83 protein-coding genes and 1 pseudogene are annotated in these 109,547 nt (G+C 70.5%); 39 read left to right on the top strand and 45 right to left on the bottom strand.

The features are described 5' to 3' along the window. The 3 genes from ACIHIX_RS45020 to ACIHIX_RS45010 form a co-directional block, all read left to right on the top strand. On the top strand, positions 1 to 415 hold a 415-nt coding region (locus tag ACIHIX_RS45020), incomplete at its 5' end, for a LuxR C-terminal-related transcriptional regulator (protein ID WP_399966458.1). A 158-nt stretch (positions 416 to 573) separates the two neighbouring features. Then, complete coding sequence (locus ACIHIX_RS45015; RefSeq protein WP_399966456.1) at positions 574 to 1,632, top strand: alpha/beta fold hydrolase; 1,059 nt, start codon at positions 574 to 576, stop codon at positions 1,630 to 1,632. Positions 1,633 to 1,675: 43 nt separating this feature from the next. Next, a complete protein-coding gene (locus ACIHIX_RS45010) occupies positions 1,676 to 2,434 on the top strand; it encodes a creatininase family protein (protein ID WP_399966454.1) in 759 nt (252 codons plus the stop codon). Between the two features lie 52 nt (positions 2,435 to 2,486). Here the strand turns inward: ACIHIX_RS45010 and msrA are convergent, their stop codons facing one another. After that, the gene (msrA, locus tag ACIHIX_RS45005; protein WP_399966453.1) at positions 2,487 to 3,002 is read right to left on the bottom strand and encodes a peptide-methionine (S)-S-oxide reductase MsrA; all 516 of its coding nucleotides are present in this window, start codon (positions 3,000 to 3,002) and stop codon (positions 2,487 to 2,489) included. A 208-nt stretch (positions 3,003 to 3,210) separates the two neighbouring features. Here msrA and ACIHIX_RS45000 point away from each other — a divergent pair, with 208 nt between their 5' ends. The 3 genes from ACIHIX_RS45000 (at position 3,211) to ACIHIX_RS44990 (ending at position 5,939) form a co-directional block, all read left to right on the top strand. Continuing rightward, positions 3,211 to 4,071, top strand: coding sequence for an alpha/beta fold hydrolase (locus ACIHIX_RS45000; protein WP_399966452.1), 861 nt, complete (start codon positions 3,211 to 3,213; stop codon positions 4,069 to 4,071). Positions 4,072 to 4,165: 94 nt separating this feature from the next. Beyond that, the gene (locus tag ACIHIX_RS44995) at positions 4,166 to 5,044 is read left to right on the top strand and encodes a helix-turn-helix domain-containing protein (protein WP_399966450.1); all 879 of its coding nucleotides are present in this window, start codon (positions 4,166 to 4,168) and stop codon (positions 5,042 to 5,044) included. A gap of 85 nt (positions 5,045 to 5,129) precedes the next feature. Continuing rightward, on the top strand, positions 5,130 to 5,939 hold the full coding sequence (locus ACIHIX_RS44990; RefSeq protein WP_399966449.1) for an alpha/beta fold hydrolase: 810 nt from the start codon (positions 5,130 to 5,132) through the stop codon (positions 5,937 to 5,939). An 86-nt stretch (positions 5,940 to 6,025) separates the two neighbouring features. On the opposite strand, the gene ACIHIX_RS44985 is transcribed toward ACIHIX_RS44990, so the two are convergent. Together ACIHIX_RS44985 and ACIHIX_RS44980 are read right to left on the bottom strand one after the other, a co-directional pair. Next, the gene (locus ACIHIX_RS44985) at positions 6,026 to 6,505 is read right to left on the bottom strand and encodes a hypothetical protein (RefSeq protein WP_399966447.1); all 480 of its coding nucleotides are present in this window, start codon (positions 6,503 to 6,505) and stop codon (positions 6,026 to 6,028) included. A 95-nt stretch (positions 6,506 to 6,600) separates the two neighbouring features. Then, positions 6,601 to 6,975, bottom strand: a complete 375-nt coding sequence (locus tag ACIHIX_RS44980; RefSeq protein WP_399966446.1) for a hypothetical protein — start codon at positions 6,973 to 6,975, stop codon at positions 6,601 to 6,603. Between the two features lie 112 nt (positions 6,976 to 7,087). Between ACIHIX_RS44980 and ACIHIX_RS44975 the strand changes: the two genes are divergently transcribed. Then, the gene (locus tag ACIHIX_RS44975) at positions 7,088 to 7,654 is read left to right on the top strand and encodes a TetR/AcrR family transcriptional regulator (RefSeq protein WP_399966445.1); all 567 of its coding nucleotides are present in this window, start codon (positions 7,088 to 7,090) and stop codon (positions 7,652 to 7,654) included. Here the strand turns inward: ACIHIX_RS44975 and ACIHIX_RS44970 are convergent. From ACIHIX_RS44970 to ACIHIX_RS44960, 3 genes are all read right to left on the bottom strand, one after another. Further along, positions 7,648 to 8,580: a Bax inhibitor-1/YccA family protein gene (locus tag ACIHIX_RS44970; protein ID WP_399966444.1), complete on the bottom strand. Its 933-nt coding sequence runs from the start codon at positions 8,578 to 8,580 to the stop codon at positions 7,648 to 7,650. The two genes, ACIHIX_RS44975 and ACIHIX_RS44970, sit on opposite strands and share 7 nt — an antisense overlap. Before the next feature lie 104 nt (positions 8,581 to 8,684). Next, positions 8,685 to 9,329 carry a peptide deformylase gene (locus tag ACIHIX_RS44965; protein ID WP_399966443.1) on the bottom strand — a complete coding sequence of 215 codons (645 nt, stop codon included), beginning with the start codon at positions 9,327 to 9,329 and terminating at the stop codon, positions 8,685 to 8,687. A gap of 3 nt (positions 9,330 to 9,332) precedes the next feature. After that, entirely contained in the window at positions 9,333 to 10,133 is an 801-nt protein-coding gene (locus ACIHIX_RS44960; protein ID WP_399966442.1) for a GNAT family N-acetyltransferase, read from the bottom strand. Positions 10,134 to 10,533: 400 nt separating this feature from the next. On the opposite strand from ACIHIX_RS44960, the gene ACIHIX_RS44955 reads away from it, so the two are divergent. After that, the gene (locus ACIHIX_RS44955; protein WP_399966465.1) at positions 10,534 to 10,779 is read left to right on the top strand and encodes a ketopantoate reductase family protein; all 246 of its coding nucleotides are present in this window, start codon (positions 10,534 to 10,536) and stop codon (positions 10,777 to 10,779) included. Between the two features lie 212 nt (positions 10,780 to 10,991). Here ACIHIX_RS44955 and ACIHIX_RS44950 read toward each other — a convergent pair whose 3' ends face one another. The 8 genes from ACIHIX_RS44950 to ACIHIX_RS44915 form a co-directional block, all read right to left on the bottom strand. After that, entirely contained in the window at positions 10,992 to 12,395 is a 1,404-nt protein-coding gene (locus tag ACIHIX_RS44950) for an FAD-binding oxidoreductase (RefSeq protein WP_399966441.1), read from the bottom strand. Between the two features lie 143 nt (positions 12,396 to 12,538). Next, positions 12,539 to 13,519: a PAS domain-containing protein gene (locus tag ACIHIX_RS44945; protein WP_399966439.1), complete on the bottom strand. Its 981-nt coding sequence runs from the start codon at positions 13,517 to 13,519 to the stop codon at positions 12,539 to 12,541. 130 nt (positions 13,520 to 13,649) lie between these two features. Then, entirely contained in the window at positions 13,650 to 14,033 is a 384-nt protein-coding gene (locus ACIHIX_RS44940; RefSeq protein WP_399966438.1) for a response regulator, read from the bottom strand. Between the two features lie 347 nt (positions 14,034 to 14,380). Continuing rightward, positions 14,381 to 16,081: an MDR family MFS transporter gene (locus ACIHIX_RS44935; RefSeq protein ID WP_399966437.1), complete on the bottom strand. Its 1,701-nt coding sequence runs from the start codon at positions 16,079 to 16,081 to the stop codon at positions 14,381 to 14,383. A gap of 14 nt (positions 16,082 to 16,095) precedes the next feature. Beyond that, positions 16,096 to 16,551 carry a MarR family winged helix-turn-helix transcriptional regulator gene (locus ACIHIX_RS44930; protein ID WP_399966435.1) on the bottom strand — a complete coding sequence of 152 codons (456 nt, stop codon included), beginning with the start codon at positions 16,549 to 16,551 and terminating at the stop codon, positions 16,096 to 16,098. Between the two features lie 84 nt (positions 16,552 to 16,635). After that, a complete protein-coding gene (gene poxB / locus ACIHIX_RS44925; protein ID WP_399966434.1) occupies positions 16,636 to 18,378 on the bottom strand; it encodes a ubiquinone-dependent pyruvate dehydrogenase in 1,743 nt (580 codons plus the stop codon). Between the two features lie 201 nt (positions 18,379 to 18,579). Then, positions 18,580 to 18,774, bottom strand: a complete 195-nt coding sequence (locus ACIHIX_RS44920; protein ID WP_399966433.1) for a hypothetical protein — start codon at positions 18,772 to 18,774, stop codon at positions 18,580 to 18,582. Positions 18,775 to 18,991: 217 nt separating this feature from the next. After that, positions 18,992 to 20,260 carry a cytochrome P450 gene (locus tag ACIHIX_RS44915; RefSeq protein ID WP_399966431.1) on the bottom strand — a complete coding sequence of 423 codons (1,269 nt, stop codon included), beginning with the start codon at positions 20,258 to 20,260 and terminating at the stop codon, positions 18,992 to 18,994. A 186-nt stretch (positions 20,261 to 20,446) separates the two neighbouring features. Between ACIHIX_RS44915 and ACIHIX_RS44910 the strand changes: the two genes are divergently transcribed. Next, positions 20,447 to 23,233 carry an ATP-binding protein gene (locus ACIHIX_RS44910; protein WP_399966430.1) on the top strand — a complete coding sequence of 929 codons (2,787 nt, stop codon included), beginning with the start codon at positions 20,447 to 20,449 and terminating at the stop codon, positions 23,231 to 23,233. Here the strand turns inward: ACIHIX_RS44910 and ACIHIX_RS44905 are convergent. Beyond that, on the bottom strand, positions 23,225 to 23,992 hold the full coding sequence (locus tag ACIHIX_RS44905) for a TetR/AcrR family transcriptional regulator (protein WP_399966429.1): 768 nt from the start codon (positions 23,990 to 23,992) through the stop codon (positions 23,225 to 23,227). The two genes, ACIHIX_RS44910 and ACIHIX_RS44905, sit on opposite strands and share 9 nt — an antisense overlap. A gap of 110 nt (positions 23,993 to 24,102) precedes the next feature. Between ACIHIX_RS44905 and ACIHIX_RS44900 the strand changes: the two genes are divergently transcribed. The 4 genes from ACIHIX_RS44900 to ACIHIX_RS44885 all read left to right on the top strand — a co-directional run bounded on the left by ACIHIX_RS44900 (position 24,103) and on the right by ACIHIX_RS44885 (position 27,218). Then, positions 24,103 to 25,689: a GMC family oxidoreductase gene (locus ACIHIX_RS44900; protein WP_399966428.1), complete on the top strand. Its 1,587-nt coding sequence runs from the start codon at positions 24,103 to 24,105 to the stop codon at positions 25,687 to 25,689. Between the two features lie 69 nt (positions 25,690 to 25,758). Beyond that, positions 25,759 to 26,238: an acyl-CoA thioesterase gene (locus ACIHIX_RS44895; RefSeq protein WP_399966427.1), complete on the top strand. Its 480-nt coding sequence runs from the start codon at positions 25,759 to 25,761 to the stop codon at positions 26,236 to 26,238. Further along, positions 26,228 to 26,677, top strand: coding sequence for a GAF domain-containing protein (locus ACIHIX_RS44890; protein ID WP_399966426.1), 450 nt, complete (start codon positions 26,228 to 26,230; stop codon positions 26,675 to 26,677). The genes ACIHIX_RS44895 and ACIHIX_RS44890 overlap by 11 nt, the downstream gene beginning before the upstream one ends. Before the next feature lie 67 nt (positions 26,678 to 26,744). Next, positions 26,745 to 27,218, top strand: a complete 474-nt coding sequence (locus ACIHIX_RS44885; protein WP_331729068.1) for a DNA starvation/stationary phase protection protein — start codon at positions 26,745 to 26,747, stop codon at positions 27,216 to 27,218. A gap of 63 nt (positions 27,219 to 27,281) precedes the next feature. Here ACIHIX_RS44885 and ACIHIX_RS44880 read toward each other — a convergent pair whose 3' ends face one another. Next, complete coding sequence (locus ACIHIX_RS44880; RefSeq protein ID WP_399966424.1) at positions 27,282 to 27,821, bottom strand: CGNR zinc finger domain-containing protein; 540 nt, start codon at positions 27,819 to 27,821, stop codon at positions 27,282 to 27,284. A 153-nt stretch (positions 27,822 to 27,974) separates the two neighbouring features. Between ACIHIX_RS44880 and ACIHIX_RS44875 the strand changes: the two genes are divergently transcribed. Further along, positions 27,975 to 28,403 carry a hypothetical protein gene (locus ACIHIX_RS44875; RefSeq protein ID WP_399966423.1) on the top strand — a complete coding sequence of 143 codons (429 nt, stop codon included), beginning with the start codon at positions 27,975 to 27,977 and terminating at the stop codon, positions 28,401 to 28,403. A gap of 112 nt (positions 28,404 to 28,515) precedes the next feature. Here the strand turns inward: ACIHIX_RS44875 and ACIHIX_RS44870 are convergent, their stop codons facing one another. Beyond that, positions 28,516 to 29,271: a dienelactone hydrolase family protein gene (locus ACIHIX_RS44870; protein ID WP_399966422.1), complete on the bottom strand. Its 756-nt coding sequence runs from the start codon at positions 29,269 to 29,271 to the stop codon at positions 28,516 to 28,518. 196 nt (positions 29,272 to 29,467) lie between these two features. Here ACIHIX_RS44870 and ACIHIX_RS44865 point away from each other — a divergent pair, with 196 nt between their 5' ends. Further along, positions 29,468 to 30,790, top strand: a complete 1,323-nt coding sequence (locus ACIHIX_RS44865) for a hypothetical protein (RefSeq protein WP_399966421.1) — start codon at positions 29,468 to 29,470, stop codon at positions 30,788 to 30,790. A 211-nt stretch (positions 30,791 to 31,001) separates the two neighbouring features. On the opposite strand, the gene ACIHIX_RS44860 is transcribed toward ACIHIX_RS44865, so the two are convergent. Genes ACIHIX_RS44860 through ACIHIX_RS44850 form a run of 3 tightly spaced genes read right to left on the bottom strand, consistent with a single transcriptional unit; the run spans position 31,002 to position 50,692 of the window. Continuing rightward, a complete protein-coding gene (locus ACIHIX_RS44860) occupies positions 31,002 to 32,036 on the bottom strand; it encodes an RICIN domain-containing protein (RefSeq protein ID WP_399966419.1) in 1,035 nt (344 codons plus the stop codon). A 57-nt stretch (positions 32,037 to 32,093) separates the two neighbouring features. Beyond that, the gene (locus ACIHIX_RS44855; RefSeq protein ID WP_399966418.1) at positions 32,094 to 34,778 is read right to left on the bottom strand and encodes a right-handed parallel beta-helix repeat-containing protein; all 2,685 of its coding nucleotides are present in this window, start codon (positions 34,776 to 34,778) and stop codon (positions 32,094 to 32,096) included. Then, positions 34,775 to 50,692, bottom strand: a complete 15,918-nt coding sequence (locus ACIHIX_RS44850; protein WP_399966417.1) for a hypothetical protein — start codon at positions 50,690 to 50,692, stop codon at positions 34,775 to 34,777. Before ACIHIX_RS44850 ends, ACIHIX_RS44855 begins: the two co-directional genes overlap by 4 nt. A gap of 144 nt (positions 50,693 to 50,836) precedes the next feature. On the opposite strand from ACIHIX_RS44850, the gene ACIHIX_RS44845 reads away from it, so the two are divergent. Both ACIHIX_RS44845 and ACIHIX_RS44840 read left to right on the top strand, forming a co-directional pair. Then, on the top strand, positions 50,837 to 51,760 hold the full coding sequence (locus ACIHIX_RS44845; RefSeq protein WP_399966416.1) for a hypothetical protein: 924 nt from the start codon (positions 50,837 to 50,839) through the stop codon (positions 51,758 to 51,760). Positions 51,761 to 51,798: 38 nt separating this feature from the next. Continuing rightward, the gene (locus ACIHIX_RS44840) at positions 51,799 to 52,110 is read left to right on the top strand and encodes a hypothetical protein (RefSeq protein WP_399966415.1); all 312 of its coding nucleotides are present in this window, start codon (positions 51,799 to 51,801) and stop codon (positions 52,108 to 52,110) included. A gap of 75 nt (positions 52,111 to 52,185) precedes the next feature. Here the strand turns inward: ACIHIX_RS44840 and ACIHIX_RS44835 are convergent, their stop codons facing one another. Both ACIHIX_RS44835 and ACIHIX_RS44830 read right to left on the bottom strand, forming a co-directional pair. Then, positions 52,186 to 56,787: an FtsK/SpoIIIE domain-containing protein gene (locus ACIHIX_RS44835; protein ID WP_399966413.1), complete on the bottom strand. Its 4,602-nt coding sequence runs from the start codon at positions 56,785 to 56,787 to the stop codon at positions 52,186 to 52,188. After that, positions 56,784 to 58,406 (bottom strand): hypothetical protein, encoded by a 1,623-nt coding sequence (locus tag ACIHIX_RS44830; protein WP_399966411.1) that lies wholly within the window; start codon positions 58,404 to 58,406, stop codon positions 56,784 to 56,786. The genes ACIHIX_RS44835 and ACIHIX_RS44830 overlap by 4 nt, the downstream gene beginning before the upstream one ends. A 306-nt stretch (positions 58,407 to 58,712) precedes the next feature. Here ACIHIX_RS44830 and ACIHIX_RS44825 point away from each other — a divergent pair, with 306 nt between their 5' ends. The 4 genes from ACIHIX_RS44825 (at position 58,713) to ACIHIX_RS44810 (ending at position 63,436) form a co-directional block, all read left to right on the top strand. Then, positions 58,713 to 60,410, top strand: coding sequence for an amidohydrolase (locus ACIHIX_RS44825; RefSeq protein ID WP_399966410.1), 1,698 nt, complete (start codon positions 58,713 to 58,715; stop codon positions 60,408 to 60,410). Between the two features lie 191 nt (positions 60,411 to 60,601). Beyond that, positions 60,602 to 61,069, top strand: a complete 468-nt coding sequence (locus tag ACIHIX_RS44820; protein ID WP_399966408.1) for an SsgA family sporulation/cell division regulator — start codon at positions 60,602 to 60,604, stop codon at positions 61,067 to 61,069. 134 nt (positions 61,070 to 61,203) lie between these two features. Then, positions 61,204 to 62,064 carry a Bax inhibitor-1/YccA family protein gene (locus tag ACIHIX_RS44815; RefSeq protein WP_399966407.1) on the top strand — a complete coding sequence of 287 codons (861 nt, stop codon included), beginning with the start codon at positions 61,204 to 61,206 and terminating at the stop codon, positions 62,062 to 62,064. A 139-nt stretch (positions 62,065 to 62,203) separates the two neighbouring features. After that, on the top strand, positions 62,204 to 63,436 hold the full coding sequence (locus ACIHIX_RS44810) for a cytochrome P450 (protein ID WP_399966406.1): 1,233 nt from the start codon (positions 62,204 to 62,206) through the stop codon (positions 63,434 to 63,436). Here the strand turns inward: ACIHIX_RS44810 and ACIHIX_RS44805 are convergent. The 5 genes from ACIHIX_RS44805 to ACIHIX_RS44785 all read right to left on the bottom strand — a co-directional run bounded on the left by ACIHIX_RS44805 (position 63,421) and on the right by ACIHIX_RS44785 (position 67,589). Beyond that, positions 63,421 to 63,870, bottom strand: coding sequence for a nuclear transport factor 2 family protein (locus tag ACIHIX_RS44805; protein WP_399966405.1), 450 nt, complete (start codon positions 63,868 to 63,870; stop codon positions 63,421 to 63,423). The two genes, ACIHIX_RS44810 and ACIHIX_RS44805, sit on opposite strands and share 16 nt — an antisense overlap. Positions 63,871 to 63,965: 95 nt before the next feature. Further along, positions 63,966 to 64,547, bottom strand: a complete 582-nt coding sequence (locus ACIHIX_RS44800; RefSeq protein WP_399966404.1) for a DUF308 domain-containing protein — start codon at positions 64,545 to 64,547, stop codon at positions 63,966 to 63,968. 45 nt (positions 64,548 to 64,592) lie between these two features. Continuing rightward, positions 64,593 to 66,173 (bottom strand): tannase/feruloyl esterase family alpha/beta hydrolase, encoded by a 1,581-nt coding sequence (locus tag ACIHIX_RS44795; protein ID WP_399966402.1) that lies wholly within the window; start codon positions 66,171 to 66,173, stop codon positions 64,593 to 64,595. An 83-nt stretch (positions 66,174 to 66,256) separates the two neighbouring features. Continuing rightward, entirely contained in the window at positions 66,257 to 66,919 is a 663-nt protein-coding gene (locus ACIHIX_RS44790; protein ID WP_399966401.1) for a cytochrome b/b6 domain-containing protein, read from the bottom strand. Continuing rightward, on the bottom strand, positions 66,873 to 67,589 hold the full coding sequence (locus ACIHIX_RS44785) for a molybdopterin-dependent oxidoreductase (RefSeq protein WP_399966400.1): 717 nt from the start codon (positions 67,587 to 67,589) through the stop codon (positions 66,873 to 66,875). The genes ACIHIX_RS44790 and ACIHIX_RS44785 overlap by 47 nt, the downstream gene beginning before the upstream one ends. 335 nt (positions 67,590 to 67,924) lie before the next feature. Between ACIHIX_RS44785 and abc-f the strand changes: the two genes are divergently transcribed. From abc-f to ACIHIX_RS44770, 3 genes are all read left to right on the top strand, one after another. Then, on the top strand, positions 67,925 to 69,559 hold the full coding sequence (gene abc-f, locus ACIHIX_RS44780) for a ribosomal protection-like ABC-F family protein (RefSeq protein ID WP_399966398.1): 1,635 nt from the start codon (positions 67,925 to 67,927) through the stop codon (positions 69,557 to 69,559). Positions 69,560 to 69,641: 82 nt separating this feature from the next. Continuing rightward, the gene (locus ACIHIX_RS44775; RefSeq protein ID WP_399966397.1) at positions 69,642 to 71,243 is read left to right on the top strand and encodes an ABC-F family ATP-binding cassette domain-containing protein; all 1,602 of its coding nucleotides are present in this window, start codon (positions 69,642 to 69,644) and stop codon (positions 71,241 to 71,243) included. A 42-nt stretch (positions 71,244 to 71,285) separates the two neighbouring features. Further along, positions 71,286 to 71,849 carry a CGNR zinc finger domain-containing protein gene (locus ACIHIX_RS44770; RefSeq protein WP_399966396.1) on the top strand — a complete coding sequence of 188 codons (564 nt, stop codon included), beginning with the start codon at positions 71,286 to 71,288 and terminating at the stop codon, positions 71,847 to 71,849. Positions 71,850 to 71,871: 22 nt separating this feature from the next. Here the strand turns inward: ACIHIX_RS44770 and ACIHIX_RS44765 are convergent, their stop codons facing one another. Both ACIHIX_RS44765 and ACIHIX_RS44760 read right to left on the bottom strand, forming a co-directional pair. Then, on the bottom strand, positions 71,872 to 72,558 hold the full coding sequence (locus ACIHIX_RS44765) for a hemerythrin domain-containing protein (RefSeq protein ID WP_399966395.1): 687 nt from the start codon (positions 72,556 to 72,558) through the stop codon (positions 71,872 to 71,874). Positions 72,559 to 72,807: 249 nt separating this feature from the next. Next, on the bottom strand, positions 72,808 to 73,395 hold the full coding sequence (locus ACIHIX_RS44760) for a hypothetical protein (protein WP_399966463.1): 588 nt from the start codon (positions 73,393 to 73,395) through the stop codon (positions 72,808 to 72,810). 376 nt (positions 73,396 to 73,771) lie between these two features. Between ACIHIX_RS44760 and ACIHIX_RS44755 the strand changes: the two genes are divergently transcribed. Then, on the top strand, positions 73,772 to 75,895 hold the full coding sequence (locus ACIHIX_RS44755; protein ID WP_399966394.1) for a BTAD domain-containing putative transcriptional regulator: 2,124 nt from the start codon (positions 73,772 to 73,774) through the stop codon (positions 75,893 to 75,895). A 30-nt stretch (positions 75,896 to 75,925) separates the two neighbouring features. On the opposite strand, the gene ACIHIX_RS44750 is transcribed toward ACIHIX_RS44755, so the two are convergent. Beyond that, on the bottom strand, positions 75,926 to 76,423 hold the full coding sequence (locus ACIHIX_RS44750) for a sigma-70 family RNA polymerase sigma factor (protein WP_399966393.1): 498 nt from the start codon (positions 76,421 to 76,423) through the stop codon (positions 75,926 to 75,928). Between the two features lie 419 nt (positions 76,424 to 76,842). Here ACIHIX_RS44750 and ACIHIX_RS44745 point away from each other — a divergent pair, with 419 nt between their 5' ends. Together ACIHIX_RS44745 and ACIHIX_RS44740 are read left to right on the top strand one after the other, a co-directional pair. After that, complete coding sequence (locus tag ACIHIX_RS44745) at positions 76,843 to 77,247, top strand: cupin domain-containing protein (protein ID WP_399966462.1); 405 nt, start codon at positions 76,843 to 76,845, stop codon at positions 77,245 to 77,247. Between the two features lie 219 nt (positions 77,248 to 77,466). Beyond that, on the top strand, positions 77,467 to 81,570 hold the full coding sequence (locus ACIHIX_RS44740) for a discoidin domain-containing protein (protein ID WP_399966392.1): 4,104 nt from the start codon (positions 77,467 to 77,469) through the stop codon (positions 81,568 to 81,570). Positions 81,571 to 81,598: 28 nt separating this feature from the next. Here the strand turns inward: ACIHIX_RS44740 and ACIHIX_RS44735 are convergent, their stop codons facing one another. Next, positions 81,599 to 81,997, bottom strand: coding sequence for a 6-pyruvoyl trahydropterin synthase family protein (locus tag ACIHIX_RS44735; protein ID WP_399966391.1), 399 nt, complete (start codon positions 81,995 to 81,997; stop codon positions 81,599 to 81,601). A 131-nt stretch (positions 81,998 to 82,128) separates the two neighbouring features. On the opposite strand from ACIHIX_RS44735, the gene ACIHIX_RS44730 reads away from it, so the two are divergent. The 3 genes and pseudogenes from ACIHIX_RS44730 (at position 82,129) to ACIHIX_RS44720 (ending at position 83,655) form a co-directional block, all read left to right on the top strand. Next, a complete protein-coding gene (locus ACIHIX_RS44730) occupies positions 82,129 to 82,584 on the top strand; it encodes a YbaB/EbfC family nucleoid-associated protein (RefSeq protein WP_399966390.1) in 456 nt (151 codons plus the stop codon). Positions 82,585 to 82,654: 70 nt separating this feature from the next. After that, positions 82,655 to 82,780: pseudogene (locus ACIHIX_RS44725) on the top strand (MBL fold metallo-hydrolase); the annotation flags it as partial. A 299-nt stretch (positions 82,781 to 83,079) separates the two neighbouring features. Further along, entirely contained in the window at positions 83,080 to 83,655 is a 576-nt protein-coding gene (locus ACIHIX_RS44720; protein ID WP_399966389.1) for a hypothetical protein, read from the top strand. A gap of 201 nt (positions 83,656 to 83,856) precedes the next feature. On the opposite strand, the gene ACIHIX_RS44715 is transcribed toward ACIHIX_RS44720, so the two are convergent. The 3 genes from ACIHIX_RS44715 to ACIHIX_RS44705 form a co-directional block, all read right to left on the bottom strand. Continuing rightward, complete coding sequence (locus ACIHIX_RS44715; RefSeq protein WP_399966388.1) at positions 83,857 to 84,453, bottom strand: GPP34 family phosphoprotein; 597 nt, start codon at positions 84,451 to 84,453, stop codon at positions 83,857 to 83,859. After that, positions 84,450 to 85,892 carry a dihydrolipoyl dehydrogenase family protein gene (locus ACIHIX_RS44710; RefSeq protein WP_399966387.1) on the bottom strand — a complete coding sequence of 481 codons (1,443 nt, stop codon included), beginning with the start codon at positions 85,890 to 85,892 and terminating at the stop codon, positions 84,450 to 84,452. The genes ACIHIX_RS44715 and ACIHIX_RS44710 overlap by 4 nt, the downstream gene beginning before the upstream one ends. A gap of 61 nt (positions 85,893 to 85,953) precedes the next feature. Beyond that, positions 85,954 to 86,400: a VOC family protein gene (locus ACIHIX_RS44705; protein WP_399966386.1), complete on the bottom strand. Its 447-nt coding sequence runs from the start codon at positions 86,398 to 86,400 to the stop codon at positions 85,954 to 85,956. Positions 86,401 to 86,618: 218 nt separating this feature from the next. On the opposite strand from ACIHIX_RS44705, the gene ACIHIX_RS44700 reads away from it, so the two are divergent. Beyond that, positions 86,619 to 87,530, top strand: coding sequence for an SGNH/GDSL hydrolase family protein (locus ACIHIX_RS44700; RefSeq protein WP_399966385.1), 912 nt, complete (start codon positions 86,619 to 86,621; stop codon positions 87,528 to 87,530). A gap of 246 nt (positions 87,531 to 87,776) precedes the next feature. On the opposite strand, the gene ACIHIX_RS44695 is transcribed toward ACIHIX_RS44700, so the two are convergent. After that, entirely contained in the window at positions 87,777 to 88,205 is a 429-nt protein-coding gene (locus ACIHIX_RS44695; RefSeq protein WP_331729179.1) for an organic hydroperoxide resistance protein, read from the bottom strand. A gap of 273 nt (positions 88,206 to 88,478) precedes the next feature. Here ACIHIX_RS44695 and ACIHIX_RS44690 point away from each other — a divergent pair, with 273 nt between their 5' ends. Both ACIHIX_RS44690 and ACIHIX_RS44685 read left to right on the top strand, forming a co-directional pair. Next, positions 88,479 to 92,240: a S8 family peptidase gene (locus tag ACIHIX_RS44690; protein ID WP_399966384.1), complete on the top strand. Its 3,762-nt coding sequence runs from the start codon at positions 88,479 to 88,481 to the stop codon at positions 92,238 to 92,240. Positions 92,241 to 92,305: 65 nt separating this feature from the next. Continuing rightward, positions 92,306 to 93,307 carry a helix-turn-helix domain-containing protein gene (locus tag ACIHIX_RS44685; protein ID WP_399966383.1) on the top strand — a complete coding sequence of 334 codons (1,002 nt, stop codon included), beginning with the start codon at positions 92,306 to 92,308 and terminating at the stop codon, positions 93,305 to 93,307. A 508-nt stretch (positions 93,308 to 93,815) separates the two neighbouring features. Here ACIHIX_RS44685 and ACIHIX_RS44680 read toward each other — a convergent pair. The 5 genes from ACIHIX_RS44680 to ACIHIX_RS44660 form a co-directional block, all read right to left on the bottom strand. After that, the gene (locus tag ACIHIX_RS44680) at positions 93,816 to 94,127 is read right to left on the bottom strand and encodes a replication initiation protein, RepL2 (RefSeq protein WP_079307099.1); all 312 of its coding nucleotides are present in this window, start codon (positions 94,125 to 94,127) and stop codon (positions 93,816 to 93,818) included. Then, positions 94,124 to 94,576 (bottom strand): MarR family transcriptional regulator, encoded by a 453-nt coding sequence (locus ACIHIX_RS44675; RefSeq protein ID WP_399966382.1) that lies wholly within the window; start codon positions 94,574 to 94,576, stop codon positions 94,124 to 94,126. Before ACIHIX_RS44675 ends, ACIHIX_RS44680 begins: the two co-directional genes overlap by 4 nt. Before the next feature lie 642 nt (positions 94,577 to 95,218). Beyond that, on the bottom strand, positions 95,219 to 96,358 hold the full coding sequence (locus ACIHIX_RS44670) for a ParB/RepB/Spo0J family partition protein (protein ID WP_399966380.1): 1,140 nt from the start codon (positions 96,356 to 96,358) through the stop codon (positions 95,219 to 95,221). After that, entirely contained in the window at positions 96,355 to 97,626 is a 1,272-nt protein-coding gene (locus tag ACIHIX_RS44665) for a ParA family protein (RefSeq protein WP_399966379.1), read from the bottom strand. Before ACIHIX_RS44665 ends, ACIHIX_RS44670 begins: the two co-directional genes overlap by 4 nt. A 233-nt stretch (positions 97,627 to 97,859) precedes the next feature. Continuing rightward, positions 97,860 to 98,732 (bottom strand): hypothetical protein, encoded by an 873-nt coding sequence (locus ACIHIX_RS44660; protein ID WP_399966378.1) that lies wholly within the window; start codon positions 98,730 to 98,732, stop codon positions 97,860 to 97,862. Between the two features lie 746 nt (positions 98,733 to 99,478). Here ACIHIX_RS44660 and ACIHIX_RS44655 point away from each other — a divergent pair. The 3 genes from ACIHIX_RS44655 to ACIHIX_RS44645 all read left to right on the top strand — a co-directional run bounded on the left by ACIHIX_RS44655 (position 99,479) and on the right by ACIHIX_RS44645 (position 102,808). After that, on the top strand, positions 99,479 to 100,651 hold the full coding sequence (locus ACIHIX_RS44655) for a bifunctional DNA primase/polymerase (RefSeq protein WP_399966460.1): 1,173 nt from the start codon (positions 99,479 to 99,481) through the stop codon (positions 100,649 to 100,651). Next, positions 100,648 to 102,225 carry a phage/plasmid primase, P4 family gene (locus ACIHIX_RS44650; protein WP_399966377.1) on the top strand — a complete coding sequence of 526 codons (1,578 nt, stop codon included), beginning with the start codon at positions 100,648 to 100,650 and terminating at the stop codon, positions 102,223 to 102,225. Before ACIHIX_RS44655 ends, ACIHIX_RS44650 begins: the two co-directional genes overlap by 4 nt. 202 nt (positions 102,226 to 102,427) lie before the next feature. Continuing rightward, the gene (locus ACIHIX_RS44645) at positions 102,428 to 102,808 is read left to right on the top strand and encodes a DUF6009 family protein (RefSeq protein WP_097275318.1); all 381 of its coding nucleotides are present in this window, start codon (positions 102,428 to 102,430) and stop codon (positions 102,806 to 102,808) included. Between the two features lie 179 nt (positions 102,809 to 102,987). Here the strand turns inward: ACIHIX_RS44645 and ACIHIX_RS44640 are convergent, their stop codons facing one another. The 3 genes from ACIHIX_RS44640 to ACIHIX_RS44630 all read right to left on the bottom strand — a co-directional run bounded on the left by ACIHIX_RS44640 (position 102,988) and on the right by ACIHIX_RS44630 (position 105,709). Then, a complete protein-coding gene (locus tag ACIHIX_RS44640; protein WP_399966376.1) occupies positions 102,988 to 103,890 on the bottom strand; it encodes an alpha/beta fold hydrolase in 903 nt (300 codons plus the stop codon). Positions 103,891 to 104,006: 116 nt separating this feature from the next. Beyond that, on the bottom strand, positions 104,007 to 104,972 hold the full coding sequence (locus ACIHIX_RS44635) for an RNA polymerase sigma factor (protein WP_399966375.1): 966 nt from the start codon (positions 104,970 to 104,972) through the stop codon (positions 104,007 to 104,009). 59 nt (positions 104,973 to 105,031) lie between these two features. Further along, positions 105,032 to 105,709, bottom strand: coding sequence for a transglycosylase SLT domain-containing protein (locus ACIHIX_RS44630; protein WP_399966374.1), 678 nt, complete (start codon positions 105,707 to 105,709; stop codon positions 105,032 to 105,034). A 171-nt stretch (positions 105,710 to 105,880) separates the two neighbouring features. On the opposite strand from ACIHIX_RS44630, the gene ACIHIX_RS44625 reads away from it, so the two are divergent. Both ACIHIX_RS44625 and ACIHIX_RS44620 read left to right on the top strand, forming a co-directional pair. After that, positions 105,881 to 106,327, top strand: coding sequence for an acyl-CoA thioesterase (locus ACIHIX_RS44625; protein ID WP_399966373.1), 447 nt, complete (start codon positions 105,881 to 105,883; stop codon positions 106,325 to 106,327). Between the two features lie 162 nt (positions 106,328 to 106,489). Further along, complete coding sequence (locus ACIHIX_RS44620; RefSeq protein WP_399966372.1) at positions 106,490 to 107,497, top strand: M28 family peptidase; 1,008 nt, start codon at positions 106,490 to 106,492, stop codon at positions 107,495 to 107,497. A 17-nt stretch (positions 107,498 to 107,514) separates the two neighbouring features. On the opposite strand, the gene ACIHIX_RS44615 is transcribed toward ACIHIX_RS44620, so the two are convergent. Further along, positions 107,515 to 107,985, bottom strand: a complete 471-nt coding sequence (locus ACIHIX_RS44615) for an SsgA family sporulation/cell division regulator (RefSeq protein ID WP_399966371.1) — start codon at positions 107,983 to 107,985, stop codon at positions 107,515 to 107,517. Positions 107,986 to 108,316: 331 nt separating this feature from the next. Here ACIHIX_RS44615 and ACIHIX_RS44610 point away from each other — a divergent pair, with 331 nt between their 5' ends. Continuing rightward, positions 108,317 to 109,114, top strand: a complete 798-nt coding sequence (locus ACIHIX_RS44610) for an alpha/beta hydrolase (RefSeq protein ID WP_399966370.1) — start codon at positions 108,317 to 108,319, stop codon at positions 109,112 to 109,114. A gap of 21 nt (positions 109,115 to 109,135) precedes the next feature. Here the strand turns inward: ACIHIX_RS44610 and ACIHIX_RS44605 are convergent. Then, positions 109,136 to 109,547 (bottom strand): LuxR C-terminal-related transcriptional regulator (locus ACIHIX_RS44605; RefSeq protein WP_399966369.1); only part of this gene is annotated, 412 nt, incomplete at its 5' end.

Genomic DNA, 109,547 nt, shown 5'->3' with positions numbered 1-109,547 from the left:
CCCCCACGCCCACCACTTCCCCTACGAACTCGCCCGCATCCACCTCGCCCACGGCATCCGCCAACGCCACACCCACGGCCCCAAAACCGCCCGGCCCTATCTGACGCTGGCCGCTGAGGCGTTCGAGCGGCTGGGTGCGAAGACCTGGGGCGAGCGGGCCCGGGCCGAGCTGCGGGTGGCGGGGATGGCCACGCGTGGCCCGTCGGTGCCGTCGGCCGAGCTGACCTGGCAGGAGCGCCGGATCGCCGATCTCGCCGCGAGCGGCCTGACGAACAAGGAGATCGGCGAACGCATGCGTCTGTCGCCGCGGACGGTCAGCTCACACCTGTACCGGGTGTTCCCCAAGCTCGGCATCACCTCCCGGGCCTCCCTGCGCGACGCGCTGGCCAGGCTGGAGAGCGAGCAGGACGGCTGAGCGCGGATGGCTTAAGGCGGTGTACGCACCCGGTCATCGCGTACGTATCACCGTCACATGACTGATGTGTCCGATTTCGCTGCGGACGAGAGTGTGTGCCGCCGACCCGTTCGCGGTCCGCGGCACGGTCATCGGAAACACACGACGGAAGGCTTCACATGATCAACAGGCGCACCTTCAGCAAGGCCGTCGGCCTGGGCACCGGCGCGGCCGCGGTCTCGCTGACCGGACTGCCGACCAACGCGTCCGCCGCGACCGCCAAGTCGGGGTCGAGCGCCGCCACGGTGCCCACGCTCACCCCCGGCACGCACACCGAGTTCCCCACGATCAAGCAGGTCAAGGCCGGTCTGCTGAACGTCGGCTACGCCGAGCTCGGCCCGGCCCACGGCCCGGTCGTGATCTGCCTGCACGGCTGGCCGTACGACATCCACAGCTTCGTCGACGTCGCCCCGCTCCTCGCCGAGCAGGGCTACCGCGTGCTCGTGCCCTATCTGCGCGGCCACGGCAGCACCCGCTTCCTGTCCCGGCACACGCCCCGGACCGCCGAGCAGTCGGCCATCGCCCTGGACATCATCGCGTTCATGGACGCCCTGAAGATCGAGAAGGCGGTCCTGGCCGGCTTCGACTGGGGTTCGCGCACCGGCGACATCATCGCCGCGCTGTGGCCCGAGCGGGTCAAGGCCCTTGTCTCCACCAGCGGTTACGTCATCACCGACCGCAAGGCGCAGCTCTCGCCCGCCCCGGCGGCCGTCGAGCACAACTGGTGGTACCAGTGGTACTTCGCGACCGACCGCGGCAAGCAGGCCATGGAGAACGAGGTGGACCGCCTCGCGCTGTGCCGCTACGTGTGGACGCTGGTCTCCCCCAACTGGAACTTCGACGACGCCACGTACCAGCGCACGGCGCAGGCCTTCCTCAACCCCGACTACGCCGCGATCGTGCTCTACAACTACCGCTGGCGCATCGGTCTCATCGAGGGTGAGCACCGCTACGACCGCTACGAGAAGCTGCTCTCGGCGCAGCCTCCGATCGGTGTGCCCACGGTCACCCTGGACCCGGCGCTCGACCCGTTCACCGCGCCGGGCGACGGCACCTCGTACCGCCAGCACTTCACCGGTCCCTACCTGCACCGCACGATCGCGGACATCGGTCACAACCTGCCGCAGGAGGCGCCCACGGTCTTCGCGCAGGCCGTGGTCGACGCCGATCACCTCTGATCCCGACCTCTGATCTCGACACCTGCGATCTCCAGGAGCCCCGATGAGTGAAGTCCTGTGGAACCGTCTGACCGCCGCCGAGCTGCGGGCCCTCGCGGCGCGGGACGCGGTGGTGCTGCTGCCCATCGGGGCCACCGAGCAGCACGGCCCTCATCTGCCGACCGGTGTCGACGACTTCCTGGCGGCGGAGGTGTGCCGGCGGGCGGCGGTGCTGGCGGCCGAGCACACCGGTGTGGTGGTGACGCCGTCCGTGCCGACGGGGCTGTCGGAGCATCACACGGCGTTCGGCGGCACGCTCACCCTCAGCCTGCCGACCCTGCACGCGCTGCTGCGTGACATCTGCCGCTCCGTGATCCGGGCGGGTTTCTCACGCATCCTGATCGTCAACGGGCACGGCGGGAACATGACCGGACTCAACGCCCTCACGACCGAGTTGACCACGGAGCTGTCGACGCCGATCGCGTTCGCCAGCTACTTCGGCGCCGGGCGGGAGGTGGTGCGGGACACCCTGGAGACACAGGACGGTCTCATGCACGCGTGTGAGGGCGAGACGTCCATGATGATGGCCGCTCACCCGGACCTGATCCGGTCCGAGCACCTGGTCGAGGCGCACGGACCGCGGATCACCCTGCCCGCGGAGTCCACCGACCCGGTGTACATGGCCGTGTCCTTCGACCGGATCACCGAGTCGGGGGTGGCGGGCGACGCCCGGGTCGCGAGCGCCGAGAAGGGCGAGCGGATGCTGTCCGGATGCGCTGCGGCGCTGGCGGACATCGTCGTACGGGATCCCTGGGCGAAGTAGCCCGCGGGTGTGCGGCGGGGGAAGGCGATGCCGTCCCCCGCCGCACCCGCTGTCAGGCCTCGGCGCGCTTGGGCAGGCGCCAGTTCGGGCGCGGGAAGTGGCAGGTGTAGCCGTTCGGGTAGCGCTGGAGGTAGTCCTGGTGCTCCGGTTCGGCCTCCCAGAACGGGCCGGCCGGCACCACCTCGGTCACCACCGGTCCGGGCCACAGTCCGGAGGCGTCGACGTCGGCGATGGTGTCCTCGGCGACCCGGCGCTGCTCGTCGTCGTAGTAGAAGATCGCCGAGCGGTAGCTGGCGCCGATGTCGTTGCCCTGGCGGTTTCGCGTGCTCGGGTCGTGGATCTGGAAGAAGAACTCCAGGATCGTGCGGTAGTCGGTGGCCGTGGGGTCGAAGGTGATCTCGATCGACTCCGCGTGGTTTCCGTGATCGCGGTAGGTGGCGTTGGGCTTGTCGTCGTCACCGCTGTAGCCGACCCGGGTGTCCTTCACCCCGGGCAGGGCCCGGATCAGCTCCTCCATGCCCCAGAAGCAGCCGCCCGCCAGCAGCGCCCTCTCCTCGGAGTCGCTCATGGCACCTCACCTTCCTGTTCGCGCTTGTTCGCGTCCATTCGCGCAGGTCTCCAGGCTCGCACGTCGGCGAACCGGAAACCTCCACACTCGCGTCACCATCTTGACAGGTGACGCAGAGCCTGACAGATTCATCACCAGTCAAAGCGGTGACGAATTACAGAGTCGAAACACCGTGGATACCGATAAAAATTCCTGAGAGGGGTTCGTCGTGGTGACCATCAAGGGTGGACGCAAGCAGCTGGTCATGGGCGCGGTCGCGACCGTCACAGCGGGGCTCGCGCTCGGCGCGTTCGCCCTCAGCGGCACCGCCAGCGGGGCGACCGAGACGGCCGTGGCCGCCGGTGCAGGCAAGCACGCCAAGCCCACCATCGTCCTGGAGCACGGCGCCTTCGCCGACGGCTCCAGCTGGAACGGCGTCATCTCGCGGCTGAAGGCCGACGGCTACCCGGTCGTCGCCGCCGCCAACCCGCTGCGCGGCCCGGCCTCCGACGCCGCCGCCCTGCGCGCGGTCCTGGACCACGTCAAGGGCCCGAAGATCGTCGTCGGCCACTCCTACGGCGGCAACGTCATCAGCGAGGCCGCGACGAACGATTCCGACGTCAAGGCCCTGGTCTACGTCGCCGCGTTCCTGCCGGCCCCCGGCGAGAGTGCCCTGGAGCTGACCAACAAGTACCCCGGCTCCACCCTCCCCGGCACCCTGGACCCGTTCACCTTCCAGCAGACCGACGGCTCGACGGTCACCGACCTGTACATCCAGCAGGACAAGTTCCGTCACCAGTTCGCCGCCGACGTGCCCGCGAAGCAGGCCGCCCTGATGGCCGCCGAGCAGCGGCCCATCGCCCAGTCCGCGCTGGAGGAGAAGGCCACCTCCGCCGCCTGGAAGACCATCCCCAGCTGGGACATCGTCACCACCGAGGACCTCAACATCCCGCCGGCGGTCCAGCGGTTCATGGCCGAGCGCGCCCACGCGCACACCACCGAGGTCGCCGCCTCCCACTCCGTCGCCGTCTCCCACCCCCGTCTGGTGGCGGACGTGATCGAGCGGGCCGCCCGCGCCACCGTTCGCTGACCCCCTTCGAAGGACGGCGGGACGCCCGGTCCCGCCGTCCTCGCAACGATGCGGCGCTATGAGACGCGCACTCGCAGGAGAACGGAACGGACACATGACCTCACCCTCCGACCCCCGTGCCCTCGGCGCCTTCCTCAAGGCCCGTCGCGCGCAACTGGACCCCCGCGAGTGCGGCCTGCCCGAGACGGACTCCGCGCGCCGGGTCGCGGGACTGCGGCGCGAAGAGGCCGCCCGGCTCGCCGCGATCAGCGTGGACTACTACACCCGCCTCGAACAGGGCCGCGTCCGCGCCTCCGCCCCCGTCCTGGCCACCCTCGCCCGCGCCCTGCGCCTGGACGAGGACCAGCAGCGCTACCTGTACGAACTCGCAGGCCGCACCGACGAGCGGCCGCGCCACCGTCGCCCCGTGCAGCGGGTACGCCCCGCCATGCGCCGCCTGCTCGCCCAACTCCCCCACGCACCCGCCCTCGTGCTCGGCAAGCGCCTGGACATCCTCGCCTGGAACGCCGCCGCCACGGCCCTGTACACCGACTTCGCCGCCGTCCCGGCAGCCCGGCGCAACTATCTGCGCCTGATGTTCCTCGACCCCGCGATCCGCGCCATGCACCGCGAGTGGGCCCATGACGCCCGGGACGCGGTCGCCGCGCTGCGCATGGAAGCCGCGGCCGACACCGACGATCCCGGCCTCGCCACCCTCGTCGGCGAACTGACCATCCAGGACGCCGACTTCCGCACCTGGTGGGCCGAGCACCGCGTCAACAGCGCCACCTACGGCACCAAGGAGTACCACCACCCCCTGGTCGGCGACCTCACCCTCGACTGCGACACCTGGGCCGCGTCCGACGGCTCCGGCCAGCGCCTGATGGTCCTGACCGCCGAGCCCGGCAGCCCCTCCCACGACGCCCTGCGCATCCTCACCTCCTGGACCGCGGAGCCGGTGAAGCCGGACACGGCGCGGGACACAGCGGTGTAGGTGAACCCGCGCGCCGCCCTCTCTCGTACTCCTAGGGAAGCTCATGCAGCTCGTGCTCCCGAGGAACGTGTGAGAGAGGTGGCGCATGCTCGCGTACGACGTCCATGGCAGCGGGCCCGGTCTGGTGCTCCTGCCCGGTGTCGGCGGCACCGCGGCCCTGACCTGGGAGACGCTGCTCGCCGGGCTGGCGGCCGAGCACACGGTCGCGCTCGTCGACCTCCCCGGGTCGGGGCGAAGCCGGTTACCGCTCGGCCGCCTTGAGGCGGAGACCATGGCCGACCATGTGGCGGAGGCCGCCGAACGGGCCGGGTTGAGCGACTTCGCCCTCGCCGGGACCTCGCTCGGCGCGGCCGTCGCCGTCAAGGTCGCCGCCCGCCATCGCGACCGGGTCCGCGGGCTGGTCACCCTGTCCGGCTTCGCCCGGCCGCGCACCTCGCTGTGGCTCAGACTGGAGACCTGGGCGTCGTTGCACTCCCGTCGCGACGACGCCCTGAACGCGTTTCTGACCTCGCTGTCCTTCTCCGAGGAGTACCTGGCCTCGCACACCCCGGAAACGGCCCGCCATCTGGCGGCCCGGCTGCTGTCCTCCGCTCCCGGCACCGCCCGGCAGATCGCCTTCGCCCTCGGCATCGACGTCCGCGGCGACCTTCCCTCCGTCAGCGCGCCGACGCTGGTCGTGGCGGCCGCCGGGGACCGGTTCGTGGCGCCGGAGCACTCGATGGACCTCGTGGACGGTATCCCCGGGGCACGGCTGGCCGCGGTGCGCGGCGGGCACGCGGCGACCTTCGAGGAGCCGGAACGCACCCTGGAGATCCTCACCGGATTCCTCCGCGCCCTGCGCCCCCTTCCCCGCCGACGGCACGGCGACCTGCTCGCAGAGGTGACTCACACCTGACGCGCGGGCGGAGACCGCCGGCCAGCAGCTGCGCAAGCTGATGAGCTGGGTGAACGAGAAGGCGTTAAGCCTCTCGACCGCCGCGCTCAGTCGGTCAGGCGGTCCAGGACCGCCGTGGCGAGGCGGAGCGCGGCGTGCAGTTCCGTCACCTCGGCCAGGGTGGGGCGGACCACTGCGGACCACTCGCCGCGCAGGCCCGGCCAGACCGCCAGCAGGACCTGGGCACCGGCCAGACCCAGGTGGGCCGTGACATCGGTGCGGTCCTCGCCCGCGGGTGTCCACGCCAGCAGGATGCGGCCCTGCGGGATGCGGGAGGGGTCGGTCAGCGGCAGCCAGGTGGCCATGAGGGTGCCGTGCACCGGGGTCACGATCGCGCCCCGGACGTCGGCGGGCATCGGCTGCCCGGTCAGCGTGGACAGCTCGACCGCGGCGTCGGCCCGGGTGCCGGGCACCAGGGTGAGGGCGGGCCGGGCCGGACGGTGACCGCCGGGCCGCCGTCCGGACGGCGACGTCGTGGTCGGCGAAGGGCCGCCGCCCGGTCGGCTGAACCTGTCGTGTCTCGTCATGTCCTCTCCCCCTTCGCACCCGGTGCGTGCTTCGTGGCCCGAAGCCTTCCGGAGCGTGGGGGTGCGCACATCCGTCATCTGACTGCGAACCGGACTCAGACCCCGTCGTCGTCGTGCGCGGGTATGCCCGCGGTCGTACGCTCCAGAAGTCGTACGGCCTCGGACAGCACGGAATGCCGCACGGCGTACGGGGCGGAGCTCGTCGTCACCTCGTACAGCTCGGCCAGCAGGCGGGCGAGACGGCCGCCTCCCGTGTGGGCCAGGGCGACGCTGCCCTCCCAGAGGGTCTCGCGCAGGCGGTCGGGGGTGAACTGGCCGTCCCCGGCGCAGGCCAGCAACAGGCGCCCCGCCAGGGCTCGTTCCAACGGTCCCGGAAGCCAGGCGCCCTGGTCGAGGTCCGTGGCCAGGGCGGCGGTCAGCGAGGCGAGCCGCTCCACGGCGGTGTCAGGAGCAGCTGTGTCATGGGACATGGGATGCGATGGCCTTCTGTTCAACATGTCGGTGTAGGTTTCCACCAGAATACGTGTCTCGACGGGGCCCCGAGAAATGTGTGTGCCTCGGCGGAGAGGGACCGGAACATCAATGAGATCGGACGCACTGTCCAACCGTATGCGCATCCTCGAGGCGGCGGCAGAGGTGCTCGCCGTTCCAGGCGACACCTCGATGAAGTCCATCGCGCGCAGGGCGGGCGTGGGCCAGGGCACGCTCTATCGCCACTTCCCCACCCGGGAGTCCCTGGTGTTGCAGGTGTACGGGGCGGAGGTGGACGACCTGGTGACGGCCGTGCCCGCCCTGCTGGGCACCCTGTCCGCGCAGGAGGGACTGTGCGCCTGGCTGCGGCGACTGCTGTACGTCGGCCGGTGCATGCCGGAGTTCGCCGACGCGATGAGCGTCGCCGGCGAGGCGTCGACGGGCCAGTGCCGAAAGGTGTACCGGCCGTTGCTGGACGCGCTGTCGGTGCTGGTGAGTGCCAATGCGGCGGCCGGGACCATCGCACCGGGGACGACGGCCGAGGACGTGTTCACGCTGCTCGGTCCCGTGTGGCGCGTCGGCGCGGACGGCGAGGAGGGCGTCCGGGCGGAGCGGCTCTTCGAGGTGCTGATGCGGGGGCTGTGCCCGCGGGCCGAGGCCGGGCCGGAGGGTCAGTAGTACTCGACGGGGTAGTAGGTGACCAGCCTGGCCGTCTCCACGTACAGCCAGGTCAGGCTCAGGGTGAGCCCGAACGCGGCCGACCAGCGCTGGTCGCGGGGCGCACCGTGGGTGAGGGCGGCCTCGACCTTGCGCAGGTGCAGGGGCAGGAAGGTCACCGTGAGGGCGACACCCACCAGGCCCATCAGGACGCCGAGTCCCGCGGAGCGCAGGCCCAGGCCGTCGGCGCCCATGAGGGGGAACAGGGCGGTGTCCGCGAGGGCGAGGAGGCACAGGGCGAGTACTACGGCGCCCGTGAGGCCGTACCGCCGCCGGTGCACCCGCATCCAGTGCAGCCGGTGGGCGAGCAGGATGCCGGCGGAGGTCGCCAGCGTCCCCAGGACCGTCTGCACGAGGAGGCCCGGGGAGAGGCGGTTGAACGCCGTGGTCGAGAGCACGCCGAGACATGTGCCCTGCACTGCGGCGAACGTCAGGGTCAGGGTCGGTGAGGACCGCTTGCGGCGGCACTGGACCACCACCAGTGCCACCGCGAGCAGTCCGGCGCCGCCGGCGAGGGCGTAGGCCACGGCCGTGCCGACCGGCACGTGGGGCAGCAGGGTCCACGCCAGGCTCACGAAGAGGGCTGTCACCCCGAGTCCTGCCAGCCAGCGGGGCAGGACGCCGTCCATCGTCATCAGATCGCCGACGGTGAGGGGCGGCGGACCGCCGTCGTGGCCGGTGTCGATGTCGATGTCGGTGTCGGTGTCGGTGTCGTTGTCGTGGGTCTGATCGCGGCCCTGGCCTGTAGTGCTGCGGCCTTGGCCGACGGTGATGCCCGCTCGCGGGTCTCGCGCCGTCGTCTTCTGCCCGGCCCGCCGTTCGAACTGCGGCCAGGCCAGTATCGGATTGCTGCTCTTCAGGGGGCGGTGCTGCTCGACCGGTGTCACGCCAGGTCCTCTTCTCCGTGTCGGTCCACGCCGGAGGTGTCGGCTGTCGTCAGGGTGCGCCACCGGACAAACGGCGCACATCAGTCAGTTGACGGTGGGGGTCGTCAGGACAGCTCGAAACCCAGCTCGCGGGCGGCGGTCTCGGGGGTGGGCTGGGACCAGTGCTCGGCGACCGCCTCGTTCGTGGACAGGGAGCGTGACTGGGCCAGGTCGAGATAGAGCGTGCCGTTGAGGTGGTCGGTCTCGTGCTGGACGATACGGGCCGGCCAGCCGGTGAACACCTCGTCGATGGCCTGTCCGTGCTCGTCCTGTCCCCGCAGCCGGACCCGGGCGTGGCGAGGCACGACCGCCTGCCAGCCCGGCACACTGAGGCAGCCCTCGAAAAACGCGGCCCGAGTGTCGTCCTCCGGCTCGTAGGAGGGGTTGAGCAGCACCCGGAAGGGCACGGGTGTGCGGTCGCGCGCGTCGAGTGCCTCGCGGGGTCCGCGGGCCCGGTCCTCCACGACCGCGATGCTCAGTGGAATGCCGACCTGGGGTGCGGCCAGGCCGACGCCCGGAGCGGCGAGCATCGTCTCGCGCAGCGCGGTCACGAAGCGCTCCAGGAGGCCGGCGTCGAGCTGGCCGTCGTACGGCTCGGCGACACCGCGCAGGACGGGGTGGCCGGCGGCGACGATGGGCAACGGGCCGCCCGGGGTGAGGAGTTCCTCGAGGTGCTCGGACAGCTGTCGGGGGGTCGGGTGGGTGGTCATGGGTCAGCTCGCCGGGGTGTAGAAGCGCATCGGAGAGTTCGGCTGGAAGCCGATCCTCGGGTAGACGGGCGCGCCTGCGACGGTCGCGTGCAGGGTGGCCCGGGTCAGGCCGGTGGCGCGGGCGCCCTCGTGCAGCGCCTTGCGGGTCACCGCCTCGCCGTAGCCGTGGCGTTGGTGGTCCGGCTCGGTGGCGACGAGGATGACGAACAGGCGGCCCTCGGCCTCGACGGTCGCGGCACAGGCGACCGGGGCGCCGTCCCGCAGCGCCAGGTAGGCGTACACGCCCCGCTTCCACAGGTCCGACCCGGCGATCCCGTCGCGGCCGTCCGCCAGGTCGAAGCCGTAGGCGCGGGAGTTGATGTCGGCGTAGGCCGTGAGGTGTTCGTCGGTGGTGACCCGCTCGAAGGTGAGGTCGGGGTGGTGGGGCTCCGGGAGGGGCAACAGGTCGCCGGCCATGCCGGTGCCGGGGAAGGCGTGGACGAGGCCCGCGCGCTGTGCCGCCTCGTCGAGGACGGCGCGGGCGTCGTCGGCGAGCAGGTCCTCGAACAGCCACAGGAAGCCCGGCCGTTGCTTCGAGCGCATGATGTCCGCGGCCTGGGCCAGGCGGTTCTCCAGGAGCGCCTGGCCCACTCCCGCCTCGTTGAGGGTGATCGCGTTCCAGAAGGCGAAACGGCAGTCGGCCCAGCGGACGGCGAGGCCCGGCAGGTCGCGCACGTCCGCCCCCTCGTCCCGGTCGAGCACCATGGCGCGCCAAACCGTGGACAGCTGAGCCACCGATTCGACCGCGGCCGCGAGATCCGTCATCGCAACTTCCTCACCTTGTCGGGTATGTGAAGGTCCCCCGTCGGTCCAACGATCGGCGGGGGACGGCAGTCCCGGGCTCCCTTCCCTTCCCCGCCCCCACAGCGAGGTCGGGCGGGAGAGCCCGGTGGCCGGCCGCCCGGATGCGCACCACTCGGTACGGCCGCCCTGTCCCCGCCCCGGCCGACGGCGGGAACCTGCCGCTCTGCACACGGATACGGGGACGCGTTTGGTTCACGCGGCGAGGCACACTGGGTGCTGCGGGCGGTGAAGTCCTTCGACACGGCCGGTACGGCCCGCCGGCTCGCGGCGCTGTGCGACGAGCACACCTCCGTCATCGACGTCCCCACGGGGCCCGACGCGGACCGGCTGGTCCGACTGTTTCCAGGGCAGCGGGACGGACATCCGCCCGCAGCAGGACCTGGTCACGGCCGCGTGGCGCAAGCTGATGCTCAACGCCGCGGTGAACCCGCTGACGGGCCTCACCCTGCGCCGGATGGAGGTGATGGGCGACGGCATGATCCTTGAACTCGCCGAGGGTCTGATGCGCGAGACCCAGGTGGTGCGGTGGTCCGGTACGCCGAGATCTCGCGGACGCGCATCTAGGCCGTGTCTTTCGGATCAGCCCGACTCGGAGCGACGGTGCTGAACCGGTGCCGGTGAGCGGGGCTTGGTGCGTGCAGCTGCAAGGCGGAGGAGGGAGTCGACGCGGAGCGTCGGCGACCGACGACAACGCGGCAGATGTGCGTGCCAAGCCCCGCGGCCCCGGGATGATCCGAAAGACACGGCCTAGCGGCGTCGTGAGCCGCATCGGGCCCGTGAGCCGCGGCAGGGCGCCGCGGCTCACGTGCCTCGGGCTGATCAGGCCGGTGCGATGTTGTAGTTGAAGCGGAAGACGTTGGCCGGGTCGTACGCCGTCTTCAGCGCGGCCAGCCGTTCGTACCGTTCCGCCCCGTACAGTTCGCGCACGCCCTCGGTGTCGGTGGCCTCGTCCGGCGAGAGGAAGTTCACCAGGTTCCGACCGGCCGCCCAGGGGACCAGCCCGTCGAAAACCCGCGCCAGTTCGGCGCGCAGCTCATCCGCCTGGTCCGGACCGCCCACCGCGAAGCCGAAGACGACGTACGGAAGTCCGCGGCTGGGCACCGAGTTGGGGAACTCCGGTTCCTGGTCGAAGGCTCCGCCGAGCGCCCGTATCTCGATGCTCACCAGGGTGCATCCCGACTCGGGGCCGGTCAGGTCCACCAGCGTCTGCGCCGTCTTCTCGGAGAACTCCTCCAGGCTGAGGCTGCGGTCGTAGTACGGCATCGGGTCGACCGGGTCGAGGTGAATCTCCCCGATCGCGGTGAACGGCTTCTCCCCCACCAGGTCGAGGAGGGCGGGCGCGGATTCCCGCAGCGGTTCGATGAGCCGGTCCCCGTCGGCCGCCGTACCGAGGTAGGCGATCCGCAGGTGGAGCACGAAGGCGCCGCGCAGTGGCTCAGGCAGACCGGGGAGGTCGGGCAGCCGCTGGATGGCGAGCGAGGAGGTCATGTCCTCATCCACCGTGGGCAGCCAGGCGCGCCAGGCGTCCAGCACCCGGTCCAGGTGCTCACCCGCGAAGTAGATGCCGCCGCCGTAGAAGCGGGAGACCGGGAACGCGTCGAACTCGATCTCCGTGACGACGCCGAAGTTGCCCTTGCCACCCAGCAGCGCCCAGTACAGGTCGGGTTCGCTGTGCGGGGTCACCCGGCGCAGCTCGCCGTCGGCGGTGACGACGTTCAGTCGGCGTACATGGTCGGCGGCGTAGCCGTACTTGCGGCCCAGCAGCGGGCTCTGGCCGCCGCCGAGGGTGTAGCCGACGACGCCGACCTCGGGCGCCGAACCGACGACCGGGGCCAGCCCCTCCGCCGCCGCGCGCGGCAGCACCTCGCTCCAGCGCACACCGGCCTCGACGCTGACGGTGCCGCTCTGCGCGTCGACGGAGATGCCCTTCATCCGCTGGGTCGTGATGAGCAGCCCGTCCGCCGCCGGGGAGACCACCTGGTGGGCGGCGGTCTTCATCGCGACCGGCAGGCCGTGCCGGGCGGCGAACCGGACCGCCGTCACGACGTCCCGCTCGCTGCTCGCGCCGACCACGACGAGCGGGCGCAGGGGGCAGAGCAGGTTGAACGTGGCGCACTCCGCCTCGTAGCCGTCCGCTCCCGGCTCCAGCACCGGGCCCGTGACCTCGTGCCGCAGCGCCTCCACGTCCTGCGGGCTCAGCCGCACGCCCGTCGCACCAGACATATCCGCACTCATCTTGATCGCCACCTCACTGACACACCCGCGACATCCCGTGGCGCGCCCGCGCAGAGCGGCGCGGGGACCTGCGACAGGCGACGGGCGTCGAAACCTGACGTGACTGAAACGAGTCGGACGCCCTTCGCCGTTCACATGGATGTGTTCACACCCTGGGTCGGTCGGAGGGGGATGCTCGCGGTGAGTGTGGTTCCGGTGCCGGGTGTGTGTCGCGCGGTCAGGGTGCCGTCGAGGCTTGTGGCGCGTTCGGTGAGGGCGGACAGGATCGCGAGGTCGGTGGCCGTCACGGGTTCCGTTCCGTTGTCCGTGACGGTGATCACCAGTTCGGGGCCGTGGTCGGTGGTCACCTGGACGTGGTCGGCGTCGGCGTGGTCCAGGGCGCGTTCGACGGCTTCGGCGGCGAGGAGGTATCCGTGTGTCTCGATCAGTTGGGGCAGCCGTCCGGTCAGGGTGCCTGAGACCGTCACCCGTCCCGGGTGGCGGCGGGCGAGAGCGGCGAGTGCTGCGGGCAGCCCGCCGGCGCGCAGGGCGCCGGGAGACAGGGCGTCGGTGACCTTCCGGACGCCGGCCAGGGCCTCCTCGGTGTCGCGTACCGCGTCGTGCAGTAGCTCCGCCCCCGGGGACGATGTGGTGCCCAGTTCCTGCCGGGCCATGTTCAGCCCGAGCAGGGCTCTGACCAGGCGTTCCTGGACGTCGTACTGGAGGGCCCCGGCGTACTGGCGCTCTCGTGCGGCCTGCCGGTGGGCGAGGAGCCGGAGCGGTGCGCCGGGGGGCTGGGGCGTGCGGTCGCGGGGAGTCCGTTCGGCGAGTGGCTGGAAGAGGTACAGGGTCAGGGCCGCGTCGCCGGACGCCGGGGGCAGGGGCAGCCGGGTCCATTCCACCGGCAGGAGGGTGCCGTCGGACCGGGTGAGTGCGCCCTCGCCACGGCTGGCGTGGTCCGGGACGGGCCCGAGGCGGCCGTCGTAACCCAGCAGTTCAGAAGGGCCACCGTGTCCGAGCGCTTCGGCCGCCGCCGGGTTCGCGTAGCGCACGGTGTGCGTGGCGTCCACGGCCCACACAGGCTGCCGTACGACGTCAAAGACGCTTCTCCAATCGTCGGCGATCGACGCCATCGCACAGGTTCCTTCCCCCCGGTCCGGCGGCTCGCCCGCCGCACCCCACCGCTGGGACGACTCTGACAGGCGAATCTCGGCCACGCATACGTCATTTGACTCGGCTCGTGGAGCCATTGCTCCACCGTCGTCATGCCACCGGGGGTGTGGTGGGGGTGAACAGGCCGCGGAGGTCGGCGTCGAAGAGTTTGTCCTTGGGGACGAAGGACTCGATGCCCGCGTGCTGGAGTTCCTCGGGTGACCAGAACGACTGGTCGGTGGAGGTCAGCACGATTCGTGGCCGGTCGCTCTGCGGTGTCTCCTGGGTCAGCCGGCGTGCCACGGTCAGTCCGTCGGTGTCGGGCAGGTGCAGATCGAGCAGCAGTCCGTCGGGGCGGTGCGTGCGCACCGCGGCCAGCGCCGAGGCGCCGTCCTGAAACTCCGCCACGACATGCAGGCCACGTGCCGTCAGCAGCGTCGTGGCGATGCGGCGGAACCCAGGGTCGTCGTCGACGACGACGATGTTGATGGACATGCCTTCAGCATGCCGAACCCCCTCACCACCAGGCCATAGGGGGAGCCCTACGCTTTGTGTAATGCGCAGGCAAGGTCGGTCCCGCGCTCGCGGCGCCCGTGGGGCAACCCCATCCGCGGCGGCGGCAGACGTCGGGCCCGGTGATCGACGGGGTCGGGGTGTGGCTCGCGGTGATCTGCGGCTCGCTGGTGCCCCAGCACGGTCCCGCCGCCCCAGGGGGCATCCGACGCCGACGTACTGCGCGGCCACCGGGCCGACGGTGGGGCCCTGCGCGACGCCTGGGTCGTCCAGCGCTCCGGCGGACACCCGCCCATCAGCCGCGTCAACAACCTTGCGGGTCAATACACCTAGGCCCCTGGTTCGGGGACCTGATGTTCAGCGGGTGTCTCGGCGGCGGACGGTGCCGGAGCCGGTGTGTCGGGCAGCGGTGGAGTCGGTGTGTCCGGTGCGGTCCTTGCCTGTGCTGCCGCCTGGGTCAGGGCGCTGGAGGCGCGCAGTGGGACCTCCTTGATGAAGAGGGTCACCAGGAAGGAGAGCAGGGCGATCGGGGCGACGTACATGAAGATGTCGCCGATGGCGTGGCCGTAGGCGCCCTCCAGCCAGGTGCGGACCGGGGTGGGGAGCAGGGCGAGGTCGGGCAATTGGCCCCCGCCGGAGGTCTGCGCGGCGGTCGCCCGGTCCTGCGGGGCGAGTTGGGTGATGGTCTCGCGGGCGTAGTGGGCGATGCGGGTGGTGAGGACGGAGCCGAGCACCGAGACGCCGACCGCGCCGCCGAGGGAGCGGAAGAAGGTCACCGTGGAGGAGGCGGCGCCCAGGTCGTCCGGGGACACCTGGTTCTGGGTGCACAGCACGAGGTTCTGGAGGGTCATGCCGACGCCGAGGCCCATCAGTGCCATGCACAGGGCGATGAACACGTATGAGGTGTCGTAGCGGAGCATGCCCAGCAGCGTGAGGCCGGCCGTCAGCAGTACGCCGCCCGCGAGCAGCCAGCCTTTCCACCGTCCGGTGCGGGTGATGATCCGGCCGGAGACCGTGGAGGCGATGAACAGGCCGGCGATGAACGGGATCGTCATGAGGCCGGACTTGGTCGGGGAGTCGCCGCGGGCGAGTTGGAAGTACTGGCTGAAGAACACAGTGCCCGCGAAGAGGGCGACGCCGGAGAACAGCGAGGCGAGCGAGGCGAGGGTGATGGTGCGGTTGCGGAACAGGCGCAGCGGGATGATCGGTTCGCTCGCCTTCGTCTCGACGTACAGGAAGACCAGTCCGAGCACGAGCGAGGCGCCGACCAGCGTGCAGGTCTGCCAGGACAGCCAGGCGTACTTGTCGTCGGCGAAGGTGACCCAGATCAGCAGGGTGCAGACGGCCGCGGTGACGAAGAACGCGCCGGTCCAGTCGACCTTGACCTGTCGCTTGGCCACCGGAAGGTTCAGTGTCCGCTGGAGCACGACCAGGGCGACGATCGCGAAGGGGATGCCGACGAACAGGCACCACCGCCAGCCGAGCCAGCTGGTGTCGGTGATGACGCCGCCGAGGAGCGGGCCGCCGACGGTGGCGACGGCGAAGGTCGCGCCCAGGTAGCCGGAGTAGCGGCCGCGCTCGCGCGGGGAGATCATCGCCGCCAGGACGACCTGGGAGAGCGCGGACAGTCCGCCGCCGCCCAGGCCCTGGATGACCCGTGCGGTGATCAGTGTGGCGGGGTTCGGCGCGAGACCGGCGACGAGCGACCCCACGGCGTAGATGATGAGCGCCGACTGAACCAGGATCTTCTTGCTGAACTGGTCCGCGAGTTTGCCCCATAGGGGCGTGGAGGCGGTGACCGCGAGCAGGGACGAGGTGACGACCCAGGTGTAGGCGCTCTGGCCGCCGCCGAGGTCGCCGATGATCCTGGGCAGCGCGTTGGTGACGACGGTCGAGGACAGGATGGCGGCGAACAGGCCGAGCAGCAACCCCGACAGCGCCCGCATGATCTGCGGATGGGTCATCGGTACGGCGTCGTCCGCCGGGTGTGTGCGGCCGGCTGGTACGCCGGTCCTGGGGGTGGTGGTCATGAGGTGTCTCGTCCTTACCAGGTGACTGCGGGGGTACGGGTGGGCACGTCGTCGAAGCTCGCCCTGAGCCGGGACAGCAGCGACGTCAGCCGGTCGATGTCCTCGTCGCTCCATTCGCTCAGCCGCAGGGCGAGCAACTCGGCGGCGCGGTCGGACAGTTCGGCCAGCCGGTCGCGCCCCTCGGGGGTCAGGCGCAGGATGCGCGAGCGCCGGTCGGCGGGGTCGGGGCTGCGGTCGATCCAGCCCCGCTCGGCCAGGTGGGCCACGTGGCGGCTGGTGACGGACATGTCGACGGCGAGCAGTTCCGCGAGCCTGCCGATGCGCAGGTCGCCGTCGCGGTCGAGCAGCGCGAGCACCACGGCGGTGCCGCTGGAGCAGCCGCCGGGAAGGCTCCGGTCCAGCTGTCGCCGTACGGCACCGACGGCGCTCAGCTGGCGTGTCAGCTCCTCGTAGTGCGCTTTCTCGGCCACATGTGTCTCCTGTTGCGTTCGCTATTTCATTGCTTGAGGCAACTGTTTGATGGGGGTTGCTCGGCAGCCCGGATCGAATGTCCGTCAGCGCAGGACGCGGCGGGCCACGTTGGTGGTCACCAGGTCGAGCAGTTCCTCGCCGCGGCCGGAGAGGACCGTGCGGATCGCGTAGAGGGTGAAACCCTTGGCCTGCTCCAACGAGACCGCGGGCGGCACGGACAGTTCCTGGCGTGCCGTCATGACCTCGACCAGCGCCGGGCCCTGGTGAGCGAAGGCCTCCTTCAGCGCGCCCTCCAGGTCGCCCGGCCGCTCGACCCGGCGGGCCCACAGCCCGATCGCGGCGGCGACCTCGGCGAGCTGCGGATTGTCCAGCTCGGTCGCGTAGTTGACGATGCCGGCTGCCTTCATCTCCAGCTCGACGAAATTGAGCGACCCGTTGTTGAAGACGACGATCTTGGCGGGGAGGCGGTTCTGCCGCAGGGTGAACAGCTCGCCGAGCAGCATGGTGAGCCCGCCGTCGCCGGACAGCGAGACGACCTGACGACCCGGGTACGCCGCCTGCGCGCCGACCGCGTGCGGCAGGGCGTTGGCCATCGTGCCGTGGTTGAAGGAGCCGATGAGTCGTCGGCGTCCGTTGAAGGTCAGATAGCGGGCCGCCCACACCACCGGGGAGCCGACGTCGACGGTGAACACCGCGTCCTCGTCCGCGAGCCGGTCGATGGTCCGGGCCACGAACTGCGGGTGGATCGGGGTGCGTTCGCGGTCGTTGACAGCGAGCGCGTCCAGCGACTTGCGGGTGCGGGCGTAGTGGGCGCGTGCCCGGTCGAGGTGGTCGCGGGCGGGCTCCGCCGTCTTGACGGACAGCAGGGGCAGCAGCGCGGGCAGGGCGTCCCGGACGCTGCCGACCAGGGGCAGGTCGACGTGCGTACGGCGGCCGATCTGCTCGCCGCGCAGGTCGAGCTGGATCACCTTGGCGCCCTGCGGATAGAACTGCCGGTAGGGGAAGTCGGTGCCCAGCATGAGCAGGGTGTCGGCCTCCTCGATCGCCTTGTAGCCGGAGGCGAAGCCGAGCAGGCCGGTCATGCCGACGTCGTACGGGTTGTCGTACTCGACGTACTCCTTGCCGCGCAGCGCGTGCACGACCGGGGCCTTGAGGATCTCGGCGAGCCGGACCAGGTCGTCGTGCGCGCCGGCCGCTCCGGCGCCCGCGAGGATCGTGACCCGCTGGGCGGCGTTGAGGAGTTCGGCGGCCTCGGCGAGTGCCTCGTCGTCGGGGCGGACGACGGTCCGGGCCGGTCGTACGACGGTGGGGGCGAGGTCGCGGCCGGTCTTGGCGAGGAAGTTCTCACCGGGTACGACCACGACCGCCACTCCCCTGCGTTCCACGGCCGCGCGCATCGCCGTCGCCAGGATGCGCGGCCCGTTCTCGGGGCTGGTGACGACCTCGGCGTAGACGCTGCACTCGGCGAACAGCTCCTGCGGGCGGGTCTCCTGGAAGTAGCCGGAGCCGATCTCGCTGCCGGGGATCTGGGCGGCGATGGCGAGGACCGGGACGCGGCTGCGCTGGGCGTCGAAGAGGCCGTTGATGAGGTGCAGGTTGCCGGGGCCGCAGCTACCGACGCACACTCCGAGCTCCCCGGTCAGCCCTGCCTCGGCCGCCGCCGCGAGGGCCGCGCTCTCCTCGTGCCGCACATGCACCCAGTCGACGTCGTCGTCCCGGCGTATGGCGTCCGTCAGGCCGTTGAGCGAGTCGCCGGGCAGGCCGTAGAGGCGGTGTACGCCGGAGGCCTTGAGGGAGGCGATGACGTGGTCGGCGAAGGTGGGCATGCGGGGTGCCTTTCGTCGGGTGTGAGTGTGTTCCCGATCAGTGTTCGGGAACGTGCATTGCGCACACATCCGTCGAATGACTGCGTGGGCGGGGTGCGGGTGGCGAGGGCCGCTGGGTCGTCCGACTGCCGGAATTGCCGGATTGACGCCGGAAGCCCGCACCCTTTCGCACAGGGGGCGGGCTCCTGACGGCGACGGGGTCTAGAGCCCCAGGTCGAGGGCGAGGCACGAGAAGGTGCGGTACGCGGCCGTCTCGTCGGGCGAGGGGTTGGCCCCGCCGTGCGGCGCGGACTGCACCTCTTCCGTCATGTCCTCGTACCGGATGCGCTCGGGCAGCTTGCCGAAGCGTGCGTGCCGGACCGCCGCGGCGGTGTCCATGGTGGCTTCCTGGCTCATGGCCAGCCTCCACTTCGTCGATCGTGAACGGGCCCGTCGGCCGGGACCACTGTCAGCTTGCGCCCGCAGTGCGTCACCTGTCAAGCCGGTGACGAAACACTCCCGGTGTGACCCACACGGTCACACGTCATGACGACCTGCCGGCGGGGGCGGAGATGCCGCTGCTGGCCGTCCTGTCGGCGGGCCGGGAAGGACGGCGTCTTCCGCGGATTCCGACTCACCCCAGGCGGTAGCGCACCGGCAGCGACAGCACGCCCCGCACCATGCCGGCCGGGAACCAGTCCAGTGACTCTGCGGGCACCGCCAGTTCCAGGTGCGGGACGCGGGTGAGCAGGGTGTGCAGGGCGACGCGGGCCTCCAGGCGGGCCAGCGGGGCGCCCAGGCAGTGGTGGATGCCGTGGCCGAAGGCGAGATGGCGGGCGGCGGGGCGGGTGATGTCGAGCGCGTCGGGGTCGCCACCGCCGGGCAGCGGGGCCGCACGGTTCGCGGACCCGAGCGCCACCGCGACGATGCCGCCCCGGGGGATGTGCACCCCGCCGAGTTCCAGGTCCTGCGCCGCGTACCGGTTCGTGGTGCGCTCGACGGAGGTGTCGTAGCGCAGGAACTCCTCGATCGCGTCGGGCAGCAGACGCGGGTCGTCGCGCAGCAGCCGCAGCTGGTCGGGGTGTCGGAGCAGGGCCAGCACGGAGTTGCCCAGCAGGTTGACGGTGGTCTCGTGGCCGGCGATGACGAGCAGGGCCGCCGTGCCGGCCAGTTCGTCCTCGGAGAGGCGGCCGTCGTCCTGGTCGCGGACGGCGACGAGCGCAGACAGCAGATCGTCGCCAGGGGCGCGGCGCTTGTCCTGGACGAGTTGGCGCAGGAAGCCGTGCAGGCTCGCCACCGCGGTGGCGTACTCGGGGTGGCCCACCTGGAAGGCGAGGGCCGTCCAGCGGCGGAAGTCCTGCCGGTCGGACTCCGGGATGCCGAGCAGTTCGGCGATCACCGTGACCGGCAGCGGCGCCGTGAAGGACGGTACGAGGTCCAGCTCACCGGAGGACGGCATGGCGTCGATGAGCTCGTTCGCGATCTGGGTGATGCGCGGTTCCATCGCCGCGGACCGCTTGGGCGAGAAGACGCCGGACACCAGTCGGCGCAGCCGGGTGTGCTCGGGCGGGTCCGCCTCCAGCATCTGCCCGCCGAACCCGGTACCGCGCTTGTGCCCGAGGAACCCCACCGCCTCCAGCATGGCCGCGGCCGGCTCCGGGTCCTTCAGCAGCGCCGGATGGGTCAGCGCCGCACGGGCGAGGTCGTAGTCGACGACGATCCAGCCGGTGAGGCCGGGGAAGAACTGCGCCCGGTGGATCGGCCCCTTGGCCCGCAGTCGTGCGAAGCGCCGGGGAGCGTCCGCCTTGAACTCCGGGCCCATGACCACCAGCTCGTGCGGATCGCCCGGACCGTGCGGCTCGTACGGTTCCCCGTCCGATCGGGTCTGTTGCTGCGTATCCATCCCTGATCCCTCGCTCCGGACGCCCTGCCGGGTGCAATGGCCGTCGTGCAGGACACGAGGCCGATCGGGCGGAAGGTTCACATATGCATCGTTCGCATGCCGGTGCTCCCCGCGCGGGCACGGCACACGGTGTCGACCCGGCGCACTCCTACAATGGGTGGGCACCGATGAAGGGATGTGTGGCCCGTGTTCACTGCCGCGGCGCAGGTCAGTGCCATCGACCGGCTGCTGGGACGGGAACGCGACCTGCGTCACATCCTCGGTGTGTTCGAGCAACCCGCCGCCGGGGCCCTGCTGCTGTCCGGTGACCCCGGTGTCGGCAAGTCCGCGCTGCTGGACGCCGTGGCCCGGGCGGCCACCGAGAGCGGCACACGTGTGCTGCGGGCGGCGGGCGCCGAGTTCGAGGCGGACGTCAGCTACTCGGCGCTGAACCAGATCCTGCTGCCGCTGTACCCCGCCCTCGACAGGCTCGACCCCGCCGGCCGGGAGGCCATCAGCGTCGCCCTGGGTTTCGGCGCGGGGCCGCCTCCCAAGCGGCTGGTCGTGTGCAACGCGGCGCTGGCACTGGTGCGGTCGGCGGCCGAGGCGGACCCCGTCCTGCTGATCGTGGACGATCTGCCCTGGGTGGACCGGGCCAGCGCCGCCGTCTTCGGCTTCGTCGCCCGCCGGCTCTCCGGCGAGCGCATCGGCTTCCTCGCCGCCTCCCGCACCGGCGTCGGCAGCTTCTTCGACGGCGGCGGCCTCACCTCGTACGAACTGCGCGCCCTGGACGAGGACTCCGCCGCCCGCCTCGTCGACCAGCGCTTCCCCGAGCTGGCGCTCCCGGTGCGGCGACGGTTGCTGGAGGCCGCGCAGGGCAATCCGCTGGCCCTGCTCGAACTGCCCGGCGCGCTACGCGCCGACCAGCGCCTGGCCCGGGAGATCCTGCCGGCCCTGCTTCCGCTGAGCGAACGCCTCCAGTCGTTGTTCGTCTCCCGGGTCCAGGACCTGCCGACCGCGACCCGCGACCTGTTGCTGCTCGCCACCCTGGACGGCACGGGTGACCTCGGTGTGCTGTCGGTGGCCGCGCGGGAATGGACCGGCGAGGCGGATCTGCGCGCCCTCGACGCGGCCGAGGAGGACGGGCTCGTCGGGGTCGCGGAGTCTCCGCGCCGGTTGGTGTTCCGGCATCCGCTGATCATGTCCGCCGTGGTCGAGGCCGCCCCCAGCAGCGCCCGCCGAGCAGCTCACCGCGTCCTGGCCCAGGTGTCGGCCGACAGGCCGGAGCAGCGTGCCTGGCATCTCGGTGAGGCCACCCTCCAGCCCGACGAGGAGGTGGCCCTCCTCCTGGAGCGCACCGCGCGGCGCATCCTGGACCGCGGGGACGCCGTCGCCGCGATCGCCGCTCTGACCCGGGCCGCCGACCTCAGTCCCCGCAACGCCGACCGGGCGCGCCGGCTGTCGGAGGCCGCCTATGTGGGCGCCGAGGCGATCGGCGCCCTGCGCAGCGCCTCCGAGCTGCTCGCGGACGCCTCACGGGCGGATCCGGGGCAGGGCATGTCCCTGCACTCCGCGAACGCCGCCGTGCAGCTCGTCCTCAACAGCGACGGCGACCTCGCCACCGCCCACCGTCTCCTGGTCGGCGCCATCGAGGAGGGCGACCACGGCTACGACGCCGAGGACCCCGCGCTCGTCGACGCCCTGCACTTCCTGCTGCTGCTGTGCAACTACGGGGCCGACGAGGGGCTTTGGGAGCCCTACTACCGGGCGGTCAAGCGGCTGCGCCCCGCTCCCCCGCCGCTGCTGCTGGTCGCCGCCCGTACCTGGGGCGACCCCGCGCGCGCCGACGCGGCGACGCTGCGGGAGCTGGACGAGATCATCGAGGGCACGTTGCGGGAGACCGATCCCGCGCGCGTCGTACGGGTGGGAACCGCCGCCCTGTACCCGGACCGGCTGGCCGCCGTGCGGGAGGCGGCGTGGCGGCTGGTGCGGCAGGGCCGCGAGGGCGGTCCGGTGCGCCGGCACATCGGCGCCCTGCTGCATCTGTGCCTGGACGACTACCACAGGGGCAGGTGGACCGAGGTCCTGGAGCTGTCGGAGGAGGGGCTGACGCTGTGCGAGCGGTCCGGGTACGCCGTCTGCACCTGGTTCTCCCAGTACACCAAGGGGCTGGTGACCGCGTCCCGGGGTGACACCGAGACCGCGCACGCGCTCGCCGACGCGATGACCAACTGGGCGGCGCCGCGCGGTGTCCGGGAGGCCGTGCACTGCGCCCTGCACGTACATGCCCTCGCGGACATCGCGGACGGCGACTTCGACGCGGCGTTCGGCCGGCTCACCGCCATCAGCCCGGCGGGCAGCTTCCCGCCGTACGTCGCTCACGCGTCGTGGGTGTTCTTCGAGGTGGTCGAGGCCGCCGTGCGCACCGACCGGCGTGCGGCGGCCGTCGCGCATGTGCGGGCGCTGCGGGAGACGAACGTCGCGGGGCTCTCCCCGCGTCTTGGCATGATGGCCGACTGCGCGGAGGCGCTCGTCGCGGACGACGACGTCGAGGCGGCCCGCCTGTTCGCCCGCGCGCTGGCCACGCCGGACGCGGAACGGTGGCCGTTCTCGCTGGCGCGGGTGCGGTTGGCACAGGGCGAATGGCTGCGCAGGGCAAGGGCGTTGTCCGAGTCCAAGGGTCCACTGACGGCCGCGCTGAAGACGTTCCAGCAGCTGGACTCGGCGGCCTGGGCCGAGCGGGCGCGCAAGGAGCTGCGGGCGGCCGGCCGGGTCGTACCGCATCCGGACGACCGGAGCGGGGGCGTGCTCACCGCGCAGGAACGCGAGATCGCGGAGCTCGCGGCGACCGGGCTCACCAACAAGCAGATCGCCGAGCGCCTGTTCATCTCCCACCGCACGGTCGGCGCCCACCTGTACCAGATCTACCCCAAGCTCGGCATCGCCTCCCGGGTGGCCCTGCGGGACGCGCTGCGACAGCGGGACTCAGGCTGACGCCCGCCCCCGCACCCCTCGGTCGCCGTCCGCCAGCCGGTCGAGCCACTCCCTCAGCAGGGTCTGCTCGCCGGGGCTGAGGGGTGCGGCCGTGTCCTGGTCGAGCGCGGTGCGCAGGGACATGGCGCGGCTCGCGAGGGCGGCGTCGCCGGGCTCCTTCGGCGCCGGAAGGGTGAGCGTGTCGATCACCATCTCGCGGGCGGTCTCGGCGGTCCGCAGGTCCCGGTGGTCGTCGGGCAGGCTCAGCAGCGTGATGATCGTGCCCACACCGGCGGAGTGCATCACCTCGGTGGCGCGCTCGATGCTCATCCGCAACCGCCCGGCCGCGGCGACCCGGGTGATCATGCCGCGCAGGCCGGCGACGGCCCGCTGTCCGGCCTGCGGCAGATGACCGGGGCGGACCCGGCCGTAGACGAGCCCGTAGTAGCCGGGGTGTTCGAGCCCGAAGCGGATGTGCAGATCCCACGCGTCCCGCAGCACCTGGACCGGGTCGTCGCCGCAGAGCAGTTCGGCCTTCACCTCCAGGTAGCGCTTGAAGCCGTGGTCCGCCACCTCCTCCAGCAACCCGTCCTTGTCACCGAAGAGCCGGAAGATCGAGGGTGCCGGTACGCCGGCGGCGGTGGCGACGGCCCGGGTCGAGACCGCCTCCGGGCCGTCCTCCTCCAGCAGCCTGGCTGCGGCCAGGACGATCCTCCGTCGCGCTGTCAGGGCTTGGTCTTCCGTTTCCGCCCGTGTCTCCGTCTCCGTCTCCATTCCCATGGATCGACGATATCAGTGCTTACGTATCATTGATTCATCGGGTGATACGTTTGATAGCGGGCCGCCGTTCGTCGACTCACACGTATGCACATCGAGGGAGCCTCGTAGCCATGGACCGTCAGCACTCAGCAAGTTCCCCGTCCGCCGCCGACCCGGAGCGCGTCGCTGAACAGGTGTACGACGTGATCGTCGTCGGCGGAGGATCCGCCGGCTGTGCCCTCGCCGCCCGGCTCACCGAGGACGCCGATGTCCGCGTCCTGCTCCTGGAGGCCGGCGCCGCCACGGCAGACATGCCGGAGTTCATGGCCTACCCGCCGGCCTGGCCCGCCCTGGGCGGGACGCCGGCCAACTGGGGCGACACCACTGTCCCCCAGCACTCCGGCTCCGTCCTCCACGAGCGCGGCCCCCGCGTCTTTCTCCCGCGCGGCAAGGGACTCGGGGGTTCGTCGTCGATCAACGCCATGGTCTTCGCCCGCGGCCACCACACCAGCTACGCCGACTGGGGCGACCACGGCGCCAAGGGCTGGACCTTCGACGACCTCCTGCCCTACTTCCAGCGCACCGAGACCGCCGTCAGCGGCGCCCCGGGGCGTGGCACCAACGGCCCACTCACCGTCGCCCCGACGGCCGAGCCCAACGAGGTACTGCTCGCCTGCCTCGACGGCGCGATCGAGACGGGTCAGCGCCGGGCCCACGACATCAGCGGCGGCCTGGAGGAAGGCTTCGCACCGGTCGACCTGAACATCGTCGGCGGTCGCCGCCAGAGCGCCGCCGACGCCTACCTCACCCCCGCCCTCGGACGCCGCAACCTCGACGTCGTCACCGGGGCGACGGCCCACCGGCTGCTCTTCGACGGACAGCGCTGCACGGGCGTCGAGTTCGGGGTCGGCGGCCGTGTCCTCACCGTGCGAGCCGCACGCGAGGTCGTCCTGACCGCCGGCACCATCGGCTCCGCCCATCTGCTGCTGCGCTCGGGCATCGGCCCCGAGTGGGAGCTGCGCAAGGCCGGTGTGGAGCTCTTCCACGAGCTGCCCGGCGTGGGCCGCAACCTGCACGACCACCCGCGCGTCAGCCTCGTGCACAGCGCCCGCCGTACGGTGCCCGAGCCGCGCGGCAATCACGGCGAGATCATCGGTCTGCTGCGCAGCACACCCGAACTCGACGGTCCCGACCTGCAACTCATCTTCGTCGACGTCCCGTTCCCCAACCCGGTGGCCCCCGTGGAGAACGGCTTCAGCATCGGGGTCTCGCCGCTCCGGCCCTACAGCCGGGGCACCGTGCGGATCACCTCCGCCGACCCGTACGCGCGGCCGGTGCTCGATCCGGGCTACTACGCCGACGAACGGGACGTCCGCGTCGCGCTGGCCGGGATCGAGACGGCGCGCGCGATCGCCCGGTCCGCCGCGCTGGTCCCCTGGGGTGCCGAGGAGGTCGCCCCGGGCCCGGAGGTCACCGACGCCGAGGCACTCGCCTGGTACGCCCGTACCTCCGTGGCGTCCTACTGCCACCCCGTCGGCACCTGCGCGCTCGGCGAGGACGAGGTGTCGGTCGTGGACTCCGCGCTGCGGGTCCGCGGGCTGGAGGGGCTGCGTGTGGCGGACGGCTCCGTCATCCCGTCGATCCCGTCCAACAACACCAACGCGACCGTGTACGCCATCGCGGAGCGCGCCGCGGAGTTCGTCCGCGACGACGCCTGAAGCTATCCTCATTGATACGTGTGCACACGTATCAGCCTGCGGGCGGATGACGCGACCCTAGGAGCAACGATGACCGCCACCTCCCCCACCACCGCCGACACACCGGGCACCGATGTCGGCGTTCTGCTGCCCGTGGTCGTCCACTTCGACGACCTGGACTCGATGGGCCTGCTGCACAACGGGCACTACCAGGTGCTGGTCGAGCGGGCGTGGGGGTGGTTCTGGCGGGGCAAGGGCGTCGGTGGCACGAGCGGGCTCGAAGGGGACGGCTTCAACGTCGCCAAGACCTTCGACATCACCTACGACCGCCCCGTCGCGGAGATCGGCGAGTACGCCGTACACCTGTGGATGCGGCGCCTGGGCACCACTTCGGCCACCGCGGGTTACCGAGTGTGTTCGGCCGACGGGAAGGTGACCTACGCCCACGGCAGCCGTACGGTCGTCCGCCTCGACAGCGCCACCATGAGGCCCACCCCGTGGTCCGGGCAGGTCCCGGAGATCGCCCGCACCCTCGGCCTGCCGGAAGACGAGGACCACCATGCTCGATGAGTCGACGAACGTCTGGCTGCGCGATCTGCTCGACCGCCACGGGGCCGTCGCCGGGACGGTTCACGTCGTGCGGGACAACCTGCTGCACATCGCGGCCGCGCACAACATCCCACTGAAGGTCCAGGAGATCACCGCGCGGATCCTGCTCGGCAAGGGCATGGCGGGCCTCGCCTGGGAGCGGGACCGGCCGGTTCAGACCTGCAATCTCAAGGACGACGACAGCGGGGCGGTCAAGCCGGGAGCCAGGGCCGTGGACGGCAAGGCCGCCCTCGCGCTGCCCGTGCGCGGCGCGGACGGCGCGGTCCGTGCCGTCGTCGGCCTCGCCTGGCTGGACGAACACGAGCTGACCGAGGGCGAGTTGGCGAAGCTCGAAGCCGATGCGGAGTCGCTGCCCACCGCGGGGGTTCTCGTGCCACGGCCCCGACAGTCAAACGACTGATCCCAGGCCTGACGGCGGCTTCCAGACTGAGGGCATGAGCGACCCTCAGGAAAGGAACCGCACACCCATGACGGTCATCAACAGCCCCCTGCCGGACAAGGAACGCGAGATCGCGGGCCACGCGCTCCAGGCCACCCTGGTGGACCTGCTCGACCTGTCCCTGGTGGCCAAGCAGGCGCACTGGAACCTGTACGGGCCGCGCTTCCGCTCCATCCATCTCCAGCTCGACGAGGTGGTCACCACCGCGCGCGAGTACGCCGACACGGTGGCCGAACGTGCCGCCGCGCTCGGCGTCAGCCCGGACGGACGGGCCGGCACCATCGCCGCCACCAGCGGACTGCCCGGGTTCGCGGCGGGCTGGACGAAGGACGTGGACGCGGTGGAGGCCCTGGTCGAGGCGTTCTCCGCCGTGATCGGGCGGGTGCGGGAGCGCATCGAGGCGACCGGTCCGGCGGACGCCGTGACGCAGGACCTGCTGATCGGCCTGACCGCCGACCTGGAGAAGCAGAGCTGGATGTTCCAGGCCGAGAACCGGGGTTGAGGCCGCCGCCTGAGGCTCGCGGGGACGGTTCCGTACGACGGGGCCGTCCCCGTCGTACGTGTGTCAGGTCCGGCGGCGTGCCCGCAGGGCTGCCGCCTTGACGCGGTTTCCGCAGGACCGCATCGCACACCACTCCCGGCGGCGGCCCCGGGAGCGGTCGAGGTAGACGTGGGTGCAGTCGAGGCGCGCGCACTCGCGCAGCAGCGCGGCGTCCGTTCCGGCGAGGATCTCGACGGCCTCGCGGGCGAGTTCGGTGAGGGCTTGGCCGGCCTTCCCGGAACGGCTCGTCCCCGCGGCGTCCAGGCGCATCACGACCGGGACCCCTGCGGCCTGCCGGTTCACCGCGATGACCGCCCAGACGGGCCGTGGGCGGCCGGTGAGCCTGGCCCTGAGCAGCACGTAGATCGCTTCCCGCAGTTGCAGTGCCGCGCGCAGGTCGGACCGGTCCGATCCGGGCCGCCGGTCGAGCAGCCCGGCCTCGACGAACCAGGCGTCGAGGAGTGCGGGCGAGCCGATCCGCTCGATGGGGGCCGGCGTCCGTCGCTCCTGCAGGGTGCCCACGAAGTCGAGCGCGGGCGTCCCGCACGGAAACACATGTCTCACGTGACCCTCCTGGCTGGGACCTGGCTACGTTTCGGATTCGAGAGTAACCATCTTGACAGGTGACGCATGCCTTTGGGAACCTCTCGTCACCGGCCAGAACGGTTACTTCTCGGTCGGCATCCTTCCCGGCCCGCTTCTCAGTGAGGACACGCCATGACCGTCGTACGCTTCCACCTCGTCTCCCGGCTCGCCCCGAAGGACGTGCTCCAGGTGCTGACCGACTTCAGCCCCGCCCGGGCGGAGGCCTGGCCCACGATCGACGCCGCACACTTCGAGGTGCACGACCTCGGCGACACCTGGGCCGAGGTCACCGAAGGGACCGCCGCGGCCTGGGAGCGGGCCCGCTACGAGTGGGAGCCCGCCGGGGACACGGTCACCATCACCACGCTCGACTCCAAGCTCTTCGGCGCCGGCGGCGGCTGGGTCTTCCGGATGACCCCGGAGGGCGAGGGCACCCGGGTCGACGTCGAGCTGACGCGGCAGCCCAGCACGGTCAAGGGCAAGATGCTCGCGGCCCTGCTGCCGCTCGCCGCCCCCGGGTCCCTGCGCAAGTCCTTCGCGGGGCCTCTCCAGGCGAAGTGACGGCTGTCGTCGGTCACTTGGTCAGGTGGGTGGTGAAGTAGTCGGTTGAAGACACCTGCTGCTCCGCCCCGGCCGACGCCGGTCTTGTCCGACCGGCGCCCACCGGGCGTGCTCAGAGGGCGCGGTCGAAGAGCGCCAGCAGCTCCGTCCAGTGCCGTTCCGCCGCCTCCGGGTTGTAGGCGGCCGTGTCGGACTGGGTGTAACCGTGGTGCGCGCCCGCGTAGACCTCGCACCGGTGCCTGATGCCCGCGTCGGCGAGCGCCTTCTCCAGCCTGCGGACCTGGTCCTCGGGCATCGAGGGGTCCTCGTCGGCGTGCGCGAAGTACAGCTCGGCGGTGATCCGGTCGGCCAGCAGATGAGGGCTGTCGGGTGCCTCGCTCGCCAGCCAGCCGCCGTGGAATCCGGCCGCCGCGGCGACCCGGTCCGGGTGGGTGCCCGCGGTGTAGAGCGCGAGCCTCGCGCCCATGCAGTACCCGGTGATGCCCACCGGCCCGTCCGTGACCAGCGGCGACTGTGCGAACCACCCCAGGTAAGCCTCGGCGTCACGTTCCGTCAGCTCCGGGGTGAGCGCCTCCATCAGCGGCACGACCTTGCCCACGATGTCCGGCCGGGCCTCCATGTCGATGAACTCGGGCAGCTCCACGACCGGGATACGCCCGTGCCGGTAGAAGACGTTCGGGACGAGCACGGTGTGGCCGGCGGCCGCCAGCCGGTCGGCCATGGCCGTCAGATGCGGGCGCACCCCGAACGCGTCCTGGTACAGGAGCACACCCGGGTGGGCCCGCCCGTCGTCGGGGTGTGTGACATAGGCGTCGGCGATGCCGTCGGCGGTGGGGACGTCCACGAAGGTTCCGGTCACGGCGTTCATAGGTGGGCCTCTCTGGGCTACTGGCGATTCACTCACACGTCGCAAACACCTGTGTTCCGGTTCCGATTCCCGATGAGGGCGACAATTTGGACACGTGTGCATTGCGCGTAGACTCACATGCGTCATGTCACATGTGCGGCCGGCGGTCGAGTCCGGCCCGCTCACATACGGCCGTCGTCCCCGCGGGAGCAATACGGTGACCGAACACGCCCCTGACATCACGTCGACTCCGACGGTCTCGCGGGCCGGCGACCACGTTCACCTCGTCCACCACGGGAAACGGCCGCCGCACTGGCTCACCGAGCTCGCCGGTCGGCTCTCCCCCGCCCGCCCGGGCGAGGCCGTCGTGGTGGTCGGCGCGCCGCTGCACGAGGACGGCGCCGAGGCCCTGTGCGCGTGGTTGACGCCGAGTCTGGACTCGGTCCGGGACGCGCAGGTGCGGCTGCTGACGCTGGTGATGTCCGGGGGCGCCCTTGCGAGCGGGGGACAGCCCTCGGCGGCGGCGCTGATCTGCGAACGGTGGGGGCTGGACGTGCTGGCGGCGGCCGGCACCGCGCTCGTCACCGCCGACGGCACCCTCTTCTCCCCCGACCTGCCGGGCGCCTCCGGCGGCTGGTGGCACTTCTCCCCCGGTACGGACGCCCGGCGGGTGAGCAGCCAGCTGCCGCTGCCGGACTGGGAGTTGGCCGTGCGGCGACTGGGCCGGCAGACGGTGGCCGGTCATGTGGTCGAGCCCGTTCCGGCCGGTCTCGCCGTCCGGCCCGCTGGCCCGGCGCCCGTCACCGCCCACACCCGCCCGCACACGATCCCACCGGAGCACGACCGGCCGCAGCTGATCCTCGCCTCCGCTCAGGTGCCCGCCGCCGTCCTCGCCGTGGTCATGGCGGCGCTGCCCGAACCCGTGCGCGGGGCACTTCGGTTGCTGTCGCTGGACGGGCGGCCGCTGCTGCGGCTCGGGGAGGAACTGGCGGATCTGCTGGACCGCGACGTCCACGTGGCCGTGGGCGCCCCGGTGGCCCCGGCCGGCACCACTCGGGACAGCACCGCTCCGGCAGGCGCCTCGGCGGGCGACGCGGCGGTGGAGCTGTGGATGACCGACTCCCGCGGCCGGCCGTCGTGGCGTCCCTTCGCCCGCACCGTGGTGTGTTCTCCCGAGAAGGCAGAGGGAGTCAGGGCGCCGCGGGTGACCGAGTGGCAGGCGCCCGCGGATTGCACGCAGTCCCCGGACTGCACGGCCGTCGTGACCCCCGCCGGTCTGTGGCTCGGCCCGCGCGACGTCGAGCCGCCCCTCCTCACCCTGCTCCGTCCCCCCGCCCCGGAGACCGTCGCGGTCGACCTAGGGGTGCCCGGCAGGCCGCTCGCCGACTGTCTGTGGCCCGCTCTGGACACCCTGCTCGGCCGACTGGAGCCCGACCTCCTGGAACGGGTCGTGGTCCACGCGTACGGCGACCTCGGGCCCCGGGACCAGGAGCGACTGCTCGACTTCTCCGCCCGGCACCGGTTCTCCATGGCGTCCTAGGTCGTGTCCGCAAAGTCCCGCCTGCCGGGAGCCGCCATGCACGCACTCTCGCCGCACCGGGCACAAACCCACGTACAACCAGTACGCGGGTTCGTGCCCGGCACGCCGAGAGCACGCACCTGACGCCGCCCGGCCCGCCCTCCGGGCGGACGACGGGACTTTACGGACACGACCTAGCCCTCGGCCCAGGACGCCATGGCCCTGCGAGGTGTCAGGCCGTACGCCACTTCTGGTTGGTGGTGCCGGCGCAGCTCCACAGCTGAAGGACGGTTCCGGCCGCGGTGCTCTTGTCCTTGGCGTCCACGCACAGATCAGGATTGGCGTTGACGACGATGTCGTAGGAGCCCTTGAGGACGAGCCGCTGGTTCGTGGCGCGCGAGGAGGAGCAGTTCGCGAGCCGTACCAGGGCGCCGTTGCCGAGACCGGAGACGTCGAGGCACATCGTGCCGCCGAAATCGCGGATGGTGCCGTCGGCGGGGAACGTCCAGCCCTGCGACGGGTCCTTGCTGTCGCAGTCGGCGAGGACCGTCTGGGTGCCGGCCGCGCGTGACCCGCCCTGGGTGGACAGGCAGCGGCTGGAGGCGAAGTTGAACAGGAGCTTGCCGGTGAAGCCGCTGGACGTGGTGGTCGTCTTTGGCGGCTTCGACGTCGACTGGGTGCCCGAATCCGTCGTGCCGCTCCCGGTGCCGCTGCCCTGTGCGGTGCCGCCACCACCGCCTCCGCCACCACCGCTCCCGGTGGCCGGCGGGGCGGCCTCCACCGGCAGCCCGGAACCGGCGTCCTGCGCCGACGAGCCGTCCTTCTTGGCCGAGGAGTGCCCCTTGGGCTTGCTCGACGGGTGCTTGGAGGGGTGAGCGGAGTCCGCGGAAGGGTGGTCCTTCGCCGGGCCAGGCGTCTTGTCGGTGGCCTGGACCGTGGCGGCGGCCTGCGCGGTGTCGTCGCCGCCGAGCCGCGCGATCCCGGCGACCACGCCGGTGCCCACGACCGCCAGACCGGTCACCCCGGCCAGCGCGATCGCCACCCGGCGGCCCGGCTTGAGCAGCCGGGCGCCGGAGAAGTAGTGGCGGCGGGCGAAGTCGGCCGCGAAGGACCGGCCGCCGGGCGTCGAGGTACCGGCGGAGAGACGCACCAGCGGCGTCTCTTCGTCGGACCTGGTCCCACCGGTCGGCGGCAGGGGCTCCTCGCCGGCCGAGGGCGACGGCGGCCCCGGCGGCTGGGGCCCGTCGGATGAGGAGGATGTCGTCATGTAACTCTCTCCGGATGCAGGGGTCATGGGCGTCGTGGGCGTCGTGGGCGGTCGGGGTCAGGGCCACTCGGGCAGGTCCTGCGGGCGCAGCGTGATCAGGTCGGTCTCGTCGGGAGCCGCCATCTCCGCCACCCGGTACGCCTGGCGTTCGGTCATGGCCTGGAAGGTCTGGCGGGCGGTACGGCCGTTGCCGAACCGTTCGCCGCGCGGTGTTTCCTCGAAGTACGCGATGAGCGCCTCGCGGGCGGAGGCCGTCAGCCGGTACTGGTGGCGTTCGGCATGGTGCTCGACGATGTTCACCAGCTCGGGTGTGTCGTAGTCCTCGAAGAGCAGGGTGCGGCTGAAACGTGAGGCGAGGCCGGGGTTGGAGTCGATGAAGTGCTCCATCTCGTCCGGGTATCCGGCCACGATGACCACGACCGAGTCCCGGTGGTCCTCCATCAGCTTCACCAGGGTCGCGATGGCCTCGTGGCCGAAGTCGTTGGAACCGGCGGCCGGGGTCAGCGAGTACGCCTCGTCGATGAACAGGACGCCTCCCATGGCCTCTTCGAAGACCCGCTGGGTCTTGGGCCCGGTGTGGCCGACGTATTCGCCGACCAGCGAGGAGCGGTCCGCCTCGACGAGATGGCCGCGGGCGAGCAGGCCGACCGCGGCGAGGATGCGGCCGTAGAGCCGGGCCACCGTCGTCTTGCCGGTGCCGGGGTTGCCGGCGAAGACCAGGTGGCGGCTGAGCGGGGGTGCCGCGAGCCCGGCCTCTTCCCGGCGCCGGACCATCTGCATGAGCTTCACCAGCGACGAGACGTCGTTCTTGACCCGCTCCAGGCCGACGAGCACACCCAGTTCGGCGAGCAGGTCGTCGAGGTTCTCCTCCGGTACGTCCTGCTCGGCGTCGCCCGGTTCGGCCGTACCGCTCGCCGTCCCCGGCGGGCCCGCCACCGCGACCCGTGCCGTGCCGGGGGACTGGGCGGCTCCCGTGGCGGAGGTGCCGGGAGCCGGCCACACCGGCTTCTTCACGTCCCGTGCGGCACAGCCCGTCACCTCGGGTTCGGCGCCCTCGTCCACGCTGAGGTCCTCGGTGGTGTCCGTCACCAGCAGGTCGCGCAGTACCGGCCGCGCCTCGGCGGCGACATGGACGGCCGGGTACGCGGTGGCCGACAGTACGCACTCCTCGTACCGGCCCTTCGCGCCCTCGCCGACGAACAGGCCGTTCTTCCCGGTGTCCTTGACGGTCAGGCGCAGCACCGTGGGGTCGGCGTCGCGGGCGACCACCAGTCCGGAGCCCTCGGTGCCGGACACCGCGCAGTCGCGGAGCGTGGGTGCCGCCTTCTCGGCGACGACGACACCGGCCGTGCCCGCGCCGCTGACCCGGCAGTCGGTGAACTCAGGGGTGCTGTCGGGGCCGCAGGTCAGTCCGGCGCGCTCGACGTCGGAGATCCGCACGTCCCGGACACGGACCTCGCCGCGCGACTGGGCGGTCACGCCGTTGCGGCCACGTCGTACGGTCATGCCGTCGACGGTGGCCATCGCGTACCCGTCGAGATGCAGCCCGGACAGTCCGCAGTCGGCGGCCTGGCAGTCCTCCAGCGTCAGCCGGCCGCGTTCGGCGGCGCCGATGCCGTGCTCCGGGGTGTCGGCCACGCGCAGGGCGACGAGTTCGGCCGTGGCCTCACCGCCGACGTGCACGGCGCTGAAGGCGGTCTCGCGCACCGTACCGCCGGTGACGCGGACTTCGGCGCGCTCGCCGACCAGGATGCCGTTGCCCTGCGCGCCGCGCACGGTGGTGTCGGTGACGACCGCCCGGGCTGCGCCGCGCACCATCACCCCGCAGGCGCCCGAGCCGTTGACACGGCAGTCGACCAGCTCCAGGCGCGCGCTGCCGTCGGCCGACACCCCGGCCGCCCCGCTGTCCCGGACGGAACACGCCGACACCAGCACGTCCCCGGTCCCGGCGGCGAGAATCCCGGCGGCACCGGCCCCGGTGACCTCGCCGCCGGTGATCCGTACGCCGCCGCCCGCGTCGTCCTCCGCGCGCGGGGCGGACCCGAGGACGCGGACGGCCTCGGCGGCGGCGTCCTTGACCCGGCACTCATCCAGCACCACGGACGCCTGCTCCTCGACGAGCAGCCCGTTGCGTCCGGCGCTTTCGACCACACAACGGCGGATGACCGCCGTGGCCTCCCCGCGCACCCGGGTGCCGGAGCCGCTGACCGAGCGCACGGTCGAGTCCGTGAGGTGGGCGGTCGCGGTGCCGGACACGACGACGCCGGTGCCCTCGACGTTCGTGACGAGGGTGCCGGTCAGCCGCAGTTCGCCGCTGGTGTCGGCGTGCACGCCGGCCAGCTCCGCCTCCCGGATCACGCTGCGGGTGATCCGCAGTGAGGCCGCGCGTACGGCCTCCACCCGGCCGCCGGCGACGTCGCACTCCCGCAGCTCGGCCGTACCCGCCGTCACCAGCACCAGCGGCCGGGACGGGTCCGCGCCCAGCACGGTGAGGCCACTGAGCGTCGCCGAGGCCGACACCTCAAGGACGGGCAGCCCGGGGGCGACCGAGGTGAGCCGTACCGTGCCGGGTCCGTCCTCCGCGACGAGTGTCACCGCGCGGTCGATCAGCAGACGTTCGGGATACTCGCCCGCCGCGATCCGGATCTCGTCCTCGGTGTCCGCGGCACGCACCGCGTCGGCGACCGTACGGAACGCACCGCGGCGCGCGTTCGGCCGTACGTGATGGATGGCGGGACTCACGTCTCGGTTCCCTCTGTGGGTGTGGGGTGTGTTCCGGGCTCCACGAACCCGGGGTTGGTCAGATAGCGCCCGACCGGTCGGCCGCCCTCCAGCCGCTGCGCGCCGCGGATGTGGCGGCTGTCGATGCCACCGGGGAAGAGCACCTCGACGCGCTCGGGGTGGGGTGCGGCCAGGTCGAGCGTCGCGGTGACGTCGACCCCGCCGGGTGCGGAGACGTCGTACCGCCAGCCGTAGTGGGCGAGCAGTGTCTCCGCGCGGGACGGGTCGGCCGTGGCCTGTGCGCGCAGCCAGTCGATGGTGCGGGTGGCGGTGAGCCAGGCACTGTCCGGGGTGTCGTCGGCGCCGGCGTGGGCCGCGACGTGGACCAGGTGTCCGCCCGGCGGGCGCAGCCCGTCGGCGAAGACGGCGGCCGGATGCTCCGCCCCCGCGGCTGCGAACACGTACAGCTCCTCGTCGTCCGCGCGCCAGTGCAGACCGGCGCTCCAGGGCGCGGCCGCCAACTGCGACATGAGGGGGTTCGCCGCGTCGGCGGTGATCGGCGCGGGCGCCGGGGCGGCATGCGGCGCCGACGTCGGCAGCTTCAGAGGTGTGACGGCCATCGGCCCCTGATGCCCGGGCAGTTGCCAGTGCCAGGTTCCGACGCCTCCGTCCGCGGTCGACGGCACGAAGACTCCCCGTAGCCCGAGCGCGCTGTTCTCGATCGCGTACGCCGAGGTGTGCGGTGTGTCTCCGTCGTGGCCCCACATCGTCCAGCGCCCGGTGTGCACCAGCGCGTCGGGGAACTGCTGCCGGGCCAGCTCGAACGCCTCCGCCAGGTGCGGATGTTCCGTTGTGGCCGTCTCGGATGCCCTGACCGGCACGGCCTCCTCCTCGACAGTGGCATGTGTTTCGGTGGTTTGGGTGGCTTCGATGGCGACCTTATCCCGGGCAGGTGTCGGCTCGGCCATCGAGGTGTGCGCTGCGAACATATCGCCCGACTCGGCGATGTGTGCTGACACAAGTGTGCCATTCCCGGCGAGTGTGTCCGGTGCGAGGGCCGTCGGCCTGACCGCTCCGGGTTCGAGTATCTCGACGGTGAACCCGTGCCCCGCCTCCTGGGCGAACTGCTCCAGCCGCACCAGCTGTTGGTGCGCCGGGGTGCCGCCCTCCCGGACGAGCACGACCCGCTCCACGTCCTCCCAACGCACCCCGCCGTGCAGCTGGACCTCGAAGAACCCGACGAGGTGACGTTCCAGTTCACCGGTGTCCCGCAGCAGCCGGAACTCCTCGTCGTAGCGGAAGCCGGTCGCCTCGGCGAAGGCGAGCCGGACCAGCCGGTCGGGGCCGTGGTTCAGCAGCGGCAGCAGGTTGCCGGAGCCGGTGATACTGCGGGCGCCCTGCCGCCCCGGGCTGAAGCTGTCCCCGGGGGTGAACGTGGCCCGCTCCAGCAGCTCGCGCTTGAGGTGGAAGACGGCGTTGCCGTACAGGCCCAGGCCGCGCGGCCGGTGCTGTGAGGTGAGGGCGGCGTAGTTCGGCAGGTCGGCGCGGTCCGCCGGGGTCGGGGCGAAGGACTCGTCCCAGGCGTCCAGGCCGGGCCTGGGCGGATAGATCCCGGCCGCGTGGGTGGTCCGTTTGACGCTCGCGGGGTAGCCCATCGCCTCCTCGGCGGCGCCGCGCCGTTCGAAGTACCGCGAGTAGCCGGGAACGACCTCCCACACGTTGCGCAGCAGGCGCTCGTCGCCGGTCATCGCGTCCAGCAGCGTTCCGTCGCCCACCCGGGCGCCGAGGTCGATGTTGACCGTCAGCGAGAGGTCGGCCAGCAGGTGCCGGTGCACCCGTTGGACGACCGGGCCGAGGTTGTCCTCGTCGAGCGGGTAGGACCGGGCCCAGCGCCAACTGCCGCGGGCGCCCAGCAGGTTGTCGGCCAGCCGGTCCCAGTCGGCGGAGAGGGTGCGCAGGGCCCGCCGTTCGGCGAGCACGACCGCGACGAGCTGAGCGGGCGCCAGCTCCCGCAGCGATGTCCGCTCCTCCAGGACGCGGAACAGCCGGACGTCCTCCTCGAACGACGTCGTCTGCCGCTCCAGGACCTTCTTCAGCTGGGGCGTCCCCTCGGCGGCCGTCAGTGCCTGGTCCAGCAACTGCCGCTGTACGGCGATGTCTCCCGTGTACGCCTCCTGGCCGGTGGCCGGGTCGGCGGGCCGGCCGTGGGCGGACGCGGGGTCGTTCACCCAGTGCGCCACCGTCAGGTCGGGGCCGGAGGGGACCAGGGCGTGGGCCTCTCCGTCGTCGGTGTCGAAGACGACGTGGCTGGCGGACGGGATGTGCTCGACGGAGACGACGGAACCCTCGGGGGCCACGGAACCCCCGGGGGCCTTCGAGCCGGACGGCGCATCGCCTCTCGGCGACCGCGACCAGTGCGGCGCCCCGCCGCCGAGCCCGGGCGCGGTCCCCGCACGGCTGACCGCGTACGGCAGCGGCCTACCGCCCGTCACCTCGGACCAATGGGTCTCTGCCAGGGTCTCGGCGGCCTCGGCCCGCTCCAGCTGCGCCTGGGCCAGCGCCCGTCGGGTGCCGTCGCTGTCGGCGACGCCGCCCACACCGGTGTCCTGCCGCTCCTTCAGCTCACTCAGTACCCGCTCGGCGTCGGCCCGCAGCCGCCGGGCGTCGCTGAGCGCGGCGCCCGCGTCGATGGCTTCGTGCTCGTCCACGGTGAACTCGGCCGGCTGTTTGCCCTTGTCGAGGGGGCGGGCGGCGGTCTGTTCCGTCGGCCGCGTGAAGACATGGCCCTGGTCGACGACGACACGTTCGGCGATCTGTGCCGACGGTACAGAGACGCCGACCGGGACGACGCCCGAGGCCTCGGTGTGGGTGCCGCCGTGGTGGAAGGTGAAGGTGAACTCGACGTGGCCGTCGTAGTGGTGGAGCGGTGTCGGGATCTTGGCATTGGTGAAGGTGCGCCCGCCGGTGAACTGGTCGCCGCGGGTGCGGCGTCGGAAGCCGCCGCCGAAGGTCACCGCGGCTCCCAGCTTGCTCTCCAGGGTGCCGGCGACCGCGCCGACCTGGCCCAGCAGGAAGAACTGCCGTGAGTGCAGGTCGCGTCGGCCGAACACGTAGGTCTTCTCGGTGGCGAGGGCGACTTCGGCCCTGGGCTCGGGGCGCGTGTGCGTCAGGTCGAGCAGGTCCGCCCTGAGCGACACCCACGCCTCACGGCCGTGCACCCGGAACGACTCGCCGCGCAGCTCGCCGCCCCGGGTCAGCTCGGGGAGCGCGGCCATCAGCCGGTCCTTGGTGAAGCCGCCCATCACCAGCTCGCCGCGCCGCTGCCCGGTCCGGGTGACGTCCGACCAGGCGCTGCCGAACACCCTGGCGCCCTCGCTGTCGAGCAGCCCCCGCAGGGACTGGACGTCGGGCAGGTCCCGGACGAGCTGGCCGTCGGACATGCCGTGCGTCAGCAACGACTCCGGCGGCCGGGGCACCTCGACCTGCGCGGGCGCCACACCCGACCGCTGGGGAGGCCGAGGCCGTCCGACGCCGGGTTCGGGGGCTGTGAAGCGGGCCCGGTCGGGCGCGGCGACCTTGACGGTGTCGTCGCTCGGCAGCAGCGCCTGGAAGCCGATCTCCGCCTCACCGACGCTGCGGACCCGCACCCCGAAGGTCCGCCTGGTCATCGAGGCGAAGCCGAGCGTCCCCTGGCCGGTGCGTCGGTCGTCGACCGCTGTCCGGATACGTGTGGTGTGGTCCGTGAGCGCCTTGTCGAACGACGCCTTGGCCCCGTCGAGCCGCTGCTCCAGCGCGTCGATCTCGCGCTGCGGGCGACCCGTCGCCGAGGCATCGTCCAACTGGCTCTGAAGGCCCGCCACTTCCTCTCGCAGTCCCTTGAAACGGATCTGTTCGTCGACCGCGTCCTTCGGCACGCGGGTGTCGACCCCGCGCCCGAAGGGCCGCCACCGGTCGCGGACCTCGAAGTGCAGCCGCGCCACACCGTCGTAGACGCTGCCGGGCACCTTGGTCTTGGTCCCGGCGGCGGAGCGGATGCCGGAAGAAGAGTCGGCGAGGTGCTCGGACTGGGTGGTGTGGGCGAGGGTGCCGCCGCCGAAGACCTCGGCCGGTGAGCCGCCGATCGGGTCGGAGGTGCCGACGACGGTCACGTTGGTGCCGTGGGAGGTGATCTGCGGCCCGTTCAGTCCGCTCTCCGTGCGTCCGCCGCCCGTGCCGCCGACGGTGGCCGAGTAGAACTCGGTGGCCTTGGTGTCGGCGGTGTGGGTCATCTCCTGCACGCTGGCGCGGATGGCCAGCTCACGGCCGTTCACCCGGACGACCCACGGCTGTCCGGCCATCATCGACTTCAGCCGGCGCTGGAACTCCGACGCGGGCAGCCGCTCCGCGAGCTTGACGCGTGCCGTCCTCCAGTCGGCGGCCGAGCCGAACAACTTCGGCCCGTTCGGATCGAGTTGCCGCAGGACGTCCTCCACCAGCCGGGTTCCGGCCACGTCCCCGCGCACCGGACGCGTGTCGAGTACGACGTCCTCGGCGCCGAGCCGCAGCGAGTCGGCGATGCGGTCGGGAACCCGGCGGTACTGCTCGGGCCGCAGGGCCGCGCCGGTCGCGGGGTCGGCGGGCAGGTCACGGACCGGGAAGGCGAACTCGCCGTCGCTGGTCACCGTGAACGTCCGCTCGTCGCCCCGGCCCGGCAGCGCGTGGGAGATCTTCGCCTCGACCGTGTAGGTCACCTCGCCCTTGAACACGGCCGCCGGTTCGACGGTCTTGTTCTTGGCGACGACACCGCCGCGGACGTCGGTGCCGTGACCGGCGACGGACTCCTTGTGCCGTACATGGCCGAGCGTGAAGGTGACGTGCGGGGCCTTGATCCCGGCGCGCTCCCACAGGGTGCGTCGCACATGCGAGTCCTTCTGGACGGACGTGGCGGCCGCGGACTCGGTGCCCTGCTCGAACTCGAAGTCCTTCTCGACCCGCAGGTATTCGGTCATCCGGGCGTCGGCCGCGGTGATCCGGATGTCGGCGGTCACCGGCCCGGCGCGGAAGCTGCCGCCCCAGGTGTCGCCCGCGGTGAGACCGGCGGTCCTGGGCTGGAGTGCGATCGAGTCGAAGAACTGCGCCACCTCGCCCTCGACCTGGTCCCAGCGTTCCCCGAACGGGTCGGCGAGCTGCCGCCGGAGCTCCTTGACGACCTGGTCGCCGGGGAGTTCGAGTACGGCGTCGCCGTTGCCGATCCGCCCCGAGTCGGACACCCGGAGCGGTGGCCGCACGCTCGGACCGGTCCGGGCGGGCGCGGGGCGCGTGGACGCGACGGTCTCCGGGCGGTGGAAGACCTGGCTGCCCACGCCCTCCGCCGTGACCTCGTACCGCCGTGTGTGGCTCTTGGGGACGGCGACGACGAACCGCACGTCGGTCCGGCCGCCGTGGGTCGCGCTCTCCCCGACGCGTCCGATATGCGCGTCCACGCCGACCGTGGCGATGTACACCGCCATCGGTTCGGGGTACTTGGCGGCGGCCACGCTGCTGTGTCCGCCGGACACCCCGTCGGCGGTGCGGGAGCGGTGGGCGATGCCGCCGCCGGGGGCATGCACCGCGAGGGTGAAGTCGCTGCCGAGTTCCGGCTGTACACCTCCCTGGGCCAACTGGCCGTGGCCGAGGGCCGAGCCCAGTCGGCCGCCCGTCTCGTCGGCGACATCGCTGAGCAGGTTGATCTCGGCGGCGTCCAGGGTCCGTACGTACTCCAGCGACTCCAGCCGACCGCTCAGGCTCAGCTGTGCGTTGGAGCGCAGCGGCGTGGGCAGTGGGGTGCTGCGCGCGACGGTGCCCCGGGTGAGCTGGGGCAGGGTCGCGGCGAGCTGCTCCCTGGTGGCCATGTCGTGCGCGGCCGGGCGTACGTCGGCCCAGTCGGCGCCGAAGTGTTCGCGTCCTGCGCCGTCCACGAGGTCGGGGAGCCGCGGCGACTGCGCGGCGTCCAGGGCCCGTTCCTCGCCGGAGAGGACGTCGAGGACGACCGCGTGGGAGGGCAGTCCGTTCCAGACGCCGGGCGCGGGCCGCCAGGCGTGGTCTCCTTCCTGAAGGGCGGGCGCCGTCATCCGGCGCGGGCCCTCGGGCCGGGTGGCGGCGGAGAAGGCGCCGGGTTCGGGGACGGGGCGGGCGTCGGCGGCATCCATGAGGACCTGGAAGCCGAGTCGCGCCTGTCCGCCGGGCGGGTGCGGAGCGCGGCCGACGCCCGGGGTGGAGCCGCCGGCGCCGAGAGGGTCGGCGCGGTGGACGAAGGAGAGCGTGGTCACGCCGTCGAAGACGGCGCCGGGCACCTTCATCTTGACCGCGGTACCGGTCCGGACCGACTGCTGCGCGGTCAGCGCGCCGTCGCGGTCGAACTCGCCGTGCCCGACGCCGGTGACCGTCGTCGGGCCGGCGTGCAGGTCGGCGCTCTGTCCCTGCATCGTGGCCCGTACGCCGTGCTCGGAGCCGCGCGTGTGGGTGTAGACCCGGGTGACGTCCGAGCCGGTGTTGAACTCGGTCTTCTCGGTGTTGCGCAGGTGCTTCATCGACGTCACCTCGGCGGTGACCAGCAGGCTGCCCGCGTCCGGACCGAGGTCGATCTCCAGCGCCTCGCCCGCGGTCATTCCCTTGAGCCGGTACTGGAGGGAGTCCAGGGAGCCGATGCGGTCGAGGACCAGCTCCCGCACCGCGGGCCAGCGGTCGCCGAAGACCCGCTTGCCGTACGCCTCCAGCGAGTGCGGGTCGGTACCGCTGCCGAGGAGGGCCTTGTGCAGGCTGCCGGAGACACGTACGCCGTCGGCGTCGACGAGGAACAGGTCGCGGACGGTGTCCATGCCGCCCAGCGCGAGAGTCTGTTCGACCCGGGTCGGCGGCAGGTAATGCTGCATGTCGGCCGTCGGACGGACGTCCCCCTCGGCGACGGCCACGGGCACCTTCGCCGACACCTCGACCCGGCCGGCCGACGCTCCCGGGCGGGCGAGGTGCTTGCCGGAGGGGCCGCTCACGGCGGTGACGTCGAACTCCAGGCGGACCTCGACGTCGAGCTTCAGCGCCGGTTCCGGGGTCTTGGTACGGCTGAACAGGCGTCCGCTGGAGGTCATGCGGTGCGACTCGGTGCGGGACCAGTTCGAGGACAGGTGGCCCGTCAGGTCGGTCTGTGCGGCGGCCTTGCCCTTGACGAGCACACCGGCGGTGACGACCGACCGCGTCTCGCGCTGGAAGCCGTCGCGGACGAGGGTCTCGCTGCCGTCCTCGAACTCCAGGCTCTTGAAGGCGCCGTCCGGCTCCGCCTTCGTCACCTCGGCCCGCACCGTGATGTCACCGCTGAACCCGGCCGCGTCCACGGTGAGGGTGCGGGTCTCGCCACGGGTCATCGCCGACAGCGACGGCCAGACCTCCCGGCCGAGTTGCGCCTGGAGGTCGGCGCGGAGCGTGTCGCGCTGGGCCGGGGTGAGGGCGTCGTCGAAGTGCGCGACGAGATCCCTGGAGACGGTGGCGGTGACCTCCTGGGACGGCAGCACCCGGTCGGCGCCGCCGATCTGGCCGGTGCCGGTCATGCGCGGGGGAGCCTGCGGCGCCGGAGGAGCTTCCGGAGCCTTGCTTCCGGCCGCCTCGGTCGCCCGGGCCGGTTCCGGCGAGGCCGCGTGGTCCGTCGTCGTCGACACGTCCGGGCGACCGGCCGACGGGGTGTGGGGGCTGATGTCCACGGTCTCGCCGGGGCGCGGGGTCGTGAGGTAGTCGACGATCGTGTGTACGTCGGTCTCGGCGAAGCCCTTGGTGTGGTGGGCGGCGACGGGCTTGAGGTTTCTGACGTAGGGGCGGTCGCCGCCGCCGGGAACCCAGCCGGGGTGCTCGTAGGCGTGGGTGAGGTCGTTGAGCTCGGCCTGGACGTGCGGGGGAAGCTTGCCCTTGCCGTCGTACTCGGCCTTCTTGGCGTGCTTCAGCTCGCGCACCTCGACGGTGATCTGGCCGGAGCGGGTGGGCGGGTGCTCGATGACGAGGCGTTCGTAGCCGGGGGGCATGCCGTTGCCCGGGGTCCGGCCGGTACCGGGGATCTCGTGCCACTTGGCCATCCGCTCGCCGCCCGCGCTGCCCGGCTCCTCCAGATAGCGGACCTGATGGCCGGACAGCGCCATCGCTTCGAGGTTGCCGCTGCGGAAGCCGAGGTGCTTGAGCCGGCCGTCGCCGGCCCGGTTCAGATACTCGAAGAGCCGCATCTGGCCGATGCGGGTGTTGCCGCCCCAGGTGTGCAGGCCCTCGGGGTTCTTCCAGAACGCGGTGAGGTCGTGTACGTCCAGTCCCGTGGCCCGGAAGTCGCTCGCGATGCCGGGGAACTTGCTCGGCCGCCCGGAGTGGGCGGAGGCGTCTCCGGCGATGATGACGAGCGGACTCTGCGCACGGTCGGCGGTGCGGTGGTGCAGGGCCTGAAGGATCTGCCGTACGCCGGTGTGGCTGGTGTCGTGCTCGACGTGGATCTCGCCGCGCTTGCCGCTGAACCGGGTCCACAGCACGACGACGTCCCGCCCGGCGACGTCGGGGACGCCCCTGCTCTTCAGCCAGTCGCCGACCGCGTCCTGCAACTGGGGTGTGAAGTGGGCGTCGTCGAGTTGCCAGGCGGCCCGCAGGTCTTCGCGCAGGCCGGGGCCGAAGCGTTCGCCGACCCAGGTGGTGGCGGCGCTGACCGAGACGACGTACTCGTCCATCTGCCGGCTGGCGGGTGCCGTACCGCCGCTGCTGAGCACGGACTCGTTGATCTCCCGCCAGTGGTTCATCCGCAGCTTGTTGGCGTTCTGGCCCTCGGCCACCTCCCGCACCTGGACACGGTGTGCGTCGATGCCACTGGCCACGTAGAAGTCGCGGATGTCCTCGCTGCGGTCCCGGTGGTCCAACGGGTTGCGGATCAGCAGCACTTGCAGCTTGGGGTCGCTGTGCAGGGCGGCGGCGACGCCGAACTGGTCGCCGGTGGCGTACCCGTTCTGGAACAGCAGTTTCTGAAGTCGTTCGTCGGGCTTCTTCGCCTCGAACTTCGCGGCTTTCTCCGCCTTGTCCGCCGCCGACGCCTTCACCTTCTTCGCCGTGGGTGCGTTCGGGACGGCCGCGTGCTCGTCGTACTGGTTCAGTTTGTTGAGGTGTTCGACCAGTGCGGTACGGGTGCGGACCGCGAACTTGCCCAGCTCCGGATGGCTCCTCAGCACCTTGAACTCGGCCGGCGAGAGCACCTGCTTGGTCAGGGTGGCGCCGTCCAGCCTGGTCAGCTTGGTGCCGTCCGAGACGATCTCGTGGAAGGCCAGCTTGTGCAGGATGTCCAGCATCCCCTTCTGGTCCGCCACACCTGGGTGATGGAGCGTCAGATAGTGCTCCATCTGCTTCTTCCAGGTCCCCGGATGCGCATGGCTCTGGGTGAGCCCGGACATCAGTTTCTGCGGGTCGGCGGACATCTTGTCGGCGATCCGCCCGCCGTCGGTGACCAGGGCCAGGTCGGGGTCGAACTTCACCATGTGGGCGGGGTGTTCGAGCCACGCCGGGTTGGTGATCTGCCGGGACTTGATGAGGTTGTCCAGCAGGTGCTGGCCCTCCTGCGCCTCGAACGAGAAGGCGTTGTGGTTCTTGCCGCCCACCTTGCTCTTGTCGACCGCGCCGAAGTGGATTCCGTCGTCGAGGGTGTCGTAGGCGGCCGTGTCGACCCGTACGAACGTGTTCGGTTCGGGGAAGTAGATGGCCCGGGAGTCGACCGTGCCCATGGCCCCGCGCACCGCCAGATCGAGATCAGCGGCCTTCATACCGGCCAGGGACTTCTCGGTCGTCCCGGCGGGCAGCTTGTAGCCGCCGCTGATCGCCTCCGGGTAGTGCACCGAACCGTCGCTCTTGTAGGTGAACTTGGCCCCTTCGATGGCCGTGACGGCTCGGTCGAACAGCGGCCTGCCGTCGACGGCGAACTCCTGTACGTCCGCGTCGCCGATGTGCAGATACAGCTGCCCCTCGGCCTCCCCGGCCGGCCTGAGCTTGCTGATCATGTCCCGGGTGAGGTCGTCACGGATGATCGCCTCCCGGATCGCCCCGTACGGCACCTCCTTCTGCTCGCCCTGCCCCACGGTGATCTTCTTGGGGTCGGGCTGGCGCCAGGTGAAGCCCGTCACCGAGACGGAGAAGGTGCCCTCGGTCTCCCACTTCTTGGCGAACTCCTGGATCTTGGCGAGGATGAGATCGTGCTTCCCCACGCGCCCGTTCAGGCCGATGACGAGGCCCAGACGCTCGTTCCAGCCCTGTCCCGCCCCGAACGACTCGCCGTACTTCTTCGCCACGTCCAGCAGCAGGTCGTCCTTGTCCTCCACCTTCACGGGCACGGTGGCGACGAACCGGAGGTCGTCGCCCGGCTTCAGCGCCCCCTTCGCGGCGCCGTTGTACTGCGCCACCGGCTGGAGTTCGTAGTACTCGTACGCCTGCTTGAAGTCGGAGTTGCTGCCGAAGCGGCCGGGGTCGGCGTGGCTGGTCCACGGGTCCGGCGGCGGAGGTGCCGCCGCCTGCTTCTTCGCCTTGGCCTTGGGCCCCGGGGCCGGCGTCAGGTCCACGGAGTGCGGCGGAACATGTGCGGCCAGGGCGTGACCGGTGTCGGCGTAGGCGTCCAGGGTCTGCTGGAGCATCTGGAGATGCCACGAGCGCACGGCGCTGCCGTTGAGGCCCTCGGTGTAGTCCCCCATCAGGCCGGCCTTGTTGTCGGGGCGGTGGCCCGCGTCGGCGGCCCGGTACTCGTCCCGCAGGCCCAGCTGGTGGCCGAGCTCGTGCGCGAGATCCGTCTCGGACGCGTCCAGCGGCCAGTGGTACTGGTTCGCCCCGGAGCCCGCCTCGCCGGCCTTCACCGTCAGATGCCCGCCCAGCGGGCCCTCCGCGCGCTCCAGCGTCACATGCAGCACGCTCCCGTCCGGAAGTACGTGTCCCGGCTGGTTGAACAGCTTGTCCACACCTGACGAGGCGCGCTGCCACAGCGCGTCCGCATCGGCCTTGGGCACACCGTCGTCGGCCAGCTTCACCCGGATCGTCAGGTCCGACACGGCGTGCCCGTCGACCGCGAACGTGCGGATGTCGAACCCGGCCTTGACCACGTAGCGGGTGAACTTCGCGTTGTCGCGGATCGGCCCCGAGAAGGGCTTCGCGCGGCCGGGGTGCGATATCGGGTCCGTCCAGTCCCGGTTGCGCACGGTCTTCGGTACGGCGGCGTCCCGTGCCGCCTTCCACGAGCCGTGCGAGGCCAGGTCGCCGCCGGCATGGGCCAGGGCGTCGCCGAAGTGGCCGTCGGTCACCGCCTTCGCCACGGCACCGGGGGCGCTCGGGGCGACGCCGTGCGCGGCCAGCTTGTTGAGCTTGTTGATCTCGGTGACCAGGGCAGTGCGGGTGTTGACAGCCATCTGGAAGAAGTCCTTGGCGGGCGCCCCCTCCTTCTTTGCCGCCTTGAGAAGGGACTTCATCTCCTTCTCGTGAGCGTCGAACAGCGCCTTGCTGTCCATCTCGACGAGTCCGGAGCCATCGGTCCTGATGTCGTGGAAGGCGAGGTCGGCGAGCGTCCTCGCGGCGTTGGGGTCCGCGCCGAGCAGACCGGCGTGATGCGTCTGCAGATAGTCGGTGACCTGATCGGTCCACACCTTCTTGTCGGCGTGGCTCTGGGTGAGGCCGCCCATGAGCGACTTCAGGTCGTCCGGAAGGTCCTTGGCGATCCGGCCGCCGTCCGTGACCAGAGCGAGGTCGGACCTGAACTGGACCATCTTGGTCAGAGCGCCTTCGCTTTCCCACAGGTCCTTGCGGGCCGCGATGACGTTCTTGAGGAGGTGCTTTCCTTCCTGGGCCTCGAACCGCCATTTGTCGTCCTGCTTGATCCCGAAATGGATCTGCGCCTCAAGCCCTTCGTGGTTCGCGGTGTCGACCCTCAGGAAGGTGTTCGGCTCGGGGAAGTACACGGCCCGGGGATCGATGGCGTTCATGGCGTCCCGCACGGCCAGATCCAGATCGGCCGCCTTCGTCGCCGCCGCCGTGTCGGTGAGCTTGTAGCCTCCGCTGACGACCTCGGGGAACAGCGTCTGTTCGTGGACCGTGGTCACCTTCATGTCGTTGATGGCCTTGGTCGCGGTGTCCAGCAGCGGCTTGCCGCCGACCGTCATGTCCTTGACGTCGGCATCGCCGATGTGGAGATAGACCGGCCCGTCCGACCCGGCCTTGGTCAGCATCTGCTGGGTCAGGTCGTCGCGGACGATCGCCTCACGGATCGCGCCGTACGGAATCTCCTTCTGGGTGCCGGCCGCGACCAGCTTGGGGTCACCCTGTTTCCAGGTGAAGCCCGTCACGGACACCGAATAGGTGCCTTCCTTGTCCCATTTCTCCGCGAAACCCTTGATCGCCTTCTCGATCGCGGCCTCGTCCCCGGGACGGCCGTTCACACCGATGACGAGCCCCAGGCGCTCTCCACGACCGGAATCGGCGCCGAACGCCTTCTCGTAAGTCTTCGCCAGCTCGAAGAGCTTGTTCTTCGTGACCGTGGTGGCACCGGTCTTCACCGTGTACTCGACGTTTGAAGTGGAGGGAACAGTCGCGATGAACCGGATCTCCTCGCCCGGCCGCAGCGCCCCTTTGGCCATGCCGTCGTACTGCATCACCGGGGTCAGCTTGTAGCTGGTCGCATGCTCACGGAACTGTGGGGAGAAGCGCACCGGGTCCTTGAGTTTGGTCAGCTCGCCCTTGGTGGTGGGCGGGACCGGGCCCGCCGAGGAGGACGCCGCCGCGTTCTGCGGGCCGCGCCGCTTGGGTGCGTTCGGGACCGCCCCGGGACCATGTCCGTGCGGTGTACGGCCTGGACCGGGTATGCCCAGCGCGTCGAGGTGGCTCCCGATCGTCTCGGCGTCCATGCCGAGCCGGCCCATCTTGCCCTTGGCGATGTCCAGGGAGATCTCGGCGTGCTGGAGGCTCTGCTTGGCGCCGGCCTCGTCGACGGTCTCGGAGGGCCGGCCGAGTTTCCCGCCCGAGAGGTCGAGTTGGCGTGCGGCGTCGGCGAGGTCGACCTGCGCCTGCTCGTACTCGTTCCACGCCGCCAGCCGGTCCGCGCCGGTCTTGCCCGCGGCCCCGCCGGTCACCGCCTCGAACTTGCTCAGCGGCCCGGGACGGCCGCCGTCGCTGTGCGGACGCGACTGGGGAGTGGGGGCGGAGGACGGCCGCAGGGCGATGTGCTCGCCGACGACGACCGCGTCCGGGCCGACCTGATCGGGGCGCGGGGCGACGTGGGTACCGCTCTGGATGGCGGTCGGGGCGGACGTGCCCGCCGTGTCACCGGTGCCTTTGCGCTGGCCGAGGAGGTCGAGGTTCTCGCGGGCGGAGACGCCGAGGTGGTCGGTCTGGGCGGTGAGGGAGGGGTTGGGCGGCTCTTCGGTCAGCCGGCTCGGACGGGCGGGGGAGTTGAGCGACTTCGCTCCGCTGGAGAGGTGGTCCAGCTCGTGTACGGCGGCCTTGGTGCCACCGCCGGCGGAATGCCCGGCGGCCGTGTCGGCGCGGTTGATCTTGATGCCGGAGGCGGAGGGGGCGCCGGGAGCGGAGCCGGCCTTGATGTCGGCTGCGGCACCGGCTCTTACGTCGACCGCGGAACTGGCCTTGACGTCGACCGCGGCACCGGTCTTGACGTCGACCGCGGCACCGGTCTTGACGTCGACCGCGGCACCGGTCTTGACGTCGACCGCGGCACCGGTCTTGACGTCGACCGCAGCACCGGTCTTGACGTCGACCGCAGCACCGGTCTTGACGTCGACCGCGGCACCGGTCTTGACGTCGACCACTCCCACCTTGACGTCAACTCCACCGGCCTTGACGTCGGCTGCGGCACCGGCCTTTACATCAACCGCCCCCACCTTGACGTCGACCGACACCGCCTTGACATCGACCGCCCCCGTCTTGACCTCGGCCGCCCCGGCCTTCACGTCAACCGCACCGGCCTTGATGTCGACAGCCCCGGCCTTCACGTCAACCGCAGCCCCCGCCTTCACATCCACCCCGGCCGCACTGAGCACCTCATGCACCTCAGGTGCGACCACGACCTGCTTGCCGTCGGCGTTGGTCAGGCCCCCCGTGCCCCGGTAGTCCATGTGCAGCGTGGTCGGTGTGCCGCTGTGCGCACCGACCTGGAGGCTGATGCCGTCCTGCGTCATCCGGATGTTGGAGATGTCGCCGTCCACGATGCTGCGCAGTTCGGGGATGCCGAGTGCGTGGAAGTCCTCGACGTGGCCGGTCGCGACGCGCACCGAGTTCAGGGCGTCGCCGAGCGCCGTGTTCAGACCGGAGCCGGTACCGGAGACCCCCAGGTCGCTCCGCAGGGCGTGCGTGCCGGAGCCCAGGTCGGAGAGTCCGTGCGTCCCGGACAGGTCGACGCCGCTCATGTGGGTGGGCAACGGCTCCAGCAGACCGGCGGAGGTGCGCTGGAAGCCGGTGAAGTGGTCGAAGGCGGTGAGGTGTTCCACACTGTCCAGGCCACCGGCGTTCGCCATGAGCAGGTTGTCCCCGGCGCCGGGATGGGCGCCCAGGTCCATCGCGTGCAGGGACCCGAGGTTCGCTCCGCCGACGTCCGCGCCGACGGTGATGCCGTGCAGGCCGCCCAGTTGGGCGCCGCCGAGGCCGGTGCCGAGGCCTTGCAGTCCACCGGGGTTGAAGCCCTGGAGGGTGCCTGTCTGGAAGGTCTCGAAGTGCGGCATGCCGCCCGTGAAGCCGGCGAGGCCGCCGTGGTTGGCGGTGAGCGCGCCGATGTGCAGGCCGCCGCCGAGCGCCGACTGGGACAGGTGGGCGGTCGGCGTGAGCAGCCGGGTGCCGAAGCCCATCTTGAACGCGGAACCCGCGTGGATGCCGAGTTCGAAGAAGTCCACCGGCAGCGTGGCGCTGAGCACGAAGCGGCTGCCGAAGCTGATGGCGTAGACGCCGACCTTGCCGAGTGTGGTGTGGATGCCGGCGGTGGCCATCTGGAAGTCGGCGCGGAAGGTCTGGGCGAGCATCTTCAGCCCGGCGATGGTGATTTTGAGGCCCTTGATGGCCAGGTTGGCCACGCCGTTCAGGCCGCGCAGGACCAGCCCGGGCAGCGCCGTCACGCCGCTGTAGATGCCCCGGAAGCTGAGGCCGCCGGTGAGGATGTGGGACAGGGCGCCGCCGAGGCCGGTGAGTCCCGAGCCGATGCTCTTGGGCAGGTTCTTCAGCGCGTTGAACACGCTCTTGGTCAGCCCGCCGACGTTGATGCCCTTGGTGGAGGGGAAGAGGATGCCGATGAAGGCGAGCGCCACGTCCAGCAGGCCCGCCTTGCCCTCGGCGAAGTCGACGAGCGTGCTGATGAACATGACCATGCCGAGGCCGAAGGCGAGCATCCCGATCCAGCCGCCGAAGAAGGCCCCCACGATGGCCAGGATGATCTCCAGGATGCCCAGGGACTTGAGGAACAGGTGCCAGGCGTCGATGGGCTGGCGGATGAGGTGCTGGGCGTCCTTCATCCGGTGCTCGTACGTTCTGACCGCGGTGTTGTACTCGTCCTGGGCGGTGTGTGCCTGGGCCTTGAGGCCGTTCAGTTGCGGATCGTCCTTCGACAGCCCCTGCGCGTTCCTCAGCGCGTCGTCCGCCTTCATCTGAACGTCCTGGAGCGCGGTCTTGAAGGTCATGGTCGCGTCCGCGGCAACGGAGAAGGACTGGCCGATGGCGTCGATGAACTGCTTGAGATGCCCGTCGATCTTGGCGCGTACCGCGTCGGCCGTCCGCCCGACGAACCCGTTGCCCGACTGGTCGAGTACCCGGTTCAGACCGCTGGTGATCTCGTTGCCCAGGGTCTCGGTGTCCCGCAGCCCTTGGTAGAGGGACGAGAGGGTGTCCACGTCGCCGGGTGTGGGGTCGCTGTGCATCCCCAGTGCACTCCAGTCCTGCGGCCTTGCCATGTGTCCCCTCCACGCGGTCGAACAACCCCATGGCACACAGTGCGCCGGGGCGGTTGGTTCACATGTATGTGTCCATCGTAATGTGAACACTGATGTGTTCTCGCCGAAGGGCGCCGCAGACACATATGAGTGGAGGGAGTAGGTATGCCTGGCTACGACCTGGTGATCGACTACGAGTTGCTGAACACGCTGGCCAAGGACACGGAGCGGCTCAAGGAACAGCTCGCCGACTCCCGGCTGCTGGGTCGGGGTGACTTCTTCCACAAGGACGATCTCGGCGGCGCCTTCGGAGCGGTCAACATGTTCCTGCTCCAGTGGACGGGTCCGTTCGACAACGCCAAGGAACTACTGGAAGCGCTCAGCCAGACCTACAAGTTCGCCGCCCAGAAGATGTTCGAGACGGACGCGAAGATGGCCGGCGACGCCAACGCACAGGCTCTGGGCTGGAAGCACAGCCTCTGGGACATGAACAAGAAGGCCTACGAGGATTGGAAGAAGCTGACCGGGGAGACCATCCTCATCCACGCCTGGGACAAGAACGGCCACGAGTACCTCAAGCAGGTGCGGCTGGCCGACCCCGACGCCAAGGACGCCCCCGCCCCGCCCGGCCCCGAACCGACCGACACCGACGCGCACAACGACGACTTCGGCGACGGCACCAACAACTACAACCACACGACGCATGTCACCTACGACTCCGAGGGCCATGTGACGTCGAGCGACACGACGATCGACGACGGGCCCGGCGGTCTGACGTACCACGAGCACACCGACACCGGGGCCAACGGCAGCTACACGACCACGGTCACCCACACCGACGGTTCGAAGACGGTCGTCGAGGTGCACGGCAGCGAGAACGGCTCCGGCACCAAGAACGTCACCGAGACGGACAAGGACGGCAAGACCACCAGCACGTCCAGCTACACCGGGTCGGGTGTCAACACCGACAACCCCCAGTGGACGAACACCGACCCGGACGCCACCGACGTCGACGGTGACGGCAAGGACGACAAGAGCGACCCCAACGGCAGTCAGCACTCCAACACCGGTGTCGGCAGCACCGTCTGACCCACCCCTTCGATTCCGACCGAGCCTGAGGAACCCCTATGCCCAGCAACAACGTCCAGCTTGAGTACAGCCAGATCGTCACCGTCTCCACCCAGCTGCAGAACGCGGTGCACAACATCAACCCGCAGCTGGCCCAGTTGCAGGGTTCGGTGGACAACCTGCTCAACGACGGTCTCTTCCTTCAGCACACCAGCCCGGCCATGCGTGAGGCCTACTTCAACTTCACCACCCAGCTGACGCAGATCGTCCTCAAGATCGAGGACTTCGCGAAGCAGTTCGAGTCGATCAAGACCCAGATCGACGACATGGACCGGACGATGGCCGCGCAGATCGGCGGCAACCAGAAGTGACCCGCACGGTCACCTGACCATGCAGCCGGAAGGGGGGCGCCGCAATGAGCGGCGCCCCCCTTCCGGCATGCTCGCTCAGCCCGCGTCCGCCGGCCCCGTCTCCGGGACCAGCACCGTCATCAGGGCCCCCGCCTCGTCGACGGTGAAGGCCCGCCCCGGGACGCGGTTCACCCGGATCACGTTGTGCGGCAGCCGCAGCCCGAGGATGTCGCCCTCACCGATGGTCTGCGGGGACAGCAGCAGCCCCTTGCGCGAACGCCGCACCTGGCCGAGCCACGGGCTGAGCGGGGACACCAGCGCCTCGGCGGGACCGGCGACGGCCAGGCCGATGGAGCGGTCCCGGCCCGAGGAGGAGATGTCCCGCAGCATGGTGTCCACCGGCGACATGGACATCAGGTCGGCGTCGTCCACCATGACGACCACGGCGTCACCGGCCGCCGCGAGCGCCGCCCGCAGGTCCTCCTCGCTCGGCGCGGCCGACGGCAGCACGACCGCCTTGGCATGGCGCTCCAGCCCGCGCAGCGGCGACTCGCGCGGGGTGATGGCCACCACGCCCGTGCCGGAGCGCAGCAGGGACGCCGCGAGGGACAGCAGCGCGGTGCTGCGGCCGGACCCGGGCGGGCCGACGATCGTGTACGTCGAGGCCGTACCCGCGAAGTCCACCCACACCGGCGCCACGTCGTCGCCGCCGAGTCCCTGCATCGCCATCAGCGGTCCGCGAGGAACGGCGCCGACCCGCTCGTACGCCTGCCGGAAAGTGATCGTCGCCGGGAGCGACTCGATACGGAAGGGTCGTGCCGAGGCGGGTACGGCCAGGTCCCGGGCGGCCGCCTCGGTGCCGATCCGCCGTAGCGCCTCGGCCTGTTCGGGGCCGCTGTGGCCGCCCGGCAGCATGGCGACCTGGAGCTCGCCGCCGGTGTCGGTGCGGAAGGCGCGGCCTGCCGGGATCACCGAGGGGATCTGTTCGCGGGGGATGCCGTTCATGGTGTAGTCGCCGACGTCGTTCAGGCGCAGCAGCAGCTTGTTGTCGTTCAGCGCGGCGATCCGCCCGGCCATCAGCGCCCGTTCGGAGGTGGCGACGACGTGCACACCGGCCGCGGCGCCCTCCCGCAGCAGCGTTCCGACCTGGTTGATCATGCGGCCGTCCTCGATCTCGCCGACGAGCGCGCTGAGTGTGTCCCAGCCGTCGATGAGCAGCATCAGGTGCGGCGGGCGCTGGTGGGCCGGCAGGGCGGCCCGGAGTTCGGTGACGTTGCCGGCCGAGTGGGCGGTCATCAGCTCCTGGCGGCGGGCGAGTTCGGCGGTGAGCCGATTGAGGAGGCGGCCCATCCGTTCCAGGTCCGTGCGGGGCACCACGGCACCGGTGTGCGGAAGCGTTTCGAGCGCCGACAGGGCGCCGCCGCCCGCGTCGATGGCGTAGAAGTGCAGGTCCGCGCAGGAGTTGGCGCGGGCCAGGGCGCTGGCGATGGTGCGCAGGGCCTGTGAGCGGCCGGAGCGGGGCATGCCCAGGACGTACAGGTGGGAGAAGGTGTTCGGGTCGAGGAAGACGGGTGGCTGCGCCTGGAGCCGGGGCAGGTCCTCGCGGGCCCAGGCGGCCGGGGCGAGTCGTCCGTCGGCGCCGGGAGCCGCCGGTTCGGGCAGGTCCGACAGGGTCAGGGTGTCGGCGAGCGGCGGCAGCCAGGGGCTGGGCTGCGGCTGGTGGCCGGCCGCCTGTGCCGCCTCCACCAGCGCGTCGACCAGCGCCATCAGGTCGGTCGGCCCCTCCTCGTCGTCGAGAAGGGCGAAATCGTCCTCGGCGTCTTCGGGCGCGTCCACGGGACGGCCGAGGCCCTGCCAGGACAGCGGGGTCATCCACAATCCGGTGTCGTCGTCGGGGAGTTCGGCCGACTGCTCCTCAGTGCGACCGTCCTGCGGCCGCGCTGCCCCCACGTAGGCGGTCTGGAAGCTCATCGCCGACCGGTGCCCGGTGCGCACCAGGGCCCGCCCCGGTGTGGCCGCCGAGATGCTCGCCGCGTCCGGGACGTCCAGGACGTCGCTGCTCTCGACGGCGTCGGTGACGCGCAGCGAGATCCGCAGGTTGGTGTTGGCGCGGATGTCGCTGGTGACGACACCGGCGGGCCGCTGGGTGGCCAGCACCATGTGCAGGCCGAGGGAGCGGCCGCGCTGGGCGATGCCGACGAGGCCGGGGATGAAGTCGGGGATCTCCCGGGCGAGGGTGGCGAACTCGTCGATGACGAGCAGCAGTCGGGGCATCGGCGGCAGGCTCGGGTCACGGCGGCGCAGGGCCCGGTACTCGGGGTGGTCCTTCGCGCCGACGGCGGCCAGCATGTGTTCGCGGCGCATCAGTTCGGCCGTCAGCGAGGCGAGCGCGCGCTGTACGAGGTGGCTGTCGAGGTCGGTGACCATGCCCAGGGTGTGCGGCAGCCGCACGCAGTCCTTGAAGGCGCTGCCGCCCTTGTAGTCGACGAGCACGAAGGTGAGTTCGTCGGGTCGGTTGACGGTGGCCAGTGAGGCGACGAAGGTCTGGAGGAACTCGGACTTGCCGGAGCCGGTGGTGCCGGCGATCAGGGCGTGCGGGCCGTCCTTGACGAGGTCGAAGGCGACCGGCCGGTCGAAGCCCTGGCCGACGAGCGCGGTGGTGGAGGCCGGTCGGCGGTTCCAGCGCTCGGTGACCTCCTGGGCGGTCGGGGGCTCCAGATCCAGCAGGTCGAGCAGCGAGACGCTGTCGGGCAGTCCGCCGCCCGCGTCCGGGGTGACGTCGTGCACCGGGGCGATGCCGCGGGCCAGGCGTTCGGCCCACTCGGCGGTGACGTAGTCCGGGCGGATGCCGGTGATGTCGGGCAGACCGGTGCGGCGCAGCGTGAGGGTGTCCGCGGCGATGGACACCACCGCGCTGGCCTCCTCCGGCAGCATGCGCTCCTCCCGGTCCAGGCACAGCAGGTGGATGCCGCGCAGCGGCCCCTCCTTGAGGACCTGCACCATGCCGGGGACGTCCCGCAGTTCCCGCGCCCCGTCCAGGACGACGAACACGTCGGGCTCGCTGAGCAGCGCGCCGCGCATCGTGGCCTGCTGCGCCTGGTTGCGGTTGCGGATGACGTTGATCAGCTCGGTGACCCGGTTGGCGACGGTCTCGGGGTCGTTGCCGAGCAGGATGACGGGGGCGTTGTCCTGGGAGGCGGACAGGCCGGAGCGGGCGTGCGGCAGCCAGCGGGCCCATTCCCAGGCGTCGGCGGCCTTGGTGTCGGTGAGCACACAGATCTTCAGGTCGCGCGGACTGTGCAGGACGGCCGCCTGCGCCACCGCCCAGCGGGCCAGCGCGCGGGCGGGTTGTTCGGGCCCGGCGACGCCGACGACCTGGCTGCCCGCGAGGTCCACCCCGATGGGCATGTCGGGGATCTGCCAGTGGGCGGTGCGGTGGTTCTCCTCGCGGGAGCCGTCGTCGATCTGGAGCAGCGACTGCTGCTGGGTGGTGCCGATCCGCAGCACGAGGTTGTCGGGGTCGGTCGGCCGACGCTCCCACAGCCGGGCGCCGGGTCCTACGGCCATCAGCCCGACGACCGCCGGGTCCGGCGCGGAGGCGACGCGCACCCGCCGTTCGTGGTCCACCCTGTCCCGTACGTCCGCCTCCAACGAGGTGCGGCGCAGGCGGTAGTTGGCGACGCCCTCCAGATACTCCTTACGACCGCTGCGTCGCCCGCTGATCCAGTTGCCGACGCCCAGGACCGGGCTGAGCACCATGAACATCAGGTAGAGGACGGAGTGGAAGAGCCACACCATGGCCACGCCCATGAACATGGGCGCGATGATCACCAGGAAGGGCAGGCCCCTGCGCTTGGGAGGTTCGGGCGGGCCGGGCAGCCGGAAGGTCTCCGGCTGGAGCGGGGGCAGCAGGCGCGGCGGCCGGTTGAAGTCGAGGCTGGCCTTCGGTGAGGCCACCAGGGCGGCGTCGGCCAGGGTGGGCCGGGCGGCGCGCAACAGGTGTTCTCCGAGGACGAGTTCGCCGTCCAGTTCCCAAGGCGTCCAGCCGCGCGGCAGCCCGTCGTCCTCGTGTTCCTCGGGTCCGGGGTCGGGTTCGGGCGGCAGTGCCACCACGTCGGCGCGCGGTCGCGGCGGCGGCGCCTCGGGGAGCGACAGCCGGACCTGTCCGTCGTCCTCGGGCAGCACGGCGAGAACCGTTCCGTCCGGACGTACGGCCAGCCGCAGCCCTTCCTCGGGCACTCCCCTGCCGGTCAGCGGCACCGAGCTGCCGGCCCGGGGCCCGATGAGGTGGGTACCGATGCCGAGTTGGTACACCTGCCCGGCGTCCGGGCCGCCGATGACCTGGATCTCGACCACGGGGGCGGAGCCGGGCGCCGTGGGCGTGGGCATCGCGTCACGGGCGGGGCCGTAGGCCGAGGCGGCGTCGGTGACCGGCCGCCCCAGACCGAGGGTGCTGCCGTCCCGGATCCCGGAGGAGGCCAGGGCGAGATCGGGGTCGAGCAACCGGTCGCCGAGGTAGAGGGGGATCTCCTGCGCGGAGGCGCCCGCGTCCGGCTCCGCCTCCTCGGGCGCGGCGACTCGCTGCGCGGCGGAGAGCTGCGCGGCGAGCCTGCGGACGGGGGTGGCGGCGGCCGCGTTGACGAGGACGTCGCGTTGCTCCCGCGTCTGGTCGTCCACGGTGGTGACGAGGAACTTCACGACTCGTTGCGCCTCTCGGCTCGGGGGTTCTCGAAGGGCTCGGGGTCACCGGTGCCGGCGCCGGCGCCGGCACCGGCTGCTGAGACCCCGCTGATCTCCGGCTCGGCGAACAGGTCGCGGATGGCGGGAGCCACGGGTTCCGCGGAGGTGGAAGCGGTGGTGCGGAGGGGGTGGGTGGCGGAGGCGGCGGTGGTGGAGGCGGCGACGGGTGTGGTGGGGGCGGAGGACGAGGCGATGGCGGCGGGCTCTGCGGGCAGCGACAGCCCTGGCCGGGCACCGCGTCCGACGGGCTCCAGCACGGGACGACGCGGCTCCGGGCCGCCGACAGGAGCCCCCGGGCCGACCAGAGGTGGTGACTCGGCAGGGTGCCGCGAACCGGCGGAAGACCCAGACCCGGCAGGGTGCCGCGAACCGGCGGAGAGCCCAGACCCGGCAGGACCCCGCGTACCGGCGGACCCCGACCGCACAGCGCCACTCGCCGACGGGACCCCACCACCCGGCGGCCGTCCAGCGCCACCGCCGGGCCCCCCGGTGCGGGCCCTGCGCATACCACCCCTCCGGGCAGCACGGGCGACCGCCGGGCCGAGGGGCGCGGCGTCGGTCTCGATGCCGAGGCCAGGTGTCTCGGTACGACCGCGCGAGTTGACCCGGATCTCCCAGCGATGGACGGAGACCGGCCCGACCACCACCGCGCACAGCGGCCCGGCACCAGCCAACTCGGCCAGCCGTGCCGCCTGTTCGTCGTCCGGCGCCGCGCACACCACGACCACCGGCCGGGTGCGGTCGGACATCAGGTACACGAGGGAGTCCAGCAACTCGTCCAGGTCGGGACCGTCGAAGCGGGGATGCACTCCGCGCGCCACGACCACGTCGGCCGGGCCGCCCGGCAGGTCGAGATAGGCCGCGACGGCCTGGACGAAAGCGCGGATCGCCCGGCGTTCGCCGTAGGCGTTGAGGATGCAGGGCCCGCGCATGAGGTCGAGGAAGACCACGCCGTCGTCGCTCAGTCCGAGCGGCACGAGCACCCGGTCGGTAACGGACGACAGCCCGTCGCCGACCTCCGGGTCCACGGTCTCCTCTGCCGTACCCGTCTCCTCCGCCCGCGCCGACGGCAAACGCTCGGCGTCGATCGCGGAGGCGTACCAGAGCAGCGGATCGTCATCCGTCTCCCACGGCTCCCGGGGCTGTGGCAGGCCCCGTCCCGCCACGGACACGGCCACCTCGCCGTCGCTGCGCCGGGTAGCGGGCCGGACGGCGACCGCGAAGGCGAAGGCCTGGGGCGCGGTGGGGTGGACGGCGACGTCGACGCCGTCGAGGGCGTGCCGGGCGACGGTCACGGGTCCGTCGGACGACAGCAGCCGGGTCAGTCGTCGTACGGCGGCGCGGAAGCGCAGGAACTCGCGTACCGGCTCGGAGAAGGCCTGGCGGGTCAGGCGCACCTGACGGGCCAGTCGGCGCCAGGCCCGGCGTCGGCCGCCCTGCCTGCGCACCAGCCAGCGCCCCAACAGCCATACCAGCAGCAGGAGTTCGGCCAGCGCGAGGATCACGGCACTGACACCCGAGTTCCAGGAGAGAGCGAGCGTCCGGTCGGCCTGCGCCGCCGTTGTCCAGACTTCCATCGGACCCGCCTGATGGATGTGCACGAGAACCCCTCGATATGTCGCCGACCGGAGAACGACCGGATGTCTGAAGGGCTACGACACATATACCGGGCGTGTGCTCACTCACCCCGGCCCTATGGCCGCGCCGGCCGCACAGGTGTGACCGCGGCACGTCTTCCACCGCGGTCACTTCCGAGTCTAAGCGGAAACATGTCCACTGCACGCGCGACCCTCTCCCCACGAGGCAGACACATATGCTCTTCGGCGACATGTCATGATCACAGGCTCAGACTCAAACTCACACTCACCGAGGACGAGACCGACGTGAACGACTTCCATCCCGGCCGCAGACGCCTGCTGAAGATGTTCGGCCTGGGCGCCACCGCGAGCACGGCGGCCATCCTGCAGGCCGACCCGGTGCTCGCGGCGACCCTGGGGTACGACGAGAAGACCGGCGTCTCCCCCGCCACCTACCGGGCTCCCAAGGGGCTGGCGCGGAACACCGCGGCCAAGCAGACCGCCCTCGACTGGATCGCGGCCGAGGAGGGCGCGATCACCAAGCTCAGCGACGAGGTCTGGCAGCACGCTGAACTGTCCCTGCGCGAGTGGAAGTCCTCCCTCGCGCACGCGAAGTTACTCCAGGACAACGGCTTCACGGTCACCTGGGGCGCCGGCGGTTTCCCGACCGCGTTCGTCGCCACGTACGGCACCGAGGGCCCCGTCATCGGCTTCAACGCCGAGTACGACGCCCTGCCCGGCCTGTCGCAGAAGAAGGGCGTGGGCACCCACGACCCGCTGGTCCACCACTACGACGCCTACGGCCCCACGTACGGCGCGGGCCACGGCGACGCCCACAACGCCCTCGGCGCGGGCGGCACGGCAGCCGCCATCGCGGTCGCCCGGGCGATCCGCACCAACGGGCTGAAGGCGACCGTCAAGCTGTTCGGCAGCGCGGGCGAGGAACAGCTCGTCGGCAAGGCGTACGCGGCCAAGGCGGGCGTCTACGACGGCCTCGACGCCTTCCTGGACTGGCACCCCTTCAACATCACGGTGCCGTTCTGGAACACCACCAGCGCACTGATATCGGCCACGTTCACCTTCCTCGGCGCCTCCGGCCACGGCGGCACCCCGCTCGGCAACAAGAGCGGGCTGGACGGCGCTCTGCTGATGGCGACGATGTCGGAGTACCTGCGGGAGAAGAACGTCGCCCCGTCCGGCCGCTTCCACTACGCGATCATCAACGGGGGCGGCGCCCCGAACGTGACCCCGGACATGTGCTCCATCTGGTTCTTCGTCCGCGAGGGCAGCCCGGCGCGCGCCAGGGTGCTGTACGACAAGATCGTGGAGTGCGGCAAGGCCGCGGCCCAGGCCAGCCAGACCCGGCTGGTGCACAAGTTCCACTCCGCGACCTGGAATCTGCTCGCCAACAAGGCCGGTGCGGAGCTGCTCAACGACAACATGCGGCAGCTCGGCGCGCCGAAGTTCACCGACGCCGACCACGCCCTCGCCAAGGCGGTGCAGAAGTCGCTGGGCAAGCCCGAGGTGGGCATGCCGACCGAGCTGACCCCGCTGGCGCCTCCGGCGGCGGCCTACACCGGCGGTCTGGCCACCGACACCGCCGACATCAGCTGGCAGGCGCCCACCGCCGTACTGCTGTCCGCCACCTATCCGCCCGGCATCCCGAACCACAACTGGGGCGCCACCGCGACCGCGGCCACCAACATCGGCCACCAGGCGCTGCTGTCCGCCGCCCGCTATCTCGCGGCGGGCGCGATCGACCTGATCGAGCAGCCTGACCTGCTGGACGCGATGAAGCAGGAGTTCAAGGACCGTACCGAGGGCATCACCTGGACCTCGATGATCCCGGACGGCAACCAGCCCCCGCTCTACGAGCCGCCCGCCTCGTTCCTGAAGGCGACCGGCCAGTCCTGGCCGCCGAAGGGCGTGACCTGGCCGGTGCCGCCGGTCGTGTCCACCGAGCAGCTGGGCGGCACGGGCCCCGCCCTCGCGCCGGTGACCTGACGGCGAGAGCGCCCCGCACACACCTCCGCCCGTGGTCGTCACGCCCCCGCGACCGCGGGCGGAGGTCCGGGTGACTTACGTCAAGACTCACGCGGTCCGCAGGACCTGTCGTCAACTGACCGATGTGCCGCCGCCGTGCCGGGCGAAGAGTGGTGAACACACACTTCGTCCCTCGGAGGGGAACTCCTGTCATGCACCGTGATCAGTCACCCCTGCGGGCGCGTTCGGCGCCCGAGCTCGTGCCCGCGCTGCACCTGGATCTCGACCAGATGCTCGACGAGTTCACCCGGCAGCCGGTCGTCGCTGTCCTGCGTTTCGACCCGGACCTGCCCGCGGTGATCACGGTCGAGTTCATGTCGGAGCGCGGACCGGCGCTGGTCTGGCGCCTCGGCCGTGAGCTGCTCCATCGCGGTCTGACGGCGATGAGCGGTTCCGGCGATGTGCGGATGTGGCCGATGGCACCCGGGGAACGGCCCTCGTCCTGGCTGCTGTTCGAGTCGGAGGAGGTGAACGCCCTGTTCGAGGTGCCCATCCCGCCGTTGGCGACGTGGCTCGACGCGACCTACCGGATCATCCCGGCCGAGGCCGAGATGGACGGTCTGGACTGGGACGGCTTCCTGCGGGAGCTGCTCGAAGGCCCGGGAGTATCTCCCGAATGACCGCCGCCGGAGCCCCGGAGGGATGACTTGCCTCCCTCTGCGTCACCTGTCAGAGTGGTGACGCGCAGGGTTTCCGTCCCGCCGACACCCCTGTGCCGAAGGCCGCACGTGTGCGGCACATGAGGAGGACCGAAGTGAGGACCAGCAACCCGTTCCTGTCCCGCTGGGGCGGCGACCGCGCGGCCGGCCGGACAGCCGCGCCCGCGGGCCGCCCGGTGGGCGCCACGGTCGGCGGCCATCCGGCGGACGACCACGACCACCTGACCAACCCCTACGCCCCAGGCGCCGACGGCTCGCTCCGGGCCGACTCGACCGCCGTCACCATGGACGACGTCGTCGTCCGCACCGCGACGACGCTCGGCACCGTGGTCCTGACGGCCGTCCTGTCCTGGCTCCTGCTGCCTGTCGACGAGGCGAACGTCGGCCACTCCTACGGCCTGGCCGTAGGTGCCGCCCTCGTCGCCTTCGTCCTGGCGATGATCCAGTCCTTCAAGCGCACCCCGGCCCCGGCGCTGATCCTCGGATACGCCGCCTTCGAGGGCGTCTTCCTGGGCGTGCTGTCCAGCACGGTCTCCACCTACATCGCACCCGGCGTCGTCGTACAAGCAGTCCTCGGCACCTTCGCGGTGTCCGCGGGTGTACTCATCGCCTACCGGATGCGCTGGATACGTGTGACCCAGCGGTTCGCCGGCTTCGTCGGCGCCGCCGCGACCGGCTTCGTCCTGCTGCTCCTCGCCGACCTGCTCTTCTCCGCCTTCGGCGCCGGTGACGGCCTCGGCTTCCACAGCGGCGGTCTCGGCATCGCCTTCGGTCTCGTCGGCGTCGTGCTCGGCGCGGCCTTCCTGGCCCTGGACTTCAAGCAGGTCGAGGACGCCGTCACGTACGGCGCCCCACGCGAGGAGGCATGGCTGGCCGCCTTCGGTCTCACCACCACCCTGGTGTGGATCTACCTGGAGGTGCTGCGCGTGCTGTCCCTCTTCAACGGCGACAACTGAGCGCTCCACCAGGGAAGGGGCACGCGCGGCGGCGCGTGCCCCTTCGGCATGCCCGCGCGCGGGCGCACTGGTTGAACCCGCCAGGAACCCCGATCGTTCTCCTGGTGACGACCGACCGCCGCAACGGGAGAGACACCGCATGAGCCTTGACGAGCAGTGCCCCCACCAGGCCGCGAGGGTCGTCATCGACCCCGCCTTCAAGGCGGACGCCCCCACGCGCTACGCCCGCCTGCGCGAGCTCGGCCCCATCCACCCGGCCGAGTTCCACCTCGGCCTCAAGGGCTGGGTGGTCGTCGGCTACGACCTGGCCCGCGAGGCACTCACCCACCCCGCCCTCCTCAAGGACGCCACCCCCGCCGCCGAGGCCCTGACCGCCGCAGGTTACGTACTCAACAAACCCTCCGTAGGGCTCGGCGCGCAGATGATGGAGGCCGACCCGCCCGAGCACACCCGGCTGCGCCGCCTGGCCTCGGCGGCGTTCACCCCACGCCGTACGGCCGAACTGGCCCCGCGCATCGAGCGGATCGCCCACGACCTGATCGACGCACTGCCGCCGACAGGTGAGATGGACCTCGTGGAGGCTTTCAACTCCCCCCTCCCCGCCACGGTCATCGCCGACCTCCTCGGCATCCCCGACGAGCACCGCCCGGACTTCCGCCGCTGGTCGAGCCTGGCCCTGCGCGTGGCCTCCCCCGAACACCGCACGGCACTGACCGGCCTGCACGGCCTGCTGGCCGGCCTCCTCGCGGACAAACGCCGCAGCCCCGAGGACGATCTGCTGTCCGCCCTGGTCGCCGTACGCGACGAGGAGGACGGCCGGCTCTCCGAGGAGGAACTGGTCGGCACGGCACTGATGCTGGTCGTCGCCGGCCACGAGAGCACCGTGAACCTGCTCGGCAACGCCGTGCTGGCCCTGCTCCAACACCCGGACCAGCTGAGGCAGCTGCGCGAGAACCCCGAGCTGATGCCTGGCGCGGTGGAGGAGTTCCTGCGCTACGACCCCTCCGTCGAGCGCTCCACCAGCCGCTACGCGGCCGAGGACCTCGAACTCGCCGGGGTGAAGATCCCCCGGGGCAGCATGGTCGTCGTGGCTCTCGGCGCGGCCGGACGCGACGCCCCGCAGGCCGAGGACGCCGACCCCGCCGTACTCGACGTGACCCGCCCGGCTGCCCGGCACCTGGCCTTCGGCCACGGCATCCACTACTGCCTGGGCGCCCCGCTGGCCCGCCTGGAGGCGACCATCGCCCTGCGCGTCCTGCTCGCCCGCCTCCCCGAGCTCCAACTCGCGGTACCGGCGGACAAGTTGGAGTGGATCGGTTCCGGCATCATCCGCGGGGTACTGGCCCTGCCGGTGCGCTACCGCGTCGGCTGAGCACGCAGATGACGGCTGACGTCACCCACCAGATGGATCAGGACCCGGCGCTCGGTGAACCGCCAGCGCCCGTCCGCCCGCTCGAAGCGGTCGCGGTAGCGGCCCGCGGCCACCGGCTGGAGCGGGAAGTCGGGCAGGGCCTGGAACACCGTGACGTACGAGCGCGCGGCGGCCGTGCCCGCCTCCTCGTCGAGGTCGACGGCGATGTTGGTCGTGACGTGCTGGGTGCGGGGCGTGCCGTCCTCGTAGAGGATCACGCTGTCCCTGAGCATCTTCTCCACCCCTGCGTCCCGTCCGAGGACGGGTGCGCCGCTGCCGATGAACACGGCGTCGGCGAAGAGTTCACCGACGCCGGCGAAGTCCCCGGTGTCGACCAGCTCCGCGTATGAGGCGATCAGGTTGGTGATGGGTGTGATGTCCGCAGTCGTACTCATGGCGTGAAAATACCTGTCCGGTCGGGTGTGGTCGGGCAACGCTTCGACCCGCGGTCCGGTACGGGCCGCGGGTCGAAAGACGGGGTGTGAGCAGGTCACACGGTCCGGGTGCGCAGCTGGCGGGACTTCCAGCCCAGCAGCAGGGCCTGGAGGATGAACCACACCCCGCCGCCGGTGGCGTACACCGACAGGACGTCGAGCGAGGGATTGTCGCCCGCGGCCTGGATGTTGTAGGTGATGCCGACGAGGAACGACAGCCCGCCCGAGATCAGGGTCGGCCACTGCTTGCCCAGCTCGGGGCCGCGCCGCCGCAGTCCGACGACCACCTGGGCGGCACCGGAGACGATGGCCCAGGCGCCGAACACATGGAGCACGGACGCCTCGTCACCGGCGCCGGCGATGCCGATCGCGAGGGCGGCCAGGGTGCTGAGGACGCCGTTGAACGCGGTGACCCGGCGCTCGGAGCCGTTCGGGGTGGCCCGGTAGTCGATCAGCGAGGAGACCGCGTCGATCAGCGGGTAGGCGACGAGCAGGGTGATCGCCACGGCGTCGAGGTCCTCGTGGGCTTTGGCGAAGGCCAGCGCCCAGGCCACGGCCAGGACACCGCGGCCGAGGTACAGCCGCAGCAGGGAGTCGCGTTCGCCTGTGACCGTCGGCGTCGATGTCTGGGTGCTCATGGTGGTTCGGGCCTCTCTCAGGTCAGGGGTTCGGGGTCGGGCCGGTCAGTGCCGGGACGGGAGGACGCAGGTGAAGCTGGAGGCGTCGGCCGTGTCGCCGTAGCCCCGGTAGTGGGAGACCCGCGGGTAATTGCAGAGGTCGCGGTCGACGCTCTGCCCGTCGGCGTTGATCAGGGTCGCGGGCAGGGTCTTGGGCGCCTTGCCGTGCTCGACCCAGGCGGTCAGCGCGCCGAGGTCGTCGGTGGTGCCGTCACCCTTGTTGAGGCCGCAGTGGACCGTGCCCGGGGCGAGGAAGAGGCGGTAGAAGTCGTCGACCTTCTTGGCGCTGCCGAGCTCTTGCTCGACCCGCTCGCGGTACTGCACGGTGCCCTGCGCGGGGATGTACTGGTCGGCGTCGCCCTGCCAGGTCAGCAGCTTGCCGCCGGACTTGCGGAAGGCCGACAGGTCCGGGTCGTCGGTGCCGATGACCTTGTCGTACTCGGCCTGGGACTGCTTGAACAGCTCCGTGAACCGGCTGTAGGTGATCGTCGAGAGGTCGAGCGAGGGGGCCTTGGCGACCCACAGCCTGGTCCAGGCGGCGGGCACCGGGAACGGGTCGGCTCCGGCCAGCGCGTTGATGTCGGCGCCGATCGGGACGCCGTACCAGAGCTTCTTGCCCGAGGCGGTGCGCGGGCCGTCCCAGATCTTGCGTACGACGGTGGCGTCGGCCGCCGTGATGGTCAGCTCCCTGCCCTCGCACACGACCTTGGTGCCGATCAGCCGGCGCGGGTCGAAGTCGCACCGGGACGGGTCGTTGACCAGGCCGTCCTTGGCGCCGTCGAGCGTGTCGCAGGCCTTGACGGCGGCGGCGGAGAAGGCGTTGAACTCACATGACGACGGGTGGGTCTTCTCGTTGTTCATGACCACCTGCGGCCACAGCGTGGCGACCTCGAACTCGTCCCAGTTCACGGCGGGCGCGTTGGCGAGGATGCCGTCGTAGTCGTCGGGGTAGCGCTGGGCCTCCATGTAGCCCTGACGGCCGCCGGTGGAACAGCCGTTGAAGTAGGAGTACGCGGGACGCTTGCCGTAGATCCCGTCGACGACCTCCTTGCCGACGACCGATGCCTCGTGCTGGGAGCGGGAGGCGAAGTTCTTCAGCAGCGCGGTGTTGACCTGGCCCTGGCCGTTCAGCGCCCAGCTGGTGTCGAGGGCGTCGCCGACGCCGGCATCGGTGGTGACGGCGGCGTAGCCGTTCTTCACGGCGGTGGCCAGGCCCGGGTTGTTGTCACCGGCCAGGTAGGCGGCGCCGCCGAGCCCTTGGAAGCGGCCGTTCCAGCCGCTGGCGGGCAGCCAGGTCCGCACCTGGGCGTGGTCGTCGGCGCCCGGGTGGGTGAGGGTGACGGTGACCTCGCAGTAGGCCGGGACGTCGGTGACCGTGCCCTGGAGGATGCCGGTGCCCTGGATGGTGCCGCCGGGCCGGCTGACCGCGGTCACGGACTCCACCTTGGTGCCGGTGGGGGCCTTCACCGAGGGTGCCGCGCAGTTAAGGAGCGTGGAGGTGGTCTGCGGCTCCGCCGAAGCGGTCGGCAGGTACACCGCCGCGGCGAGCGGCACACCGGCCGCGAGAACAGTCAGCAGTCGTCTCATGGGTCATCCATCCAAGAAGTAGGTGTGCGCCGGATCGGCGACACATGTGCACTCTGGCCGTGCGTCGCACAGCAGGGCCACAGTCATTCGACGGTCTTTCGCTCTTCCCGCAACCACCGCGAGTGGTACCGCTCCGCCCACGACCGACTTACGTATCCGGTACGCATGCCCAGCCGTGCCTCGGGGTCCTCGGATGCCCTGCGCATGTGTCCGATCAGGACGAAGGTGATGGCCCAGGCCAGGATGTCGTGGACGAAGATCGCGCTGGTGCGGGAGATGAAGGGGAGCAGGCCCATGAACCACATCAGCAGGCCGGTGAACATCATCACCAGCACCGCTCCGGCGATCCAGCCCGCGTAGAGCTTCTGGCCCGCGTTGAACTTGCCGGCCGGGCGGGCCTCCGGTGACTTACGGCGCCTGCGGACGGCCCGCAGCCATTGGCGGTCGTACACCGCGAAGCGGTTCAGGCGGCGCAGGTCGGCGCGGAAGGCGGGTGAGAGGAGCCCCAGCAGGAAGGGCAGGGGCAGGGAGATGCCGGACCACTCGTGGACGGTCACCATCAGGTGGCGTCGGCCGACGAGCAGGGCCAGCGGCCCGATGTAGAGACAGGCGGCGGTGACCAGGCACAGCAGCATCAGGTAGCCGGTGGCCCGGTGGACCAGGCGCTCGGCGGTGGTGAAGCGGCGGACCCGGCCGGGTTCAGGCCGCGTCCCGGTCGGCGCCGTCGAGCCAGCCGTCGACCGCATATCCGCGCTCCTCCCAGTAGCCGGGGACGACCTTGTCGGTGACCGAGATACCGGACAGCCACTTGGCCGACTTGTAGAAGTACATGGGCGCCACATAGAGGCGGACCGGGCCGCCGTGCGCGTGGGTGATGGGCTTGTCCTGCATGTTCAGCGCCACCAACACGTCGGAACGGCGGGCCTGTTCGAGGGTGAGACTCTCGGTGTACGCGCCGTCGAAGCAGGTGAACCGGACCGCCGCGCTCGGGGAACGCACGCCCGCGGCATCGAGGATGTCCGCGAGCCTCACGCCCTCGAAGGGGGTGTCGTCCACGCGCCAGCCGTCGGTGCACAGCACGTCGTGGACGACCCGGGTCTGCGGCATCGCACGCAGGTCGTCGAGCGTGTAGGTCCTGGGCCGGTCCACGAGTCCGCCGACCGTGAGCTCGTAGTTCGTCGCGTCCTTGTGCGGCACCGAGCCGACGACGCTGTAGTAGCGGAAGCCGCCCGGGTTGGGCAGCAGCCCGGTCAGGCCGGTGGCGTCGACCTCGGAGGCCTTGGCGAGGAACCCCTCCCAGCCGCGCTGGAGGTACGGCGCTGCGGCGAGGCCGGCCGCGCCCGCGCCGAGCATGCCCAGCATCGCCCGCCGGCCGACGGGTGCGCCGCCGGCCCTGGGCTTCGGCTTTTCTGCCATGGTGTGCGCTCCTTCGGACACGTGTGAGCTCGGGCGACGTCTCACAAGTCATCGTCACCGGTTTAACTGGTGACGATGCTGGCATGGGGGTGTCGGGGCTGTCAACCGCAAACGTTTGAATCGACGGCTGCTACGCTGGAAGCGACGTTGACCGTGTATCGAGGAGTCACAGACGTGGTGGGTGAAGACGACATCTCCGGGTGAGACCCGGAGCTGACGGCCACCGGCCGGCGCACAGGAGCGCTGCCGAGGTGGTCCGTCTCGTCGTACCCCTTTCCCACAGCTGACCAGGGCAGAAGTCTGATCTCTGCCCTCGATTCACCCGAGGTCATTCCATGTCCGACGCGTCCGTCGTCTGCTCGAACCTCTCCTTCGCCTGGCCCGACGACACCCCCGTCTTCCAGGACCTGTCCTTCTCCATGACCCCCGGCCGCACCGGCCTGGTCGCTCCCAACGGCTCCGGCAAGTCCACCCTGCTCAAGCTGATCGCCGGTGAACTCACGCCCGCCACCGGCTCGATCTCCGTCGGCGGCACCCTCGGCTACCTCCCGCAGAGCCTCCCTCTGACCGGCAATCTCACGGTCGCCGAGGTCCTCGGCGTCGCCGCGGTCATCCGCGCCCTGGACGCCGTGGAGTCCGGCGATGTCGCCGAGGAGCACTTCGCCACCATCGGCGACGACTGGGACATCGAGGAGCGCACCCGCGCCCAGCTGGACCGCCTGGGCCTGGCCGATCTCACCCTGGACCGCAGCCTCAGCACCCTCAGCGGCGGCCAGGTCATCTCCCTCGGCCTGGCCGCCCAGCTCCTCAAGCGCCCCGACGTCCTCCTCCTCGACGAGCCGACCAACAACCTCGACGTCGAGGCCCGCCACAAGCTCTACGACGTGCTGTCGGACTTCTCCGGCACCCTCCTCCTGGTCAGCCACGACCGCGCCCTGCTCGACCGCATGGACCGCATCGCCGAACTCGGCGGCGACGAACTGCGCCTGTACGGCGGCACGTTCACCGAGTACGAGGAGGCCGTGCGCGCCGAGCAGGAGGTCGCCGAGAAGAACGTCCGCAACGCCGAGCAGGAGCTCAAGCGCGAGAAGCGGGAGATGCAGCAGGCCCGCGAGCGCGCCGAACGGCGGATGAGCAACGCCTCGAAGAACCTGAAGAACGCCGGGCTGCCCAAGATCTTCGCGGGCAACATGAAGCGCGGCGCCCAGGAGGCCGCGGGCAAGTCCGGCACGATGCACGCCTCCCGGGTCAGCGAGGCCAAGTCCCGTCTCGACGAGGCCGGCCGCGCCCTGCGCGACGAACAGCGCCTCACCCTGGAACTGCCCGACACCCAGGTCCCCGCGGGCCGCAACCTCTTCCTCGGCGAGGGCATGCAGGTCAGCCTCGGGGACAGCCCGGTGTTCACGGACGGCGGCGTCGACCTGACCGTCCGCGGCCCCGAACGCATCGCGCTCACCGGCCCCAACGGCGCCGGAAAGACCACCCTCATGCGCCTGATCACCGGCGAACTCGCCCCGGACAGCGGCGAGATCAAGCGCAACGACGGCCGCATCGCCTACCTCTCCCAGCGCCTGGACCTGCTCGACCTGGACCGCACGGTCGCCGAGAACTTCGCCGCCTTCGCCCCGGAACGGCCCGAGGCGGAACGCATGAACCTCCTCGCCCGCTTCCTCTTCCGCGGCGCCCGCGCCCACCTCCCGGTCGGCGTCCTGTCCGGCGGCGAACGCCTGCGCGCCACCCTGGCCTGCGTGCTGTGCGCCGAACCCGCCCCGCACCTCCTCCTGCTCGACGAACCGACCAACAACCTCGACCTGGTCAGCGCGGGCCAGCTGGAGAGCGCGCTCAACTCCTACCAGGGCGCCTTCATGGTGGTCAGCCACGACGAACGGTTCCTCGCCGAGATCGGTGTGAACCGCTGGCTGCGCTTGGCCGACGGCACGCTCAAGGAGACGGGGGCGCCCGACGTGTGAGCCGGTGACGTGTGCCCTGGCCCGCGTCCGAGGCGCCCTGCGCCCGGCGGGCCACCCACCGCTCACCCTTGAGGGGACACCTGTGTCCGCACTGATCGCCCACGACCTCGTCCGCACCCTCGGCGACCGCCGCGTCCTCGACGGCGTCTCCCTGACCGCCTCCCCCGGCCACCGCATCGGCCTCATCGGCGAGAACGGCGTCGGCAAGTCCACCCTCCTGCGCCTCCTCGCGGGCCTGGACACCCCCGACGCGGGCAGCGTCACCCGCCCCGCCGACCTGGGCTTCCTCCACCAGGAGATGCCGTACGACGCCCACTCCACGATCGCCACGGTCCTGGACGAGGCGCTGCGCGAGGCCCGCGAGGACCTCGCCGAACTGGACCGCCTCGGCGAGGAGCTGGCCCGGACCCCGGAGGACCAGGACCTCCTCGACGCCTACGGCAGGCGCCTTGAGCAAGCCCAGCACCGGGAGTCCTGGGACGCCGACCGCCGAGCCGCCCTGGTCCTGGCCGGCCTGGGCCTCGGCAGCTTCGCCCACACCCGCACCCTCGGCTCGCTCTCAGGAGGCCAGCGCGGCCGGCTCGCCCTGGCCGCCCTCCTCGTACGCCGCCCCTCCGCCCTGCTCCTCGACGAGCCGACCAACCACCTCGACGACAGCGCCGCCGCCTTCCTGGAGGAACAGCTCCGCGCCATGCCCGGCACGGTCGTCGTCGCCAGTCACGACCGGGCGTTCCTCGACGCCGTGTGCACCGACCTGATCGACCTCGACCCGGCGGTGGACGGCCCGGTCCGCTACGGCGGCAACTACTCCGCCTACCTGGCCGAGAAGCGGGCCGAGCGCGAGCGCTGGGAACGGCGGTTCGCCGAGGAGCAGGAGGAGTGGGAGGGGCTGCGGGAGTCCGCGGGGGTGACCGCGCACCGGGTCGCGCCGGACCGGGGACCCACCGACAACGAGAAGATGGGGTACGGCCACCGGGCGGGCCGGGTGCAGAGCCAGATCTCCCGCCGGGTCCGCAACGCCACCCGGCGCCTGGAGGAGCTGGAGCGCGCCCGGGTCGCCGAGCCGCCCCGCCCGCTGCGGTTCGCGGCCGGGGAACTGGCGGCGCGCAGCGAGGAGGGCTCGCAGCCTCTGGTGTCGCTGAGCGAGGTGCGGGTGCCGGGGCGGCTCGCGTCGGCCGATCTGGAGGTGGCGCCGAGCGACCGGCTGCTGGTCACGGGCGGCAACGGGACGGGCAAGTCGACGCTGCTCGCCGTACTCGCCGGGCAGCTGCCGGCCGAGGGCGAGGTGGTCCGGCGGCACAGGCTCACGGTGGGGATGCTCACCCAGGACACGGCCTTCGAGCGGTACGACCGCACGGTCCGCGACACCTACGAGCAGACGCTCGGCGTGCGGCGGGCGGAGAAGGTGCCCCTGGGCTCGCTCGGCCTGATGCACGAGGCGGACCTGGACAAGCCGGTGGGGCACCTGTCCGTGGGCCAGCGCCGCCGGCTGGCCCTGGCCCTCCTGGTGGCCCGCCCACCCCAGCTGCTCCTGCTCGACGAGCCCACCAACCACCTCTCCCCCGCCCTGTGCGACGAACTGGAGGCGGCGCTGGGCCCGGGCCCCGGCGCGATCGTCGTGGCCAGCCACGATCGCTGGCTGCGTCGGCGCTGGCAGGGACGGGAGCACCGTCTGGAACGGTGACGCTTCTTGCCTCCCTGCGGAGTCACCTGTCAAGATGGTGATGTGAACCTTGACCATGTCTTCGTATGCGGGCACCCGGCTCTCGACTTCGCGGCCACCCTCCGGGCCCGGCGCTCGACCCGGTTCGAGATGTTCGTGACGCCGGATCGGCTGAACGCCTGGTACCTGGAGTCCGGCCTGGTGGACACGATCACCGACGGCCAGGACGACGACGTACGGGAGGCGACGGCCGTACGCGAGGCCGTCTACCGGCTCGTCACCGATCGCCGTCTCGGCGAGGAGTTCGACCAGGAGGCGCTCGCGGCGGTCAACGCCGCCGCGCGCAAGACCCCGGTCACTCCGCAGCTGACCGCGACCGGGCGGCTCACCGAGGCCACGCCCGAGCAGGCGCTGGCGACGGTCGCCCGGCAGGCGGTGGAGCTGCTCAGCGGCCCGGACGTGCCGCTGATGAAGGAGTGCGGCAACCCCGAGTGCACCCGTGTCTACATCGACCGCTCCCGGGGCATGCGGCGCCAGTGGTGCGGCATGGAGTCCTGCGGCAACAAGATCAAGGCCGCCGCGTACCGGGCACGCAAGAAGTCCGCGCCCGCCACAGCAGCGCACTGACCATCTCGCCCGGTCGCCGGAATCAGTCGGCCGCAAGATCCTTGAGGGTCCTGCGGAACCGGTTCATCAGCACCGCCCTGGCCCAGCGCACGGGCGGCGGAAAACTCGCGTAGACCCGTTCCCGGCCGGGAACGGGCTCGGGGTGTTCCAGGAATCCGAAGGTCAGGTGCGGCTCGCTGCGCGAGACACCTTCGGCCGCCGCCTTGCGGAGCACCTGGAGATCCTCTTCCCCGGGTTTGGCGAGCAGCCCCTTGAACAGGGGCCGTACGACGGCGGAGTGCCCGGTCAGCGCGTGCCTCACCCGGTGAGACGCGAGCGTCCCCTCCTTCATCGCGTGGCCCCAGCTCACCGATCCGCCGACCCGGCGCTCCTCGGCGATCCGCTCGATGACGCTCTCCAGCGCGTCGAGCCCCTCGGCCATCGCGTCGTCGTCCTCGTCCAACAGATCGAGACTGCGCGCCGCATCGGGGCATCGGATCCGCAGCACCGGCCACAGCAGCTCGTCCTCGATTCGCCGGTGCCGGCGCACGAAGTCGACGAACCACCGCACGGTCGTCACCAGGGTGCTCGTCTCGACGGCCGCACCATCTGCCAGCCGGGTGAACGATGCCGTGACCAGCTCCGCGCCCCGGGTCATGACCGTGTGAGGGACGAGGAGTTCCTCGAAGAGACGGGCGCCGTCCGTGACCGGCGCCTGCGTGGCGGACATCCGTGAACCCTTCTCCACATGAGTGAGCGCACCGGTGGCCCGAAGGGGGGCTCAAGCCACCGGTGCGGGGACGGGAACGGACCGCGCGGGCGTGGACGGACCACGCAAGCGTGGCGGGACTCCGAGCATCCCGTCCTGGCTCCCCCGTCCGCGTGTTTGACGGCGGAACCTTCCATGGGGAGAACGTGCGGACGGTCGTGAAAGGTTCACCACAATGTGTGCGCCCGACCGCCCTGCCGGTGAAACACCTCAGAGATACATGGCCCGGTGGCTGCGGTAGGCGAAGGTGTCACCCGAGCTGAGGATGGTCACGATCTCTTCGCAGAAGCGCTGGTACTCCCGCTCGTGCTCGGCCGGCAAGGTCACGGCGGCACCCGGGGCGACGGCGAACCGCAGGATGTTCAGCAGCCCCGACGGGGGCGGCAGCAGCAGCACGTCCATGACGCGCCGGAAGACGTCGGAGAGAGGTTCCTCGCCCTCGGGCGGCTCGGTGTCCGCGCCGGCGAACAGGTCGAGGCAGGCCGTCAGATGCCCGAGGTCGGCCGCGCTCACCTCGATCGGGTAGAGGCTCGTCAACTCGTCGCCGCGCACGCTGTACAGGGTGTAGCGGGGTGGCGGCGCTCCCGGAGCGGGGACCGCGGGCGCGTCCTCGGTGTGCCAGCGTGCCCACAGCGGCAGTTTGAGCAGGACCTGCACCCAGCTGTCGTAGGCGTCCGCGATGACCCGCTCCTCGTCCGAGTCCGCGCCCGCATGGTGCAGGCCGTAGAGGTGCCGTAGCAGCGGCTCCTCCAGGCTCTGGAACTTCGCGTAGAACACGGGGTCGTCGGGGACCAGCACGTACAAGGGCACCTCCTCTGAGTGGAACGGAGTGAGCCACCCCGAGGTTCACGGGCTGCGGCCATCCCATCCGAGTCACCGCCTTGACAGGTGACGACCCTCTGCGGGAGCATCGTCACCAGTCAAAACGGTTACTTCTTCGAGGGGTGCTAAGTCACGTGACCGATCCGCCGACTGTCACTCCCCGCCAGACTCGACATGTCACCCCACCGGAACACCTCCAGCCGCACACACATGTCACGGAACGTGGCTACACTTCGCGGTCTTGGCCACACGCCCCGCACGCGGAGAGGGCGTGAGTCCCCACCGACACGGTGCAGACGGACCGGATGGGCGACCAGCAGACCACTGGAGAAACAGCGAGGCCAGCCGCGAGATGGACGCGACAGTGCGCTACTCACTCCTCGGCACCGTACGGGCGGTGCGCGGGGACACCGAGATCGACGTGGGCCCTCCGAAACGCCTGGCCCTGCTCGCCCTGCTGCTGCTCCGCGCCCCCGGGCCGCTCACGCTGAGCGAGGCGGTCGACCTCCTGTGGGACGACGAACCACCCCCCAGCGCCGTCAACGTGGTGCACCGACACATCGGCGCCCTGCGCAGAACACTCGAACCCGAACTGCGCAGCCGCAGCAACGCCGAACACCTCGTCCGCGCCGCCGACGGCTACCGGCTCCTGGTCGACACCTCGAGCTCGGACCTGCTGCGCTTCCGCGACCTGCGCGCCAAGGCCCAGCTCGCACTCCGCGGCGGCGCTCCCGCCGAAGCCGCACAGGACTTCGTCGAAGCCCTCCGGCTGTGGCGCGGCCCCGTCGTCGCGGCGGGCACCTCGGTGGCCCGGCACCCGGTCTTCACCTCGGTCGGACACGAGTTCGTCGCCACGGTGAAGGAAGCCGCCGACACCGTCCTGACCGCGGCGCCCGCACTGACCGAAGAAGTCCTCACCGTGCTGCGCACCGCTCTGGACAGCCACCCCTTCGACGAGGCCCTCCACGCCCGGGTGATAGCGGCCCTGGCCGCCACCGGCCGACAGGCCGAGGCCCTACGGCAGTTCGAGACCATCCGCACCGCACTCGCCGAGGAACTGGGCGTCGAACCCGGCCCCGAACTGCGCGCCGCCCAACAGCACCTGCTCCAGCGCCGAGCCTCCCGGACCCCGGACGCCCCCACACCCCCGCCCGCCCAGGCCGGCCGTCCATCCCAACTCCCCGCGGACTGCACCTCCTTCGCCGGTCGCCGCGAGCCCCTGAGCCAGTGCCTGGAGCTACTGCCGATCGAGGGCGAAAGCCGCCCGCCGACGATGACCGCGGCCATCTGCGGCATGGCGGGAGTCGGCAAGACGACGCTGGCCGTGCACTGGGCCCACCTGGTCGCCGACCACTTCCCCGACGGGCAGCTCCACATCGACCTCCAGGGCCACCACCCCTCCCGGCCCCCGCTCGACCCGGCCGAGGCCATCAGCGAGATCCTCGGCGCGCTGGGCGTGCAGCACGACCGTGCCCAGGCCGGCGTCGCCGCGCTGGCCGCCCTCTACCGAAGCGCCGTCAGCGGACGCCGGCTGCTCCTCGTCCTGGACGACGCCGAGAACTGTGAACAGGTGCGGCCCCTGCTCCCCGCCACGCCCGGATGTGTCGCCGTCGTCACGAGCCGACGGCGGCTGGAGGGTCTGGCGGTGACGGACAACGCCCGCATCATCACGCTCCAGCCGATGACACGCGCGGAGGGCCTGGAACTGCTCGACCGACGCCTGGGCACCGACCGGATCCGGGCCGAGCACACCACCGCGGAGGAGATCGTGGAACTGTGCGGCGGGCTGCCGCTGGCCCTGGCCGTCACCGGCGCCCGGACCCTGGCGCAGTCGAGGTTTCCGCTGGTGTCGCTCGCGGCCAGGCTCCAGGACGCCGACGACTGCCTCGACGCCCTGTCCTGCCACGACGAGCGCACCGACATCCGCGCCTCGTTCCACCGCTCCTACGAGGCACTGAGCAGCGGCGCCGCGCGGCTGTTCCGGCTGCTGAGCCTGCATCCCTCGCGTGACATCGCCCTGCCGGCCGCCGCCAGCACGGCCGGCACCGACCCGCGCAGGACCCGGCAGGACGTGGCGGAGCTGATGGACCATCACCTGCTGGTCGAACTGACCGCCGGCCGCTACACCTGCCACGAACTGCTCCGTACCTATGCCAGAGAGCTCAGCGCGCTCCTCGACTCCCCCACCACGCGCTCCGAGGCCCTGGCGAGGATGTTCGAGCACTACCTCTACAGCGCCGACGCCGCCACGGCACACCTCGCCCCCCAGCGCGGCACTGTGCTCCTGCCGCCCCCGCGTCCCGGCGTCCGCCCTCAGCGGTTCAACGGACGCGCGGACGCCGCCGAGTGGATCGTCGCCGAGCAGTACCTGCTGCCGGAACTCGTCCGCTCCATCGAGAACCACCCCCGGGACGAGACCCTCCACCGCCGCCTGACCTCGGCCGTGGAGATGTGCTTCCAGCCCGACAACTCCTAGCGGCCTTCGGCCAGGACGTGTTCGGGAAGGCTAGGCGGCCTCCGGCCGCACCACCCCCCGCAGCTTGCGCAGGGCGTTGTGATGACGGCTCTTGACCGTGCCGGCCGGGACCCCGAGGATGCCGGCCGTCTCCTGGATGCTGCGGTCGCACAGGTAGATGTGCACCAGCACCGCGCGGTGCTCGGCGGACAGCCGCTGTAGCAAGGGCCTTGCCACCAAAGTGTCGTGCACCGCCTCGATGCCGTCGGTCCGCGCCACGGGGTCGTTGTACGTGACTCCGGCGATCTCCCGGCGCGCATGGGGCTTGCGTACCCAGTCGATGACCAGATGCCGGGTCACGGTGAAGAGCCAGCCACGGACCGACCCGTCCATGCCGAGCAGACGGTCGATGTTGCGCCAGGCCCGGATGATGGTCTCCTGGACGATGTCCTCGGCGAGTCCATGGTCACCGAGCATCTTCTCGGCGTACGAGACAAGGCTTTCCCGGTGTTCCCTCATGATGCTGCCGAGCAGGTCGGACCGGGACATACCCGTGAGGGGCGTAGCCATAGTGTTCTGAACCATCCTGGTTCTCTTCGGTGCGGCGACCGGGGGCCGGATGTAACCCCCGCAATCGCACTGTAGGCAGCGGTAGGTGCCAGAAAAGTGCTGTGTTTGTGTCGTCCCGCTGCCGCACCCGTGACCCGTTAACACGTATGCCCGAACGAGGATGCTCGCATGCCTTCTCAGCAGCGCTTTTACCGCGCCTTTGACTGATTCCCCGCCCTTACGGGTTCCAAACAATTGCCACACATGAGTTCTATGTCACGCGCCGTCGCGCCGCCTTGACCCAAATCCAATGTGTGCGCATGACCACTGGGAGATATGTATGTGAGACTGCCGCACCGAGGAACCATCTGAAAGGTAGGACCACATTGCGTAAGAACCTGCTGCGGCTGGGCGTGACCATGGCTGCCGTCGTCGGTCTGTCCCTCGGTGCGAGCACCGCGTTCGCCACCCCGGCCGGCCCGGGCGTGACCGGCAAGGTCATCTCCCGGACCACCATCGGCGGCACGGACTACATCCTCCGTCAGATCACCATTCCCGCAGGCCAGAGCACGGGCTGGCACTACCACGACGGAACCCTGTACGGCTTCGTCCAGCACGGCACGCTCAGCCACTTCGACTCCGGCTGCCAGGCCGACGGCGTCTACAAGGCCGGCCAGTCCCTGACCGAGCCGTCCGGCGCGAACCACGTACACATCGGCCGCAACCTCGGCAAGACCGACGTCGTCCTCGACGTCCTGTACATCCTGCCGCACGGCGCCCCACTCTCCGAGGACGCCCCCAACCCGGGCTGCGACTTCCAGTAGGCGGGCTCCCACAGCCGGCGCGCGGCGTCCTGACCACATGTTTCTTTTTCCGGATCAGCTGGGGTGGGTTCGCGGGTCCCTTCTTCGTCAAGGGCCTTGACAGGAAAGTGTCCTTACCAACAGCCTATGGCAACGTTGTCAGGCTTCACGGGCCGCCTCCGTGCACCCGGCAACCCACACACCACCGCTCACTCACACCCTGTGATGGGACGATCACATATGGCCGAACAGTCGTGCTTCTCGCGGCCCACCTCCCGACGCACGCTCGTCGCGACGGGCTCGACCCTGCTGGCCGGGTTCGGCCTCGGCACGGTGTTCGCACCGACCGCCGAAGCCGAGGCATCCGCCGAGGCCACGGAAGCGACCGGCACCAGCACCGGTTCTCCCTCCGCGCCGCGCGAGATCGCCGCCTACCGCCCGGTCCGGGTCTCCTCACAGTCGTACGCGCCCACCCCCGCCGGCTTCGCGGTGGACGCGCTCCCCAACCAGGGCGTACGCGGCACCGGTTGGCGTGCCGAGGCGGGCGACCCGCAGTGGATCGAGGTCGACCTCCAGGCGGACTGCCACGTCGACCGCGTCCGCCTGACCTTCGAGGCCGACGCGAGCGACCCGGTCTTCACCCCTCCCACCAGCGGCAACCCACGCCAGGGCACCACCGGCAAGGAGATCCTCTCCAGCTACGCCCGCGAGTTCGTCGTGGAGACCTCCCGCGACCACGACTCCTGGACCAGCGTCTACCGCACCACGGCCGGCACCGGCGGCGTCGTGGACATCCCGCTGCCGATCCCCGTCACGGCCCGCTGGGTACGGCTGACCGCCCGCCGTCGCTCCAGCGCCAACCCCCTCGGCCTCAACGGCTTCGAGGTCTACGGCACCGCCCCCGCCCACCGCCCGAAGGCCACCGGCTGGACCGACTGGGGCACCCACCACGCCGACGCACCGCCCCTCGCAGTGGCCGCCGACGGCACGGTCCCGCTGGAGTCGGGCTGGACCCTCACCCTGGACGACTGGGCGGACGGGGACGGTACGACCCTGTCGACGACCGGCGTCGACACCACCCACTGGCTCCCCGCGACCGTCCCCGGCACCGTCCTCACCTCGCTGGTCGACCAGGGCAAGCTGCCCGACCCGGTGGCCGGCCTGAACAACCTGCGCGTCCCCGAGGCCCTCTCCCGCCACTCCTGGTGGTACCGGCGCGCCTTCGACCTGCCTCGCGGCCTGCGCACCGGCCAAGGGCGGCACATCTGGCTGGAGTTCGACGGCGTCAACCACAAGGCCGAGTTCTGGCTCAACGGACACGGAGCGGGCGAGGTGACCTCCCCCTTCGCCCGCTCCGCTCACGACGTCACCGAGCTGCTCAGGAAAGACGGCAACGCGCTCGCCGTACGCATCTCCCCCATGCCGGTACCCGGCAGCCCCGGCGACAAGGGCCCGGCGGGCGAGGCCTGGGTGGACGCCGGAGCCAACACGATGAACCTCAACTCACCGACGTACCTGGCCTCTTCGGGCTGGGACTGGATGCCCGCCGTCCGTGACCGCGCGGCCGGGATCTGGAACCACGTACGCCTGAGATCGACCGGCCACATCGTCCTCGGCGACCCGCGCGTCGACACCGTGCTGCCCGCGCTGCCGGACCTGTCGGTCGCCGAGCTCACCCTGACCGTCCCGGTCCGCAACGCCGACTCCGCCGCCCACGAGACCACCGTCACCGCCGAGTTCGGCGCCGTCCGCGTCTCGCGCACGGTCACCGTCCCGGCGGGCGAGGACATCGATGTCATCTTCGCTCCGGACGCGTACACGGCGCTGCGCGTGCGCGACCCCGAGCTGTGGTGGCCCAACGGCCTGGGCGAGCCCGCCCTCCACGACCTCACCCTGACGGCGCGCACCGGCGGCACCGAGAGCGACCGGCGCACCACCCGCTTCGGCATACGGCAGTTCGGCTACGCGTACGACACGCCGCTGAAGTTCACCCCGTCCTCCGACGCCTACACGCAGACCGTCCAGCTCGGTGCCCAGCGCGCCCGCCACCTCCGCGTCCGCTGCCTCACCCGGGCCACCGACTGGGGCAGCTCCCTGTGGACCCTGTCGGCGTACGACAGCGCCCGCCCCGGCGTCGACCTCGCCCTGCACGCCCCCGCCGAGGCCTCGACCACCGACGAGGACGGGCACGCCGCGGCCCACGCCACCGACGGCGACCCCACCACCCGCTGGTCGTCCGCCTTCGCCGACGACCAGTGGATACGTGTCGACCTCGGCGCGACTCAGACCCTCGACCGGGTCGACCTGGTCTGGGAACGGGCCTACGCGCGCACCTTCGTCGTCCAGGTCTCGGTGGACGGCGAGCAGTGGGCGGACGCCGCGTCCGTCGACAACACGGCCGTCCCCCTCCCCTTCAACAGCGGCGACGCGAGCCTGCGGATCACCGACTTCGAGGCCCGTACGGCCCGTTACGTCCGCCTGTCCTGCGGCATCCGCAACACCAGCTGGGGCAACTCGCTGTGGTCCCTCGCCGTCATCGACAGCGCCGAACCCGGCACCGACCTCGCCCTGCGCCGCCAGGCCACCGCCTCCACCGAGGAGGACGGCCACCCGGCCGCCCACGCCACCGACGGCGACCCCGACACCCGCTGGTCCTCCGCCTACGAGGACCAGCAGTGGCTCCAGGTCGACCTCGGCGCCGCCCGCCGCTTCGACCGGATCGCGGTCGTCTGGGAGCAGGCGTACCCGAAGACGTACACCCTCCAGGTCTCCGACGACGGCGACACCTGGACCGATGTCACGACCGTCTCCAACACCCCCGACCCGCTGAAGATCAGCGTCAACGGGGTGCGGGTGCTGGTGCGCGGCGGCAACTGGGGCTGGGACGAGCTGCTGCGCCGGATGCCCGCCGAACGCATGGACGCGGCGGTGCGCATGCACCGAGCCATGAACTTCACGATGATCCGCAACTGGGTCGGCAGCAGCAACCGCGAGGAGTTCTACGCCGCCTGCGACACCCACGGCATCCTCGTCTGGAACGACTTCCCCAACGCCTGGGCCATGGACCCGCCGGACCACGAGGCGTTCCTCTCCGCGGCCCACGACACCGTCCTGCGCTACCGCAGCCACCCGAGCATCGCGGTGTGGTGCGGGGCCAACGAGGGCAACCCGCCCGCCGCAATCGACGCGGGCATGCGCAAGGCAGTCGAGAGCCAGGCTCCGGGGCTGCTCTACCAAAGCAACTCCGCCGGGGGCGTCGTCACCGGCGGCGGCCCGTACGGCTGGGTCGAGCCGGAGAAGTACTTCGACCCCGCCACCTACGGCAGCAAGGACTTCGGCTTCCACACCGAGATCGGCATGCCCGTCGTCTCCACCGCCGCCAGCACCCGCGCCATGCTCGGCGACGACGGACCGGAGTGGCCGATCGGCGGCGCCTGGTACCACCACGACTGGAGCGAACGCGGCAACCAGGCACCGCAGAACTACAAGGCCGCCATCGAGACCCGCCTCGGCACGGCCCGCGACCTGGACGACTTCACGCGCAAGGCACAGTTCGTCAACTACGAGAACTTCCGCGCCATGTTCGAGGCCTGGAACGCCCATCTCTGGGACAACGCCAGCGGGTTGATGCTGTGGATGTCCCATCCCGCCTGGCACAGCACGGTCTGGCAGACCTACGACTACGACTTCGACGTCAACGGCGCCTACTTCGGCTGCCGCACCGCCTGCGAGCCCCTGCACGTCCAGGCCGACCCGCTGAAGTGGCAGGTCATCGCCGTCAACCACACCCGCGAAGCGCTGAAGCGAGCGACCGTCACAGCGGAGACGTACGACCTGTCGGGCCGCCGTGTCGCCGGCACCCGGCGGACCCACGTGGACGTCGACCCGGCCGCCACGGCGACGGCGTTCACCACGGCCCCCACAGCCGACCTGCCGGACCTGCACCTCCTCCGCCTGACCCTGGAGGACTCCGACGGGCGGCTCCTGTCCCGCAACACCTACTGGCGCTGCCGCACCCCCGAGGCGCTGCGCGCCCTCGACCAGGTCCGGCAGGCCAGGCTGTCGGCCTCCCTCACCCGGGTGTCCCGGGACGGAGATCGCCGCACGACCACCGCGACCGTCCGCAACCGTGGGTCCATGGTCGCCGCCATGGTCCGGCTCTCCCTGCTGGACGAGGACGGCGCCCGCGTCCTGCCGACCCTCTACGACGACAACTACCTGTGGCTGCTGCCCGGTGAGACGCGCACGGTGACCCTGTCGTGGCCCGCGTCCGCGCTGTCGTCGGGCCGGCCGAGGCTGCGGGTGGAGGGCTACAACACACAGCCGGTGACGGTGCGCGGCTGAGCCGTACGGAGGGGGTCGGGGACGGGCGTCACACGCTGCGTTCGTAGGCGGCCCACGCGATGTGCGACTCGTGCAGGGTCACCGCCACCTCGCGGATTCCCCGGGCCCCCTCCCCCAGCGTCCCCGCGTGGATCGCCTCGACCAGGTGGTCGGCGATCACCTTGGCCAGGTACTCCGTCGAGGTGTTGATCTGCTGGAACCGCTCCTCGTCGTCGAGGTTGCGGTAGTTGAACTCACCGATCACCTTGCCGAGTTCAGCGGTGGCCAGGCCGATGTCCACGACGATGTTGTCGTCGTCCAGTTCCGGGCGCCGGAACGTCGCGTCCACCACGAACGTGGCCCCGTGCAGCCGCTGAGCAGGCCCGAAGACCTCGCCACGGAAGCTGTGGGCGATCATCATGTGGTCACGTACGGTGATGCTGAACAAGGGTCCTCCAGGTGAGGTGTGCGCCGGTAGCGAGCATATAGCTGGCGCACATGTGGGTTCAGGTGTGAACCAAATGTGAGATCCTCTCGTGTCCTTGGTGTGTCGGCTGGCCGCTCCGGCAGAGGAGGACGATGGAAACACCACCGGTGAGACGCCTGGAGTACGCCCTTACCGACTTCGCCGAGCGGTACGGAGCTCTGACCCGGGCGCGGGAACAGCTGCGGGCGCTGTCGGTGACGGCCTGCTCCAGGGACGACGTCGTAGAGGTCACCGTGGGCGCCGATGAGCGGCCGGCGAGTATCCGGTTCGTCGACGAGCGGTTCAGGGAGATGTCCGCCGCCCAGCTCGCCGACAGTGTCCTGGAGGCCTTGAGCACGGCGCGAGCCGAGGTCGCGGCCCGGTTCAATGCCGCGATGACCGGTGCGGGGCTGCCGGTGCAGGCCACTCGGGAGACGGCTGGTCCCCGACCGCAGGGGCCGTTGTGGGGCCGTAGGCCGGAATCGTCCTACGCTCCGGTGCCGCCGGACCTGCGAGCGGCGGTGGTGGCACTGACGGACACCGTGTGCGACGCCATCAGGTGTGTCTGAGGCGGACGGCCGAGCCGCCCCGCCCGGACGACATCGTCCGTGTCGACAGCAACGTGTACTCCGTGACCGGCAGCAGGAGGTGCCGCACGCCCGTCGCGACTTCCTCGACCAGGTGTCCGTGGGACAGGTGCTCGCGCAGGCCTGGCGGCCCGGAGTGCTGCCGTGGGCCGTGCACGCTCTGCGCACCGGCGGCACCTGCGCTCGGTGATCGGCCACCCGCTGAGCCGCCTCCCTCACTCGGCGCAACCCGATAGCCAGAGGTTCAACCACATACTTACCGGGCAGTACAGTCGAGGACGACCTCGTGCGAGTGACATCGTCGACGCTTGAGGAAACCGAAGAACAGCCACACTTCGTCTATGCACGGGCACATCAGCGCTTATCGTGAAGAGTGAGCATGTCGGAGGAACCATCTGGCGTTGACACTTATCCACACGGACCCCATGGCGGTGGGTACCATGCGCAACGTCATCCATATCGAGGGAGTGAACGGTTGTGACCAGCCAATCAGCCGCCACGCTCCGGTCGCGGTACGTAGCACAAGCCGCGTCGGACTTGGAGGAAAACCGTCGGCGACAGCAGGAGCTGGCGGAGAGGATCACCGCGTTGAAGCAGGAGGAAGCCCTCCTCGCGGACATCCTCAACCTCGCCGAGCGGTACGAGGGTTTCGCCGACGCGTCGCGCCTGCCTGAGCAGTTGCAGGACGAGCCCGTCGTCGCGAAGGCGAAGAAGAAGACGTCCACCGGGGCCGCCGCCCGACGCTCGTCGTCGGCCAAGAGCGCTCCGACCGCCAAGACGGCGAAGGCCGGCGCGAAGGGGAAGTCGCGTCAGCCTCTGCTCGGAGACCTGCTCGCGGATCTGCTCGGCCGGTACGAGGAGCCGCGTCTGGCCAAGGAACTGCGCGACGAACTCATCGAGAAGCACCCGGACCGCAACCCCACACCTCAGGTGGTGCGGAACACCCTTGAATCCCTGGTCGCCAAGGGCCGTATCCGGCGCCACAAGCAGCAGCGTTCCGTCATGTACACCCTGGTCGAGAAGGGTGCGGCAGACAGCGGCAGCTCCGACTGACTCGTCTGCTTGTCCCGCGGGCGGTGATCCACGGCCGGACGGCAGCGCACAGCGTGCGCGACACATCCCGCCCCGCGGGACGGGCGAGACGTCTCACATGTCGGACGACCATCGCGTCATGAAATGCCCTGAGCGGGTGGCAGCGGACGACGGGTGGCCGGATCCTATGTGGTTCACTCCCCCGAAACGCACACATATCTCCTACCAGCCACGCCACACATTGTCGAACGCGGCATTCTCGACATCCCGTTGCAGTCGTACGGCCTCCAGCTGCACGACCGCGTCACCCACAGCGGCCAGTACGGTCGTGACGGCGTCGCCGAGGAGGCTGTCGTCGGCGTCGGACAGCTGCCCCAAAGCCGCCAGCAGGCCGGCGAGGACGGGCTCGCCGGAGGCTCTGCGCTCCTCCGCCGCGCGGCGCTCCTGGGAATCGGTCAGTACCGCCTTCCCGGACAGCAGCCGGAGCGCGTGGCCATGCGAACGGACGACCAGCCCGGCACGCTCCAGGGCGTCGGCGTAGGCCGACACAAGGCCCTCGGCGCGGCGCCACAGCCAGTCGTCGACGGTCTCGTACGGCTCCTGCCGGACGAGTGAGGCGCTGGCCTGGTCCAGCAGCGGGTCCCCGGACGCCGCCTGCGGACCGGGCACCATTCGGTCGCGCTCCAGGCGCAGCGACCCGTTCCGCAGCAGGTCGATCGCTTCGGCACCGGCGAGTGCGAGCGACAGGTCGCCCTGGCCCGTGAGTTCCCCGGGCGGCATGGTCAGCGCGATGAGCACGAGGTCGCGTGCGGTGGTCATGAGTCCCTCCTGGTCTCCAGCAGGCGCAGCCACACCTCGCTGATGGTGGGGAAGGCCGGTACGGCGTGCCAGAGGCGTTCCACCGGCACCTCCCCGGTGATGGCGACGGTGGCCGAGTACACCAGCTCCTCCACGCCCGGCCCGACGAAGGTGGCGCCGACGACGACCTGGCGGTCTCGGTCGATGAGGATGCGGGCCCTGCCCCGGTAGTCGGGGCGATACTGAACGGCGCCCGCGAGGTGCCCGATCTCGTAGTCGACGACCTCGACGTCCTGGCCGATCTGCTCGGCGTCCCGTACGGTCAGGCCGACGCTCGCGACCGTGGGGTCGGTGAAGACGACTCCGGGGACGGCCTCGAGGTCGGCCGTGCTGCTGTGCGGCGCCCAGCGGGCCGTGTCCAGTTGCTCGCCTCGTGCCCGGGCGGCGATGACCGCACCGGCGACGCGGGCCTGGTACTTGCCCTGGTGCGTGAACAGGGCCCGCCGGTTGACGTCTCCGACGGCGTACAGCCACTCCCCCGGGACGGCGGTGACGGTCAGACTGTCATCGACGGTGAGCCAGTCCCCCGGCGCCAGTCCGACGCTGTCGAGTCCGATGTCCTGTGAACGCGGGGCGCGGCCGGTGGCGAACAGGATCTCGTCCGCGGTGAGTTCGGAACCGTCCGACAGCCAGATCCGGACCTCACCGGCGCCGTCCGCTCGCTTCGCGTCCGTGACGGAGACGCCGAACCGTACGTCCGCGCCGGCCTCCCGCAGCCGCTCGGTGACCAGCTCGCCGGCAAAAGGCTCCATCCGGGGCAGCAGTCCGTCCTCGCGGGCCAGCAGGGTCACGCTGCTGCCCAGGGCCTGCCAGGCGGTGGCCATCTCGACGCCGACCACACCGGCGCCGACGATGACGAGGCGCTGCGGCACCTGGCGGGCGCTGGTGGCCTCTCGGCTGGTCCAGGGGCGCAGTTCCTCGATGCCGGGCAGCGGGGGCAGGGCCGCGCTGCTGCCCGTGCAGACGGCGACGGCGTGCCGGGCGCGCAGCCGGACGATGGCGCCGTCCGGCGTCTCCACGGTCACCTCGCGTTCGCCCGCCAACCGGCCGTGCCCGCGCAGCAGATCGATGCCGGCCGACTTGATCCAGTCGACCTGGCCGTCGTCCTGCCAGTGGGCGGACATGCGATCGCGGTGGGCGAGGACGGCGTCAACGTCCAACGGTCCCTTGACGGACGGGTCGAGCCCCGGGATGTGCGCGGCGTCGGCCCGGAACAGGGCCGGTCGCAACAGGGCCTTGCTGGGTTCGCAGGCCCAGTACGAGCACTCGCCGCCGGCCAGTTCGCTCTCGACGATGACGGTGCGCAGACCGGCGGCGGTGGTCCGGTCCGCGACGTTCTCCCCGACCGGGCCGGCGCCGATCACGATGACGTCGTATGTGCGGATGTTCTCGGTCGTCATGTGTCCTCCGTTGGCTGTGAGCCGGGCGGGTGGTGCATGGGTGGACGGGGTCAGGCGTCTCTCAGCGGCCGGGGGCGCGCTCGGTGACCTCCTGGAGGAACCACTCGTTGCCGTCCTGGTCCTTGAAGGCGGCGAAGGTGCCGTAGCTGGCCCGCTCGGGATGCGCGCCCGGCACCCGGTGCGTGTCACCGGCGTGGTGGAAGGCGCCCGTCTCGTCGCGGAACGGGCCGGAGACCTCGACGCCGTACGCGGTGAGTTCTTCCTGGGCCTTGAGGATGTCGGTGACGGTCAGCTGGAGGCCGTGGAGCGTGCCCGGCTCCTGCTGGGTGAGGCCCTCCCCGAAGATGATCGAGCACTCGGAGCCGGGCGGGGTCACCTGCACGATCCGGTAGCCGTCGTTGATCGGGAAGTCGGCGTCGAGGCGCCAGCCGAGCCGCTCGACGTAGAAGTCCTTGGCCCGGTCGGCGTCGGAGACGGGCAGGATGACGACTTCGAGCTTCATGTCCATGGCTGTGTTCTCGCTTTCGGTGGTGTGGTGCCTGCGCAGGCGGGCGCCGTGCGCTCAGTTTCGGCGGTGGCCGACATGTGCCGCCTCAGTCAACTGACGGTGGATCGCAGGTGCGTTGGCCAATTCGTTACCGAAGCCACCGCACCGGGCGGCTGCCTGCTACGTGTGTCTGTTGGGCCCTGTAGGGGCCCGTGGACCGATCCATGGAAGGACGGATCTTGAGAAGACTCCTCCCCACCTCCCGCGCCGGCCGCGCACTGACGGCGAGCGCCACCCTGCTCGCTGCCGCGGCCGCCCTCGCCCCGGCCGGAACGGCCGCTGCGACCACCGGCTCCGAGAGCCGGCACCGGGTGGACTACGTCGCCCTAGGCGACTCGTACGCCTCCGCGCCACTCGTGCCGACCCAGGTCGACGCGGCCTGTCAGCGTTCCGATCAGAACTACCCCTCGCTGGTGTCCCGTTCGCGGGCCGCGAGGCTGACGGACGTCAGCTGCGCGGGCGCCACCACGGAGGACATGGCGGCCCCGCAGTCCGACGGCGTACCGGCGCAGTTCGACGCCCTGGACCGGGGCACCGACCTTGTCACGGTCACCATCGGCGGCAACGACATCGGTTTCTCGACGGTGCTGGGCACCTGCGCCCACCTCACGGCGGGCAACCCGGCGGGCGCGCCGTGCGCCGCCTATTTCGCAGGTTCCGGCGCGGACCGGATCACGGATGCGATAGCCGCCACCGGGCCGAAGGTCGCCCAGGTCCTGCGGGGCATCCACCGGCGGGCGCCGCACGCCCGTGTCGTGGTCGTCGGTTACCCCGACCTGTTCCCCGAGGACGGTGTCGGGTGCACCAGCAGCAAGGTGCCACTGGCCGCGGGTGACTTCGCCTGGCTCCGCGACAAGGAGAAGGAACTCAACTCGATGCTGGCCCGCCAGGCCCGCCGCGGCGGGGCGGAGTATGTGAACACGTACACGCCGACCGTCGGACACGACCTCTGCAAGCCCACCGGTGAGCGGTGGATCGAGACCTTCGCCCCCGAGACCCCGGCGGCGCCGGTGCACCCCAACGCCACGGGTGAGGCTGCGATGGCCACCGCGGTCGAGGGTGTTCTGGCAGGTCACGGCCGACGTCACTGACGTCACCCGGGTCCGCGGTCAGAGCAGGCTCGCGGGCCCGGGTCCGTACCCCGACAGCGCTGCGCTCTGCGCCCAGCCCCACACCTGCAGGTCCGAGGGCCAGTCAGGGCCGCCCTCGGCCCCGGCCGGGCCACCTGGAAACACCTGCTCGTCGGAAACATGTTCAGCAGAGGCAGGTCGGGCATGTGCGCGACGTTTCTCGGCGATACTCACACGTATGTGCGTCAGGGAGGCCATGGCGGGATCTCAGGCGGCAGCGCTGGCGTTGATGGTGACCGGGATGTTGCCGCGCAGCGCCTTGGAGTACGGGCAGATCTGGTGGGCGGCGTTGGCGAGCTCCTGGGCGGTGGCGTCGTCGACGCCGCCGAGCACCGGGTTGAGAACCGCGGAGAGGGAGAACTCGCCGTCGTCGCCGTGCGTGAGGGTGATGTCGGCGGTGATGCTGGTGCTCGTCAACCGGATCTTGCGGCTGGTGGCGGCGCGACGCAGGGCACCCAGGAAGCAGGCGGCCCAGCCTGCGGCCAGCAGTTGCTCGGGGTTGGTAGCGGTGCCGGCGCCGCCGAGCTCCTTGGGGAGGGCGAGGCTGGTCTCCAGCAGGCCGTCGGAGGAGCGGACGTGACCGCCGTTGCGGCCCTCTCCGTCGACGTTGACGACGGCGGTGTAGCTGACTGCCATGACTGTGCTCCCCATCTGGGTCGAAAGGTCTGTGCATGCCCGCCGACCAGGACCTTTACCGTGTCACCGGTTGAGGCGGTGACGTAATCATGGCAGCCATTCGCGTCACCCGTCAAGGTGGTGACTGCTGTCCTTGTCGGTTCACATGTCGTCTGTCGCCCTTGTGACATGTCCCAGGTGTGCCACCGGCTTCGAGTGACACCCGCCGTACGGCCGTCGGATTCTGTCGCGCAGACGAACAGCACACAGCGCGCCGGAAGAGGCACGGAACCGATGAGACACATACGCCTGATGGCGACGCTCACAGCGGGCGTCGCCCTGGCCGCCACCGCGGCCATCCCGTCGTACGCCGACCCCACAGAACCGCAGCACACCACGGCGGCAGCCCGACCCACCACCGATCCTGCAATCGTCCGCCTGATCACCGGCGACAGCGTGACCGTGGCCAAGGGCCCGGACGGTCACCCAACGGCCTCGATACGGCCCGGCCCTGGCCGCGAAGGCATCGTCTTCCACACCTTCGAACAGGACGGGCACCTGACAGTGCTCCCCTCCGACGCCTCCTCCCTCGTGTCCCGAGGCCGCCTGGACCCGGCCCTGTTCGACGTCACTTCGCTCCTCGCCCAGGGGTACGACACCGCACACACCGACGCGCTGCCGCTCATCGTCGGCACCTCCGGCACAACGGCGGCGCGCACGGCGGACAAGCTCAGGACGTTCGCCGAACAGGGCTCCCCCAGCCGCGAGCTGCCCAGCATCCAGGCACGTTCCCTGCATGTCGCCGAGGACGCCCTCAGCCGCTTCTGGTCCCAACTGGCCTCGAACGACGCTCAGTTGAAAGCATCATCCGTCCCCCGTGTATGGCTGGACGGCCGAGTGCACGCCGTCCTGGACCGCAGTACCGCCCAGATCGGCGCCCCGGCCGTCTGGCAGACGGGCGCACACGGAGAGGGCGTCAAGGTCGCGGTCCTGGACACGGGCGTCGACCAGACCCATCCCGACCTGGCCGGACGCGTCGCGGCGACGGCGAACTTCTCCGACAGCGCGACCACCGACGACCCCTACGGCCACGGCACCCATGTCGCCTCCATCGTCGGCGGCAGCGGAGCTGCCTCCGCGGGCACCCGTAAAGGCGTGGCACCCAAGGCCGATCTGCTCGTCGGCAAGGTGCTCGGCGACAACGGCTCCGGCTCCGAGTCCCAGGTCATCGCCGGCATGGAGTGGGCGGCCTCCCAGGGCGCCAAGGTCGTCAGCATGAGCCTGAGCTCCAACCAGCCCAGCGACGGCTCCGACGCCATGAGCCAAGCCGTCGACGAGCTCTCCCGGACCACCCCCACCCTGTTCGTCATCGCCGCCGGCAACAGCGGCCGGGACGGTGCCTCCACCGTCGGCTCCCCCGGCGCGGCCGAGTCGGCGCTCACCGTGGGCGCGGTCGACCGCGATGACTCCCTGGCGGACTTCTCCAGCCGCGGTCCCCTCGTCGGCGACGGCTCGGTCAAACCCGACATCACCGCTCCCGGCGTAGGCATCGTGGCCGCGCGCGCCGCAGGCACCACCGAGGGCGACGTCGTCGACCAGTACTACGTGGCCTACTCCGGTACCTCGATGGCCACACCCCATGTAGCCGGCGCCGCCGCCCTGGTGGCTCAGCGCCACCCCGACTGGACCGGCCGCCAGCTCAAGGACGCCCTGATCAGCACCGCCCACACGGTCACCGGCCAGCAGGAAACGGAGCAGGGCGGCGGCCGAGTCGACGTCCCCGCGGCCGCCCTCGGCCCGATCACGGCGACCGGCACCCTCACTCCGGGCCCCTTCCAACTCGGCGACCCGGCCCGCACCTTCGACCTGACCTACACCAACACCTCCGACCAGGCGATCACCCTCGACCTGGCCCCCCGCCTCACGGACACCGCGGGTCGCCCGGCCCCGCAGGACGCCCTGCGCCTCGCAGCGACCGTGACCGTCCCCGCCCACGACACCGCCACCGTCCCCCTCACCACGGACCCGGCCAGGACCGGGCAGGGCACCTATTACGGCTATATAGCGGCCACCCCGTCCGCAGGTGCAGGCCCTCCCGTACACACCACACTCAGCCTGATCGTGCACGGCCCCGTCCACCGGCTGACGGTAAGGACGTACGACGAACACGGCACCCGCATCCCCGCACAGCCCGTCATCTGGGGCCCGGCCGGCTTCGTCACCTACACCGACCCCGAGCAGGGCATCGCCGAAGTCGAGGAGGGCACCTACCAGGTCAGCCACACCTCCCTCAGCACCGCCGAGGACGGCCAGGAGCTGCGTGAAGTAGTCCTCCCGGAGGTCAAGGTCACCAAGAACACGACGGTCACCGTCGACGCCCGCAAGACCGTCCCCGTCGAGATCCGCACCCCACGCCCCGCCGAACAGCGCGGAGTGCTCAGTTACCAGACCTACCGCGAACTCGACGGCCACTCATTGGTGCAGGGCACCATGTTCTTCGACATCGCCAAGCGTCTCTACGTCAGCCCGACCGCCCAAGTACACAGCGGCACGTTCGAGTTCGCCTCCCGCTGGCAGCTCGTCGCACCGCTGCTCCAGGCACGCGCCACCGGCCTGCCCGACCCCCTCAACGCCTACTACATGCCCAGCTCACCCCTCTTCGACGACCGAGGAACCACCCTGCGTGCCGTGAACGCGGGCGACGCCGCCGCCCCGACTCTCAGCGACCTCCGCGGCCGACTCGCGGTCCTCACCGACACGCAGGGCACCGGCACGGATCAGGCACTGCGACAGATAGCGGCCGCAGGCGCCAAGGGCGTCCTTCTCGTCCACTTCGACGACAACCCCTGGACCCGCTGGACCCCCGACGGCGACCGCTCTCCCCTACCGGTCATCCGCGTCGGCGCCACCACCGGCGCCAAGATCCTGACCCGCATCCGCCACCGCGCCACCGGGCTCACCTTCCACGGCACGGCCCGCAGCCCCTACCTCTACGACGTCATGCAGGTCACCCGGCAGCAGGTCCCCCAGCACGTCGTCCACACCGTCACCGCCCGCGACAGCGCCGTAGTGCACACCACCTACGCGGACAACGGCGGCAACGGCTGGGCCGCCGAACAGCGCTTCGCTCGCCGCCCCTACCAGCAGACGGCCTGGCTCCAGTACAACCGCTACGTCCCCACCGGCTTCACCCGCACCGAGTACGTCAGCGCCGGAGACACCACCTGGCAGCACCTCGCGCATCACACCACCGTCTACGACCCCGATCTTCCCCTCGCTCTCGGCATGCGCGACACTCCGCGCACCTACCGGGCAGGCACCACAGCCAAGGAGACCTGGCAGGGATCGGTCGTCCGCCCCTCGATCCCCGCGAACACCAGCGAACCGACCGTGCGCCAGGGCAACGTCATGCGCCTGCGCATACCGGAGTTCACCGACTCCCAGCCCGGCCACTGGTCCCGCTACCTGCCCGCCGACGGCGGCGGCATCGGCACCAGCGGTACGGAAGAGCCCGGCGACAGGGTCACCGCGACCCTCTACCGCAACGGCACCGCACTCACCGACCTCAACACCGCCTGGACCGACGTAGAGGTACCGACCGAGCCCGCCAACTACCGCCTGGAACTACACACTTCCCGCACCACTCCCGACTGGGACTACGCCACCAAAACCAGGACGACCTGGTCCTTCCACTCCTCCCCCACCGACAAGCCCACCGCACTCCCCCTCCTCCAACTCGACTACGCCGCACCGGTCGATGCCCACAACACGGTGCAGGGGGCTGGCTATTACGGCGTAATAATCAGCGCCCGCGCCCAGGACGGAACTGCCGCCCCGAACCACCCGAAGATGCGCGTGGAGATCTCGTACGACGACGGTCGCACCTGGCGTACAGCCAACGTCCGTGCCCACGGCCAGAACAGCGTCCGCGCCACCCTCAACCGACCAATCCACAGCGGCGACACCGCGTATGCGACCGTGCGCGTCACGGCCCAGGACACCGCGGGCAACAGCATCCAGCAGACGGTCCAGCGGGCTTGGGCGGTACGCGGCTGACGATCGCGGCGTGGAGTACAGTCCTCGAACTGTCCACGCCATCATGAGCGGAGAAGGCCTTCGGGATGCTGGAAGCTGCGGGAATCCCACCAGAACTGGAGGCCGTCTACCGGCTCCTCGTGACGGCGGGCGGTGCAACCGCCGAAGACATCGCCCGCCGCACGAACTTGGAGACCGACACCAGCGCGCATGTACTCGAAGCCCTGGTAGGCCACGGCCTGGCCACCCACACCGACGCCACGCCCCGCACCTTCCAGGCCGTTTCTCCGGACGTCGCGCTCCTCCCCCGCATCAAACTCACCACCGACGCACTCGACACCGCACGAGCGGAGGCGGGCCGCCTCCTGGAGACGTACCGCGAGACCGCGCGCCGCCAGGACGCCGGCCAGCTTCTGGAGGTCGTCACCGGGGCGGAGGCCCTGCGCCAGCGGCTGAAGCAGATCCAGGTCAACGCCCGTGAGGAGATGCTCTGGTTCTGCCGTGCCCAGTACGTGGCCATGCCCTCCGGCACCAACACGGAGGAGTTCGACGCTCTGGCCCGGGGTGTCCGCTATCGCGTGCTGTACGAGAAGGCGTTCTTCGACGACGAGGGCGCCATTGACAACGTTGTTGCGGGCGTACGCGCTGGTGAAGTCGCCCGCTCCGTCCCGTGGTTGCCCCTGCGCCTCGCGATAGCGGACCGGTCTGTGGGCATCTTCCCGCTGGTGCCCGGCGGTCCCCACGGCAGCCCAGGCCAGCCGACCACCGCGCTTGTCAGAGACAGCAGCCTGCTCGACGCCCTGGTAGCCCTGTTCGAGAGCTATTGGGAGAACGCTGTCCCACTGCATCTCTCAGCAAGGGGCGACGAGTTGACCACGGACGACACCCGATCCCACCCTTCCTTGTCACCGGCCGAGGGCCAACTGCTGTCCCTGCTGGTCGCAGGAATCGCCGACAAGGCGATCGCCTCGCAACTGGGCCTCAGTCGGCGAACCGTGCAGCGCCGCATCCAGAGTCTGATGACACGCGCCGGAGCCGGCACACGCATGCAGCTCGCCTGGCAGGCCGCCCGCCGCGGCTGGCTCTGACGACTCCTCAACTACCCTCTGGCAAAGCTGCTTACGACACCGGAAACCCGAGCTCCTGAGACGCCGCCACCACTCCTCCCGTGGATCGCCCCTCATCCTCGCCCATCGTCTCGCGCATCCTGGCGATCAGCCGCTGCAGCATCGCCTCGTCCTGGACAATGCCCAGCGACCCGGGCTTCTCGAGGAGTGAGCAAGGGCGCAGCGAAGGTCGGACAAACAACCCACATCGGAATGAACGGAGAGCGGGCATCTCTCCGGCCGTCACGCGGCCGCTCACGGGAGAATCGTTCTGAGCGAAGAATCGAACTGTTCGAATCACGCCCACTTGGTGCCGTTCTACACCTTTTGCGAGATTCAAACAAGGCGCGGCTACGCGAGCGGGAGACATTGCGCAGACGACAGACAAGACGTCCCGTGGATCGCCCCTCATTGACGTGACGTACATGAGGGGCGATCCACGGGACGTCTGAAGTGACTCCTGCGGTCGGCGGTCAGCGACCCAGCTCCATCAGGTGGCCCTTCGGAGCGGAACGACAACCCGCTCCCCCAGCCGACCCGGTGTGATCCGGTAGTACTTGATGTGCCCGATCTTCTCGGTCTCTTCCAGCCAGCCGAGACCGATGACCTGCTTGCGTGTCCTGGAGAAGACGGGCGGCGCCATGCCGACCAGCTTGGCAAGCTGAGCCGCGGTCTCCAGAACGGCACCTGAACGGTCGGTCGGGTGCAGGGCGTAAAGCATGACGACGAGACGCTGGTTGGCGGTCATGCCGGCCGTGGCCTCCAGCAGCCTGAGATTCTGCTGCTTGTCGTCGCTGGTCACTTTGCCTCCCACCGTGCGGGGGTGTTCTCGTCGAAGCCCGGAATCTCCGGCGGATTACATCCTTTCACCGCTTCACGCTGCTCTACGCCTGTTCCATGAAAAGCGATGTAGGGACTGATCCGGTACAGGTTGTAGTTCCCGATGCGTCCACGAATCACCAGGACACGATGCTTCGTCAGCTTCCTGTTGACTTTCCCCACCGCATCGGTCGACATGCCCACCCGCTTGGCGATGTCGGCTCCCGTGGCCCTCAACGGCTCCATCCCCTCGGGAGATACGCCGATCCACCACAGGACGAGGAACTTCTCACTGGGCGTGAAGGCCCTGGACTCGGTGATGGCCTCGACCCTGGCCTTGTCCACCTGGGTGTGCCTACCGGAGAAGGCGTACGGCGCATAGGGAATGGGCTCACCGGTGTCGGCGTCGACCAGTCTGCGTACTGCTGCCAACACGCCCTCCGTGCATAGGTCGTTGCCGCACTGTCCTTTCGGAACGGCCCCATGGACCGCGACATGAACTTAACGTACATGAGCAGCAAGTCAATGAACTCCGCCTGTCGGCCGTGTCGCTTGCCCCGAGAGCCAATGGCCCGTGCGACAACTACGCGCGACCATGCACGCGAGACATGTACGTCACGTCAATCAACCGCGATCCCCGGAACTGGGTACTCAGTTCCTCTGATCTGCCTGTACGGCCACAGGAACTGCCTGGCAGTTCCCACGATCGTGGTCCCAACCCCTGTTTCCGCAGGTCAGAGCTGCTTTGGAGGTGTCGCTCTCTTACCTTGTGACACAGCGCCGTACTCCACTCCCCCACCCCCCTTTCCCCCCCGATGACACGCGACTTGAGCAACCGAACCCCCTCCACTCCCGCACCACAGAAAGCCAGCCACGACGAACCGGCACTCGGTCACAGTGGCGCGCGTATGCCTCGGTCAGCCCCCACCGGGCCCAGCCACGCCCATTGCTTTTGAACCGCCCGGCCGACCTATTACGGCGTAATAGGGGGAGAGACAGCTGTGGCCGGTACGAGAGGTTGCTCGTACCGGCCACAGCCGCAGCAGCTATTACGGCGTAATAGGGGGCGAGGGCTCAGGCGCGGGGCCCGATGCGCTGGCTCTGATGCTCGTTGAGGATGGCGAGCATCTTGTCGAACTCGGTGTTGCTCATCTTCTGGATGAGGTGCATGGCGATGAACGCGCCGTCTTCATAGGGGAGTCGCCGAACAGCCCCCGACTCCGCCGGCGTCTGATCCGCATCTCCGATCACGCTGTCGGCTGTCCGAGGATCAGGCACGGTCTCCCCCGGCTTTGCCGAAGCCTCTTTCTTGGTCGGCGGCTTCTCCTCAGTGGTGGTCTGCGGGAGAGGTTCCGGAGTGACCGGGCTCGGGACACCTTCCGGCTCGTTCACTACCGGAGAAGCCACGGGCTCTGCCGGCGCAGAGGCGGGAGCGGCCTCAGCAGCGGGAGCCGGTACGGGTGTGGGGGCAGGTACGGCTGCGGGTGGAGGCACCCGGCGCTCCGCTTCCTTGCGCGCACGCTCGGCCTTCAGCTCCTCAAGCGCTGCCGCCTGCCGGTCGTGGGACTCCTTGGCAACGGAACGCAGGAGCTCGACGGGCTCCTCCCCCACGGCTGCCTGGAGTTCAGGGTTCAGGTTGAGCAGGGCCAGGCGCTGGGACACCCACCCCTGCGATTTACTGAGCCGCTTGGCCAACTTGACCTGTGACCCGTGAATGGCGAGCAGACGCTGGAGCGCCTTCGCCTCGTCCAGGGGGTCGAGGTCGTTGCGATGGATGTTGGCGACGAGCGCGGACTCCAGAATGGCGTCCCCATCGCTGCCTTGCTCATCGTCGACCATGACGTTGAGGTGGGTCAGGCCCGCATCGCGCGCGGCCGCGAGTCGGCTGCTGCCGTCCACGACGACATGAGTGGTGTCGGGCTCAAGGTCGTTCGCTCGGGCGGGGTTGGCCTTCAGGTAGGCGTCACGGTTCATGACCGTGATGGCCTGCTTCTGGCCGTGCTCCTTGAGGCTGTCCGCGAGTTCGGTCAGGTCACCGAGCGAGGTACGAGGGTTTTCGGGGTTGGGGCTGATGCGGGTGACGGGGAGTCGGTTCGGGGGAGAAACTCCGTCGGTCGGCACACCGGTGGCCGCACCGATGGCGGCCCGCCGGGCGCTCACGGGCCGGGTTCCTCCTCCGAAGCGTCCGGCTCCCAGCTGGTCGGCCTTGCTCATGAGATCTCCCGGGCCAGTGCACGCATGGCGATGGCCTGCTGCGAGGCCGGCGCATAGCTCAGCAGCGGCTGCTTCATGCGGACGGCTTCCTTCTGTTCCTTGAGGTCGTTGATGAGGCCGACGACTCGCGGATCCTTTATGTCGACCCATCCCTGAAGGGACGAGGTGGCGATATAGCCACGTCGGCCGTCGTAGAGGTTGACGACGATGCCCAAGTAGTCGATGTCGAGGGCGAGGTCGTTACGGAGATCCTCTATCTGGTTCGTCAGCAGGTCGTAGGCGTCGGCGGAGCTGTCCTCGGCCTGGACGACGATGAGGGCACCGGACTGGCCGGGCCCTTCACTGTCGCGTCGACGCCCGTAGTAGGCAGCGGCGTCCATGCTGAGGCCGAGGCTGGGGGGGCAGTCCACGATGACTACGTCGTAATCGGCTTCGAGCGGAAGAAGAGCCCGCTCCAGAGCTGCCTCGCGAGCGCGGACCGCGGACAGACGGACATCGAGGAGGAAGGCGTCATGGCACGCGGGCAGGAGATGCAGCCGTCCACCGAAGTGGTCTTCGTCGACGGAGACGATGAGGTCCTTGAGCTCACCCTTCGGATCGCCGGCCATGTGGTTGGTGAGGCTGTCACCGTTCATGGCCAGTGGGGCGGCGCCCAGCTGATTGGTGAGGTGGCACTGCGGGTCGAAGTCGACCAGCAGCACGCGGAGCCCATGCCCGGGGAGGTTCTCCACATCGAGCGGGTCGTTATCAGCAGCGGCGCCGTCGGTGGCGGCATCGGAGTCACCGGCTCTCAGCGCGGAGACCAGGGCCTTGGCGACGCGGACGGGGAAGAGTCGGTTGGGGTCCTCTGACAGGGCCTCACCTACGCCGGCGGTGATGGCCGTTTTGCCGACGCCGCCCTTCTGGTTGCAGACGACGATGCGACGGGTGACGGCCGGGCGCTGGACATCCGGCGCGGGGTTGGTGTCGAGCCAGAGCTGAACGGACTGGGCAAGTCCTTGAATCAGGGAGACCCGACGATCCTCGGCGATCCTTCGGAACTCCTCCCACTGGCCCGGCGGTAGGAAGGTGGAGAACGACTCGGCCCCGGCGGTGTCGACCGTGGCCGTGGCGGAGGCGAGGTCGCACCAGGCGGCGATGCCCTGCTCGACGGCGGTCTGAATCTCGATGCCGAGCTGGGCGGTTCTGACTTTGAGGTTCTGCCGGAGCCATCCCGGCAGCTTGGAGACGACCTTGGCTCGGTCGCTTGAGGTGGCTGGCATACTCATGGCGCTACCTTACTAACGTCAGAGATCATCTGCTGCATCGACACGTTAGTAAGTGCGAGTTGGTGATGCGAGGAAGTCCCGTGCCCCTATTACGGCGTAATAGCTCGGCCGGGTTCACAAGACACGCAGGACTCCCCAGAGTCCCCGACTCCGTCTCCCCCTACAAGCCCACTGCACGTCATGAGCCGCCCATCACGAGAGCTCCTCCAGCACCTGTCGAGCCCTCAGACCTATTACGGCGTAATAGGTCTGAGGGAAGAGAAGGGCAGGGGCGCAGGGAAGTCACCCGTCCCACCTTGAGGGTTCTGCAGTTCGACTGCCGCGGCCAGCGCCAGATGAGCGTTCTCGGTGAGAGCGACGGAGCAAGCCCTCTCCCGCTCCAGCTTGCTCAGTGCTCGCAGGGCAGCACTGAGGTAACGGTCGAGGCTCACCATCTGCAGGGGAGTGCGGCAGTGGGGGAGTACCGTCTCGATCTCCTCCAGCCAGTAGTCCACGTCGTCATCGCGTAGCAAGAACTCACGCTGTTCCAACAGTCGGCTGGCCACAGGGACCATGAGCGCGTGCCTCCGCTGCGCCTCTTCCTGAGCTCTCTGCTCAGCGGCTCGCTCCTGCGCCAGCCGACGCTCCGCCTTGAGTACGGCCTCAGGAGTTCGGCGCACCTGATTGGCCAGGGGAGTCTCATCAACCAGCTCGACAGCCTTCAGCCGCTTCGCCTTGTTGTACGCGGCGCTCGGTGCCCCCACCGCCAACGCCGGCGCCAACTGGATCCACTGAGCTCCCGCACTTCGCGCGTCCTCGACCGCGCGCGCCTGGTGGAGCTCGGTCTGTTCACGGAGGTACTCCCAGAGCTGGACCCGTTTCAGCGCTGCGGCACGCTGCACCTCAGCAGGCTGCTTGCTCAGCGCCTGGGCATGCTTCTCCACATACAGCAGCGCACCGAACAGTTCGTCATCAGCAGGCATCCGCTCGACCGCCGGGTCCTCTGCGTTCTCATGCAGCTGCCGCAGCTCTGCGACCACCGCCGCAGCATCCAGGGACCCAATCCTCACAGGCGGCTTGACCAGCGGCTTCGTAGGCCGTGCCGAACTCCGGGCGCGCTTCTTCATCCGAATTTCCTGCCCCACAGACCTTGTTTCACATTCTGTGAAACACCACCACAGTAGGGCAGGCGGTCCTGCTCGACCTATTACGGCGTAATAGGTCTTCGGGGTCGGTGCCAGGGGGCGAGCAACAGCAGCGGGGGAGGGGCCTCCCGACGTTTCAGTCCCTGCTCCTCCACCCCACAACAAGGCAACGAGTCCAGGGACCGGAAAGGTTCACGCTCATGTGGGTCTCAGGGACCAGGGTCTGAAGGTGGGGACTGGAAGGGACCGGGTGGGTTTTGGTCCCTGAGGGTCGGTCCCTGGTGTTTGTGCAGGTCAGAGGCCTTTTGTTGGCTGAGATAGGGACTGAAGGGACTCAACTCCGCCATTATGACGTAGAGAAGACATGTATTCGTACGCGCGGGCGTATACGAAACACACATCAACTACAGCTCATAATGGCGAAGTTCAGTCCCTACAGTCCCTGTTCGGGTAGGGTGTAAGTCTCTGACCTGCAAAGATGCCCAGGGACTGGTTAGGGACCCTCGTTCTGCACAGACCCTGCCGTCTGGTCCCTGGACCCTTTGGGTCCCTCTAGGTCCGGCGCAACACCGGCGCAACACCGACGCAGACCCCAGAGGGACCCAAGGGACTGAGGAACCTGATAGAAACGGCACGCCGATTGGACAACCTTCCTTTTGCGAAGGTGGGCCGTACACTCTTTTCGCATCAGAGTCCCTTCGGTCCCTGGCGGGTTGGCGTCGCGTCAGGTGTGTGAAGTGGTCGGGCAGACAGAGCTGACAAGGACGATTCCAGTGCCGCGCGAAGGAGAGGACCGAGAGAGTGCTGCCAGAGTCGCGCCCGCGTCCCCTGCCCCTCCGCAGGCTGTCGCCCGCTGGTGTGCGGCGCAGGGCTGGCCGGTGCACCCTCTCTCCCCGGGCCGAAAGACGCCCGTCGGGAACTGTCCTTCGTGTTCAGGGGTACGTCATGAGCCGGCGACCTGCGCCTGCCTCCCAGCAGGCCGGCCCTGTCATGGCTTCCACTCGGCGACGACCGATCCGGCGTGCATCGAGCGGTGGTGGGCGGACACACCTTCCGCCGGTGTGGGTGTCGCCTGTGGCCCGGCGGGACTGCTCGTGATCGACATCGACGCCCACCAGGTGGCGGTCGCCGACCGGACGCACCTGCTGCCGGGTATCTCCATCCCGGACCAGGTAGAACTCGCGGGCCTGGCCTCAGGCTTCGACACGCTGGCGCTCCTCGCGGCCTACCGTGGAGAGAAGGACCCGGCAGACGACGAGGACACGCTGAGGGTGCGTACTCCTTCGGGCGGTCTGCATGTCTGGTACCGGAACCCCGATGCCGGCACCCGCTACCGCTGCTCGACCGGTTCCGGGCGAAACACGGCACTCGCCTGGCAGGTCGATGTGCGTGCGGACGGCGGCTACATCGTGGCCCCGGGCACTCGTACGCCCAAGGGGGTCTACCGTGCCGAAGGGACCACGCGGTATCCGGCCGTAATACCTGAGTGGCTACGGACCGAACTCCGACGCACCGGGCATGTCATCGAACCGCAGCCGCCGAAGGCCGTTGTGGGCGGGTCCTCGGCAACTGGCCTGTCCGGCGCGGGTGCTGAAGCCGTCAGGAGCTCCCGTCCGCGGGCCGCTGCCGCAGATCAGGTCATCGACCCCCTGATCGCCCAGGTCGCGGAGTGCGCCTCTGCTCCGGAGGGCACGGGCTTCTCGGAGAAGCTCAACAGGGCTGCCTACACGGCCGGTGGCCTGGTCGGTGCGGGCCATCTTGAGCACGCCGCCATTCGCGAGCGACTTGTCCGTGTCGCTCACTATGCCCGCCCTTGGCAGCAGTCCAGGAATGAAAAGATCGTTGACGACGCCCTTGCCGTAGGGTCCGTCCGCCCTCTTCACCTCAAAGGACGTCCATGAGCAGCAGTGCCGAAGGCTCCCCGCGTTTTGATCCGCAGGCTGCCGCTCAGCAGATGCTCGACCTTGAGTCGGCGGAAGTGGTACCCAGTGCCGCCAGGCTTCCCGCGCAGGGTTTTGTCGGTTCCTCTGTCACGCCGGTGCCCCAGGTCGGGGTGAGCTTTCCGGCGGGGTCTGCCATCGGTGTCCCGGCCGCGCTGCCTCCCTCGCTCTCCGACCGAGGCAACGCTCGACTCTTCGTACAAATGCATCGCGACCAGTTCCGTCATGTGGAGGGCTTGGGCTGGTTCTCGTGGGACGGCTACCGATGGAAGCGTGGGGGAGGGGAGAAGGCCGCGCTGTGGGCCGCGGGGGAGATGGCCGAGGACATGCCGCTCAGCGACCCGCGTGGTGTCTTCAGCGATCGCGAGCTCGCCCACCACAAGCGGCGCACCCTGTCGACCACGGGCCTCAAGGCCCTGCTGACGCAGGCGAAGGCATCGCCGGACATCTCCGTCGATCCCGACCGCCTCGACGGAGACCCTTACGCCCTGTGCACTCCCGTCGGCGTGGTCGATCTGAACAACGGGCATCTGCGTAAGCCCGACCCGACCCGTGACTTCCACTCCCGTGCCACCAGCGTCGCTCCTCAGGACATGGAGACGCCCCGCTGGCACCGCTTCCTCGCCGACACCTTCGGGGACGACGACGAGGGCCGGGAGATGATCGACTTCCTGCACCTGCTGCTGGGCTACTCCATCACGGGCGACGTCGGCGCCCAGGTGCTGCCGTTCCTGCACGGTGAGGGCAAGAACGGAAAGTCCGTCCTGCTCGACATCATGATCCAGATCCTCGGTGACTACGCCGACGCGGCCCCGCCTGGCTTCCTGATGGACCGGGGCGCCTTCTCGGAACACTCCACGGAGCTGACCGAACTGCACGGGCGCCGCCTGGTGGTGTGCAGCGAGCTGAAGCCGAACGACAAGTTCGACGAGGCCCGCGTCCGGCTGCTGACGGGCGGCGACAAGATCAAGGCCCGCCGTATGCGGCAGGACTACTTCTCGTTCACCCCCACTCATCATCTGTGGCTGCTCGGCAACCACCGCCCGGAGGTCTCCACCGGTGGCTTCGCCTTCTGGCGCCGCATCCGCCTGCTGCCCTTCACCCGCACGGTCCCGGCGCACCGCAGGATCGACAACCTCGCCTTCGAACTCGTACGGGACGAAGGCCCTGGAATCCTGCACTGGCTGATCCAGGGGGCACAGCGGTATCTGCGCACCAGGGACCCACTGGAGGGCCCCGACCGGGTCCGTATGGCCACCACGGCGTACGCCACCACCGAGGACCACATCGGCCGTTTCCTCACCGAGTGCTGCACCAGGGACTGCGACCCGGGCAGGGACCTACGGGTGGAGCAGGGGCTGCTCTACGCCGAGTACAGCTCCTGGTGCAACGCCGGCGAAGGCATTCGGCCCGCGACCCCACGTACTTTCGCGAACCGGGTCCGCCAGGAGGTGGGCGTGGCCTCGCCGACCGACATGATCAAGTCGAACGGCCGTAAGTATTACCCCGGAATCGGCCTGCTGGAGCAGGTATGAGGGCTCGCGTCGGGCACTCGTCCACTCGACGTGCCCTACACCGGCGTCGCGGTGCGCTCTACGATGGTGGCCCGGCCCCGTACGCGGTGGTCCCCACAGAGCGGCCCGTCACCTGGCGGCGAGCGGGCCGGAGCGGGACGGATCGATGCCCGGACATGCCCCCATGGCCGGGGAGCATGCCGACGAAGGAGGGGCAGCAGCCATGAGTTCGCTGTTGACCGAGAGCGACCTCATCCACGAGGCCGAGGTGGTGTGGCTCGAGAACCTCGAACGGCTCGACTACGTCCGTCAGGCACTGGACAAGACCAGGCGGCGCAACACCAAGCCGCCGTACGCCCGCGACGGTCGCATGGTCGGCTACGCGTTGCTGGACGAGGACGCCTCGCCGGACCCCGACAGCGGCCTGTACAAGCGGCGGGTGTTCTTCCTGCTGCCCCACGACCGCGACAGCCTTCCCGACGGCCTCTACCGTGAGGGCGCCCCGGGCGAGGCCGTCGACCCGCGCACGATCGAGCCGAAGAAGCCGGGAGCGAAGACGCCCCGTTCCCAGTCCGGTTCGGTGGCCGTGGCTTCGGCGCCCTGAGTCCCTACGGCTCTTCACGGCCTGATCGGCTTTCGGCGCACGTACTGGCGCGGAGCACCTCACGGGCTTTGGCATCCGGCGCGGGCAGACAGTCCTCCACTACTACGACGGACTGTCTCCCGTCCCGGGTTCACGGGCGTTGACCAAGCAGCCTGACGCCCGTGAACCTCCGCTGTGTGCTACCGCCCGGTCCGCAGCACGAAGTCACGGACGGCGTCCGCGAACAGCTCGGGCTCCTCGATGTGCCCCATGTGCCCACTGTTCTCCAGCACGAGCAGCCGTGAGTCGGGGATCAGCTCGTCCATTTCGTACGCCCAGCGCGGCCCGCAGATCACGTCGTGTCGGCCGACGACGACCAGAGCCGGCGGCTCCAGTCCCTTCAACGCGGCTCGGTCGTCGATGACCTCCGGTACGAGGTTCTCGTCCAGGCCCGAGATGTAGGTGGCGCGGACCGAGTCCCGGAAGGGGGCCAACTGCTCCTCGTTGCCCCAGTAGTCGGCGAAGTAGGAGGGCAGCACACCGCGTGCGACCGCCACGGTCTGCTCGTCGCTGGAGATGTCGCCCATCGCCCCGAACGCGGCCAGCACATCCGGCAGCCCCGGGTGGCCCGCGTGCTTGGCGACGAACGCCTCCACCATGCGGCCCGCCTCCGCCCCGTGTTCGGGCCCGGTGACGGGCGCGCCTTCGTACAGGACGACGCCCGCCACCTGCTCAGGCCGGTGCAGAGCGTGATAGGCGGCCACGAACGCGCCGTGGGAATGCCCCAGCAGATGCACCCGGGGCACCCCGAGCCGGTTGATCAGCACCTGAAGGAAGCGGCTGTAGCGCTCGCGGGTGTATCCGTGCGGATGCGAAGGCAGCCGGCTGTCCTCGGTGGTGCCCACGGGCTCGACGTAGACCATCGTCAGGTGCGCTTCCAGCGCGGACATCCGCAGGTAGTCGTAGAAGATGCCGGGACCGCCCGAGTGCGCCACGCACACGGGGCCGCTGCCGTGGACGTGATAGCGCTGGACGATTCCGCCCGTCTGGTAGGAGTGGGTGCCGGGGGAGAGGGGGCCGGTGCGTGCGAGGGGTGTGTTCATCGAGATCTCCGTGGATCCGTAGGTGTCTGTGACACCGACACGACGCACGGGGTACCGGGAAGTTCTATCCACGGCAGGTGATCTGGATCACTCCGGCAGAACCGCAGCCCCTGGGCTCAGGCTGCCGCGGGAGCGGGGGCTTCTGTGGGACGTGCCGCGTGGTACAGGGAGACCCGGTCGAAGCGGCCGCCTTCCAGCGACATGATCCAGGCGACTCCGGGCGGACAGTGGTCCGGGTCGTCCGGCGGGCTGACCAGCTCCATCTCCCAGACCACCAGTGACCGTCCGGCCACCACATGCAGCGGGCGCTGACGCACCCCCGCCGACAGGTCGCCCTCCATGCCCGCCAGCAACAGACCGGCCCCGCCGAGCCGTTGGCCCCCGGCCAGCAGTGCGACCTCGGGGGAGTAACGGTCCTTGACGATGGCGCCGAACCCGCCGCGTTCCGCGGCCGCGAGCGTCTCGCGCACCTCATGCCAACTGGCTTCGGTACGACGGGTCATGTCGTCGTGAGCCGAGGCCGCGGTGGCGGTGAGGGCCTGGGCGAGGGCGCCGCGCGCCTGGTTCAGCCGGCTGCGCACCGTACTCACCGGTACCGCGCAGGCCTCGGCGATCTGTTGGTACGAGGTCACCCCGGTGGAGAAGTACCGCAGGACGAGTGGGAGCCGCAGCGTCGGCGACAGAGCCTCCACGGCTTCCCAGACCCAGTCCCGCAACGCATGGTTGTGCAGGACCTGTTCGGGTGTGGCACCGGAAGCGGGCAGGGGAACCGCCTCCATCGGCTCGACCCGACGGGCGGACCGCAGCAGCGTGCGACAGCCGTTGCGGACGATCATGCGCAGCCAGGGCCCTACGGCCTCCGGATCGCGGACGTCGACGATCCGGCGCAGCGCCACCAGCGCCGCCTCCTGGAGGACGTCGTCGACGTCCGGGCCCGGTCCCAGCAGACTGAGCGCCACCGCACGCATGCCGGGCCGGTGCCGCTCCAGGAGCAGGCCCAGCGCCGACACGTCACCTGACTGCGCCGCCAGGGTCAGAGCCGCGTCCTGTGCAGGGCCGGTGTCTCCCGGTGTCCCGCTCATACCTCGTCCTCCCGGTCGCGACACGTGTCTTCGACCCTAACCGCTTTCAGGGGACGAGCTCAGTACCAGTGGTTGGTCTGCCAGAAGGTCCACGCCTCGCACGGGCTGCCGTAGACGCTGTTCATGTAGTTGAGGCCCCACTTGATCTGGGTGGCCGGGTTGGTCCGCCAGTCGTCGCCGACCGAGGACATCTTCGAGCCGGGCAGCGCCTGGAAGAGACCGTAGGCGCCGGAGGAGGCGTTGACGGCGGTGTAGTTCCAGCTGGACTCGTGGTCCACGATGTTGCTGAAGCACTGGAACTGGCCGCTCGGCACCATCTGGGCGGCCATCGCCTGGATCTGCGCCGTGGTGTACGAGCTCTGCACCGGGAAGCTGGAAGAGCTGCGGGAGGCGGCGGCCTTGGCCTCCAGGCGCTCCTTGGCTTCCTTCGCGGCGGCTTCCTTCTTCGCCACCGCGGACCTGGCCGCAGCCTTGCGGGCCGATTCCTCGGCGTCCTTCTTGGCGCTTGCGTCGGCCTGGATGGCCTGGACGTTGGCCTGCTGCGTCAGGGATGCGGTCTGCACCTGGGCCTGCTGGCCCGCGGGTATGTCCGCGAGGAGCGTCGAATCGGCAACTGCCGCCTCGGCGTCGTCGGTCTGTGCGGTGCTGCCGGCGGAGGCAACGCCGACGACGCTTCCGACAGCGGTGACCGCGGTGGCAGAGACTACGGCGAATCCCCGAACCGACTTGAGGCTCACGCGATTTCCTTCCGATGCGAGCAGATGTGGGAGCAGGTGTGCATACTCACACATGGCTGTTGCTCGCGCGGCCCGCAGGACCGAACTGAACCCGCCGACCGGTTCGACACGTGTACCAAGAGGCGCCCCACCTCGACAGGCGGCTCGACGCGGAAAGGCTGGTCCTCACTCATGTCCAAGACATTCACGAAGTCCTTCGAGGTCCGCTGGGACGATGTCGACGCCAACGGCCATCTGCGCAACACGAGATATCTGGAGTACGCCGCCTCGGCCAGGCTCGCCATCCTCATGGAAGCGCACTGGAGCCCACAAGTGCTGCACCAGGCAGGACTCGCCCCCGTGACCCTCAGCGACGAGGTCAGCTATCGGCGTGAGGTCTTTCCCGCCGAAGTGGTCACCGTGGACACACATGTCATCGGGCTGAGCGAGGACAGTTCACGCTGGCGGTTCGAGCACATTCTGACGCGCGACAGCGGTGAAAAGGCCGCCGAGGTACGCACCTTGGGGGCCTGGATCGACCTCGGCACCCGCAGGATCACCGCGCCTCCGGCCGGACTGCGGGCCCTCTTCGAAGGGGCGCGGACCGCAGACTGTCAGGACCTCACCTCAAGGTCCTGACCGTCTGCTGTTGGGTGGGGCGGTCGTCCTCGCATCGGGGGAAGATCACGAGGACGACCGCCCCGTTCCTGCGTCCAGGCCAGCCAATGAACCCTGGGCGCAGGAGTCCTTCGCTAGGGCAACGGAGTTGAGGGCACGGCAGGTTCACAGGGAAGAGATGCAATGACCGCGACGGAAGGCCGTCTCCGCCGGCACGTGGAGTTCCTCGCCGCCGAACCCCGCAGCCGACTGCGGGCGCCGCTGGGTATGCAGCGCGCCGAGGCGTATGTTCATGACCAACTGGCCACCGCGGGCTGGCTGGTGGAGCGGCGGCCGTTCGACGTGCGCTGGCAGATCGGCTCTACCGACCGGCACGGTCACCGTGCGCTCGCCCTGAAGCCACGCCTCCACCGGCGGCTGCGCGGAGCGAATCTCATCGCCTCACTGCCTGGGTCCGGCACCGGACCGGCTGTGGTGGTGGGCGCTCATCTGGACAGCGTCAGCGGCAGTCCGGGCGCCGACGACAACGCCTCTGGCGTGGCGGTACTTCTGGAGACGGCCCGGCTGTTGGCCGAGGCGCCTGTGCCGCCGCGCGTCGTTCTGGCCGTGTTCGACATGGAGGAGCTCGGGCTGATCGGGTCCCGGCAGGCGGCCCGCGAACTGGGCCGGGACGAAGGGGTACGGGGGATGATCTGCCTGGAGTCCGTCGGCTACTTCGCGGACACTCCCGGCACACAGAAACTGCCCGTCGGTTTCGAGCGCGTCTTCCCCGAGGCGTCCGCCGCGGTGCGGGCGGGAGGCCACCGAGGTGACTTCACCCTCGTAGTCCACCGCCGTTCCTCGACCGCGGCGGCCCGGACGTGGCAGCGGGCCGCCGCGGCGGCCTCTCGGTCGCTCCCGGCCCTGCTGCTGCGGGACCCACGGCCCGACGGTCCGCTCGGACTGCTCATCGGGTTGGCCGTGCCCCCGGCCAACCACCTGGGGCGCAGCGACCACGCCCCCTTCTGGAACCGTGGGGTTCCCGCGCTGATGCTCACGGACACCGCGAACTTCCGCAATCCGCACTACCACCGGCCGACGGACGTGCCGAGGACCCTTGACTACGTCCGCCTGACCTCGGTCACCGCGGCCACCGCCCGGACCGCCATGTCGTGGCCCGAGCCGGAGAGCATGGCACGCTTCCGGCGCTGATCCCGGGCCGGAAGCGGTCAGTCGCAGTGGGCCTGCGGCTCCTGGAGCAGATCCGCGGTCGCGGCGTCCCAGTCGATCTCGTTGAGCTCGGCCTCGGCGGGCACCAGTTCGTATGTGCCGGCCAGCCAGTCCGCCAGCGGGGGCACAGGCAGCTCGAACAGGGCAGCGGTGTCCCGGGACGTGAGCTGCAACCGTGCGGTGGCGCGGTCGGCGGGGTACGACGGCCAGAGCTGGACGTCGCCGAGGCCGCTCACCGAGTAGAGCCCTTGGTGGAGGAGGTCGCGGCTGATCCGCCACAGGACGCGAGGGCCGCCCTCGATGGTCAACTCCACGGACACGATCCAGGGTGCGTCCGGGTCGAACCGGAATTCGGCGCGTACGGTCTGCCGGGTGGTGAGGTCCAGCAGGCGCTCGATGTCCAGGACCAGCTCGGAGCAACCGTGCGATACCGCTCGGAAGGTCTGTCCATCTGGTTGGTTGCCGCTCATGACGAGTTGGTCCCTCTCTGTGGCGGAAGCTGGCCTCGTCCACTGTTGCCGCCGCGCGAGCGACGTACATAAGTAACTTGACCGGCCAACTTCACCGACTTGGGGACCGAGCACCCTGTCGGGCAGTCCTTGGACGCTGCTCCAGACGGACCCGTGTCCGTTTTCGGCGGCCTGGCCGGGGCGCCCGGCACGGGCTGTCGGGCGCTGTCGGACACCACGGGCCATGAACATTAAGTCATTCGACTGTCGCCCTCGACCTGTCCCTGAACGATGCTGAAACGGTCGCCCGTGTGCCGGTGCCGGGTGGTCGACGTGCTCGGAGGAAGCAGCCGTGAACCGTACCCCCGTCGTCTTCATCCATGGTGCGTGGCTTCACGCGCTGTCATGGGAGTCGTGGGCGGAGCGTTTCGCCAGTCGGGGCTTTCTCGCCTTCACCCCGGGCTGGCCGGGAGAGCCGTACACCGTGGGGGAGATGTGGAAGTCCGCCGACCGGTTCACCGACGTCGGCCTGGACCTGCTGACGGACCACTACGCCAAAATCGTAGACTCGTTCGATATCGCGCCGGTGATCATCGGCCACTCGGTCGGCGGGCTGATCGCCCAGCACCTCATCGGCGCCAACATCGGTCAGGCCGCCGTGGCCATCGCCCCCGCCCCGGTCAACGACATCGCGCTGACCGCCCCACCGGCCGGGCTGTGGCACCCCGGCCAGACCGACGGCACTGATCCCTTGGTCTCCCTGTCCTCGGACCAGTTCCACCGCCTCTTCGCGAACACGGTCACCGCGGAGGAGTCCGCCCGGCTCTTCGAACGCTATGCCGTGCCGACGCCCCGCCGGCTGCTCGCCGACCTGGGCTGCGCCGACTCGGTGCGCAGCCCGCGTGCGGTGGCGGACGTCGGCAACGCGCGCCGCGGCCCGCTCCTGCTGATCTCGGGACAGGAGGATCTGCTGGTGCCCGACGCCGCCACGCGCGCGGCGTACAAGCAGTACGGCGACTCCCTGGCCGTGACCGACCTCAAGCAGTTCGCGGACCGTGCGCACTCGCTGACCATCGACAACGGATGGAGGTTCGTCGCTGACTATGTGCTCGGCTGGCTCGACGAACACGGCCTGCGATCCCACCCCTAGTAGGAATCCAGGAGGGCACACTCACACGCTCTGGTCGTCGGGAATCCTGCCCAGTGCGTCGCGCAGGGCGGCGCGGGAGGTGATGCCGAGCTTGGGGAAGACGCGGTAGAGGTGTGAGCTGACGGTGCGTGGCGAGAGGTGCATGCGTTCGCCGATCTCCTTGTTCGTCAGGCCGCTCGCGGCGAGATCGGCGATCCGGCGCTCCTGCCAGGTCAGCTCGGCCAGTTGCGTGGTCGCGCGGGTCACGAGGCCGGAGACGCGGAGTTCGGCGTGGGCGCGTTCGGCCCAGGTGGCCGCGCCGAGGCGTTGGAAGGTCTGGGCGGCGAGGGTGAGTGAGTGCCGGGCGGTTTTGGGGCCGTGGGTGTGGCGTTGGCGGATGCCGTGGGCGAGGTGGATGCGGGCGAGTTCGTAGGGGAAGTGGTGGGCGTGGGGG

This window comes from Streptomyces sp. NPDC051913 (genome assembly GCF_044593635.1).
Taxonomy (GTDB): domain Bacteria; phylum Actinomycetota; class Actinomycetes; order Streptomycetales; family Streptomycetaceae; genus Streptomyces.
Note: the sequence above shows the minus strand (reverse complement) of the source record. Positions and strands in the feature narration are given on the sequence as shown.

Bases quoted from the DNA above. Each gene is read 5' to 3' on its own strand.
- ACIHIX_RS44790 (WP_399966401.1), bottom strand. From the start codon at position 66,919: ATGCGGTCGACGGCTGGCTCGACGGCGCCGACCGGGACGCGGCCTGAA.
- ACIHIX_RS44715 (WP_399966388.1), bottom strand. From the start codon at position 84,453: ATGACCACCGCACGCGACCTCGTGCTCATCGCGCTGACCATGCCGCCC.
- ACIHIX_RS44810 (WP_399966406.1), top strand. From the start codon at position 62,204: ATGAGCCTTGACGAGCAGTGCCCCCACCAGGCCGCGAGGGTCGTCATC.
- ACIHIX_RS44915 (WP_399966431.1), bottom strand. From the start codon at position 20,260: ATGGATACGCAGCAACAGACCCGATCGGACGGGGAACCGTACGAGCCG.
- ACIHIX_RS44640 (WP_399966376.1), bottom strand. From the start codon at position 103,890: ATGAACACACCCCTCGCACGCACCGGCCCCCTCTCCCCCGGCACCCAC.
- ACIHIX_RS44705 (WP_399966386.1), bottom strand. From the start codon at position 86,400: ATGGACATGAAGCTCGAAGTCGTCATCCTGCCCGTCTCCGACGCCGAC.
- abc-f (WP_399966398.1), top strand. From the start codon at position 67,925: ATGTCCGACGCGTCCGTCGTCTGCTCGAACCTCTCCTTCGCCTGGCCC.
- ACIHIX_RS44975 (WP_399966445.1), top strand. From the start codon at position 7,088: ATGAGATCGGACGCACTGTCCAACCGTATGCGCATCCTCGAGGCGGCG.
- ACIHIX_RS44840 (WP_399966415.1), top strand. From the start codon at position 51,799: ATGCCCAGCAACAACGTCCAGCTTGAGTACAGCCAGATCGTCACCGTC.
- ACIHIX_RS44765 (WP_399966395.1), bottom strand. From the start codon at position 72,558: ATGTCCGCCACGCAGGCGCCGGTCACGGACGGCGCCCGTCTCTTCGAG.
- ACIHIX_RS44745 (WP_399966462.1), top strand. From the start codon at position 76,843: ATGGCTGCCGTCGTCGGTCTGTCCCTCGGTGCGAGCACCGCGTTCGCC.
- ACIHIX_RS44845 (WP_399966416.1), top strand. From the start codon at position 50,837: ATGCCTGGCTACGACCTGGTGATCGACTACGAGTTGCTGAACACGCTG.
- ACIHIX_RS44665 (WP_399966379.1), bottom strand. From the start codon at position 97,626: ATGAGTATGCCAGCCACCTCAAGCGACCGAGCCAAGGTCGTCTCCAAG.
- ACIHIX_RS44990 (WP_399966449.1), top strand. From the start codon at position 5,130: ATGCTCGCGTACGACGTCCATGGCAGCGGGCCCGGTCTGGTGCTCCTG.
- ACIHIX_RS44860 (WP_399966419.1), bottom strand. From the start codon at position 32,036: ATGACGACATCCTCCTCATCCGACGGGCCCCAGCCGCCGGGGCCGCCG.
- ACIHIX_RS44695 (WP_331729179.1), bottom strand. From the start codon at position 88,205: ATGGCAGTCAGCTACACCGCCGTCGTCAACGTCGACGGAGAGGGCCGC.
- ACIHIX_RS44785 (WP_399966400.1), bottom strand. From the start codon at position 67,589: ATGGCAGAAAAGCCGAAGCCCAGGGCCGGCGGCGCACCCGTCGGCCGG.
- ACIHIX_RS44660 (WP_399966378.1), bottom strand. From the start codon at position 98,732: ATGAAGAAGCGCGCCCGGAGTTCGGCACGGCCTACGAAGCCGCTGGTC.
- msrA (WP_399966453.1), bottom strand. From the start codon at position 3,002: ATGAGCGACTCCGAGGAGAGGGCGCTGCTGGCGGGCGGCTGCTTCTGG.
- ACIHIX_RS44920 (WP_399966433.1), bottom strand. From the start codon at position 18,774: ATGAGCCAGGAAGCCACCATGGACACCGCCGCGGCGGTCCGGCACGCA.
- ACIHIX_RS44670 (WP_399966380.1), bottom strand. From the start codon at position 96,358: ATGAGCAAGGCCGACCAGCTGGGAGCCGGACGCTTCGGAGGAGGAACC.
- ACIHIX_RS44950 (WP_399966441.1), bottom strand. From the start codon at position 12,395: ATGTCTGGTGCGACGGGCGTGCGGCTGAGCCCGCAGGACGTGGAGGCG.
- ACIHIX_RS44795 (WP_399966402.1), bottom strand. From the start codon at position 66,173: ATGAGACGACTGCTGACTGTTCTCGCGGCCGGTGTGCCGCTCGCCGCG.
- ACIHIX_RS44980 (WP_399966446.1), bottom strand. From the start codon at position 6,975: ATGTCCCATGACACAGCTGCTCCTGACACCGCCGTGGAGCGGCTCGCC.
- ACIHIX_RS44850 (WP_399966417.1), bottom strand. From the start codon at position 50,692: ATGGCAAGGCCGCAGGACTGGAGTGCACTGGGGATGCACAGCGACCCC.
- ACIHIX_RS44730 (WP_399966390.1), top strand. From the start codon at position 82,129: ATGGAAACACCACCGGTGAGACGCCTGGAGTACGCCCTTACCGACTTC.
- ACIHIX_RS44820 (WP_399966408.1), top strand. From the start codon at position 60,602: ATGCACCGTGATCAGTCACCCCTGCGGGCGCGTTCGGCGCCCGAGCTC.
- ACIHIX_RS44620 (WP_399966372.1), top strand. From the start codon at position 106,490: ATGACCGCGACGGAAGGCCGTCTCCGCCGGCACGTGGAGTTCCTCGCC.
- ACIHIX_RS44960 (WP_399966442.1), bottom strand. From the start codon at position 10,133: ATGACGGATCTCGCGGCCGCGGTCGAATCGGTGGCTCAGCTGTCCACG.
- ACIHIX_RS44885 (WP_331729068.1), top strand. From the start codon at position 26,745: ATGACGGTCATCAACAGCCCCCTGCCGGACAAGGAACGCGAGATCGCG.
- poxB (WP_399966434.1), bottom strand. From the start codon at position 18,378: ATGCCCACCTTCGCCGACCACGTCATCGCCTCCCTCAAGGCCTCCGGC.
- ACIHIX_RS44830 (WP_399966411.1), bottom strand. From the start codon at position 58,406: ATGGAAGTCTGGACAACGGCGGCGCAGGCCGACCGGACGCTCGCTCTC.
- ACIHIX_RS44805 (WP_399966405.1), bottom strand. From the start codon at position 63,870: ATGAGTACGACTGCGGACATCACACCCATCACCAACCTGATCGCCTCA.
- ACIHIX_RS44750 (WP_399966393.1), bottom strand. From the start codon at position 76,423: ATGTCCCGGTCCGACCTGCTCGGCAGCATCATGAGGGAACACCGGGAA.
- ACIHIX_RS44870 (WP_399966422.1), bottom strand. From the start codon at position 29,271: ATGAACGCCGTGACCGGAACCTTCGTGGACGTCCCCACCGCCGACGGC.
- ACIHIX_RS44940 (WP_399966438.1), bottom strand. From the start codon at position 14,033: ATGTCCATCAACATCGTCGTCGTCGACGACGACCCTGGGTTCCGCCGC.
- ACIHIX_RS44890 (WP_399966426.1), top strand. From the start codon at position 26,228: ATGCTCGATGAGTCGACGAACGTCTGGCTGCGCGATCTGCTCGACCGC.
- ACIHIX_RS44995 (WP_399966450.1), top strand. From the start codon at position 4,166: ATGACCTCACCCTCCGACCCCCGTGCCCTCGGCGCCTTCCTCAAGGCC.
- ACIHIX_RS44985 (WP_399966447.1), bottom strand. From the start codon at position 6,505: ATGACGAGACACGACAGGTTCAGCCGACCGGGCGGCGGCCCTTCGCCG.
- ACIHIX_RS44645 (WP_097275318.1), top strand. From the start codon at position 102,428: ATGAGTTCGCTGTTGACCGAGAGCGACCTCATCCACGAGGCCGAGGTG.
- ACIHIX_RS44615 (WP_399966371.1), bottom strand. From the start codon at position 107,985: ATGAGCGGCAACCAACCAGATGGACAGACCTTCCGAGCGGTATCGCAC.
- ACIHIX_RS44800 (WP_399966404.1), bottom strand. From the start codon at position 64,547: ATGAGCACCCAGACATCGACGCCGACGGTCACAGGCGAACGCGACTCC.
- ACIHIX_RS44900 (WP_399966428.1), top strand. From the start codon at position 24,103: ATGGACCGTCAGCACTCAGCAAGTTCCCCGTCCGCCGCCGACCCGGAG.
- ACIHIX_RS44945 (WP_399966439.1), bottom strand. From the start codon at position 13,519: ATGGCGTCGATCGCCGACGATTGGAGAAGCGTCTTTGACGTCGTACGG.
- ACIHIX_RS44935 (WP_399966437.1), bottom strand. From the start codon at position 16,081: ATGACCACCACCCCCAGGACCGGCGTACCAGCCGGCCGCACACACCCG.
- ACIHIX_RS44710 (WP_399966387.1), bottom strand. From the start codon at position 85,892: ATGACGACCGAGAACATCCGCACATACGACGTCATCGTGATCGGCGCC.
- ACIHIX_RS44690 (WP_399966384.1), top strand. From the start codon at position 88,479: ATGAGACACATACGCCTGATGGCGACGCTCACAGCGGGCGTCGCCCTG.
- ACIHIX_RS44875 (WP_399966423.1), top strand. From the start codon at position 27,975: ATGACCGTCGTACGCTTCCACCTCGTCTCCCGGCTCGCCCCGAAGGAC.
- ACIHIX_RS44755 (WP_399966394.1), top strand. From the start codon at position 73,772: ATGGACGCGACAGTGCGCTACTCACTCCTCGGCACCGTACGGGCGGTG.
- ACIHIX_RS45010 (WP_399966454.1), top strand. From the start codon at position 1,676: ATGAGTGAAGTCCTGTGGAACCGTCTGACCGCCGCCGAGCTGCGGGCC.
- ACIHIX_RS44895 (WP_399966427.1), top strand. From the start codon at position 25,759: ATGACCGCCACCTCCCCCACCACCGCCGACACACCGGGCACCGATGTC.
- ACIHIX_RS44965 (WP_399966443.1), bottom strand. From the start codon at position 9,329: ATGACCACCCACCCGACCCCCCGACAGCTGTCCGAGCACCTCGAGGAA.
- ACIHIX_RS44650 (WP_399966377.1), top strand. From the start codon at position 100,648: ATGAGCAGCAGTGCCGAAGGCTCCCCGCGTTTTGATCCGCAGGCTGCC.
- ACIHIX_RS45015 (WP_399966456.1), top strand. From the start codon at position 574: ATGATCAACAGGCGCACCTTCAGCAAGGCCGTCGGCCTGGGCACCGGC.
- ACIHIX_RS44625 (WP_399966373.1), top strand. From the start codon at position 105,881: ATGTCCAAGACATTCACGAAGTCCTTCGAGGTCCGCTGGGACGATGTC.
- ACIHIX_RS44635 (WP_399966375.1), bottom strand. From the start codon at position 104,972: ATGAGCGGGACACCGGGAGACACCGGCCCTGCACAGGACGCGGCTCTG.
- ACIHIX_RS44905 (WP_399966429.1), bottom strand. From the start codon at position 23,992: ATGGGAATGGAGACGGAGACGGAGACACGGGCGGAAACGGAAGACCAA.
- ACIHIX_RS44740 (WP_399966392.1), top strand. From the start codon at position 77,467: ATGGCCGAACAGTCGTGCTTCTCGCGGCCCACCTCCCGACGCACGCTC.
- ACIHIX_RS44685 (WP_399966383.1), top strand. From the start codon at position 92,306: ATGCTGGAAGCTGCGGGAATCCCACCAGAACTGGAGGCCGTCTACCGG.